Origin of the sequence: Pseudomonas sp. PvP009 (assembly GCF_017832995.1) — a bacterium.
GTDB lineage: Bacteria > Pseudomonadota > Gammaproteobacteria > Pseudomonadales > Pseudomonadaceae > Aquipseudomonas > Aquipseudomonas syringae.
The window spans coordinates 3,315,623-3,430,965 of sequence record NZ_JAFIBG010000001.1 but is presented as its reverse complement, the minus strand read 5'-3'; the positions used below and the strand labels follow the sequence as shown (position 1 = coordinate 3,430,965).

General features: G+C 59.6%; 87 protein-coding genes and 1 pseudogene (1 of these 88 cut by a window edge). 58 read left to right on the top strand and 30 right to left on the bottom strand.

What is annotated here, in order from left to right; genetic code table 11:
• Window positions 1-212: 212 nt before the first annotated feature.
• Both htpG and JOE29_RS14605 read left to right on the top strand, forming a co-directional pair.
• Window positions 213-2,120: a molecular chaperone HtpG gene (gene htpG / locus JOE29_RS14610; RefSeq protein ID WP_210079642.1), complete on the top strand. Its 1,908-nt coding sequence runs from the start codon at window positions 213-215 to the stop codon at window positions 2,118-2,120.
• A gap of 90 nt (window positions 2,121-2,210) precedes the next feature.
• Window positions 2,211-2,939, top strand: coding sequence for a dienelactone hydrolase family protein (locus tag JOE29_RS14605; RefSeq protein ID WP_210079641.1), 729 nt, complete (start codon window positions 2,211-2,213; stop codon window positions 2,937-2,939).
• Between the two features lie 252 nt (window positions 2,940-3,191).
• On the opposite strand, the gene fabB is transcribed toward JOE29_RS14605, so the two are convergent.
• The 3 genes from fabB to JOE29_RS14590 form a co-directional block, all read right to left on the bottom strand.
• Complete coding sequence (gene fabB, locus JOE29_RS14600; RefSeq protein ID WP_003394585.1) at window positions 3,192-4,415, bottom strand: beta-ketoacyl-ACP synthase I; 1,224 nt, start codon at window positions 4,413-4,415, stop codon at window positions 3,192-3,194.
• A gap of 10 nt (window positions 4,416-4,425) precedes the next feature.
• Complete coding sequence (fabA, locus tag JOE29_RS14595) at window positions 4,426-4,941, bottom strand: 3-hydroxyacyl-[acyl-carrier-protein] dehydratase FabA (RefSeq protein ID WP_003316569.1); 516 nt, start codon at window positions 4,939-4,941, stop codon at window positions 4,426-4,428.
• A gap of 221 nt (window positions 4,942-5,162) precedes the next feature.
• Complete coding sequence (locus JOE29_RS14590) at window positions 5,163-7,100, bottom strand: ATP-binding protein (protein ID WP_099314988.1); 1,938 nt, start codon at window positions 7,098-7,100, stop codon at window positions 5,163-5,165.
• 286 nt (window positions 7,101-7,386) lie between these two features.
• Here JOE29_RS14590 and JOE29_RS14585 point away from each other — a divergent pair, with 286 nt between their 5' ends.
• The 8 genes from JOE29_RS14585 to JOE29_RS14550 all read left to right on the top strand — a co-directional run bounded on the left by JOE29_RS14585 (window position 7,387) and on the right by JOE29_RS14550 (window position 13,726).
• A complete protein-coding gene (locus JOE29_RS14585; RefSeq protein WP_003316574.1) occupies window positions 7,387-8,412 on the top strand; it encodes an NAD(P)H-dependent glycerol-3-phosphate dehydrogenase in 1,026 nt (341 codons plus the stop codon).
• 24 nt (window positions 8,413-8,436) lie between these two features.
• Window positions 8,437-8,781, top strand: coding sequence for a DUF4389 domain-containing protein (locus JOE29_RS14580; RefSeq protein ID WP_044311591.1), 345 nt, complete (start codon window positions 8,437-8,439; stop codon window positions 8,779-8,781).
• A complete protein-coding gene (gene sixA, locus JOE29_RS14575; protein ID WP_058445122.1) occupies window positions 8,778-9,233 on the top strand; it encodes a phosphohistidine phosphatase SixA in 456 nt (151 codons plus the stop codon). The genes JOE29_RS14580 and sixA overlap by 4 nt, the downstream gene beginning before the upstream one ends.
• 62 nt (window positions 9,234-9,295) lie before the next feature.
• The gene (locus JOE29_RS14570) at window positions 9,296-9,739 is read left to right on the top strand and encodes a hotdog fold thioesterase (RefSeq protein WP_003343540.1); all 444 of its coding nucleotides are present in this window, start codon (window positions 9,296-9,298) and stop codon (window positions 9,737-9,739) included.
• A gap of 252 nt (window positions 9,740-9,991) precedes the next feature.
• Window positions 9,992-10,801 carry an alpha/beta hydrolase gene (locus JOE29_RS14565; RefSeq protein WP_003423598.1) on the top strand — a complete coding sequence of 270 codons (810 nt, stop codon included), beginning with the start codon at window positions 9,992-9,994 and terminating at the stop codon, window positions 10,799-10,801.
• Entirely contained in the window at window positions 10,798-11,652 is an 855-nt protein-coding gene (locus JOE29_RS14560) for an alpha/beta hydrolase (protein ID WP_044311589.1), read from the top strand. The genes JOE29_RS14565 and JOE29_RS14560 overlap by 4 nt, the downstream gene beginning before the upstream one ends.
• 139 nt (window positions 11,653-11,791) lie before the next feature.
• Entirely contained in the window at window positions 11,792-12,610 is an 819-nt protein-coding gene (locus tag JOE29_RS14555) for a DUF4892 domain-containing protein (protein ID WP_024665632.1), read from the top strand.
• Between the two features lie 69 nt (window positions 12,611-12,679).
• Window positions 12,680-13,726 (top strand): AI-2E family transporter, encoded by a 1,047-nt coding sequence (locus JOE29_RS14550; RefSeq protein ID WP_210079640.1) that lies wholly within the window; start codon window positions 12,680-12,682, stop codon window positions 13,724-13,726.
• An 8-nt stretch (window positions 13,727-13,734) separates the two neighbouring features.
• Here the strand turns inward: JOE29_RS14550 and JOE29_RS14545 are convergent, their stop codons facing one another.
• Together JOE29_RS14545 and JOE29_RS14540 are read right to left on the bottom strand one after the other, a co-directional pair.
• Complete coding sequence (locus JOE29_RS14545; RefSeq protein WP_044311587.1) at window positions 13,735-14,775, bottom strand: HAMP domain-containing sensor histidine kinase; 1,041 nt, start codon at window positions 14,773-14,775, stop codon at window positions 13,735-13,737.
• Window positions 14,772-15,521: a response regulator gene (locus tag JOE29_RS14540; RefSeq protein ID WP_010426439.1), complete on the bottom strand. Its 750-nt coding sequence runs from the start codon at window positions 15,519-15,521 to the stop codon at window positions 14,772-14,774. The genes JOE29_RS14545 and JOE29_RS14540 overlap by 4 nt, the downstream gene beginning before the upstream one ends.
• 406 nt (window positions 15,522-15,927) lie before the next feature.
• Between JOE29_RS14540 and JOE29_RS14535 the strand changes: the two genes are divergently transcribed.
• The 3 genes from JOE29_RS14535 (at window position 15,928) to JOE29_RS14525 (ending at window position 22,134) form a co-directional block, all read left to right on the top strand.
• The gene (locus JOE29_RS14535) at window positions 15,928-17,997 is read left to right on the top strand and encodes a hypothetical protein (protein WP_210079639.1); all 2,070 of its coding nucleotides are present in this window, start codon (window positions 15,928-15,930) and stop codon (window positions 17,995-17,997) included.
• 297 nt (window positions 17,998-18,294) lie between these two features.
• The gene (locus JOE29_RS14530; protein WP_099314993.1) at window positions 18,295-20,493 is read left to right on the top strand and encodes an autotransporter outer membrane beta-barrel domain-containing protein; all 2,199 of its coding nucleotides are present in this window, start codon (window positions 18,295-18,297) and stop codon (window positions 20,491-20,493) included.
• A gap of 102 nt (window positions 20,494-20,595) precedes the next feature.
• Window positions 20,596-22,134 carry a hypothetical protein gene (locus tag JOE29_RS14525; protein ID WP_057406780.1) on the top strand — a complete coding sequence of 513 codons (1,539 nt, stop codon included), beginning with the start codon at window positions 20,596-20,598 and terminating at the stop codon, window positions 22,132-22,134.
• 41 nt (window positions 22,135-22,175) lie between these two features.
• Here JOE29_RS14525 and JOE29_RS14520 read toward each other — a convergent pair whose 3' ends face one another.
• The 5 genes from JOE29_RS14520 to JOE29_RS14500 form a co-directional block, all read right to left on the bottom strand.
• Complete coding sequence (locus JOE29_RS14520) at window positions 22,176-23,291, bottom strand: fimbrial protein (RefSeq protein ID WP_044311584.1); 1,116 nt, start codon at window positions 23,289-23,291, stop codon at window positions 22,176-22,178.
• 47 nt (window positions 23,292-23,338) lie between these two features.
• Window positions 23,339-25,852 carry a fimbria/pilus outer membrane usher protein gene (locus JOE29_RS14515; RefSeq protein WP_044311583.1) on the bottom strand — a complete coding sequence of 838 codons (2,514 nt, stop codon included), beginning with the start codon at window positions 25,850-25,852 and terminating at the stop codon, window positions 23,339-23,341.
• Window positions 25,853-25,889: 37 nt separating this feature from the next.
• A complete protein-coding gene (locus tag JOE29_RS14510; protein WP_024661392.1) occupies window positions 25,890-26,636 on the bottom strand; it encodes a molecular chaperone in 747 nt (248 codons plus the stop codon).
• Window positions 26,637-26,743: 107 nt separating this feature from the next.
• Window positions 26,744-27,304 (bottom strand): fimbrial protein, encoded by a 561-nt coding sequence (locus JOE29_RS14505; protein ID WP_044311582.1) that lies wholly within the window; start codon window positions 27,302-27,304, stop codon window positions 26,744-26,746.
• A gap of 356 nt (window positions 27,305-27,660) precedes the next feature.
• Window positions 27,661-32,700, bottom strand: a complete 5,040-nt coding sequence (locus JOE29_RS14500; protein ID WP_210079638.1) for an RHS repeat-associated core domain-containing protein — start codon at window positions 32,698-32,700, stop codon at window positions 27,661-27,663.
• Between the two features lie 282 nt (window positions 32,701-32,982).
• On the opposite strand from JOE29_RS14500, the gene JOE29_RS14495 reads away from it, so the two are divergent.
• From JOE29_RS14495 to JOE29_RS14475, 5 genes are all read left to right on the top strand, one after another.
• Window positions 32,983-34,791 (top strand): hypothetical protein, encoded by a 1,809-nt coding sequence (locus JOE29_RS14495; RefSeq protein ID WP_210079637.1) that lies wholly within the window; start codon window positions 32,983-32,985, stop codon window positions 34,789-34,791.
• Between the two features lie 38 nt (window positions 34,792-34,829).
• Window positions 34,830-37,325, top strand: coding sequence for a hypothetical protein (locus tag JOE29_RS14490; protein WP_210079636.1), 2,496 nt, complete (start codon window positions 34,830-34,832; stop codon window positions 37,323-37,325).
• 49 nt (window positions 37,326-37,374) lie between these two features.
• A complete protein-coding gene (locus tag JOE29_RS14485) occupies window positions 37,375-42,567 on the top strand; it encodes an imidazole glycerol phosphate synthase (RefSeq protein WP_210079635.1) in 5,193 nt (1,730 codons plus the stop codon).
• Between the two features lie 36 nt (window positions 42,568-42,603).
• Window positions 42,604-43,089, top strand: coding sequence for a hypothetical protein (locus JOE29_RS14480; protein ID WP_044311577.1), 486 nt, complete (start codon window positions 42,604-42,606; stop codon window positions 43,087-43,089).
• A 93-nt stretch (window positions 43,090-43,182) separates the two neighbouring features.
• Window positions 43,183-47,979: an RHS repeat-associated core domain-containing protein gene (locus JOE29_RS14475; RefSeq protein WP_210079634.1), complete on the top strand. Its 4,797-nt coding sequence runs from the start codon at window positions 43,183-43,185 to the stop codon at window positions 47,977-47,979.
• 108 nt (window positions 47,980-48,087) lie between these two features.
• On the opposite strand, the gene JOE29_RS14470 is transcribed toward JOE29_RS14475, so the two are convergent.
• Entirely contained in the window at window positions 48,088-48,351 is a 264-nt protein-coding gene (locus JOE29_RS14470; RefSeq protein ID WP_003316599.1) for a helix-turn-helix domain-containing protein, read from the bottom strand.
• Between the two features lie 242 nt (window positions 48,352-48,593).
• Between JOE29_RS14470 and kdpF the strand changes: the two genes are divergently transcribed.
• The 12 genes from kdpF to JOE29_RS14410 all read left to right on the top strand — a co-directional run bounded on the left by kdpF (window position 48,594) and on the right by JOE29_RS14410 (window position 63,962).
• Window positions 48,594-48,689, top strand: a complete 96-nt coding sequence (gene kdpF, locus JOE29_RS14465; protein ID WP_003406089.1) for a K(+)-transporting ATPase subunit F — start codon at window positions 48,594-48,596, stop codon at window positions 48,687-48,689.
• Between the two features lie 2 nt (window positions 48,690-48,691).
• Window positions 48,692-50,386: a potassium-transporting ATPase subunit KdpA gene (gene kdpA / locus JOE29_RS14460; RefSeq protein ID WP_024661386.1), complete on the top strand. Its 1,695-nt coding sequence runs from the start codon at window positions 48,692-48,694 to the stop codon at window positions 50,384-50,386.
• A gap of 10 nt (window positions 50,387-50,396) precedes the next feature.
• Window positions 50,397-52,475, top strand: coding sequence for a potassium-transporting ATPase subunit KdpB (gene kdpB, locus JOE29_RS14455; protein WP_044311574.1), 2,079 nt, complete (start codon window positions 50,397-50,399; stop codon window positions 52,473-52,475).
• Between the two features lie 54 nt (window positions 52,476-52,529).
• Entirely contained in the window at window positions 52,530-53,102 is a 573-nt protein-coding gene (kdpC, locus tag JOE29_RS14450; protein ID WP_210079633.1) for a potassium-transporting ATPase subunit KdpC, read from the top strand.
• Between the two features lie 67 nt (window positions 53,103-53,169).
• Complete coding sequence (locus JOE29_RS14445) at window positions 53,170-55,833, top strand: sensor histidine kinase KdpD (protein ID WP_210079632.1); 2,664 nt, start codon at window positions 53,170-53,172, stop codon at window positions 55,831-55,833.
• Window positions 55,830-56,522 (top strand): response regulator, encoded by a 693-nt coding sequence (locus JOE29_RS14440; protein ID WP_003394668.1) that lies wholly within the window; start codon window positions 55,830-55,832, stop codon window positions 56,520-56,522. The genes JOE29_RS14445 and JOE29_RS14440 overlap by 4 nt, the downstream gene beginning before the upstream one ends.
• Window positions 56,523-56,618: 96 nt before the next feature.
• A complete protein-coding gene (locus JOE29_RS14435; protein ID WP_003316607.1) occupies window positions 56,619-56,897 on the top strand; it encodes a lipoprotein in 279 nt (92 codons plus the stop codon).
• Between the two features lie 1,485 nt (window positions 56,898-58,382).
• Window positions 58,383-59,300 carry an AAA family ATPase gene (locus tag JOE29_RS14430; protein WP_003392881.1) on the top strand — a complete coding sequence of 306 codons (918 nt, stop codon included), beginning with the start codon at window positions 58,383-58,385 and terminating at the stop codon, window positions 59,298-59,300.
• Window positions 59,270-60,253, top strand: coding sequence for a DUF58 domain-containing protein (locus tag JOE29_RS14425; protein WP_210079631.1), 984 nt, complete (start codon window positions 59,270-59,272; stop codon window positions 60,251-60,253). Before JOE29_RS14430 ends, JOE29_RS14425 begins: the two co-directional genes overlap by 31 nt.
• Window positions 60,250-62,259 (top strand): DUF3488 and transglutaminase-like domain-containing protein, encoded by a 2,010-nt coding sequence (locus JOE29_RS14420; protein ID WP_210079630.1) that lies wholly within the window; start codon window positions 60,250-60,252, stop codon window positions 62,257-62,259. The genes JOE29_RS14425 and JOE29_RS14420 overlap by 4 nt, the downstream gene beginning before the upstream one ends.
• Before the next feature lie 24 nt (window positions 62,260-62,283).
• The gene (locus JOE29_RS14415) at window positions 62,284-63,045 is read left to right on the top strand and encodes a CHAD domain-containing protein (protein ID WP_044311570.1); all 762 of its coding nucleotides are present in this window, start codon (window positions 62,284-62,286) and stop codon (window positions 63,043-63,045) included.
• Window positions 63,046-63,164: 119 nt separating this feature from the next.
• Window positions 63,165-63,962 carry a thioesterase family protein gene (locus JOE29_RS14410; RefSeq protein WP_044311569.1) on the top strand — a complete coding sequence of 266 codons (798 nt, stop codon included), beginning with the start codon at window positions 63,165-63,167 and terminating at the stop codon, window positions 63,960-63,962.
• Between the two features lie 12 nt (window positions 63,963-63,974).
• Here the strand turns inward: JOE29_RS14410 and JOE29_RS14405 are convergent, their stop codons facing one another.
• The 3 genes from JOE29_RS14405 to JOE29_RS14395 form a co-directional block, all read right to left on the bottom strand.
• The gene (locus tag JOE29_RS14405) at window positions 63,975-64,217 is read right to left on the bottom strand and encodes a hypothetical protein (RefSeq protein WP_003392889.1); all 243 of its coding nucleotides are present in this window, start codon (window positions 64,215-64,217) and stop codon (window positions 63,975-63,977) included.
• A 107-nt stretch (window positions 64,218-64,324) separates the two neighbouring features.
• Complete coding sequence (locus JOE29_RS14400; protein WP_096113887.1) at window positions 64,325-65,800, bottom strand: methyl-accepting chemotaxis protein; 1,476 nt, start codon at window positions 65,798-65,800, stop codon at window positions 64,325-64,327.
• Between the two features lie 84 nt (window positions 65,801-65,884).
• Window positions 65,885-66,724 (bottom strand): TatD family hydrolase, encoded by an 840-nt coding sequence (locus tag JOE29_RS14395; protein ID WP_003423655.1) that lies wholly within the window; start codon window positions 66,722-66,724, stop codon window positions 65,885-65,887.
• Between the two features lie 180 nt (window positions 66,725-66,904).
• Here JOE29_RS14395 and JOE29_RS14390 point away from each other — a divergent pair, with 180 nt between their 5' ends.
• The 5 genes from JOE29_RS14390 (at window position 66,905) to greB (ending at window position 70,381) form a co-directional block, all read left to right on the top strand.
• Entirely contained in the window at window positions 66,905-68,326 is a 1,422-nt protein-coding gene (locus JOE29_RS14390) for a transglycosylase SLT domain-containing protein (RefSeq protein WP_057407168.1), read from the top strand.
• A gap of 112 nt (window positions 68,327-68,438) precedes the next feature.
• Entirely contained in the window at window positions 68,439-68,873 is a 435-nt protein-coding gene (locus JOE29_RS14385) for a DoxX family protein (protein ID WP_057407167.1), read from the top strand.
• Window positions 68,874-69,117: 244 nt separating this feature from the next.
• Window positions 69,118-69,426 (top strand): hypothetical protein, encoded by a 309-nt coding sequence (locus JOE29_RS14380; protein WP_003316620.1) that lies wholly within the window; start codon window positions 69,118-69,120, stop codon window positions 69,424-69,426.
• Window positions 69,427-69,530: 104 nt separating this feature from the next.
• On the top strand, window positions 69,531-69,860 hold the full coding sequence (locus tag JOE29_RS14375) for a hypothetical protein (protein WP_024693468.1): 330 nt from the start codon (window positions 69,531-69,533) through the stop codon (window positions 69,858-69,860).
• Between the two features lie 47 nt (window positions 69,861-69,907).
• Window positions 69,908-70,381, top strand: coding sequence for a transcription elongation factor GreB (gene greB, locus JOE29_RS14370; protein ID WP_003316622.1), 474 nt, complete (start codon window positions 69,908-69,910; stop codon window positions 70,379-70,381).
• A 243-nt stretch (window positions 70,382-70,624) separates the two neighbouring features.
• On the opposite strand, the gene JOE29_RS14365 is transcribed toward greB, so the two are convergent.
• A complete protein-coding gene (locus JOE29_RS14365; RefSeq protein ID WP_210079629.1) occupies window positions 70,625-73,141 on the bottom strand; it encodes an ABC transporter permease in 2,517 nt (838 codons plus the stop codon).
• Complete coding sequence (locus JOE29_RS14360; protein ID WP_003406778.1) at window positions 73,141-73,824, bottom strand: ABC transporter ATP-binding protein; 684 nt, start codon at window positions 73,822-73,824, stop codon at window positions 73,141-73,143. The genes JOE29_RS14365 and JOE29_RS14360 overlap by 1 nt, the downstream gene beginning before the upstream one ends.
• Before the next feature lie 10 nt (window positions 73,825-73,834).
• Between JOE29_RS14360 and JOE29_RS14355 the strand changes: the two genes are divergently transcribed.
• The 3 genes from JOE29_RS14355 to JOE29_RS14345 all read left to right on the top strand — a co-directional run bounded on the left by JOE29_RS14355 (window position 73,835) and on the right by JOE29_RS14345 (window position 75,855).
• Window positions 73,835-74,440 carry an arylesterase gene (locus JOE29_RS14355; protein ID WP_003392898.1) on the top strand — a complete coding sequence of 202 codons (606 nt, stop codon included), beginning with the start codon at window positions 73,835-73,837 and terminating at the stop codon, window positions 74,438-74,440.
• Window positions 74,441-74,496: 56 nt separating this feature from the next.
• Window positions 74,497-74,778 carry a hypothetical protein gene (locus JOE29_RS14350; protein WP_003315714.1) on the top strand — a complete coding sequence of 94 codons (282 nt, stop codon included), beginning with the start codon at window positions 74,497-74,499 and terminating at the stop codon, window positions 74,776-74,778.
• A gap of 111 nt (window positions 74,779-74,889) precedes the next feature.
• Entirely contained in the window at window positions 74,890-75,855 is a 966-nt protein-coding gene (locus JOE29_RS14345; protein ID WP_003423665.1) for a L,D-transpeptidase family protein, read from the top strand.
• A gap of 172 nt (window positions 75,856-76,027) precedes the next feature.
• Here JOE29_RS14345 and JOE29_RS14340 read toward each other — a convergent pair whose 3' ends face one another.
• Window positions 76,028-76,279 (bottom strand): Lpp/OprI family alanine-zipper lipoprotein, encoded by a 252-nt coding sequence (locus tag JOE29_RS14340; RefSeq protein ID WP_003347084.1) that lies wholly within the window; start codon window positions 76,277-76,279, stop codon window positions 76,028-76,030.
• A 461-nt stretch (window positions 76,280-76,740) separates the two neighbouring features.
• Between JOE29_RS14340 and JOE29_RS14335 the strand changes: the two genes are divergently transcribed.
• Entirely contained in the window at window positions 76,741-77,028 is a 288-nt protein-coding gene (locus tag JOE29_RS14335) for a GNAT family N-acetyltransferase (protein ID WP_003315710.1), read from the top strand.
• A gap of 87 nt (window positions 77,029-77,115) precedes the next feature.
• On the opposite strand, the gene JOE29_RS14330 is transcribed toward JOE29_RS14335, so the two are convergent.
• Window positions 77,116-78,192 carry a 3-deoxy-7-phosphoheptulonate synthase gene (locus JOE29_RS14330; RefSeq protein WP_004418244.1) on the bottom strand — a complete coding sequence of 359 codons (1,077 nt, stop codon included), beginning with the start codon at window positions 78,190-78,192 and terminating at the stop codon, window positions 77,116-77,118.
• Window positions 78,193-78,425: 233 nt separating this feature from the next.
• On the opposite strand from JOE29_RS14330, the gene JOE29_RS14325 reads away from it, so the two are divergent.
• From JOE29_RS14325 to cysB, 4 genes are all read left to right on the top strand, one after another.
• Window positions 78,426-79,397 carry a putative 2-dehydropantoate 2-reductase gene (locus tag JOE29_RS14325; protein ID WP_044311563.1) on the top strand — a complete coding sequence of 324 codons (972 nt, stop codon included), beginning with the start codon at window positions 78,426-78,428 and terminating at the stop codon, window positions 79,395-79,397.
• Window positions 79,398-79,400: 3 nt separating this feature from the next.
• On the top strand, window positions 79,401-80,321 hold the full coding sequence (locus tag JOE29_RS14320; protein WP_003347087.1) for a 5'-nucleotidase: 921 nt from the start codon (window positions 79,401-79,403) through the stop codon (window positions 80,319-80,321).
• Window positions 80,322-80,397: 76 nt separating this feature from the next.
• A complete protein-coding gene (locus tag JOE29_RS14315) occupies window positions 80,398-80,892 on the top strand; it encodes a universal stress protein (protein WP_032660653.1) in 495 nt (164 codons plus the stop codon).
• Window positions 80,893-81,043: 151 nt separating this feature from the next.
• Window positions 81,044-82,018 (top strand): HTH-type transcriptional regulator CysB, encoded by a 975-nt coding sequence (gene cysB, locus JOE29_RS14310; RefSeq protein ID WP_003315705.1) that lies wholly within the window; start codon window positions 81,044-81,046, stop codon window positions 82,016-82,018.
• A gap of 85 nt (window positions 82,019-82,103) precedes the next feature.
• Here the strand turns inward: cysB and JOE29_RS14305 are convergent, their stop codons facing one another.
• Window positions 82,104-82,838 carry a phosphoadenylyl-sulfate reductase gene (locus JOE29_RS14305; protein ID WP_024665449.1) on the bottom strand — a complete coding sequence of 245 codons (735 nt, stop codon included), beginning with the start codon at window positions 82,836-82,838 and terminating at the stop codon, window positions 82,104-82,106.
• Window positions 82,839-82,977: 139 nt separating this feature from the next.
• Between JOE29_RS14305 and thrH the strand changes: the two genes are divergently transcribed.
• A complete protein-coding gene (thrH, locus tag JOE29_RS14300; protein WP_003347091.1) occupies window positions 82,978-83,595 on the top strand; it encodes a bifunctional phosphoserine phosphatase/homoserine phosphotransferase ThrH in 618 nt (205 codons plus the stop codon).
• A gap of 134 nt (window positions 83,596-83,729) precedes the next feature.
• On the opposite strand, the gene pabB is transcribed toward thrH, so the two are convergent.
• The 4 genes from pabB to JOE29_RS14280 form a co-directional block, all read right to left on the bottom strand.
• A complete protein-coding gene (gene pabB / locus JOE29_RS14295) occupies window positions 83,730-85,073 on the bottom strand; it encodes an aminodeoxychorismate synthase component I (protein WP_210079628.1) in 1,344 nt (447 codons plus the stop codon).
• Window positions 85,074-85,148: 75 nt separating this feature from the next.
• A complete protein-coding gene (locus JOE29_RS14290) occupies window positions 85,149-86,126 on the bottom strand; it encodes an alpha-L-glutamate ligase-like protein (protein WP_177231968.1) in 978 nt (325 codons plus the stop codon).
• Complete coding sequence (locus tag JOE29_RS14285; protein WP_003416135.1) at window positions 86,126-87,661, bottom strand: inactive transglutaminase family protein; 1,536 nt, start codon at window positions 87,659-87,661, stop codon at window positions 86,126-86,128. Before JOE29_RS14285 ends, JOE29_RS14290 begins: the two co-directional genes overlap by 1 nt.
• 4 nt (window positions 87,662-87,665) lie before the next feature.
• On the bottom strand, window positions 87,666-88,202 hold the full coding sequence (locus JOE29_RS14280) for an ATP-dependent zinc protease (protein WP_210079627.1): 537 nt from the start codon (window positions 88,200-88,202) through the stop codon (window positions 87,666-87,668).
• Window positions 88,203-88,499: 297 nt separating this feature from the next.
• Here JOE29_RS14280 and JOE29_RS14275 point away from each other — a divergent pair, with 297 nt between their 5' ends.
• The 5 genes from JOE29_RS14275 (at window position 88,500) to prpF (ending at window position 95,516) form a co-directional block, all read left to right on the top strand.
• Complete coding sequence (locus JOE29_RS14275; protein WP_198709157.1) at window positions 88,500-89,219, top strand: GntR family transcriptional regulator; 720 nt, start codon at window positions 88,500-88,502, stop codon at window positions 89,217-89,219.
• Window positions 89,216-90,109, top strand: a complete 894-nt coding sequence (gene prpB, locus JOE29_RS14270; protein WP_003416137.1) for a methylisocitrate lyase — start codon at window positions 89,216-89,218, stop codon at window positions 90,107-90,109. The genes JOE29_RS14275 and prpB overlap by 4 nt, the downstream gene beginning before the upstream one ends.
• Before the next feature lie 140 nt (window positions 90,110-90,249).
• Window positions 90,250-91,377, top strand: coding sequence for a 2-methylcitrate synthase (gene prpC, locus JOE29_RS14265; RefSeq protein ID WP_032660663.1), 1,128 nt, complete (start codon window positions 90,250-90,252; stop codon window positions 91,375-91,377).
• Window positions 91,378-91,600: 223 nt separating this feature from the next.
• Window positions 91,601-94,189: a Fe/S-dependent 2-methylisocitrate dehydratase AcnD gene (gene acnD / locus JOE29_RS14260; RefSeq protein ID WP_103693430.1), complete on the top strand. Its 2,589-nt coding sequence runs from the start codon at window positions 91,601-91,603 to the stop codon at window positions 94,187-94,189.
• A 136-nt stretch (window positions 94,190-94,325) separates the two neighbouring features.
• A complete protein-coding gene (gene prpF, locus JOE29_RS14255; protein WP_044311558.1) occupies window positions 94,326-95,516 on the top strand; it encodes a 2-methylaconitate cis-trans isomerase PrpF in 1,191 nt (396 codons plus the stop codon).
• A 31-nt stretch (window positions 95,517-95,547) separates the two neighbouring features.
• On the opposite strand, the gene JOE29_RS14250 is transcribed toward prpF, so the two are convergent.
• Complete coding sequence (locus tag JOE29_RS14250) at window positions 95,548-96,366, bottom strand: pyruvate, water dikinase regulatory protein (RefSeq protein WP_003347114.1); 819 nt, start codon at window positions 96,364-96,366, stop codon at window positions 95,548-95,550.
• A gap of 222 nt (window positions 96,367-96,588) precedes the next feature.
• On the opposite strand from JOE29_RS14250, the gene ppsA reads away from it, so the two are divergent.
• From ppsA to JOE29_RS14210, 8 genes are all read left to right on the top strand, one after another.
• Window positions 96,589-98,964 carry a phosphoenolpyruvate synthase gene (gene ppsA, locus JOE29_RS14245; RefSeq protein ID WP_004418234.1) on the top strand — a complete coding sequence of 792 codons (2,376 nt, stop codon included), beginning with the start codon at window positions 96,589-96,591 and terminating at the stop codon, window positions 98,962-98,964.
• Window positions 98,965-99,156: 192 nt separating this feature from the next.
• Window positions 99,157-100,146 carry an alpha/beta fold hydrolase gene (locus JOE29_RS14240; protein WP_210079626.1) on the top strand — a complete coding sequence of 330 codons (990 nt, stop codon included), beginning with the start codon at window positions 99,157-99,159 and terminating at the stop codon, window positions 100,144-100,146.
• A 98-nt stretch (window positions 100,147-100,244) separates the two neighbouring features.
• Window positions 100,245-100,733, top strand: a complete 489-nt coding sequence (rraA, locus tag JOE29_RS14235; protein ID WP_003315690.1) for a ribonuclease E activity regulator RraA — start codon at window positions 100,245-100,247, stop codon at window positions 100,731-100,733.
• An 11-nt stretch (window positions 100,734-100,744) separates the two neighbouring features.
• Window positions 100,745-101,740 carry a zinc transporter ZntB gene (locus JOE29_RS14230; RefSeq protein ID WP_003423705.1) on the top strand — a complete coding sequence of 332 codons (996 nt, stop codon included), beginning with the start codon at window positions 100,745-100,747 and terminating at the stop codon, window positions 101,738-101,740.
• Between the two features lie 85 nt (window positions 101,741-101,825).
• Window positions 101,826-102,074, top strand: a complete 249-nt coding sequence (locus tag JOE29_RS14225; protein WP_003383654.1) for a crfX protein — start codon at window positions 101,826-101,828, stop codon at window positions 102,072-102,074.
• Between the two features lie 2 nt (window positions 102,075-102,076).
• Entirely contained in the window at window positions 102,077-102,901 is an 825-nt protein-coding gene (locus JOE29_RS14220; protein ID WP_003315687.1) for a mechanosensitive ion channel domain-containing protein, read from the top strand.
• A gap of 82 nt (window positions 102,902-102,983) precedes the next feature.
• On the top strand, window positions 102,984-103,574 hold the full coding sequence (sigX, locus tag JOE29_RS14215) for an RNA polymerase sigma factor SigX (RefSeq protein ID WP_003315686.1): 591 nt from the start codon (window positions 102,984-102,986) through the stop codon (window positions 103,572-103,574).
• Between the two features lie 105 nt (window positions 103,575-103,679).
• Entirely contained in the window at window positions 103,680-104,714 is a 1,035-nt protein-coding gene (locus tag JOE29_RS14210; protein ID WP_003392951.1) for an OmpA family protein, read from the top strand.
• An 87-nt stretch (window positions 104,715-104,801) separates the two neighbouring features.
• Here the strand turns inward: JOE29_RS14210 and cobA are convergent, their stop codons facing one another.
• From cobA to JOE29_RS14185, 5 genes and pseudogenes are all read right to left on the bottom strand, one after another.
• Window positions 104,802-105,563 (bottom strand): uroporphyrinogen-III C-methyltransferase, encoded by a 762-nt coding sequence (cobA, locus tag JOE29_RS14205; RefSeq protein WP_210079625.1) that lies wholly within the window; start codon window positions 105,561-105,563, stop codon window positions 104,802-104,804.
• A gap of 10 nt (window positions 105,564-105,573) precedes the next feature.
• Complete coding sequence (locus tag JOE29_RS14200) at window positions 105,574-108,294, bottom strand: nitrate reductase (protein ID WP_210079624.1); 2,721 nt, start codon at window positions 108,292-108,294, stop codon at window positions 105,574-105,576.
• A gap of 26 nt (window positions 108,295-108,320) precedes the next feature.
• Window positions 108,321-109,520: pseudogene (locus JOE29_RS14195) on the bottom strand (FAD-dependent oxidoreductase); the annotation flags it as partial.
• Window positions 109,521-109,796: 276 nt separating this feature from the next.
• Complete coding sequence (locus JOE29_RS14190) at window positions 109,797-111,458, bottom strand: bifunctional protein-serine/threonine kinase/phosphatase (RefSeq protein WP_210079623.1); 1,662 nt, start codon at window positions 111,456-111,458, stop codon at window positions 109,797-109,799.
• 7 nt (window positions 111,459-111,465) lie between these two features.
• Window positions 111,466-112,677 (bottom strand): nitrate/nitrite transporter, encoded by a 1,212-nt coding sequence (locus JOE29_RS14185; protein WP_003423722.1) that lies wholly within the window; start codon window positions 112,675-112,677, stop codon window positions 111,466-111,468.
• A 902-nt stretch (window positions 112,678-113,579) separates the two neighbouring features.
• Here JOE29_RS14185 and JOE29_RS14180 point away from each other — a divergent pair.
• On the top strand, window positions 113,580-114,827 hold the full coding sequence (locus JOE29_RS14180; RefSeq protein WP_032660683.1) for a glycoside hydrolase family 68 protein: 1,248 nt from the start codon (window positions 113,580-113,582) through the stop codon (window positions 114,825-114,827).
• Between the two features lie 59 nt (window positions 114,828-114,886).
• Here JOE29_RS14180 and JOE29_RS14175 read toward each other — a convergent pair whose 3' ends face one another.
• Window positions 114,887-115,343, bottom strand: the 3' portion of a protein-coding gene (locus tag JOE29_RS14175; RefSeq protein ID WP_003392969.1) for an ANTAR domain-containing protein. 119 nt of this gene lie beyond the right edge of the window; only the last 457 of its 576 coding nucleotides appear in the window; its start codon lies off the right edge, out of view — the gene reads right to left on this strand; it ends in the stop codon at window positions 114,887-114,889.

The window sequence follows — 115,343 nt, the reverse complement described above, 5'->3', positions numbered from 1 at the left end:
CGTTACAGGCTGATGCAGGTGGCCTGATGATGAGTCGTTTCTGCGAGCCCCAGGCAGGCTGTTTCGCCTCGTGCCCGGTGAGCGAAAAACGCTCCAGGCATCATAGCTCTTGAAATCCTCGACCCAGCCCCCACCTTGATGACTACCCGCTGTCACACAGGCTGCTGCCTGACCGTGACGGCTTATACCATCCAGATCGGAGTTTGATGATTATGAGTGTGGAAACTCAAAAGGAAACCCTGGGCTTCCAGACCGAGGTAAAGCAACTGCTGCACCTCATGATCCATTCGCTGTATTCCAACAAGGAAATTTTCCTTCGCGAATTGATCTCGAACGCGTCTGACGCGGTCGACAAATTGCGTTTTGAAGCGTTGTCCACGCCCGAGTTGCTGGAAGGCGGCGCGGAGCTGAAAATTCGTGTGAGCTTCGACAAGGACGCGAAGACCGTTACGCTTGAAGACAACGGCATCGGTATGAGCCGTGAAGACGTGATCACCCACCTGGGCACGATCGCCAAGTCCGGTACCGCCGATTTCATGAAAAACCTGTCCGGCGACCAGAAGAAAGATTCGCACCTGATCGGTCAGTTTGGCGTGGGCTTCTACTCGGCGTTCATCGTTGCCGATCAGGTCGAAGTGTTCAGCCGTCGTGCCGGCACGCCAGCGAGCGAAGGTGTGTACTGGTCTTCCAAGGGCGAAGGCGAGTTCGAAGTCGCCACCGTCGACAAGGCTGATCGTGGCACCCGTATTGTTCTGCACCTGAAAAACGGTGAAGAAGAGTTCGCTGACGGCTACCGCCTGCGTAATATCATCAAGAAATACTCCGACCATATCGCCTTGCCGATCGAGCTGCCCAAAGAGCAGCCTCCGGCAGCCGAAGGCGAGGAGGCACCGGCGCTGGAGTGGGAAACCGTCAACCGCGCCAGCGCACTCTGGACCCGTCCGCGCACCGAGGTGAAGGACGAGGAGTACCAGGAATTCTACAAGCACGTCGCGCACGACTACGAGAACCCGCTGAGCTGGAGCCACAACAAGGTCGAAGGTAAGCTGGAATACACCTCACTGCTGTACGTGCCTGCGCGTGCGCCGTTCGATCTGTATCAGCGTGAAGCACCGCGTGGTCTCAAGCTCTACGTGCAGCGCGTGTTCGTGATGGATCAGGCCGAGTCGTTCCTGCCGCTGTACATGCGCTTCGTCAAGGGCGTGGTCGACTCCAATGACCTGTCGCTGAACGTTTCCCGTGAAATCCTGCAGAAAGACCCGATCATCGACTCGATGAAGTCGGCGCTGACCAAGCGTGTGCTGGACATGCTGGAGAAGCTGGCGAAAAACGAGCCCGAGAAGTACAAGGGTTTCTGGAAGAACTTCGGTCAGGTCCTCAAGGAAGGTCCGGCAGAAGACTTCGCCAACAAGGAAAAAATCGCCGGTCTGCTGCGTTTCGCATCGACGTCCGACGACAGCGGCGAACAGAGCGTTTCTCTGGCCGAGTACCTGGCGCGTGCCAAGGAAGGTCAGGACAAGATTTACTACCTCACTGGCGAATCCTACGCACAGGTCAAGAACAGCCCGCACCTTGAAGTCTTCCGCAAGAAAGGCATCGAAGTGCTGTTGCTCACCGATCGTATCGACGAGTGGCTGATGAGCTACCTGAGCGACTTCGACGGCAAGGGCTTTGTGGATGTGGCGCGTGGTGACCTGGATCTGGGCAAGCTTGACTCCGAAGAGGACAAGAAGGCTCAGGAAGAGATCGCCAAGGACAAGGAAGGCCTGATCGAGCGCCTGAAAGCCGCGCTGGGTGAGTCGGTGAGCGAAGTGCGGGTTTCCCATCGTCTGACCGATTCGCCTGCGATTCTGGCCATTGGCGAGCAGGATATGGGGCTGCAGATGCGTCAGATTCTGGAAGCCAGCGGTCAGAAGGTGCCGGACTCCAAGCCGATCTTCGAATTCAACCCTGCCCACCCATTGATCGGCAAGCTCGATGCCGAACAGAGCGAAGACCGCTTCGGCGATCTGTCGCACATCCTGTTCGATCAGGCCGCACTGGCCGCTGGTGACAGCCTCAAGGATCCGGCCGCTTACGTGCGCCGTCTGAACAAGTTGCTGGTAGAGCTGTCGGTTTGATAGCCGGTTGACAAGAAACCCGCCTCGGCGGGTTTTTTGTTTCAGTTCCCGCGAAACGTCCTTCATCTCTCCAACGATCAGGAGTCAGTAATGAGCAGCAATATCGAAATTCGTTCTGTGGTCTATCAGATTGATGGTCAGCCTTATGAAAGCCGTCTGGTGTACGACACAAAAGCTACTGCTGCACAGCCGGGTCTGTTGATGGCGCCTAACTGGATGGGTGTCAGCAAGGGTGCCGAAGACATTGCCAAAGCGGTCGCAGCCGAGGGCTATGTAGTGTTGCTGGCTGACCTGTATGGTCAGCAGATTCGTCCAGGTAACAATGACGAGGCGGGCGCTGCCATGACGCCGCTCAAGAACGATCGCGGCCTGCTGCGCAAGCGTATGCGGGCAGGACTTGACCAGTTGTTGGGCCAGGGCGGTGCGTCTCTGGACTCAAGCAAAATCGCAACCTTCGGCTTCTGCTTCGGCGGCTGCTGCTCTCTGGAGCTTGCGCGTACCGGTGCCGAACTGAAAGCCGCGATCTCCTTCCACGGCACGCTGGACACACCCAATCCGGCGGACGCAAAAAACATCAAGGGCTCGGTGCTGGTCCTGCACGGCGCTTCTGACCCATTGGTGCCGAAAGAGCAACTGCCGGCTTTCGAAGACGAGATGAACGCCGCTGGCGTGGACTGGCAGCTGTACAGCTATGGCGGCGCATTCCATTCCTTCACCGATCCGCACGCCAACGTGCCGGGCATGATGATGTACGACGCCAAAGTGTCGGATCGCGCGTTCAAGTCGATGCATGATTTGCTGAAAGAAGTGTTCGGCTGAAGGAACAACGATCTTCCCCTAAGGCGTGTCGGATGACACTACCGTTCCGTGGGCATGCCGGTCCGGACGCTCTGCGTCCTCTTGCGACGCAGAGCGTCGTGAACTGCATTCCCACGCTGGGGCGTGAGGAGCGAGAGGTGTTCTGAAAATCCATCGTCCCCGCAGATATACCGAAGAGCACTAGCCACGTTTTTCCGACTCACAAAAAAGGCGCCTCGAAAGGCGCCTTCTTTGTTTGTGGCAAAGGCAGTATTACTTGCCCGCCCAGCGCTTCAAGACCAGCGTGGCGTTGGTGCCACCGAAACCGAAGCTGTTGCTCATGACCAGATCGAGCTTGGCGTCTTCCTTGGTTTTGAGCAGGATAGGCATGTCGGCAACCACCGGGTCCAGCTCTTCGATGTTGGCCGAACCTGCGATGAAGTTGTTCTCCATCATCAGCAGGCAGTAGATCGCTTCGTGGACACCTGCGGCGCCCAGCGAGTGCCCAGACAGGCTCTTGGTGGAGCTGATCGCCGGAGCGTTGGCGCCGAATACTTCGCGCACGCCTTCCATTTCCTTGGCGTCGCCGACCGGAGTCGAGGTGCCGTGGGTGTTGATGTAGTCAATGGCACCAGAGTCGATGTCGCCCAGCGCCATCTTCATGCAACGAATGGCACCTTCACCGCTGGGTGCGACCATGTCGTAGCCATCGGAGGTCGCGCCGTAGCCGACGATTTCTGCGTAGATCTTCGCGCCACGCGCCAATGCGTGTTCGAGTTCTTCGACAACCACCATGCCGCCACCACCAGCAATGACGAAACCGTCACGCTTGGCGTCGTAGGCACGCGAGGCTTTATCCGGCGTTTCGTTGTACTGGGTGGACAGTGCGCCCATCGCGTCGAACAGGAACGACTGGCTCCAGTGCTCTTCTTCGCCGCCACCGGCAAAGACGATGTCCTGTTTGCCCAGCTGGATCTGCTCGACAGCGTTGCCGATGCAGTGTGCGCTGGTGGCGCAGGCGGACGAGATGGAGTAGTTCACACCCTTGATCTTGAATGGTGTGGCCAGGCAGGCCGAAACGGTGCTGCCCATCGTCCGCGTGACGCGGTAGGGGCCAACGCGCTTGACGCCTTTCTCACGCAAGGTATCCAGCGCTTCCATCTGGTTCAGGGTCGAGGCGCCGCCGCTGCCGGCGATCAGGCCGGTACGCACGTTGGAAACCTGCTCTTCGGTCAGGCCCGAATCGGTGATAGCGTCTTTCATCGCCAGGTAGGCATAGGCTGCCGCGTGGCCGACGAAGCGGAAGATCTTGCGATCGATCAGCTCTTCCAGATTCAGGTCGATGGAGCCGGAAACCTGGCTGCGCAGACCCATTTCGGCATATTCCGGGTTGAAGCGGATGCCAGGGCGGTTAGCACGCAGGTTAGCGGTGACGGTCTCTTTGTCATTGCCCAAGCAGGAAACAATACCCAGACCAGTGATAACGACGCGGCGCATGCGAGTACCCTTAGAAATTTTCAGTGGAAGTGAACACGCCGACCCGGAGGCCTTCGGCGGTATAGATTTCGCGACCGTCGACACTCACTGAACCGTCGGCGATGGCCAGGTTCAGCTTGCCCTTAAGGACGCGCTTGATGTGGATGTTGTAAGTGACTTTCTTGGCGGTAGGCAGAACCTGACCGAAAAACTTCACTTCGCCTGAACCCAGGGCACGGCCACGGCCGGGATTGCCCTGCCAGCCAAGATAGAAGCCGACCAGCTGCCACATGGCGTCGAGGCCCAGGCATCCAGGCATGACCGGATCACCTTCGAAGTGGCAGGCAAAGAACCACAGGTCCGGATTGATATCCAGTTCGGCGACCAACTCACCCTTGCCGAACTTGCCGCCCTCATCGCTGATGTGCGTGATGCGATCAACCATCAGCATGTTGGGGGCGGGCAGTTGCGCATTACCTGGGCCGAACAGCTCGCCACGACTGCAGCGCAGCAGGTCTTCCCGGGTAAAGGCGTGTTGTTTGGTCATGCGAGCTCCTCAATAATCTTGTGCGGCAGGTTGTGGCGCCACTGGCCCGAACGCCAGTCCTGGCGCGCTAATTTCGCCAGGACCCTGTCCGGCAGCCTACTCATAGACTGTTGCGTTGTAATGAAAGTCACAGCGCAGGTGAAATCAAGGTACACCTGTACACTGAATTTTGTCATTCAGCCGATTTTGCTGGCCGATCTGGATGCCAAGACTGCCGCAATTTAACATTTATCGCCAGTCACAGGTGCTTCAAAGGACAGCCAGCGCTGCAAAACCTGCTGTAAATCAGCATGTTTGAACGGTTTGGGCAGGTAATCATCCATCCCTGCCTGCAAACAGGCGTCCCGATCACCCTGTAACGCGTTGGCGGTCAGGGCAATGATTGGGATTCGCTCCAGCCCGGAAAGTTGCCTGATTCGACGGGTGGCCTCATAGCCGTCCATGACCGGCAGTCGGCAATCCATCAGAATCAACGCGTGATTGCCTGCGCTTGCCTTCGCCACTGCTTCGGCACCGTCGACAGCGATGTCGACCTCGCACCCCAGATTACGCAACATGGCCTGCACCACGGTGCGGTTCACCGGGTTGTCTTCGACCAGCAAGATGCTGCGCTCCCGGCCGTGTGAGTCGAGTGTCGACAGCGGCTTGGCAATAGCCACCGAAGCGTCGCGCGAGACGGGCAGGGGGATCTGCAGCGTGAATAATGAGCCGGACCCTTCCTCGCTCTCGGCGTGCAAGGTGCCGCCCATGCGTTCGGCCAGAGTCCGCGCAATCGGCAGCCCCAGCCCCGTGCCGCCGTAACGTCTGGAAATAGAGCTGTCGGCCTGCTTGAACGCATCGAACATCGATTCCAGTCGCTCGGCGTCGATACCGATGCCGCTGTCCTGTACCGCACAGGTAAAGTGCAGCAGCTCATTGTCGAGCATTGCCCACCTGGCGTCGACGCAGACCTTGCCTTGCTCGGTGAATTTAAGCGCGTTGCCGATCAGGTTCACCAGAATCTGGCGAATGCGGGTCGGGTCGCCTATGACGTTCAAGGTTTCCAGGCCTGGCTGAATATGCAGTTCCAGCAGCAGCGTGCGTTGCGCGGCGCTGTGGTTGAAGGCGTGGGTCGAGGCGCTGACCAGTTCCGCCAGGTTGAACGGTATGCCTTCCATCTGCAGGGCATCGCGCTCGATGCGGGAAAAGTCGAGGATATCGTTGATGACCCGCAGCAGATGCTCGGTGGATTCGGTCGCCAGCGTCGCATACTCGCTCTGCTCATGGGTCATGTGCGTGGTTTCCAGCAGCTGCAGCATGCCCAGTACACCGTTCATGGGCGTACGCAGCTCGTGACTCATCATGGCCAGAAAATCAGATTTGGCGCGGTTGGCCTGCTCGGCTTCTTCCCGGGTCTGGATCAGCTGTGCCACCGAGCGCTGCTGCTCGAGGCTGGCGCGGTGCAGGTTCTCTGCCAGGTTGTTGATGTGCCGCGCCAGCGCGCCCAGTTCGGCGTCGTCGCTGACCGGCATGGGCGTGTGGTAATCGCCCTGTTGAATCGCCTTGAGCGCTTCGCCCATATCACTGATGGGCCTGGACAGGCTCAAAGCCAGGCTACGCGCCAGCAGAAAGGCGAACAGCAAAGCGACCATCGCCAGGACGCCAGCCTTGAGCAGTATCTCCTGCTGACGTCGGCTGAATGCTTCGCTGGACATGCCCACCAGCACCCGCCCCAGATAACGCTGTGAAGCGCCCTGCGCGGGTTGGCTTTTTCCTGGGGCAGGCGTGCCGGGATTGCCGTGAATGGTGGTGCGCTGCGGCTGAACGGGGGCCAGGAACACTTCCATCTGCCGGGCCTGCTGCTCGTTGTCGCGCGGCTGATCTATGTAGATCACGGCGGTATTGGAGCTGTCCTGAATTTCCACATAGCGAACGCTGGGCATGGACAGGGTGGCGCGCATCAGCGCCTTGAGCCCCTCGATATCACCCGTGGTCACGCCCGGCTCGACCGCGGTCGCCAGCTGATTGGCGATCAGCTGCCCGGTGTGATTGAGCTCCTGACGCAGATCCTGAATACGCACGAAAGTAAAAAAGCTGATCAGCAAAGCCGTCAGCAACAGGGCAGGGCCAAGGCTGATGATCTGCGTGCGGGTATTGATGTCCCAGTGCCGAAACTTCATCGGCTGTGCGCCTCGCGCGCAAGGCACTGCTGAGGTTGTTCGATTGATGCGTCCATGCCTGTTTGCCCGGTGGTCGCGAATCGGTCAGGCTGCACAAGGCAGGGCCGGCCATCACGATGATTCATGCTGTGCGCGCATGTTAACCGAGATGGCGCGTGTTTCCAGCGAACTTGTTTGATTGATGCTGTCCTGACTGCGTAACGGATCAGCTTTGTCGCTAGCTGATAACGTGTTGCTCCGTATAATGATCACATCGCCACTTGAATGGCTCTGGATGGATAGTTTTATGACCACACAGCAACCCGTCGCGGTGCTTGGCGGTGGCAGCTTCGGTACGGCCATTGCCAATCTGCTGGCCGAGAACGGCCATCAGGTTCGTCAATGGATGCGCGATCCGGAGCAGGCTGAGGCCATTCGCGTCAATCGTGAAAACCCCCGTTACCTCAAGGGCATCAAGATTCGTCCTGAAGTCGAACCGGTCACCGACCTGACGGCGGTGCTCGACGCCAGTGAACTGATCTTCGTCGCCTTGCCATCAAGTGCCTTGCGCTCGGTGCTGTCGCCTCACGTCGAGCGCCTGAATGGCAAGATGCTGGTGAGCTTGACCAAGGGTATCGAAGCGCAGAGCTTCAAGCTGATGAGTCAGATCCTCGAAGAGATCGTCCCGCAAGCGCGTATCGGCGTGTTGTCCGGGCCCAATCTGGCGCGGGAAATCGCCGAGCATGCGTTGACCGCAACGGTGGTTGCCAGCGAAGACGAGGCGTTGTGTCAGGAGGTTCAGGCGGCATTGCACGGGCGGACCTTTCGCGTCTATGCCAGCAATGACCGGTTTGGCGTCGAGCTGGGTGGGGCACTGAAGAACGTCTACGCAATCATTGCCGGCATGGCGGTGGCGCTGGACATGGGCGAAAACACCAAGAGCATGCTGATCACCCGGGCGCTGGCGGAAATGACCCGTTTCGCGGTCAGCCAGGGTGCCAACCCGATGACCTTTCTCGGCCTGGCCGGGGTGGGCGATCTCATCGTCACCTGTTCCTCGCCGAAAAGCCGCAACTATCAGGTCGGGTTTGCCCTGGGCCAGGGGCTGACGCTGGAAGAAGCGGTCACACGCCTGGGCGAGGTGGCCGAGGGTGTGAACACCCTCAAGGTGCTCAAGGTCAAAGCGCAGGAAGTGCAGGTCTATATGCCATTGGTCGCCGGGCTGCACGCGATTCTTTTTGAAGGCCGTACGCTCAGCCAGGTCATCGAGGCGCTGATGCGGGCCGAGCCCAAGACGGACGTCGATTTCATTTCGATTACCGGCTTTAATTGAATTCAGTCTGATCAGGAGAAGGTCTTGAACGAGTCGAAAATCCAGCACAACGAATCGATCCTGCTGCGCATTCTGTGGATGCTGCTGTTTCTGGGCGTATGGCACGTTGCCCAGATCATTCTGGCGGGCGTGGTGCTGGTGCAACTGGTCTACCGCCTGATTTACGGTGCGCCGAATGGTGGCCTGATGAACTTCGGCGACAGCATCAGCCAGTACCTGGCGCAGATCGGTCGTTTCGGGACGTTTCACAGCGACCATAAACCCTGGCCTTTTGGCGACTGGCCAGCACCGCGTGCGCCCGAAGGCGAGGTGCCTCATCATGTCCCGCCAACGGTACAGCCGGTGCGCGATGAGGAACCAAAGCCATGAAGGTCTGGGTATTGCGTCATGGCGAAGCGCAGTCGCGGGCGCGCAGTGATGCCGAGCGCGAGTTGACTGCACATGGGCGTGAGGAGGTGCTGAAAAGTGCACTGCAACTGACGGACAAGCCTGTGCGACGGATCATCGCCAGCCCCTATGTGCGTGCACAACAGACTGCCGAGCTGGTGCGTCAGTCATTGGCCTTCGATGGCTCGATCGTCACCGCACCCTGGCTTACACCCGAAAGCAGCCCGCTTGAGGTGCTGGCGCAACTGGACAAGCTGGGTATCGATGAAGTGCTGCTGGTCAGCCATCAGCCTTTGGTGGGCGAGCTGATCGGGGTATTGGCACACGGCAGTCCGCGACAGGCCGAGCCGATGAGCACTGCCAGTCTTGCCGAGCTGGAAGGCGAGTTTGTAGTGGCAGGCGGGATGCGCCTCAACAGCGTCAGGCACGTCTGAACGGTCTGTACGCGCAATGAATAACCGCCGCGAATGCGGCTCTCCCGGGAAAAGGATTCAGCATGAGCATATGGCGTCAGGCTCCCGATATCGAAGCCCTTATGGCGGCTCAAAAAAACACCATTGGTGAAGTGCTGGACATTCGCTTCGAGTCTTTCACCGATGACTCCCTCACGGCCAGCATGGTGGTCGATCAACGTACCCACCAGCCTTTCGGGCTGCTGCACGGCGGCGCATCCGTGGTCCTGGCGGAGTCGCTGGGGTCAATGGCCAGTTACCTGATCGTCGACCCGAGCAAGTATTTTTGCGTCGGGCTGGAGGTCAACGCCAACCATTTGCGTGGTGTGCGTAGCGGGCGTGTCACCGGTGTGGTCAGGCCTGTGCACATAGGCCGGACCACTCATGTATGGGACATCCGCATCAGCAACGACGAAGGCAAGCCAAGCTGCATTTCGCGCTTGACGGTGGCCGTCGTAGCGCATGGCAAAGAGCCTCCAGTCAATTGAGTGTTCTCAGCTATTAATCCCTCTGCTTAAGCCAAGGCTCTCTTCAGGCAGTCTTTTGGTTTTCAGGTCGCCTATATATAAAGGCTTGCCTGGACCGGTTCACCCAGGCTTTATAGGCCTTAATGCCGCTCCGACCGCCGTATCGGGTGATCCTGATGGCCGGAGTGACACCTGTGATGGCGGTTCCAGTCATTGCCGATCTACGAAGCAACTTGGCACAATCGTGACTCGCCCGCTCATGGAAGTATTGGCATGTCGCAACCCGTGTTCTTTGCTCACGCCAATGGCTTCCCTTCGGCGACGTACAGCAAGCTGTTTTGCGCGCTGGCACCGGAATTTTCGGTGGCCCATCTTGAGCAACACGCCCATGATCCGCGTTTTCCGGTGGATGACAACTGGCTGAATCTGGTCGATGAGTTGCTTCACCATCTGCGCGAGCAGCCTGGCCCGGTGTGGGGGGTAGGGCACTCGCTCGGCGGCGTGTTGCATCTGCATGCCGCATTGCGCTGCCCGGAACTCTACCGGGGCGTGGTGATGCTCGATTCGCCGGTGCTGGGGCTGGCTGACCAGTTGTTCATACGCGCCGCCAAGCGCCTGGGCTTTATCGACCGCATCACGCCAGCGGGCCGTACCCTGGGCCGTCGTGAGGCGTTTGATGATCTGCCGTCGGCACGCGCCTACTTCGCTGGCAAGACCCTGTTCAGCCGCTTCGATCCCGACTGCCTGACCGCGTACCTGCAACATGGTCTGCGCGAGGACGGCGGGCAGTGGCGGCTGCGTTTCGACCCAGCGACCGAGATCAGCATCTACCGCAGCATCCCGCACACCAGCCCAGTGCCGTCACGGCAACTCAAGGTGCCACTCGCGATGGTGCGCGGCAAACACAGCCGGGTGATCATGCCTCATCATGGCTATCTGGCCCGACGCATGCGCGAAGGCGAATACCTGTCCATGCCTGGAGGGCACATGTTTCCCCTTGAACGACCGGATGAAACCGCATTGCTGCTCAAGACGCTGCTGGCTCGCTGGGACGCACGCAGTGCCTCAAGGGTGACGGCGTGACGTTTGCCATGGAAGAGGTGCGTTTCAATCTTGGGCATATCGAACTGGCGGCTCATCTTTACGGCCCCGAAGACGGCCAGCCGGTGATTGCCGTGCATGGCTGGCTCGACAACGCCAACAGCTTTGCCAGGCTGGCGCCGCGACTGGAGGGCCTGCGCATCGTGGCGCTCGATCTGGCCGGGCATGGTCATTCACAGCATCGGCCTGCCGGGGCGTCCTATGCGCTGGCCGACTACGTGTTCGACGTGCTGCAGGTCGCCGAGCAATTGGGCTGGCAGCGCTTCGCCCTGATGGGCCACTCGCTGGGCGCGATCATTTCGGTATTGCTGGCCGGGTCGTTGCCGGAGCGGGTCACGCGGCTGGCCCTGATCGATGGTTTGATTCCCTTGACCGGCGACCCTGAATCCGCCGCCGGGCGGATGGGCTCCGCCCTGCAGGCGCAGCTCAGGCTGTCAGGCAAGAAAAAGCCGGTTTACGAGGATCAGCAACGTGCTGTTCTGGCGCGTATGAAAGGCGTGGTCCCGGTGAGTCGCGAGGCTGCCGAATTACTCGCCCAGCGCGGTCTGATGCCGGTACCCGGCGGCTATACCTGGCGCAGCGACAGCCGCCTGACGTTGCCATCTGCGATTCGTCTTACACATCAGCAGGCGATGTCTTTCGTAAACGCTATCCGTTGCCCGACGCAACTGCTGGTCGCTACAGGCGGCATGCTGGCTAAAAACCAGCTCATGCTGTCCGGGCTGCCTTTCGACGTCGTGCAGCTTGAAGGCGGTCATCATCTGCACCTGGACGACGAGCACGGTGCGAGCGCTGTTGCACACTGTATCAATCGCTTGTTCGCTGCTTCTTGACTTGAGCCCGGCAACTGTCGACGCTGGACGGGTTGAAACAGGAGTCAACCGTGATGGATCAATCCGCAGCCTCTGGTGGCCGCCTCGCTGGCGATCTTTTATATTTTCGTTCCCTGCTTGCCTGCCAATGAGAGCACTCATGCGTTTATCAAGTGTTCCCGTTGTCGCCTTGTGCCTGTCGATGTTCAGCACTGTGCTCTGCGCCGCCGATGTAACAGGCAGCAGTGATCTGCAAATTCTGCCGCGTCTGGCCGACACGGAAATCGTCGATTATCGTCCGGCTGCCGAGCTCGAGCGGGTCTACCCCATGGGCTCGATCCGCAAGATCAGCGGCCAGTTGCGTTTTGATGGCCAGGTCAGTGCGCGCGGCAATCTGACGTCGGTTACCTATCAATTACCTGCCGAGCGGACTTCCGACGACGCCTTCACTGCAGCTCGCGAATCCTTGCAGCAGCAAGGCGCCGAACTGCTGTTCTGGTGTCAGGCGCGCGACTGCGGAGAAAGCAGCCTGTGGGCCAACGAAGTGTTCGGCAACGCAAAACTGTATGGCGCGGATGACCGCCAGGCTTACCTTCTGTTGCGTCTGGCAGAACCGCGCAGTGACACCCTGGTAGCGCTTTACAGCATCACCCGTGGCAACCGCCGGGCCTACCTGCACGTCGAGCAGTTTGAATCCTCTGCGCCACTGGGCGAACTGCTGCCGACCTCTGCCACCTTGCTGCGCCAATTGCGCAGCACCGGCAAGCTGGAACTGCCCCGACTGAGCGGCGAACCACAGGATGCCTGGGTTACTCTTGTTTCTCGCGCCCTGAACCTGGACAGCAGCCTGCGCGCCACAGTGTCCGGGCCCAGTGCCGGCGCCTGGCTTGACGCCCTGATCGCCAAAGGCGTTCGTGCGGCCCGGCTCGAGGCGGGCGTCACTGAAGGCAAGGGGCTCAAGATCGAGGTTATCCGCTAGAACAGTGATGGCGGACAGGCAGGTTCGCCATTATGCTCGCTTCCTCCGATCCTTTTTAGTGAATAGCGCATGTTCAACAATGACCGTCTGTTGGTGCAGATTCTGCTGCTGGCGCTGTTTGGTGCCTGTCTCTGGGTGATGGCGCCGTTCTGGTCGGCGCTGGTCTGGGGCGCGGTACTGGCCTTCGCCAGCTGGCCGCTGATGCGTTTGCTGACCCGCTGGTTCAAGGACCGTGAGTCGCTGGCTGCGCTGGTGATGTGCCTGTGCTGGATGCTGCTGGTCGCGGCGCCGCTGGTGTGGCTGGGCTTCAATCTTGCCGACCATGTGCGTGATGCCACGGGCTTGATCAAGGACATTCAGGTCGACGGCTTGCCCGACCCACCACAATGGCTGGCGGGTATTCCGCTGGTGGGCGAACGACTGGTCGCGCTGTGGACCACCATCGATCAGCAAGGCGCGGCGTTCATGGCGACGCTCAAGCCGCATCTGGGTCAGGTCGGTAACTGGATTCTGGCACGCAGTGCGCAGATAGGCAGCGGGATTCTGGAACTGACCCTGAGCATCGTCTTCGCCTTCTTCTTCTACAGGGACGGTCCGCGCCTGGCCGCCTTCGTGCTCAGCCTGCTGGAACGCCTGATCGGCGAGCGCGCCCAGTATTATCTGGATCTGGTCGCTGGCACAGTGCAGCGCGTGGTCAACGGCGTCATCGGCACAGCAGCGGCCCAGGCGGTACTGGCGCTGATCGGCTTCCTGATCGCGGGCATTCCCGGTGCATTGGTGCTGGGTATTCTGACTTTTCTGTTCAGTCTGATCCCGATGGGCCCGCCCTTGGTCTGGCTGCCTGCCACTGCCTGGCTGGTCTGGCAGGGCGAGTACGGCATGGCGATATTTCTGGGCATCTGGGGGATGTTCATCATCAGTGGCGTGGACAACGTGCTCAAGCCATACCTGATCAGCAGGGGCGGCAATCTGCCGCTGGTGATTGTCTTGTTGGGTGTGTTCGGCGGATTGCTGGCATTCGGTTTCATCGGCCTGTTCATCGGCCCGACGCTTCTGGCAGTCGCTTACAGCCTGTTGACCGATTGGGTCGGCAGCGAGCGGGCGCGTCCCCGCTAGCGGGCTGGCTACGCAGTCGCTCTGCGTCGTGGCAGATCGAGGATTGCCGTCAGGCCGCCGCCTGGCGTTTGCGTGAGCGATAGCTCGCCGCCGATGCGCCGCGCGGCTTCCCGCGCAATGCTCATACCCATGCCGATTCCGCCGGAGTTGCGGTTGCGAGAACCCTCCAGACGGTAGAACGGTTCGAATACTGTCTCGTGAAACTCGGGCGCAATCCCCGGTCCGTGATCAACGACCAATATGCGCACGTGATCGGCGCTGTCCTCAATCACAATACGCGCGCTACCGGCGTAACGCAGAGCGTTGTCGACCAGATTCTGCAGGCACGAGCGCAGCGCCATCGGCTGCGTCTTGAGCGGTTTGCACTGGCCTTCGTACTGCACGTCGTCGCCATTGTCCTGGGCATTCTCGGCCTGCGATTCGATCAGCGCCTGCAGGTCGAATTGCTGCAGGCCTTCGCTGCGCCGGTGCTCATTGAGGTAGGCGAGGGTGGCGTCGAGCATGCTGATCATGTCATTGAGATCCTGAGTCATCTGGCCATGCAGCCTGGGCTCTTCGATCTGTTCGACACGCAGCTTGAGCCGTGAAAGGGGCGTGCGCAGGTCGTGGGATACCGCAGCCAGCATGCGCCCGCGCTGCTGCATCTGTTCGCGGATCTTGCGCTGCATCAGATTGAACGTCTGCGCAGCCTGTCGGGCTTCCTGCGGGCCGCTGATTTCCAGTGGCGGGCTGTCGAGGTCTTCACTCAGGCGCTCGGCTGCTTCGCTCAGGCTCTGCACGGGACGGCTGAGGGCCTTGGCACCGTACCACGCAGCGATGATCAGGGTGATGAACTGGAAGAACAGCAATATCAGCGGACCGCCGAGCATCGGCGGTCTGTGCATGGGCCGCTGATCGAATTGCCCATGCTCGGTGTTGGACGCGGTAGGTGGCGGCGGGCGCATGCCGTACTGCGTGAACCAGATGAAGGCCAGCAGGTGCGCCAACAGAATAGCCAACAGAGCGCCACCAAACAGTCGCGCAAACAGCGTGTCGAATCTGCGGATCAACCCAGCTCCCTGGCATCGAACAGATAGCCTTCACCGCGCACGGTCTTGATCAGTTGTGGATTTTTCGGATCATCGCCGAGCTTCTGGCGTAGACGCGAGACCAGCAAATCGATACTGCGGTCAAACGCCTCGATTGAGCGGCCGCGGGCAGCATCGAGCAACTGCTCGCGGCTCAGCACCCGGTGCGGCCGTTCGAGAAACACACGTAACAGACGAAACTCGGCGTTGGACAGCGGCACCACCAGGCCATCGGCGGCGGTCAACTGGCGCAGGACGCTGTTCAGGCGCCACGCGTCAAAACGAATGGTGGTGCGCTGATCACTGCGTTCGTCGCGGACCCGGCGCAGAATGGTCTGGATGCGCGCGACCAGTTCACGCGGCTCGAACGGCTTGGCCATGTAATCGTCGGCACCCAGTTCCAGACCGATGATCCGGTCAGTCGGTTCGCAGCGCGCGGTCAGCATCAAAATCGGGATGTCCGACGTGCTGCGCAGCCAGCGGCACAGTGACAGCCCGTCTTCACCGGGCAGCATCAGGTCCAGCACCACCACGTCGAAGGTTTCCGCGGTCAGCGCCTGACGCATCTGTGTGCCGTCGGTGACGCCACTGGCGTTGATATTGAAGCGCGTCAGGTAGTCGCAGAGCAGTTCGCGAATGGCCACATCGTCATCGACGATCAGCGCACGAACGCTCCAGCGCTGATCGGTCGATGTGGCATCCAGGGAGGTATCGGGAAGTGCTTGCATAATGCGTCTGTCGCCTGCTTGTGCCGCCATGGACTGGCCGCTGTTGAAGATCAGCGCTGCCCCTCATGCTACTTCGCCGGGAAGCTCGGCGGTAGGGTGGCGTGATCGAATGTCGGGCGCATGTCATAAATGTATCGAGATTGATACGAGCGCCTGTCGAGCGTGCCTCGCAAAGCGCACCCCTGGTAGTTATGACAGTATCCAGCGTCGCGCGACTACCGTTTAATCGAACGGGCTACCGGCCTGGATGGCCGGTTCTGGCAGACAAACTTTTGTCGAGACGGCCAGGGTTTGTTGCCGTTGTATCGGCTCGCGATGCAACGGCAACAGACCCTGGGTGCATGATCAATCCGCCCGTACGTTTTCTGCATAAACAGGGCGGCAATCGGATAGCAAAGGAGTGCTGATGATGGTCGATTCAAAAACAACAGCAACGTTAGATGACAAAAAAAAAGCGCGTATCGCCTACCGGCTGGCGCGCAGTCAACGCGGTTCAGGGATCGACGCAGACCTTGCCCCTGCACAGGTGGCGGGCATTGTGGACCCGGCCGATGGAACGCTGAACAAGGATGTCCTGGCTGGCGAATTTCTCAAGGTCACCCTGCCTCAGTGGGCAGGACTGGTCACTGACCCGGGCGACTCCGATACTTTTTTCATCGATTGGGCTATCGGTGCAGCGGCGGATAACGACGCGTTTAAAGAAGTGTTTAGCGATACCGTTACCGCACCGGTTGATGCTGAAACCTTTCCAATGGTGATCGATATTCCGCTGAGTAGTTTAATGCAAGGCTTGGCAAAACCTGCAGACGGTGCTTACAGTTTGCGCTACCGGATCAGGCAACCGAATGATCAAGAGACCACCAGCCCGTCGATCGACCTCATCGTCGATACCACGCCGCCGGGCGAGCATCTTGAGCCTGAGCAGATGGTTCTGGCTACAGATCAGTTGACCCAGGCGTTTCTGGATGCAAACCCGGGCGGTCTGGTCGGCACGCTGCCTGACTATGACAACTGGCAACCCGGCGACAAGGTAGCCTTCTACTGGGTTGGCACGCCGTTGCCAGAGAGTGCTGAAGAACTGCCGGCTCCGGTTGGTGTCGTTGAACTGGCCAGCTCGACGAATAATACGGTGACATTCCCCGTTTCGGCCATTGAAGCGTCCAGGGACGAGCCCTACTACGCCATTTACATTCTGGTCGACAAAGCCACCAATCGCACTTCGCTTTCCAGCCCAAAACGCATCGACGTGGCGCTGGGGCTATTGCCCGACAACTTGAAAGAGCCCGTCGTGCCCTTGGCACAGCCTCCAGAAAAGTTGATTAACCTGCCTGATGCGAGACTTGGGGTCGAGGTGTTGATCGAGTCGTTCGATAACTGGAAGCCGGCCGACCGTATCGAAGTCACTTGGGGTGCTGAGGTGCTTCGACCTGACGAAGTCGGCAGCTCTCCAGCGTTTCCGATTTCGATCAGAGTCCCTGATCTGGTTCTGCAGGGGCAATACAATCAAGCGAACGGCGGCGACCAGCCCACCGAAGTGAGTTATCGAATCCTGCGTGGTGTCGTTCCGTCCGAAGTGAAAAGCATCAGCGTCAATGTCAATTTCGCCACTATCGGCCCTGACCCTATAACCGATCCTGGGTGGCCGGATCCGGTCAACGACGCATTACTGCGGGTCGAGGTCTATGGCCAGACGTCCAATCAGTTGAACGTCCTGACAGCGGCGGATTATAACCAGCCTGCCAAGGTCGGTTTCAGGCTGTATGACAGACTTCAAGCGGGTGAAATTATAGATTTCTACTGGGGCACAAGCCATGTAGCAGAGGCTCAATACACCGTGGCTGCTGGCGACCTGGCAGGCGCTGAGCGTGATGTTGAAATACCCTGGAGTTACATCGATTATGAAGGCAATCGCGTTGACTTGCCGGTCCATTACCGCATTCATGGGCCCGATTCAGAAAACACGCAACACTCGCCGGACACTCTGGTCAACGTAGACGCCATTGTCATCATCCCGGAAGCCCCTGTCTTCGAGGGCACCAGTACTAATGGCTGGCTGAATTGCGATTCACTCTTCGCCGACGGCATCGAAAATCCGGGGCAGGGTGAACCAGGTATACGGGTCCGCGTTCCGGATCTTTCGAAATATCTGTCGGACAATGAAACCGTCACTTTGCACTGGTATGGCTCCGAGGGAAATACCGGCGACGCGCCTATTTCCGGCACCGAAAAAGACGAGGTTATCGTGCTGGGAGGCAACCATCCGGCCACCGGTTTCATCTGGCTGGTCACGCCCTACGATAAACACATTCTGCCTATCTACAATCCTTCAGGCCGCAGCCAAAACGGGAGCGCGAGGATCAGGTACTCCTTTAGCATGGGAGGCGAAACCATTACCTCGCTGGAAACCACCGCCCGGGTAGGGATGTACGACGCAAACGGGTCTTGTCCTCTTCGTCCAAACCCGAAGAAAAAGTAACAAGGGTTGCCGATAGAGGGGGGCTGCGGCCAGCCGCAGTCACCCTACCCGGTATAAGCAGGCTCAGGTTGCTCCCAAACGGTTTAGGAAGGCCGGCGCGTGCCGGGTCATGTCACCTACGCTTATCGGTGTTTTCCCCGACGATCATCTGCTGTCAGAACCTCCCTACTGTTATCTAGGAAACGTCCTACAGAGCATTCAGTTGGATCCCGCTAGTCTTGCGGCCTCCCTCCCGAGGCCGCTTTCGGGCAGTCGTCACGGGGTTCAACCTGATTTACCTCAAGGTAATGCATCCTCATGAATGCTCCATTCGTGCTGCGTCCGCTTTCATGGACACTAAAGACCGTTATTTTTTTTTCTCCTTTGCTGACCGGTAGTCATGCGCTTGCGCAAATCCTTGTCGATACGCCGCAGACCATCGATGCAACAGGCCCGCTGGACAGCTATCGGGTTGTCAGCACCGGGAATCTGACCGCCAACGGCGCGACCACCCTGCAAATATCCACGATCACCGGAGCCAAGCTGACGCTTACTGGCAGTCAGGTCAGTGCGGGTACAAGCTCTTCAGCCGTCTCGTTGACCGGGGCAGATGCGTTGATCGTCGGTAGCGTCCTGACAGGCGGCGCGGATGGACTGGGGATGGGCAATGAAAGTTCGCAACTGGTCGGCTCCACGGCCACCGTCATCGGCAGCACGATCACCGCCACCAATCGCGGAATAAATGCCGGCTCACTCAGCAACCTGACCCTGGAAGGTACTTCAGTAACGGCCACTGGCACCAATGGCAGAGGTATGGAGATGTGGGACTCCACGGTGAAGGCGTCCGGCAGCACCATTACCGGGCAGCAATATGGCGTGCGCTTGCGCGCTGACCCGGCCGTGCCCTCAAGCAATCTGCTGGTCCTTGAAGGAACCCGGGTCGAAGGCATCACCGGGTCAGCGCTGATCGTCGGAACGCCCACCGGCGCGCCCGCGACTGCCGATATCCAGGTCAACAATGGTTCTACGCTGACCGGCGGCAATGGCAAGATACTGGAGTTGATCAACGGTTCAACGGCGCACATGACCGTGGACAACAGCCATCTGCTGGGCGATGTATCGGCGGGTGAGGGCAGTACCGCCAGCCTGTCACTGCAAAATAACGCGACCCTGACCGGGCGCCTGGAGAACGTATCCAGCCTGTCGCTCAGTAGTCAGGGCCAGTGGGTGATGGTCGAGAATGGTCAGGTGAATGAACTGTCCATGAACGGCGGCTCGGTCAGGTTTGGCGACGCGGCCGCGTTTTACACCTTGTCACTCGCAAGCCTGTCAGGGAGTGGCACCTTCATGATGGATGTGGATTTCGGTGGCCAGGCCACTGACTTTCTAGACATCACGGGCAACGCGACCGGCAGTCATACCTTGCTTATTGGCAGCACGGGTGTCGATCCGCTCAGCGATACCAGCTTGCACGTCGTGCATGCGGCAGCCGGCGATGCCAGCTTTTCGCTTGCAGGCGGCGCAGTGGATCTGGGCGCCTGGTCCTATGACCTGATCAAACAGGGCGACAACGACTGGTATCTGGACACCGCCACCCGCACCATCAGCCCTGGCGCACAGACGGTCATGGCGTTGTTCAACACCGCGCCGACTGTCTGGTACGGGGAGTTGACGACGTTGCGTTCGCGGATGGGCGAATTGCGTATGGACGAGGGCCGTTCCGGAGGCTGGATACGTACCTACGGCAACAAATTCAATGTGGCCGACGCCTCAGGCTTCGGGTATCAGCAGGTTCAGAGCGGTGTCGCGCTCGGCGCAGATGGCAAGCTGCCTGTGGGGTCGGGGCAATGGCTGGCAGGTGTCATGATCGGGCAGAGTACGTCCGACCTCAGTCTGGATCACGGTGCCAGTGGCAAGGTCGACAGCTACTCGCTGGGCGCTTACAGCACCTGGCTGGACACCGAGAGCGGCTACTACATCGATGGCGTGATCAAACTCAATCAGTTCAAGAACAAGGCCAGAGTCAATCTCAGCGATGGTTCCCGCACGCGCGGCAACTACGACAATCTGGGGGTTGGCGCGTCGCTGGAGCTGGGTCGGCACATCAAACTGGACAACGGTTATTTTCTCGAACCCTACACCCAGCTGGCGGGCTTGATCGTTCAGGGCAAGGACTACGGACTGGACAACGGTATGCGTGCCGAAGGTGACCGCAGTCGGTCACTGCTCGGCAAGGTCGGTACCACAGCGGGGCGCAGTTTCGACCTGGGCAAAGGACGTACGCTGCAACCTTATGTGCGGGTGGCCGTGGCTCACGAGTTCGTCAACAGGAACGAGGTCAAGGTCAATGACAACGTGTTCAACAACGACCTCTCCGGTTCCCGTGGCGAGTTGGGGGCGGGTGTTTCGGTGTCGCTGTCTGGCAACCTGCAGTTGCATGCTGATTTCGATTACAGCAATGGCGATGCCATCGAGCAGCCGTGGGGTGCCAGTGCCGGCTTGCGTTACAGTTGGTAGCGACAGCGAAGCGGGGCGGCTCACGCCTGATCACTGGTGCTGATGCGCCAATGGTCCTATTACTTGTGCCAGTATCCGCAGAAAAAAACAGGGTGTTAACTGATGGGCATGGCGGTCGGCAAACGGGTCGGCCACCGCTTCATTGTGCTGGAGGCCCGGCTCATGCCTGTGATTTCAAAGTGGCTCGAACGGATCAGAATTCTGTTCTGGCCGGCTTCAAGGCGCAAGAGCAGTTTGCTTGCGCCGCCCATCATCGCCGAACTCCTTCCTGATGTACCCGGCGGTGAGCCCAATTTGCTCCCCAGCAGTGCCTGGCTCGCCCCCTTGCGGGTCGATTTTCCCATGTGGCAGAACTCCGGGCCTTCGCCGGGCGATCCCGAGTATCTGCGCGTTTACTGGAATGACATGCTGCTGGAGGAGAAGATCTGGACCGAACCTGTGCAGCCCGCCGATCTGTTCAGCATGATCGCGCAGCAATACCTTATCGAAGGCCAGCATCGACTCCGTTATAGCGTCGAGACCGCCAATCAGGTGCAGACCGAATCCGAAACACTGGTCTTTGTCATTGATAAAACGGCACCGGTATTCGAAGACGAAGGGGCGCTGATTTTTCCGGAAGAAATCATCAGTGACGGTCTCACGGCGGCCTGGCTGGACGCTCATGGCGATACCCTGCTGGCCGAGGTGCCTGCCTATTTTTCGCCGAGCCCAGGGGACATCATTACCTGGTACTGGAGCAGCACGCCGACGGGGTCGGAGCACACCGGAACCTTGACGCTTGAAGCGTCCGATATCGGTAGCGCAATCAATATCGCCTTCGGCAGGCAACTGATTCTCGAGAGCGGCGATGGCATTCGTTATGCGTCCTACAGACTGAAGGATCGTTCCGGCAATGCCGGGCCTCGGGCGCTGGCTGTTTCACTGCTGGTGTGCGCTCAGCCAGTCCCGCGTGTGTTACCGCCCCCGAGGGTTCAGGAGGCCACAGGCTCGGCAAGCGCCAGCAGGCTTGATCCGATAGATGCCTTTCAGGGCACGACGGTATCGATACCTGAGGATGCAGTGATCTTTCCTGGTGAGACCGTCCGCGTTCAATGGGCCGAGCCAGGCAGTGTGGGCTCCTTTCTTACGGAAATCGCAGACTCGAGACTGTTCAGCATTCCTCCGACACAAGTTGCCCAGCATTTCGGCAAGTCAATCCCGGTGTACTACGAGGTGTTCGAAAAAAGCTCCGACTCACCGCATATTTCCGACCGGCATACGCTGAGTATCATGGGCATGACAGGCTTTCCAGTCGTGCAATGTGACAAAGTATCCGGGGGGCGTCTGAGCCTGCATGACATTGCCGAGGGCGGGTACGCACGGTTCACGCTCGACAGTTGGTCATTCATGGGCACTGACCAGTTTGTCAGCGTCGAGGTGCATGGCTTAAGCAGCGCTGATAATGCTTTGCTAGTGGTCAGCGTGCTCGACGAGCACCCGGTGCCGGTAGTGGACGATGAAATCGATGCCGGTCACATCAGCAAAACGGATTTGAACAGATTTATGATCGGCACTCAGCTGGATGTACGAGTGCGGGTGAGTTTCGATCAGACGCTCTCCTGGCAGCCTTTCCCTTCACTGAGAGCGACGTTGTACGCCTGAGAAGGTCATGGACCGCCAGGTCGGCAGTCCACGGTGCAGTGCTACTTGTAGGTCATCGTGAAGCTGAGTGCCCCTTTGGCCTTGCCCGGCCGGATCGCGCTGCTGGCCTGAGTCTGATAGAAGCGGGCGTAGAAGTTCAGCACAACGTTGCCGGGTGTGATCGCAATCAGCGGCACTTCGGTCTGTAGCTCCATGGGCGTAACGCCGTCACCTTTTAGGACCTGAATCCCCATGCCCTTGGCGTCCGAATCACTGGTCAGGCTGAAAACCCCGCTGCCGACTGGGCCCTCGGGAACCGAGCCTTCGACACCATCGAGTTGGATATGCGCCGTTGCCACGAAGCCTGAGCCCATGTCGGTCTCGCAGTTACTCAACGCAATACTGAACGGCACCGCCGGCGTGGTGAAGCCGGGACCGGTGAAGTCAGTGCTGTCCCACTCACCCAACTGCACCGGGTGGGCACTGACCGGATCTGCACCGACGCTGCACTGTGCCTGAAGTATTGTGCCGTTTAGCCCGAACTTCATGATCTTGCCAAGCGTCGTCACGCTTCCGGAGAACAGTTCACTGCCATTGAGCACATTGGGTCCGGGAGGAATCGGCCCGGTCTTGACCAGCGTGAGGTAGTTGTTCAGATGAAGGAAACGCAGGCTCGTGAGCATTTTCTGGTGGTCGTTGATGCCGATGAATGGAACAGAGGCGCTGCCACCTACAGGCGTGAAGCAATTGTTGCAGTTCCTGTCATACGGATACTCCAGTCTTACCCGCACCCCGACGCCCGGAATATTGGTTTGCAGTATCTTGCCGGTGAGGTCTTCCCCGTTTATAGGCTCCACTGTGCCCGAAAATATCGGAGCCGTTGCCGTAGCGTTGAATTCCAGAAGAGCCGTTCCATCATTTTTGCAGGCCGCCTCCAGGCCAGCCTGGTCTGTTGTGGCGTGAAGCATATCGATGCTGCCGATAAAGGTGCCCACTGCAGCGTCTTTTGGGACGTATAGCGTGCCGATGTCGCGCCGGTAATCCTTTATTCCCGGAGAGGAAACCCAGTAGCAATCGTTGCTGGGGGTGTCGTCCTGTACGTCGGAATAAGCCGCAGCGCTATAGCTGGCCCCCAACAGGATCAGACTGGGGAGCAGGGCATTCAATGCAGTGTTCATGGGGTGATTCCTGAAATAACAATGTCGCGAATGGCTCAGACCTGATGTCACTGGGCGCACGTCATGTCTTGCATTCGATAGCCCTTGGTCAGAGGCATGCCGGCGGGGTCGATGTGCAGGCGGCACTGCGGGTCGATTTTCTCTCCCCAGTGGACATCGAGGGTTTGCGCCTGCATGCCGGTGGACAACAACACCTGCCCGCCCTGGCCTGCGATGCCCAGGATGTTGCCCTGCGCGTCGCTGACCTGGGCGCCGAATGGCAGCGGCTTGCCACTTTGAGTGGTCGCATTGATGACCAGGCGTGTCACCGTGCGCGCAGCGAAGGTGGTCTTGATCACCGCCCCCCTGGCAGGCACCACTTGAGTACTGGCGTTATCGATTTCCACCTCGGGGCCCAACTGGTCGGTTTGCAAGGCGATCGGGTTGTAACGGTAGGGGCGCAGATAGGGCATCAATGCGTAGCCGCGGCTATTGGTCCTGACTCCGGTCGCGTTCTGTATGCCAACGCCTGGTGTATCGGGCACTTCGACCAGGGCGATGGTGTCGCCCAGATTCGGGCCAAACTCGATGCCGTCGGCGTGCAGCAACAAGGCGCCGCTGGCATTGACTGATGTACTTCGATAATCATTGCCTTGGGTCACACCGGCGCCAAGGCTGGCAAAGGGCGCCTGATAACCGGCCGCAAGGCTGGCACTTTGCTGCTTTCCATCATCGTTGCTCAGGCTGGCGTGATAATTGACCCGGTTTTCGTAGAGGCTGCCGCTCAGGCTGCCCCGTTGACTGTGGCGATTGGCGCTGTTCTGCAGGTCGAATGTGGCATTACTCGAATGGCCGGTGTCGAGGGGCATCGAGATGCTCAGGCCGAACTGCCGGTCGTTGCCGCGGTTACTGGCTACGCTCAGCGACTGTGAGGCGTAGAAGTTATAGGTGATCCCGGCACGATGGGTGTTGAAGTTGAATTGAAATTGGCGCTGCTCGATATCGCTGCCCCAGTAATCCTGTTGCGACAGCGTCAGACCCACGCTGCTGCGTGCGCCGATTCTCTGATGAACCGAAGCCTCCAGGCGACTTCTGCGGCTGCCTGTGAACGTATCGTCGTCGCTGCGCTGACTGACGGCTTCGTCGAAATCCCGATAGCCTTCGGTGGAGTAGCGGTAACCTGCGAAGCGCAGATTGGTATGGGTCGTGAACGCCTTGCCGTACTTGATGGCGTAACTCATGCCCTGCACGCTGGACTGACCGGGCTGATCGATGCTGGCGCGTGACCGGGTTACATCGAACGCCATCGCTCCCAGGACGCCCATGTCTCGTGACACGCCCAGCGCAGCGGCATGGTAGAAGTCGCTGGTCATCAGTCCGCCATAAAGTGTCGAGTTCCAGCCTGTTCCAACGGCCAGCGTTCCTTGCCATAACCAGGGATGCTCGGTGGCGTAGGCGCCGTTGAAGCGGCCCAAGGCTGCGCTGTATTTCCAGACGCCTTCGCGCAACAGGTTACTCATGGTCGAGTAAGGTTGGGTAAAACGCCGTACCTGCCCATCGGCCTCGGTCAGCACGATCTCCAGTTCGCCGCTGCCTGCAGTGTTCAGGTCATCTATTTCATAGGGGCCGGCACTGACATACGTGGAGTAGATCGGGTAGCCGTTCTGCAGAACTTCCAGTTTGGCCCTGCTTTGCGCAACGCCACGAATCACAGGTGCGTAACCCTGCAGGGAATCGGGGAGCATCTCCTGATCGGTTTTGATCAACCCGCCTTTGATCGGCATGCTCCGGAAGACATCGCCGCCGGTGTAGGTTTCACCGAGGGTCAGGTTGGCGTGCGTGCCGGGCAGGTCGCGCTGTGCATAAGCGTAGGCTCTGGTCCACTCGCGATGTCCCTGTGCATCCTGACGCACGCTTTGATTGCTGCGTAACCGCCATGACCCCAGGTTGATACCGGTGTTGAGGTACAGGTCTGCACTGCTGCTGGTGCCTGTCTCCCTGTGGGTGGTCTGTTGCGCCGAGGTCTGGTAATTGATGAAGGCGGCGTTGATGCCGTAATCCCAAAGCGCGGGCTCCACTCGCCCGTTGGCATCGCGGCGCATGGCGATCTGCGGTATTGAGATCGACAGTTGCAGTCTGCCTCCGTCCAGTACGACCCTGGCGTCCGGAATCAATTGCCCCAGCGCGACACAAGCGACTTGCAACAAGGCCGGGTCGGCCAGACTGTCGAGGCGTACGCCGATCTGCTCCAGCAATTCTCGCGACAGGCAGGGCAGCAGGCCGTTGCCGTGCGGGTCAGCATCGAAACGGATCTGCCGTTGGCCGAAATAGCGCATATTGACGTGGATTTCTACCCAATGATCGCCTGGCCCGAGGCTTTCTACAACTGACAACTGGTTCAGCACGCTGGCCGCGGCCTCACTGTCATAGTCCTGGCCCTGACGCAGGAAGCCGGACTGGAAGTTGACAGGGGGTGCCGCCTTGGTCAGTTCCAGCGGTACGGTAACGCTGCCGCACACAATCAACACCTGCATAAAGCGCAGGCGCACTGGTATGAACCCGGAATCGGGTAATAGGGTCATGTTCAATGTCCTGGGGATGAAACGGGCCAGCGCTGTTTCAGTCAGTCAGCGTGGCTGTAGCGGTCAGCGGCTTGCTGTAGCCGCCGTAATCGTTGATCGCGGAAAACACCACCTGCAGGCCCGGTACCGCTTTCGTTTCACTGAGCTCGTAATGGCGAGAGCTGAACGGGCCAAGCATGGCGACTTCCTTGACCTTTTCAGTTCTGCCACCGCCGGAGACGTCGAGTCGAATGAACGACACGTGAAAGGGCGTCGGATTCATCGCGGTCAGTTCTGCCTTGCCCGCAATCTGCCTGACCGACCATTGCAGGTCCTTGAGGCGGGCAATGGGGTTGTCAGTCAGCAGAGCCGGGCGATAAAACAGTTTGATACGGGTACGCAGGGCAATATTCAGTACATTGCCCTGCGAAGGGTCGGCTTGAGGTATTTCCTGCACGTTGAAGTAGAACAATGATTCACGATCGGAGGGCAGGTCGTGGGGCAGGCCGTTGATCTGTACCTGCTGTTCCTTGCCTGGGTTAAGGCGGAAAAGTGGAGGCGAAGGTGCGAACGGAACGACGGTGACAGTATCGTCTGCCTCCGTATTTACCCAGGTCTGTACCGCGAACGGGCGATCACTGGGGTTGGATATGACCACCGACGTACTGCGCTTGTCGCCGTCGAACACGATGCGAGTTGCGTTGACGGTCAATGCTGCCTGGCTGGCGGGTATATAAGCTGCGCACATGAATAACAGCATGCACCCCGCGATAGCAGGTGGTTTAAAAGCCTGTTGGCAAATCATGGAAAGTTACCTTGTACGTTCAGATCCGAAACGAACCTGAACGTATTGAAGATGCTTCACGTGAAAAGGCTATTGATCCTTACACGGTGAGCGAATGGGTCGATGTATCAGTTAATCGCGACAACAAACTGTACATCTGCCGAAGCGGCGCCGGCTTGTACGGTAGACGCTGTCGAACGGTAGTAGGCGTTGAACACCATGTCGGTGATACCGCCCTCAACCAGTGTATAAGGCGCCGATTGGCCGCCTGGTTTGATGGACGTCAAGGTCTGGTCCTTGATGACAATCGCAACGCCCTTTGCTCCGTCTTCAGTAGGGGTGACAGCGAAGTAGTCGCCGCTGCTGTCCGCGTTACCGATGAAGGTGACTGTGGCCGCATTCGGGCCGCCGCCCGTCAGGCCGCAACTGCCGTCGTCATTGACGCGCAGGGCAAAGCTCTTGCCAGAGAGTTCCTGACCGATGCCGGTGAAGCGGCTGGCCTCGACAGAGCCCATGTTCACCAGGTTGCCGATAGAGCCATCGCCCGGATTGACCACTTCGATAGGGCACGTGGTGGCGGTGATCTTGCCTTCGAAACGGATGGTGCCGGTGCCGGGGTTGGCGGATACGACAGTGGCACTCAATGTAGTCGCCAGAGCAAGGCCCAGTACGGATAGCATTTTGTTCACGATAAAAACCTTATAAGTATTAACGTTACAAGAGTGGAAATGTAACTATTTATGGTGTCTTGAGAGACCGTTTGTGTTGCGTGTCATGACGGGGCGGGAGTTTACAGCAGAGGCGTTAGTTGCAAAGTCTCTGGAAGGCTTTGTTTAATGGCGGGGGGTGTAGGATATTTCCTAAATTAGTGTCATATTTTAAGTCTTAGGTTTTAATGTTGTTCCGGGTTTTTCGTAAGTCTCCAGTTTTTATTTGAGCAGAAAATGCAAGGGGAAAACGGTAACGGTTGGAGAAGTAAAAAGCGTTGAGTGAAATGCCGCCGACAGCGATGAGCTTTTTATCGGCGGCGGGAAGTTCGGTTCTCTCACCTGCGAATTTGTGTAACCCGGTATACGTACGGTCCGAGTTTGGGAAGCGGTATTGTAAAAGCCGTCCTTAGTGCCAGCAATGAAGGGCCGCTGGATGATGCTTCATTAGTGGTCGATCGCCGGTCGACCCTCGCGTTACGCCCTGTCCTCGGCCGCGGGTTTGGTTGAGGTGGCACAGGCCTTGAGGTGCGCGCTCTTGGAATCAACCCATCCCCGCCCAATCCTCCGGGTACGGCAAGATTCGCTGGAGCAGACCCGCTTCGCGCAGCTGTTCCAGGCGCGGTCGGCAAATCGTCAAGTGCCCTCAGTGACGAGCTCCTCGCTATCCCCTTGCTTCCCTGGCCTAAAGCCTTGGTCCCAGCCTTGATCGCGCTTTTAACCGCACTTTGCAAGAACCCCCCACCGAACTCTAAAGCTCCCCCCGCGTAGGCGAGGTACTGCCCTGCTTGAATTGCTGTATTGTTTCCCGTCGCCGCACCATAAGCACTGGCAACAGTGGATGCCGCACTGAGAGTGGTCCCTGTCGCCAACACTCCGGCTGTAACGTAGGCAGCCGCCTGTGCGCTCATCGATAAACCCAGAACCGTTACAGGGCCCGAGACGGGTGTGGCCAATCCAAGCGTGGCAACTGTCGCGTAGACACCGAGTACGGTGAACACTACGCCAACCGCCACCATGGCCCAGGACGCTATTCCCATGCCCCCCGGCATCTCTGCCGGTATCGCATCCTCATCGGGCCGTCGCAGCCTGCCGCTCTGGGAGCTGGCGTCATGCCCGGTGGGGTCGCGCCAGGCGATGGGATTGCCCAGGCAATAGGTATAGGGGTTGAGCCCGCCTGCGCCAAAGGGGCTCAAGGAGTCGGGGCTGTGAAAACGCATCATGCCGGGGTTGTAGGCTCTGTAGCCATTGCCGAGCAGGTACCAGCCCGTGTCTTTTTCGCATACCTCGCCGTTGAACCCAGCGACGCTGAGCAGCGCGTCATCGCTGTGGCGTTCTCCGTAGGCACTGTATACAGCTGTTCGCAATGTGTTCTGCTGGAGCTCGGCGAGAACGCTCAGGTTTGCATCTGTCAGCAACAGCAGGGTTTCTGCCGATTCTCCGACGGTCTGCTGGCCGACAGGTTGCTCATCGATGTGCAGAAACAGAGTGCGTCGGTTGTCTTGCACCGTGCTGCTCAACTGCTGGTCCTGATAAAAACGCAGTATTTCGCTGTCACTGCCATTGCGGGTGGTGACCAACTGTTCATGGCCGTCGTAAGCGTATGTATTGATCGGCTCCCCCGTCGGTTTCGCCACCCGTGAAAGGCGGCTCTGGCTGTCGTAGTCCAACTGGTTGCCGTGCTCGTCATTGAGTTGATTGCCGTTGGCGTCATAGCGGAACGTCGGATCCGGTGTGCTCCGCGCAGGCCGGTAGGTGATGCCGAGTAACTGGCATCGGTCCCTGGAGTCGGGGTCACCCTCTTTGCCATAGCGGAAGATAGCTGTCTCGGTGCTCTCATCGGCAAATTCGGTATGGTTCAGGGTCATGTTGTCCAGCTCGTCGAAGTTGAACGTCTGCTTGAGTATCGCCCTGCCGGAGGCGTGCACCGGCAATTTACTGCCTGAATAGCTGACGCCGGTCAGACGACTTCGAGCGTCATACCTGAATTCTTCCAGCAGCAGCCTGTTGCCCGCTTCCTGCAGGTGACGGCTTTGCATGAGTCCGTCGGGCTGCCATTGCTGTTCCAGCGTACGTACCGGGTGATCGCCTGCAATCTGCGTCCTGAGCACTTCCTGGCCCTGGTCGTCATACTCCATGCGGGTTATCAGGCTGGTTCCTGCGGCCTGATCGTGGGTTGTCATCTCGCTGGGCTGACCGAGTGGGTCATACATGATGGTTACCTTCACGTTGCCCTGGACGACGCTTTTAAGCTGGCCGAACCCGTCGTACCTGTAAGTCGTTTCTACACCTTTGACGCGATGCTTTACGCCGCCTTTGAGCCGGCCTTTGACGACGCCTTTCCCCGGGCTTTTGACTTCTTTCTGTTCGACATCGGTGCGAGACATCGTGCGGCCCTGCAAGGATGTCCGATACTGGGTTATCCAGGTCCGGTCTTGTCGATCTTTCCAGGTCTCTTTGGTCAACTGGTTGTGCGCGTCATAAGCGTAACCGCGCTTACCCTGCTGATTGGTGGCAGAGGTCAGGCGGGCGCTGACCTTGTCATAGCCAAACCCGGCGGTTTCATCCGGTGCGGTACTGGAGACGATCTGGTCGGTGAGTGCCAGGTTGTAGGTGTAGGTGATGTCGTCACCCTTGGCCGTTTTGCGTGTTTTGACCTGCCGGTGACCGTCCTCATACTCGTAACGCTCGATACGTTGCCCAGCCTGGGCCAGTGTCAGACGCCCGAGCCCGTCGAACGTCTGTTTACCTGCCGGAGTTTTGGTAATACCGTCCGGATGAATCATCTCCAGGCCAATCGGCAGCTCGGTGTTGCTGTGCGGTGCATAATCACGGCGTGCCACGCTGCTATCTGGCAAGCGTGTGCTGACCATGCGCGACCAGGCGTCATAACTGAACTGCGTTTTGTGGTCTGACTCGTCGGTCTGTTCAGTGCAGCGTCCCAGTCCGTCGTAGAGAAAGCTTTGTGAGCCAAGGTCCATCCCAGCTGCGTTCTGGCTCTTGATCCTGACCGGCTTACCGAACATGTTCAGCCAGGTCTCGCTGCGGCCACTGATCAGAGGCTCTGCTTCACCGCTTTGCACCCAGCGCCTCTGAATAGGACCATCATGTTCTTCATTGCCAATGGGGTCGTAGTACTGGTGGGTCTGCACGCCTTGATCAGTGGTAATGACAGACTGGCCGTTCCAGTCGTCGTAGGTGTACGTGTTACGCGTGGTGAACCGTTGTTGGTTGTCGAACCAGTCGTAATCCGTTTCGTATTGCACGTTGTTCCAGGCGTTGTAGTGCGCGGTATGGATCATGTGCATCGCGTGCGGATTATTGCTGTCGATGTGGTCCCTTTCTTCGAGTATTGCCCGGCCCAGACCGTCCATGACAGAACGGGTCTTGACCTTGCGGGCATCGACCAGCACTTGTTCTGCCTGCTGCGCCGGAGCGGAACACAAGGTGTACAGGTACTCGCGACTGGCTTCATGGCCGGCAGTCGAATTTGGTGCGATCGTTTCTTTGATCAGCCGGTTGAGCGCGTCATGGATATAGCGGGTCTCCACGCCTTCTTCCAGGGTCAGCAGCACCTGGCCTGTCAACAATGACCGCTGTTGCTGCTTGCTTATGCGGGCGTTGTCGAAACCGATAGTGATGATGTCGATGAGTTGTACCGGGACTTTCAGTTGCTCGCTCTCGCTATTGCTGTACTCGTAGACGGTAACGGTGTCGTTTCCATTCAGGGACTCGATATTTTTCCCGGTTCGACCATGCTGGAAAGGCGCGTCCGGCTGGTTGATGTACTCCAGCAGGATCCTCTGCAGCTCCACAGAGGCTCCATCGCTTTCAAGCTGCAGCAGTGTTTCGCCTTCCGGCACAATCCAGTCGGGTGAGCCGCTGCCGGTCAGTGCGGGCAATATGCGGTAGCGATAACGCGTGGACAGGGTCGGGGCCCCGGGTTGCGACGACAGGGCGGGCTTGAACACTTTTTCTTTCAGTCGGGAGACAAACCCTTCCGCATCGGCCGGGCAACCATCGTCACCTCCGGCCGGGTACCAGCTGCTGATTTCTGCCATCCCGTCAGCTCGTGTATGCACCAGCAGATTGCCGTAGCTGTCATAGGTATCGGTGACGGTCTCTGTGCGGGTCCGCTCAGGCTCGTCGAGCCGTTGCCAGCGGGTGGTGACCTTGCTGGGTAGCTGACAATCGTTGGGCTGTCTGGAGTAATGCTCGCCCTGCAGGATGTTGTAGGCGGTCGTGACCGTTTGCTGATTTTCCTTCTGGGTGGTGACTTCAATGGTCTGCAGGTGGAAGCGGTTGAAGGTCCGCTCTATGCTGCGCACGGCCTTGTTGTCGACCCACAGGCTTTCGGTGCAGACATAGTCGTAGTCCTGCAAATATTTATAGAGGTTGTCCAGGCCGTTGTCTTCCCAGGCGATGGGCAACCCTGCACCGAGAAAATTTCGTGAGCGTTGCTGGCCGTCCTTGTAGGTATATCGCACATCGAGCTTTGCTAGCTTGAGACCGGGATCGATGACGTGTCTTGTCACTCTGGGTATGGGTAGGCGAGCGGCGCTGGATGGAAACGTATGGCCCTCGTCCTGGTAGTAAACGTCTTCGCTGCTTCCTGTAGGTGTCTCTACATGCTTGACGCATAACTGATTGCCATTCTCCAGGCCATATTCGAAGCGCCAGGACGCATTATTGTCGGTGGGCAGGGTGATGCGCGACACGCGTTTGTCGCTGCCGGCAAGGGTCATTAAGAAGCGTGCCAGCGGAGTGCCGCCGGTGCCGGCATGCGGGTGCAGGTTCAGCTCGACGGAGGTGCTGCTGCGTGCGATTTCCAGCAACGTCTGACCCAGGTCGTCAGTGATCGACTCAAGCCTGTAGGTGCTGCTGTTGAACGCCGTGTGTTTGAGCGCAATGCTGTGCCCCGACGGCGCGATGATTTTTACCGCCCAGGCCATTTTTTTATTGCCGCTGCTGTGCAGTCTAAGGATTTCCACCAGACCTGATTTATGCACCACCCGGTAAGACTCTTGGTCCAGCTTGTAGAAGTGGAAGGTGTCGAGTTTCTTCTCCGTCATCGTCAGCTGACCGGTGCTGCTGGTGCCGTCGACCCGGAAGGTCTCGCCCGTGCTGAGGGACAGGATCTGAGTGGCAGGATCGTATTGTGACAACTGCAGGTTCCAGCCCAGGCCATAGCCACTGTCCAGCGTATTGAGCTGGCTGTAGGACATGTCGAGTCGGAACCCTGGCCCGCGCAGGTCATTGCTTTGCAGATCGGGCATGCTGATCGATATGTTGTACAGCCCGGTGCGTGGGTCAACGCCGCTTTTCAGACAACTCATGAAATTGAGCGCGTTGGAGTGCACGGAAGTAGAAGCAGCCATGGAGCGGACCTCGCTGATTGATGCGTGACAAGCGCAGCGGTGTCTGACGATTGTGCAGTCCTTGCGCTCTGGTCAATGACGACCCCCAAGCCTGAACACCTTGGGCGTCGGTGTGGCGGGAGGTCTTGCCTAACCCTAACAGTCCGTACCCGGGCAACAACCTAGCAGTAGTGCTAGTGGGCAATTGATGTGCACCGGCGTAAAAAAAATCCTATCCGCATCCTCAGGGGCAACCCTTGCGATATACCCATTTCAGGCGGAAACGAAAAAGGAGTCTCACTCATGGCGCTGGATCTTCCCGCCCCCAAGGTGCCCGACCTGCAGCCCGGGAACTACCTCGATCTGGAACAGTTGGGCAGTGCCGACCTGATTACCTGGATCAACTACCCAGGCATCAAGAACGGCGATCGGTTCTGGCCCAACTGGCGAGGTTGCGGCGCTCTGGGCGCAGTGGAGGACTATATCAACGATTTGATCGAGGTCGTGGGATTGCAGCCTGAAGGCATGCCCGTGTTGATTATTAATCCGTTGCTGGTGAGGCTTGATAAGGGGTGGGTGTTTTACTCCTACATAGTCGATGGTCGCCCCGATGAATCCCTGCGTCTGTTCTTCTATGTCGGTAAACCGCCGTCAACGGCCGCCGGGCTGGGGGTGCCGCAATGCAGGGAGTCTCACGATCTGAAGCTTGATCCCGACCTGCTGTGGGAAGTCGATGAGGTGCTGATCGTAACGCCGCCGTATCTGGCCATGCGCGAGGGCGACAGGGTGACCCTCACGCTGGATCTTTATTTCGCTGAAGGCGAGTACTTGAACCCTCTGTTCTTTTCCCAGGTATTGACACTGAAAGAGGTGGGCCAGCCTTTGCAGTGGCCGATAGAACCCAGCGAGTTTGTCGCAATTGGAAATGGCTTCGCTCTGATGAGCTACTGCATCGAGTATGCCGATTCCACATCGACAACGGCTTCGGTCACCCAGTCTCTGGCCATCGTCGCACCCTCAGCGGCGTTATTGCCCGCCTTGACCATCAAGGATTTCAGCGGCGGCTCACTGGACCCGGAGGCCTTTCCTGACGGCATCACCCTGCTGATCGACCCTTTCGGCATTCAGATCGATGACGATGTCGTGGTTTACGTCTCCAGCGGCAATCGGCTGGTGCAGACCCTCAGGGCTGACCTCTCTAATCTCGACAGTGGCGTACTGCAGTTCTCGCTGACTCAGGCCTGGCTTTATGCCAATAACGACAAGGAAATCGAGCTGGTGTACCAGTACGCGCGACCCGGCCATGCAGCCAGCTCGTTGCCGCGCAAGGTCATTCTGCGTCGGCCACTCAATCTACCGGAGCCCATTATCGAAGACGCGACCATTGAAAATCCCGTTGAAGGGGGCGTGAAGGGCTATATCTTTGCCTCGCAGCTGGAGAGTGGGGTGACGATTCGCATACCGAAAGACGCGGTCATCGGCGACGACTCCAGGGTACAGATGTACTGGGATGGTTACGGAAGCACGGGCACCTTTATCGCTGATCCTTCGCCAGACGATTCGCGCCTGTTCCTCATCCCGCCCACAGCGGTCCCGGCCAATATGGGCAAGCGTCTGGCCGTGTATTACAAGGTCGATTCAGCGTCGCAATCGGGCACCTCGAAAGTATTCGATCTGGAAGTCAGAGGCCTGGGCTCCGGTTGGCCTTCCATCCAGATCATGCGCCCACGCGCCACTGATGGCCGGCTCTCGCTCGCTGAGGTATCGCCAGAAGGTGCCGGTCTTGACCTGGCTTCCTGGGTCTACATGGCGCCCGGACAAAGGGTACGAATCAAGGCCATTGGCTTGTTGAAATCGGGATCGGAGCAGACGGTCGGGCTACGTACCGGTGCAGCCGAACCGCTCAGTGAGGCGGAATACGATGCCAGGAAGGTATCGGTGATTATCCCGAGGGATTTTCTGGAAAGTCTGCAAAGAGACAGTCAGACCAACACCGTGAAGGTTGAAGTCAGCTTTGATGAAGGGGCGAATTACACGCAGTTTCCGTCCATCGGTTTCACGGTGCTGGAAGATCTTTTTTTTGGGCCGGCAAGCGGACGCACGACGCGATAGCTACCGGCATGACCCGACACTTGCATGGACGCAATCCTATGACCAATAACACGCTGAACAGCCTGACCGAGTGGATGAAAAACCCCGACAACAATGTTATGTGGGGCTGGGATTCCATCGCCGCAATGGCCCGGGGCAAGGTGAATAACCTGTTGCTTCAGGAATACATCGCGCGATTTTCGTCGAACGCTTATCTGAAGCCTGTGAGCGGAGAGGTGGCACTGAGCGACGGCTTCAGAGAACGTATTCACAATTTTATTCTGGATACGCCCAGGCTGACGTTCTCGAACAATGACCTGGGTCAGTCTCATGCGACATTGACCTGTTCCATTCTGGGCGGAACGCAATTGACGATGAGAAATAACGTCGATAATTGGGAAGCCGACAGAGTGATTCATATCGATGCGCTTCAAGGTCCGAAACTGACACTGGATCTCGCGCTGGAAAAGGTTCCTGGCAGTGTCCAGAGTGATGGGCGGGTGCGGCTCGACCTCAAGGACAGTGACAATTTCATTCTGACCTTCGCGGTTGACAGGGCTGACCGGGTACTCGGCGGAAATTTTTTCAAAGCCCTGTTCACTGCATTGCCGGACGAGGAGCGCGTATGGACGTTGGGCGTGATCAAGCGTGGCACCAATAATCTGATGCACCCCCAGTCCTTCAAACTGCGCACCCAGACCAATCCTGCCGCGCCTCTCGACCCGCAGGCCGCCAACTACGGCGACGGGGCCGTGCTGGTGTTCATTCGCCTGGAAGGCAGTCAGGAAGGCGGCGACATCCCGGTAGAGTACCAATACCTGATACCGGATGATGTGGGTAAAGATTATTCGGCCACGGTGTTGTTCAGTGCGGAGCGTACATTCAAGGCGGCACTGTTCATCGGTGAAGTGACCAGGACCATTGCTTCGATTATTGAAGGCGTGGTGTTCAACACGTTCCATGATGGCTCCGGCCGACCGGTCAAGGCGACGGCCACGTTGGGCAGACTGAAAACGTCCGAAATGAGCAGCCAGAATGTCACGGTTCAAATCGATTTCGTGCCAGTCCAGGCAAATGTCTTCAAAAGCGAGACCTCGCTTGACGCGTTCGGGAAAACACCTTTGTCGGTGGAACTCATTGGCGATGGCATGGTGGAACTGACCTGGAAGCCCACAGCGACCCCCAGCGTAGTACTTACGTTGCCAGGCGGTGTGCTGCTACTGGTCATGAGCAAGGTCATCACGGTTGAGATACGGTGCATTTATAACTTCGCCGAAGAAAACAACGACCTCGTTCTGATCCCCAGTCTCACGATAAGTACCACCAGCAGCGAACCGACTGTCGCAGAGAACGATCCACCAGTATGGAGCCTCTCATTAGCTTCCTTGATATATAGGGTAAAGAACAATTTCGAGACGCTGGATACGCAGCCGTTCGAGTCCGACATCAGGGCCGTACTGGAAGGCAAACTCGCTACTCGTGTGCCGATCAGCTCGTTTATCCGGGACAGTATCGACCTCAATTTCAACGAAGCCATTGTGCCTGACGTACTGCGTGCGCCCAGAGACATTGCCGTCTTCGGCCGTATCAACAGTTCCGGGGCCGACTTTGTCGTCAGCCCGGCGGAGCATCTGATGGTCGTCGACAGTTCCACCACGTTTGCCATTCAACCACCGGGTGCGAATGTGAGGTGGACTTCCGAACTTCTGCAGGGTGATGTACAGAACTACGGCGCCATCAACAACTCCGGCAGGTACTACGCGCCAGAAACATCTCTAACCGAGCTTCCATTCACACGTGTTCGGGTGACGGCCACTGACACCGACTCGAACTATCAAAGTTCGGCTCTGGTCACGATCGTGACCAATCCGATCACTCTCAATCCGTTGATCCAGGTGTGTGACGCCAGGGCGACGGTGGAGCTGGAGGCAGGTTCGCTCGGCACAGAGGAAATGGACTGGTCGATCAAGGATCCGGTGACTGGCGAAAGCGGTGTTCTGGAGCCCAGCGCACTGGCTGATGGTGATCACCGTTATGTCGCAGCATCAAAAGTGCCCGGCAAAACCTACGTATTGGATCAGATCGTCGTGACCAGCGGGCAGGCGAGTGTTTCTTCGTGGGTACTGGTAAAGCATCAGACACCCCCGTTAACCGTGAAAGTCGTCAACACCGTAAAGGTTTCGGAAGTTCTGGACGTGGTGAGAACATTAAAAGTTTTAAGGGGTGTGAAAGGCACGAAAGGCCCAAAAGTTGTGACCCTCTGGAAGCGCGTGAACGCTGTGAACATTCGCGCCGATCAGGTTCAACTGGAAGCGTTTGCCAATGGCGTTCCGATGCCAGACACCCGGTGGAGAGTCGGTGTCGGGGGCGGGAACGTCCTTAACGGCCTGTACACCCCCGACGTACCTTCGACTGACCGGTTTGTGCTGATCTTTGTCGAGGCCCCGCATTCAGTCTTTGGCATCATAGAAGGGCATATCATATTGCCGCTGCCGCTGGACGGGTTTGCCGAAGATCTGGAATTGATGAAAGACAAAAAAGTACAGACGTCATAACCGAGCGTACGTCGGTCTTATGTTTATCTACATCACAGGAGGTGATGTCATGGCTGGTTATTCAGCGGAAAGTCTGCTGGCATGGATGAAAAATACCACGCGTCTGAGAGGTTGGGACGCGATCATTGCTCTGGATGGCGACAAGGTCAACGAGCTGCTTGACCACCTTTACCAGAAGAGTGTGGCTCAGGGGCTGTCGCGTCCGGTGCCGGACGGAAGTGTCGCGATTCCCGATACGCATGACTCTCACTTTTTCTCGGGCTGTGTTCTCGGTGCGCCAACCTTGTCGTTCAAACACAGTGCCCTGGAGCATTCCCTGCTGGCCTGGCGCATTTCAGTAATCGCCGGTTTGCATACCGTGCTGGAGAACGTTCAAGGACAGCACAATGTTCACAGAATCGCTACCTACGATCCGCTGAACGCGTCGCACCTGGATTTTGATCTGCAAATGAGCAGTCAGAGCGCGGATCTGGTTGTGGATCTTGGTCTGGCTGAAAACCTTACGCTGGATTTTCCGGGCGGGACTACCGAACAAAGCAAGGTCGGCGAGTTTTTTCAGGGTTGGTTGATCAACCCGGAAAATCCGCAGCAGCTGTTCAGGTTGGGCATTTTCAACGAGCAGAGCAACGAATTGCTTAACGTACGCAGAATTGATGTGCGCTCGCAGCTTGAAAGCTCCGATGCCACATCGGTGCATAAAAAAGGCGCCTTGTTACTGTTCACGACCATGGAGTACGGCGTCAGTGGCGGGATTCCGGGTGACGAGTCCGACTTCCGTTACCTGATTCCCAACGATGCTCAGCTTTCGTATTCGGCGACCGCCGTGTTTTCCTCCCACGCGTTGCACCGTGCTGCCTTTGGCCATGCGGTGATGCAAATGCTCCAGGCACCCGACTTCAGCTTCATCGTTTCGGAGGATAAACCGCTGCAGCGGATGGTCGCCCGGGCCGGCACGTTTGCAGTTCCTGCTGGAGACTATCGAAGTGCGGAATATGTCTTCGAATCGGAGCCTTTCAGTGTCCAGGCCTTCAACACCCAGCATCCCCTGACCATTGATTTCGAGTACACCCAGACCATACAGACCTGGGAGTTCCCCTGCACGCTGGGCTTTCGCTACAGGGCGCTGGACAGCGATCAATGGCAATCGCACAACGCTACGTTCAACATCAGCCTCAAGCATGAGTTTCATCTGATTGAAAGTGAGTCAGATGATCAGGCAATGGAAGGGCAACTTTATGCGCCTTATCTGTTCGATCATGAAGTCAGCGCCATGCCTGGAACGCTGGACAACCTGAGTGCCGGGGAACTGGAGCAGATCAACGGTTTCGTGGCCTACACCGTTAAACACGCACTGTTGCAAGGGTTGAGCAAAACCCTGGATGCAACCGGCGCCGAGCGTTTTCTGGGCGGCTGGTTATTGCCTGACGAGCAAGCACTGCACCCTTTACTCAAAAGTCTGCCTTATGACCTGGCGGTGTTCGGTCGTATTGAGCCCGGTGCGTCCACATTCAATATCGCCGAACAAAAGGCATTGATCGGCACGGGAGAAACGCTGCAATTTACCACCCGGCCTGTGCGCGAAGGCCTCATCTGGTCCCGGACGAATGCAGCGGACGGCGATACTGAAGGTCCGGGAGAAATTGATACGCAAGGCATGTATACGGCTCCTGCAGCGCTGCCCGTGAGGCAGGGTTTTCAACGCGTATTGATCAAGGCAACGGACCCGGTGTCTGGACATTGCAGTACGGCATTGTTGACGGTGATGGCCAGCAGCGTCAGCGTCAGCCCGTTGATTCAGGTGTGTAATTACGGTGAACGGATAGCGCTCTCAGCACGCAGTTCGCGCACAACTCCCCTGAAATGGACCGTGGTCGATCCGGTGCCCGGACAAAGCGGGACGCTTGAGGATGGCATTGATGCGCCGCATGAGAAGTTTTACATCGCCGGCCCAGGGGGCGCTGGGAATACCTATGTTCTGGACACAATAACGGTCAGCGACGATCAGCACACCCAGTCAATCCAGGTACTGGTTCTTCGCCACTCACCGATGCTGCCCATCACGCTGGTTAGCGTCAACGATCAGCGTGCCGAGCTGAAAGTCGTCGTCAACGGCAGAGTCCTCCCGGTTACCTGGAGTTGGAGCGGGCCGGGCTGGATAGATCCCGAGGGTGTGTACAGCAGTGATGCCAACGCACCTGAGCGCTTCGTTGTCGTGTTCGCAGAACTTTTCGATGACACACTTGGCATGATGGCCGGGCACCTGATTCTGCCGCTGCCATTGAGTGACTCGACCGGGGTGCTGCAGGCACTGACCGGGCAGCCAGCGTTGGGTACGGCGGGCACTGCAATGCCTCGTTCATTGAGCGGTATTGTGCAGCGCGCCGGTGCCGGTGCTTTGACCCAGGGCTGGGGAGCCGTCGCAGCGGTCAGTCGCAGCGATCTCAACCGGCATATGGAACAGCAATACATTGAGCGCTATCAGGAACTGGACTTCTTGCCGTTGTTCACCGGCGACATCGTTGTGGATGAGCGACAAGGCGACACTGTTCGTCTGAAGCAGGTCGAACTGGGTGTGCCGGTCCTGTCGTTTCTGCCTGAGTCGCCGGGCTACAGCAGTGTTCTGGTCACGATGCATATCGTGTCTGGCCGCTACAGCGGCCTGCATCAGCCGCAGGGAAGCGCGACCACCGTGTCCGGCAGCTTCATCATCAGCGAGCCGATGGGCTTCAGGCTGGCGATGACGGTTGACCTCTTCGTGGGTGAGGAGGGCCATGTGCTGCTCGATCTGGCGGGCGGGGCGGGCGTTACCTGTAATCTGGGGGGCATCGATGCTGTGATCAATCAGCGACTGGCAGATTTTTTTGCTCAGGAGCTCAAGCAGACCGCACTTCATCGCCGGGTTTTCTCAGTGCTGCAGGCACAGCTCAATCGCTACCACGTTCAGACGCCAGGCAGCTTGCGGCTTCTTGCCCGCGCCGCGCCGCGTTCAAGCGATGCGCGCATGGAAAGTGCGGGGGATGGCGCGCTTATGCTGTTCATGCACGCACAGGATGGCGAAGGCGAAGGCTTGTTTCCGCCAACAGACGATTTCGTTTATCCAATACCTGATGATCGCGGGGCAGACAATCAGCCAGCATACGGCACGGTGTTGATGCTCGCGCAAAAGACCCTGTCGATGATCGAACGTGAACGCTTGCAGATGCTGGACACCCTGAAGTTCACCGGTGGGCGCGTATTTGAACCGCTTGAGCAGCATCGCGCGCATGACCTGCTGTTGTTTGGCAGCCTTCGTGCAACACAGGCCAGCATTACGCCAATGTTCTCGACCCTGGCGGCCGGGCAGACCCAGCGTTTCGTCCTGCGCAACTCACAAGGCGAAGAAATACCGGCCACCAGTTGGAGTGCGTTAAGCATTCAAAGCCACGTGGCTGCCGGAAGCGGCAGCATCTCTTCCAGCGGCGTTTACACGGCAGCGGATCTTGAGGCGATCGGCCATGACGCGATTCGCGTGGTGATCACCGCCGCCTATCAAGAGTCAGGCGCTGTCGTCAAGGTCTCGGCGCTGGTCAGTGTGGTATCACGGAGCATGGAGTTGGTGCCGCGTGTAACGGTAGTACCGGGAGGGGCTACGCTGCAAACGGTCTCTCTGGCTGCTTCGACGCTTGACGGCAGCCCGGTGAGCTGGACGCTGCTGGGCGCTGAGCTTGGCAGGTTGAGTCAGGCCGACAAGGGCGCGCTCTTCAGTCCGGACGCCAGGTCCGGAAAAAGAGCGCTGGCCGTGCAACAGATAGAGGCGTTGGGCAATGATTATGGCATCGCTACCGTGCTTGTCGCCAATGGGCAACAAATGCTGCGCATCGAGCCGGCTTTCGTCCCCAGAGCACGGCCAATGGTGGCGGTGCAGTTACAGGATGACCGTGCACTGCTGCCCGGTCTTGAGCGACGCTGGAAGGTGGTGGGCGGACCAGGCACGGTCGATCGGCAGGGGCTTTTCATGCCGCCCGACCAGACGCTTGTCGCCAGCAGCGTGGTGAGCTGTGAAGTGGTGAACAACGGGGTGGTTCTTGCGTGTGGCTATAGCGTCATCGAATTGTCTGAAGTGATCGACGAAGGTCGTTGGGAAGAAATGTCGATGTTCACCGTTATGGTCCCCGGCACGTCGTCGGGTGAGCACAGGATGGGTAGTCTGTACCCCAACGGTTATCAGCAGCTCAGGCTGCAGGTCACGACCCAGGTGATGCCGGTGGACGGTGTCGATTACCAGCTGAGCCCCACCGAAATGGCCTCCATGCGTCTGGTAGACAATATCACCGGACAAAACATCGAGTCAGTGCTCCCCACTCTGGACGGCATGCCCGAAGGTGATGACCAGGCTTGGCGCGTGCGTAAACAACATAACCGTTTCGAGTTGTCCGGGGCTGGCGTTTTCGCTGCTGAGTCGGGTCTGGATGTTGCACGGCCAGTCGCCCAGGACTTCTACCTGCATAGTCGGGCAGAACCCGGTTTCAGCGGTGTTTTCTATGCGACCTTTCAGGATGACAACGGCAAGTGGTGGACCTCGGTGCAGTACGAAGAGGTTAACAGCAAGGTCGAAATCAACCCGCGACGTTTGCCCACGTTCGACACCCGCAATTACACCTTCATTCCGAAACGTCTGGATGACAATGGCACAGATCCTTCGGTTGATCCGCCTCCAGAAGGCTCTCCAGATGATCCTTTCGATTTGCACTTCAATACCACCGATTACTGGAAGCTGAATGTCACTAACCCCGATACCCAGCAAGAGGTAAAGTTCGAGACGCTGAAGTTTCTGCCCTCCAGGCCCGGCAGTGACGTGATCAATACCTCGATCATTCTCTGGGAGAGCGAGCAGGCAGCAGAAATAATGTTCAGTTGGACGGGGTTTATCTTCGACGACCCGGCGGTCAAAGGCGATGTGAGCAAGGTGCGCTTTGACGAAGCGCTCAAGGATGTGATGGGGAACGTTCACACGTTGGACATTGACGTCGATACGTCCGTATTCGAGACCGGCAAACTGGTTATCAGCCTGCATCGCCTCCGGGGCCTTACATATATCCCGGAAGGTGATCCCGCCCGCGACAAGTTGATGGGCGTACTGGTAGTCCTGTTGATCGATAAGCAGGGCAATGCCCATAAACGGCGAATCAGTTTTCTGCCCAGCGGCTCCGGCAGGCGCAACCGTATCATGCATACCTTGTATTCGGAAACCCGGCCCCAATGATGCATTGACGCAACAAATTGACAGGGAGTCATCACCATGAATGCGCTGAATAAAACCCTCGCGTACCTGGCTCTTGCGGGGTTGGCAGGCTGTACGTTAGTCCCGTCCCACAGGCCCGTACCCAAGCCCCCGGCAGAGCCGGTTCGTCTCATCATGCTCGCAGAAACCTCCGATGGCGGCGGCAAGAACTGCACCTTTACTGCTCAGGATGACGTGGTGCATCTCAACAAGGGCGATCATGCGTGCACGAACGATCAGATGAGTTATATCAAGCTGGATAACGTGCGCTCAGCCATGAAGATATACCTGGAGTCCAGAGATTGTGATGACGCGGGAGGCTGGGTATTTGGGCTCGAAACCTATATAGATCCCGTTACAACACCCTGGATCTCCATCGACCAGCTCAGAAGCAAGCCGGTCGACAGCATTATCACTCGCGGCGTTATTGTGATCCGGGCGTATGACGGTGATGAAAACATAAAAGGCAAGTTGTCCTGCGTCCGTGTCGATGTCTCGGATTAGTCCTCAGTGCAACCAGGCCTGTCAGGCCTGCTTGACCGTCGCCTGCCTTGGGTGACGGTTACCCCACTACATAAAGTTCGAGGTTCATGGATCATGACAGCATCGACTTCCGTACACTCCAACGCGTTCAACTTCCTGAGTTATGTACAGAGCGGCGTTGACCCCCGTACCGGGCAATACACGGTGGCGATTACCTTGCCCGACGTCAAGACCAACGGATTACGTGGCCCGGGCGTGCCGCTGGCACTCCACTATAACCCTCTCAACCGACAGGACAGCGGCTTTGGTCTGGGCTGGAATCTGCAATTGTCGCAGTACGATCCGGGTAGCCAGATCATATCGCTGAGCAGCGGTGAGACATTCAAGGTCGATGGCATCGGCAACGGCCAGATGCTGATGTCGGAAAAGAAAATCGACAGCTTTCACTTTTACAAGGAGGACGAGACCCACTACCGGGTGATGCACAAGTCGGGTCTGGTGGAGCAGCTTGAAATGCGTGGCAGCGGCATCAACAGAGTCGCGCTGCCGGTGCGCGTACTTGCTCCTGAAGGTCACAGCGTCACACTGGATTACACCTCTTTCGGCGGGCATCAGATGCTCAGCGAAATCAAGGATGACTCGGGCCAGATATTGCTCGGTGCCAGCCGCGAAGAGACAGCGGTGACCCTGCGTATGGGAGCTGGCGAGAAACCGGATGCGACATTCGTAATGGTGCTGGGCGGATCGGATCACCGTGTCAATCGTATCGAATTGCCGACTGACAATGCGGCCTCCTGGCGTTTTGCATACAGTCGGATCCGTGACCATTTGTGCATGACGTCGGTGGAAACACCCGTCGGCGGTCGGGAGGAGATCTTTTACACCGACAGCGGCCATCAGTTTCCTGCCAAGGCGGCACGTGACCCTTTGCCCCGAGTCACGCGTCATCGCACAACGCCCGGATTCGGTCAGGCACAAATGGACGTCCATTACACCTATCAGGACAGCGCCGGGCGCCAGCGCAACTTTCTGGGCGCCGGGCTGGATATCGCCTGGGAAGATAACGGTCTGGACAATCTGTATCGATATCTCGGGGCGGAGCCGTATGAGTATTCGTCGACCGAGACATTGTGTGTTCAGGTTGCAGGCGAGGCTGACGCCGAGCGCAGCATCGAACGGACGTTCAACCAGTTTCACCTGCTTACTCGAGAAACCACGCGCAAGAACCTTACGGTCATGCAGGTGGACACTCGCTACTACATCGAGCCGGGGCAACCCTTTTTGACTCAGCCCGCCTATTGTCAGTTACCCAAAGAGGTCGAGACCACCTGGCGGCTGTCATCAGACGGCAGTGTGCCGCGCAGTGAAGTCGTCAGCAGCACCTATGACAAGCACGGCAACCTGCTCACTCAGACTCAGGCCAACGGTGTGGTCGAGGTCAGTGAGTGGTATCCGGCCGACGGTGAGGACGGATGCCCGCCAGACCCTGAAGGCTTCGTGCGCTGGATGAAAAGCAGCCAGGTTATTCCGGCGGCATCCGGCTACGGCGATGCTCCGGTCCTGATCACCCGTTATCGTTACCTGGCATTGCCTGCGGTGGATGGCGGTCAGCTGCAGGAATGGCTTGCGCCGCAAAGCGAGACGTTACTGATGCAGGCCGCTGATGATGAGCACGAGCAGCGCCTCACCACCTATGAATACTTCAATGAGCCGAACAACGCACTCCTGCACGGCCGGCTCAAACTGCAACGGGTGATCATGGGTGAGAATGCAACCAGCACAGAGTATGCCTATAGCACCCCTGACAGCGAGATTTATGGCAAGACTGTGTTGCAAACCGAACAGACCGTGACCGGCTTCGATAACACGAAGAAGGTCATTACGCTGGAGGACTCTTTGCTCAACGGCGAACCCTTGCTCAATCGCGACGACAACAACGTGGAAATCCGTTATGTCTACGACAGTCTGCGCCGTGTACTGAGTGAAACCGTGGCGCCAGATGATGATCTCTATAAGGCGACCAGAAGTTATGAGTATCGCCTATGTGCCAAGGCCACTGATCAGGCCATGCAGACGCTCATCGACGTCAAGAAGGTAAAAACCTGCAGTCACTTCGATGGCCTCAACCGGGTTATCTACGAGGAGCGGGATGACGCAGATACCCCTGCACGTGTCGACATACCGCGACAGACCTACGCTGCCGTTTATGACGCATGGGGGCTGATGATCAGCGAAACCGAATTCGACTGGCTGGATGAGCAAAACCTGGCTCTGAAGAGCCTCTTCGAATACGACGATTGGGGCGAACAGCGTTCCGTCACCGGGCCGGATAACGTCAAGACGGTCGAAGAGACCGACCCCATTGGTACGTCGCAATCGCAAGGGCCAATTCAGCGTAGCTGGATCGAGGGCCCCGGTGGCGTCGGCAAGAGCGAGTTCACCGAGACCTGGATGAACCTGTTCGAACAGCCGACCCGTAGTGAGCGCCTGGATCAGGCGGGCAACTCGGTCAGTCTGAGCCAGTACCATTACGACGGTCTTGGCCGCCGTGTCGAGGAGGTTATCGGGGTGGCAAACGGCGGCCGGCGCACCACCTATCTCTATGACGTCTTCGATCGGGTGATCGAGTCCACATTGCCAAGCCGGGCCATCGTGCGTCGCAGCTACGCAAGCCACAGCAGCGAAGACTTGCCCGTCAGTATCGGCATCGAGCACAACGGCAAAAGCATTGTGCTGGGAGAGCAGGCGTTCGACGGGCTGGATCGCCTGGTCACGTCTGTCACCGGGGGGCGTAAACGTGAACTCGTTTACGACATCGGTCTGCTGCAACCCAAAACGGTAACCCTGCCCAGCAAGCGGAAAATCGACTATGAATACAAGCCCCAGGTGGGCGATGAGCCGTGGCGCAGGGTGCAGTCCGAAGCGGAGCCTGAACCTCAAACCACCTGCAAGGCCGGTCTGCCGAAAGAGTCCGTGACGACGCCAGCGCCTGGCAAGACCGCGGAGCCGGGTGTGGCTGCCGATTACAGTTACGATCAGCAGAACGCCCGTCTGATTCATTCCGAGGAGCAGGGCGAGATACTGGATCGCGCTTATTACAGTACCGGCTCGCTGAAAAGCGAGACGCGCACCTCTGCAGGCAACGCCTACGAGATGTTTTACAGCTACAGCCGACAGGGCCTGTTGCTGTCTTACACCGATGTACTGGGACAGGAGCAGGTCAATCGTTATGACAACTGCGGTCGTCTTTACGAAACTTCGCTGGGTGAGGTGTATTCAACGTTCGACTATGACACTGCCTTTGGTCGCCTCGCAAAAATCACCACCACCGACAAGACCGACGTCAGCCGCGAGAGAACCGTCGCGATCTGCCTTGAATATGATGATCTGGGACGGGAAGTCAGTCGTGTATTCGACCTCGATGGTGTCAAGCAACAGATGGTTCAGGTCTATGACGATGTGGATAACATGGTCCAGCGCACCCTGAGCCAGGGCACGGAAATACTCCGTAATGAAAACTACAAGTACGATGCCTCCGGCCGCCTGACTCAATATCAATGCACGGGCACTCAGCGGCCGGTGGACCCCTATGGCAGGACTCTGCTGGCGCAGAACTTCATTTTCGATGGCGCGAACAACCTGACGGTCGTCACGACCAGCTTCGATGGCGGCACCAACAACGCCCGGTATTTTTACGAAGGTGACGACCCCGTGCAGTTGAGCCGGGTAACGAACAGTAACCACGCGCACTACCCGCCTGAAATCAAGCTTCACTATGACCTGGACGGCAATCTGGACATCGACGAAGCCGGTCGCACGCTTAAGTACGACCCCCTCGGCCGCCTGATCGAAGTAGGCACGCCCTCAGCCGGCATTCACTACCAGTATGACCCCCAGGACCAACTGACAGGGGAGACCCGCGGAGAGGACAGAGATCTGCGCTTTTATCGTGACGGGGAGCTGGCCAATCAACTCGGTAGCCATGCCCAGAGCACCTTCATGCGTGGCGACGACTACCTGCTGGCCGAACAGCAGATCGATCGGACGGTACTACTTGCCACCAACGACAGTGACAGCGTGCTCGGTGAAGTCGATGCCAACGGGATCAATCGGAGGTGGTATACGGCCTACGGCCACGCCAGCGGCGAAGATCCGCCGCACGGCAGACTGGGGTTCAACGGCGAAATGGCCGAGGCGGATACCGGCTGGCAAATGCTGGGCAATGGCTATCGTGCCTACAGCCCGGTGCTGATGCGCTTCAACAGCCCCGATAGCTGGAGTCCGTTTGGCGAGGGCGGGGTGAATGCTTATGCGTATGTTGAGGGGAATCCGGTGGGTAGGCGGGATCCGTCGGGGCATGCGCTCGGCCTCGCGGCGGCTATTAAAGTAACCTGGAAGAAGTTGATTATGAGGGCGCCTAGCACCAAGTCGGAGTTAGCAAGTCAGATCCATGTGCAGTTGAAAGCCGTACGCCCCAAAAACAAGAGCTCCATTTTTCGGCGAGTGAACGATACCGATGTTGAGAGGCTGACGACGATAAACGATTTTTATGACGGGCAACGTACATTTCTTAAAGAGCAAATTACGAAAGCTAGTCGTGAAGCACGGGCAAAGGGTTGGTCTAAAGAGGCCATTGACGCAGCGCCCCTTATGAAAAACTCTAAAGCTGAACTGGCTAGTCTGCAGGTGTTTGAAGACACGTTAAAAAATGCAAAGAGTAATCTTGGGAAGTATGGCATCACTCCTCAAAGCCGTCTGAATATACAAGGGAAATTGAGCGAGCTTGCCAAGTTGGATGGTATGCAAAAGCCGGAGATCAACGCGATCAGGGAGCCCTTGCCAAGGCCGCAGCGAAGACACATGTTTCTAAACCCAGGCAAGAATAGATATAACAGTGATGTTCTTCAGTAAGGTATGGAGGGAGTAACGTTCTTCCTGCTTGACTCATGGGCGGTTCCAGCAGTACCGCCCATCTGAGTGTAGGCAATAGTTCATCTTTATTCGTTCGCACGAGCCGCATCACTCCACCAAAATAACCCCCTGCCTGATCGCCATCACCAATGCCGCCTTCAATGACGTCACCCCGAACTTGCGGCGGATATTGCTGGTATGAAAGTGCACGGTCGCTTCCGAGCACCCTTGTATTCGGGATATCTCCCAGGCGGATTTGCCGATCGCCACCCATTCCAGGACTTGTCGTTCCTTGACAGTCAGCTGGACGGTGGCGGGGGGGGCTGGGGAGGGCGGCGTGGTGCCGGGTGGTTTTCCATTGTCGCGAAGCATGGTGAAGTCCTTTCCCTGAAGATCGCCGCACCACGATACCCCTGCAACCCCTAACGCGAACCTGACATAAATGACAGCGCCGCAGGACCGTGAAGGCCTTGCGCCGTCAAGGCTGTAGCGCTTTTTTACAGCTTCTTTACGCCCCGGCCAGCCTGTCGATCTCGCGCCTTTACACCCTGCCTGCGGACAATCACCCCACGCGGCCTTCGCCGTACCGGTGTTGCCTGATGGGGGAAATTTCAATGAGCGTTATGGATGGTATCTCTCTGTTGATGGGAGTCGGGCTGTTCATCTATCTGCTGGTGGCGCTGTTGCGCGCCGACCAGAGTCAGGAGTGATCATGCACAGTTACGATTATCTGTTGATCCTGGCCTTTCTGGTCCTGCTGCTGGCCCCCGCGCCGTGGCTGGGACGTTTCTATTACCGGGTCATGGAAGGCGAGCGCACCTGGCTGAGCCCGGTGCTGGGGCCGGTCGAGCGGGCCTGCTACCGGATTTCCGGCGTCGACCCGAAAACCGAACAGTCCTGGAAGCAATACGCCTGGGCCTTGCTGGCGTTCAACCTGGCGGGCTTTGTCGTGCTGTTCGCCATCCTGATGCTGCAAGGCATGCTGCCGCTCAACCCGCAGCAATTGCCGGGCATGGAGTGGTCGCTGGCCTTCAACACTGCAATGAGTTTTGTCACCAACACCAACTGGCAGGCCTACAGCGGCGAAGCATCGCTCAGCTACCTGAGCCAGATGGTCGGCCTGACCGTGCAGAACTTTGTCAGCGCCGCGACCGGCCTGGCAGTGCTGGTCGCGCTGTGTCGCGGCATCAGTCGTCGCTCATCGCAGAGCCTGGGTAACTTCTGGGCCGACATGACCCGCGCCACGCTCTACGGGCTGTTGCCGATCAGTATCGTGCTGGCGGTGTTTCTGGTCTGGCAGGGCGTGCCACAGAACTTTGGCCACTACATCGACGCACTGACCCTGCAAGGCGCTGACCAGAGTCTGCCGATGGGCCCTGCGGCCAGTCAGATCGCCATCAAGCAACTGGGCACCAATGGCGGCGGCTTCTTCGGCGTCAACTCGGCGCATCCGTTCGAGAACCCCACGGCCTGGAGCAACCTGTTCGAGCTGGTATCGATCCTGTTGATCCCGGCGGCGCTGGTGTTCACTTTCGGCCACTACGTCAAGGACATGCGCCAGAGCCGCGCAATCCTCGGCTGCATGCTGGCGCTGCTGTTGATCGGCGGTGCGGTCTCGCTGTGGGCCGAGTACCAGCCCAACCCGGCGCTGAACATCGCCGGTGTCGAGCAGACCGCACCGCTCGAAGGCAAGGAAACCCGCTTCGGCACCACCGGCACGGTGCTGTGGTCAGTCGCTACCACTGCGGCCTCCAACGGCTCGGTCAACGGCATGCACGACAGCCTCAACCCGCTGACCGGCATGGTCGCGTTGGTCAACATGATGGTCGGCGAAGTGATCTTCGGCGGCGTCGGTGTCGGCCTCAACGGCATGTTGCTCAACGTGCTGATCGCCGTCTTCCTTGCGGGCCTGATGATTGGCCGTACCCCGGAATACCTGGGCAAGAAGCTGCAAGCGCAGGAAGTCCGGCTGCTGGTCGCGACCCTGCTGGTGATGCCGGTCGGCGTACTGGTGCTGGGCGCGATTGCCGCGAGCCTGCCAGGCCCGGCCGGTGCCGTCAGCAACCCTGGCCCGCACGGCTTCAGTCAGTTGCTGTACGCCTACACCTCGGCCACGGCCAACAACGGCTCGGCGTTCGGCGGCTTCAGTGCCAACACCGTGTTCCACAACCTGATGCTCAGCCTGGCGATTTTCATCGGCCGCTTCGGTTACATCCTGCCTGTGCTTGCCCTGGCCGGTAGCCTGGCCATGAAGAAGGCCGCGCCGCAGGGCCAGAACAGCTTCCCGACCCACGGCCTGCTGTTCGTCACCCTGCTGACCGTCACGATTCTGCTGGTGGGTGGTTTGACCTTCCTGCCGACCCTGGCACTGGGGCCGATTGCCGAACACCTGAGCCTGGGTTTCTGAGGAACCGATCATGAACTTACCTATTGATCCTGCAAAAAATGCTGCTGCGAAATCTACTGAATCGCAGGCCACTGAATCGGCAAAAACCGGCATCGCCGCCCTGTGGCGTCCGGCGCTGGTGCAGGCGTTCGTCAAGCTCGACCCGCGTCAGCTCAAGCGTTCGCCGGTCATGCTGGTGGTGGAACTGACCGCCATCCTGACCACCGTGCTCTGCGTGATCCCCAACCCGCAGGTGCCGACTTCGGTCTGCGTACAGATCGCCCTGTGGCTGTGGTTCACCGTGCTGTTCGCCAACTTCGCCGAAGCGCTGGCCGAAGGCCGCGGCAAGGCCCGCGCCGATAGTCTCAAGGCGGGCAGCGAAGGGCTCAAGGCACGTATCAGGGACGACAACGGCAGCCTGCGCATCATCAATGCCAGCGAGTTGCGCAAGGGTGATGTGGTGCGCGTCGAGATCGGCGAAATGATTCCCGGTGATGGCGAAGTCATCGAAGGCATCGCTGCGGTCAACGAGGCTGCGATTACCGGCGAATCCGCGCCAGTGATTCGCGAATCCGGTGGCGATCGCTCGGCCGTGACCGGCAACACCCGGCTGGTCTCCGACTGGCTGCTGATACGCATCAGCGCCAACCCCGGTGAATCGACGCTGGACCGCATGATCGCGCTGGTCGAAGGTGCCAAACGGCAGAAGACCCCCAATGAAGTCGCGCTGGATATCCTGCTGATCGGCCTGACCCTGATCTTCCTGCTGGTGGTCATCACCTTGCAGCCGTTCGCCCACTTTGCCGGTGGCAGCCTGCCGCTGGTGTTTCTGGTAGCGTTGCTGGTCACGCTGATCCCCACCACCATTGGCGGCCTGCTGTCGGCCATCGGCATTGCCGGTATGGACCGCCTGGTGCGCCTCAATGTGATCGCCAAGTCCGGTCGCGCCGTGGAAGCCGCAGGCGATGTGCATGTGCTGCTGCTGGACAAGACCGGCACCATCACCTTCGGCAACCGTCGCTGCGCCGCCGTCTACGCTGCTCCGGGCGTGACCCCGAAGGAACTGGGCGAGGGTGCTTTGCTGGCCTCGCTGGCCGACGACACGGCAGAAGGCAAATCCATCGTCGAGTTTCTGCGCAACCTGCACCCGATGAACGAGCCGACCCTGAGCTCGGTGACGGCCGTGCCGTTCAGCGCTGACACACGTCTGTCCGGCGTTGATTACCAGGGCCACGTGTACCGCAAGGGCGCAGTGGATTCGCTGCTGGCTTTCATCAACATGCAGCGCAGCGAGCTGCCGCCTGTACTGGCCCGTGAAGTCGACAAGATCGCCAAGACCGGCGGCACACCGCTGCTGGTCTGCGCCAACGGTCGGTTGTTGGGCGCGATCCATCTCAAGGACGTGGTCAAGCCAGGCATTCGCGAACGTTTCGAAGAGCTGCGCAAACTGGGTATCCGGACCGTGATGGTCACCGGCGACAACCCGCTGACTGCCGCAGCGATTGCTGCCGAGGCCGGTGTCGACGACGTGCTGGCTGAAGCCACGCCGGAGAAGAAACTGGAGCGAATTCGCCAGGAGCAAGGCGAAGGGCGTCTGGTGGCGATGTGTGGCGACGGTGCCAACGATGCACCTGCACTGGCCCAAGCCGATGTCGGCATGGCGATGAACGACGGTACTCAGGCCGCTCGCGAAGCGGCGAACATGGTCGACCTCGACAGCGACCCGACCAAGTTGCTGGACGTGGTGCAGATCGGCAAGGAGTTGCTGGTTACCCGCGGTGCGCTGACCACCTTTTCGATTGCCAATGACGTGGCCAAGTACTTCGCCGTGCTGCCCGCGCTGTTTGCCTCGATCTACCCGCAACTGGGTGTGCTCAACGTCATGAAGCTGGCCAGCCCGCAGAGCGCGATTGTCTCGGCCATCGTCTTCAACGCGCTGATCATCGTCGTACTGATCCCGCTGGCCCTGCGTGGCGTGCGTGTGCAGGCGGCCAGCGCGGCTCACCTGCTGCGTCGCAACCTGCTGATCTACGGCCTGGGCGGCATCGTCGTGCCGTTTATCGGCATCAAGCTGATCGACATGCTGCTGGTCGCACTCGGCCTTGTTTGAAGCCTGTGCTGCACGCCGGTCGGCGTGCAGCCTCACCTGATTGAGGATGTGCAGATGTCCAATGTATTGCGTCCGGCCTTGAGCCTGATCGTGTTGATGAGCCTGATCACCGGCGTGGCCTATCCACTGGTGGTCACCGGGGTTGCGCAAGTGGCGTTTCCGCAGCAGTCCAATGGCAGCCTGGTGTATGACGCGTCGGGCAAGGTGCGTGGCTCGGCGCTGATCGCCCAGTCGTTCACCGGCGATGAGTGGTTCCAGTCGCGCCCCTCGGCTGGCGCATTCGCGACCGTGGCCAGCGGCGCGAGTAACTTCGCGCCGAGCAACCCGGCGCTGGCGACACGCGTGAAAGAGGACGCCGCGAAACTGGCCAACGTCTCGCAGGAACCGATACCAATGGCCTTGCTGACCACCTCCGGCAGCGGACTTGACCCGCACCTCTCGCCTGAAGCGGTGGCCTGGCAGGCCGGGCGTGTTGCAGCGGCGCGCCAGTTGCCGCTGGACAAAGTGCAGGCGCTGATCGACGCCAATACTCAGCGTCCGCTGATCGGTCCACCCGTGGTTAACGTATTGGCCTTGAATATGAGCCTGAATCAGTTACCGTCTGCACCGCGCAACGCGCAGCTGTAACAAAGTGCGCCGTGTCCGCAGTAGATTCACTAAGCTGTAGCTGATCAGAAAGAGGGTGGTAACCAACGTGAGTGATTCCGGTCGAGCTGACGCACTGCTGGCCCAGCTGCCCCGCGAGGGGCGCGGGCGGCTGAAGGTTTTTCTCGGGGCTGCGCCAGGCGTCGGCAAGACCTACGCCATGCTCCAGGCGGCTCACGCGCAGCTGCGCCAAGGGGTGAAGGTGCTGGCGGGCGTGGTCGAAACCCACGGCCGCGCAGAAACCGAGGCACTGCTCAACGGCCTGCCGCAACAGCCCTTGCTGCGCACTGATTATCGCGGCATGACCCTCGAAGAAATGGACCTCGACGCGCTGCTCAAGGCTGCGCCGAGCCTGGTACTGGTCGACGAACTGGCGCACACCAATGCGCCCGGCAGTCGACACGCGAAGCGCTGGCAGGATATTCAGGAACTGCTCGCCGCCGGCATTGATGTGTATACCACCGTCAACGTCCAGCATCTGGAAAGCCTGAATGACCAGGTGCGCGGCATCACCGGCGTGCAGGTGCGTGAAACGCTGCCGGACTGGGTGTTGCAGGAAGCCTTTGATCTGGTGCTGATCGACCTGCCGCCCCGTGAACTGCTGGAGCGCCTGCGCGACGGCAAGGTCTACGTGCCGGAACAGGCACGCGCGGCCATCGACGCCTTTTTCACCCAGACCAACCTCACCGCGCTGCGCGAAATGGCCATGCAGACGGCGGCGGCGCAAGTCGATAACGATCTGGCGCAGGGCTATCGGCAGTTGGGCCAGTCGGCCCCGGCGGTTCGCGGGCGGATGCTGGTGGGCATCGACGGTGATATCCATGCCGAGCGTCTGGTGCGTCACGCCAGTCGGGTTGCCCAGCGTCGCCATCTGCCTTGGAGCGCCGTGCATGTGGACGACGGCCAAACCCTCGACGAGCAGTCCCGCGCGCGTCTGCAAAGCGCTCAACAACTGGCCGAGCGGCTCGGCGGCGAAGCGGTTTCGCTGCGCGCCGGGGAGGTTGCTCGAACGCTGGTGCAGCATGCCATCGAACGGCGTGCCAGCGTGGTGCTGGTCGGCCAGTCGCGTCGGCACTGGCGGCGTAAGATCTTCGGTGGCGGTGTGGCTGCGCGTTTGCTGCGCGAAGGGCACGGGCTGGAAATCTCGGTGCTCGACGACAGCGAGGAATTGCCCGATCAGCCGCCGCGTGCGCGCCCGGCTCGCGAAGTGGTGTGGTTCGATTACGGCCTGGCTTTCGTCGCCACGTTGATCGCCAGTCTGGTGGCCTGGGGCGTTGCAGGCGTGCTGGCGCTGCCGAACATTTCCCTGATCTTTCTTGCTGCGGTATTGCTGGTCGCCGTGCGCAGCAGCATGGGCCCGGCGCTGGCCTGTGCCGGGTTATCGTTCCTGGCGTATGACTTTCTGTTCATTCCGCCGAGCTTTTCCCTGAACATCCAGCGCGAAGAAGACGTGCTGACGCTGTTGTTCTTCCTGCTGATGTCGGCCCTGACCGGCAAGCTCGCAGCACGTCAGCGCAGGCAGTTGCAGGCGTTGCGCGATACCCAGGAGCAGACCAGTGAGCTGCTCGACCTGTCGCGCAAGATGACTGCCGCCACTGACGGTAAAGCGGTGTTCAGCGCAGCAGAACAGCATTTCTCCGGCTGGAAGGAACTGCACCTGTGTCTGGTCGACCGCGACGGAGAGGGCGGCTGGGTGGTCGAAACCGGCGGGCCGCTGACCTTCTCGGAAGCCGAGCGTGCCGCTGCCGACTGGGCCTGGAAGCACGATCAACCCGCGGGCAGTGGCACTGGCACCTTGCCGTCCGGACGCTGGTGGTGGTGGCCGATCACCGCAGAAGAAGGGCCGTTGGCTTTACTTGGGGTCTGCGCGCGGGAAGGCCAGTCGTTCACTGCGCAGCATCGACGTCTGCTGGCGGCGCTCACCCAGCCACTGGCGCAGGCGCTGGCGCGTGCGCAATTGGCCCAGGAGCTTGAAGCCGCGCGTCTACACGGCGAAACCGAGCAATTGCGCAGCGCCTTGCTGGCTTCGGTATCCCACGACTTGCGTACCCCGCTGACCTCGATGCGCGGCAGCATCGACAGCCTGCTGGCCTTGGGTGAAGCCATTCCACTGGAGGATCGCCGCGAGCTGCTGGAAGGCACCCGCGATGAAGCCGAGCGCCTGGACCGCTATATCCAGAACCTGCTGGACATGACGCGTCTGGGGCACGGTGCGCTGAAGCTGGCCCGCGACTGGGTGTCGCCCGCCGATATCGTCGGCAGCGCGCTCAATCGGCTGCGTGCCGTACTGGCGCCATTGCAGGTCAGCACCCAGGTGACTGGCGAGCTGCCGCTTTTGTACGTGCATGCGGCGCTGATCGAGCAGGCGCTGGTCAATGTGCTTGAGAACGCTGCGCGCTTTTCGCCGGTCGATGGACGCTTGCAGGTAGCGGCCGGTGTGCTCGACAGTGAACTGTTTTTCTCGGTCAGTGACGAAGGCCCCGGTATTCCCGAGGACGAACGAGCGAAGATTTTCGACATGTTCTACACCGCCGCCCGCGGCGATCGCGGCGGGCAGGGCACGGGGCTGGGGCTGGCGATCTGTCAGGGTATGATCGGCGCGCACGGTGGGCGGCTAACGGTCGAGGAGGGCATCGACGGGCTGGGTACACGCATCACTCTGTTTCTGCCGCTGCAGGCGCAGCCGGATGTGGAACTGGAGGAGTCCGCTTGAGCCAGGCGACTACCATTCTGGTCATCGACGACGAGCCGCAGATTCGCAAGTTCCTGCGCATCAGTCTGGTGTCGCAGGGCTACAAGGTGCTGGAAGCCGCCACGGGCGCGGAGGGGCTGACTCAGGCGGCGTTGAACAAACCGGATTTGCTGGTGCTCGACCTTGGGTTGCCGGACATGGACGGTCAGCAGGTGCTGAGCGAGTTTCGCGAGTGGTCGGCCGTGCCGGTGCTGGTGCTTTCGGTGCGCGCCAGCGAGGCACAGAAAGTTCAGGCGCTGGACGCCGGCGCCAACGACTACGTGACCAAACCGTTTGGCATTCAAGAGTTTCTGGCTCGAATCAGGGCGCTGCTCAGGCAGGCGTCGGGCAGTGAAAAGCCCGATTCTGCGCTTGAGTTCGGGCCGCTCACCGTCGACCTCGCCTATCGGCGTGTGCTGCTCGACGGTCAGGAAGTGGCGCTGACCCGCAAGGAATACGCGGTGCTGGCACAGTTGGCGCGGCATCCCGGACGGGTCATTACCCAGCAGCAATTGCTCAAGGATATCTGGGGGCCTACGCACACCGAAGACAGTCACTATCTGCGTATCGTGGTGGGGCATTTGCGGCAGAAGCTGGCAGATGATCCGACCGCCCCGCGGTTCATCCTCACCGAGCCTGGAATAGGGTATCGTCTGCTGGCTGATCACTAGATGAAAAAAGCGAGCATAGCCCCGTGCTGCGGCACTTTTACTGCCGCCCACCGTCAAAGCCGCACACTCCCTGTTCTCTTTTGAGGTAACACCCGCATGAAAGCCCTTATCTGTCTGCCATTGCTTGTTTTGGTTCTTGCGGGTTGTGCTGGCAAGACCGGATATCGCGACAGCTGCGCCACTCAGCTCGACGCTGCCTGGCATGAGCTGGATCTGGCCAAGGCTGAAGGTTTCGCCGGAACGGTCAGTTACTCCAAGGCCTTGTCGCTGTTGACGGGTGCCAAGACCCAGCAGCAGTTCGAGGCGTTTGAAGGCTGCACCGAGAAGTCCGAGAAAGCCCGCTTCTACATCCGCGAGTCCCGCGCTGGCCGTTGATCGCTGACGATACACAGGTCTGCTCTTGATTCTGGCCGAAGGCCGTGGGAGCGAGCTTGCTCGCGAAAGAGTTTGCACAAACGCCGAAAATGCATCGACTGAAACACCGTCTTCGCGAGCAAGCTCGCTCCCACAAGGTCATCAGTGCCGCAGGGCATTCGCATGGCTCGAAACACAGCCGACCTGTGTGAGTAATCCACATGGCTTGAAAACACCCCGGCCCTGTGTGAGTGTTTCACATCGCCCGAAAACACCCCGTACCTGTGGGAGCGAGCTTGCTCGCGAAAGAGTTTGCACAAGCGCCGAAAATGCATCGACTGAAACACCGTCTTCGCGAGCAAGCTCGCTCCCACAAGGTCATCAGTGCCGCAGGGCATTCGCATGGCTCGAGACACAGCCGACCTGTGTGAGTAATCCACATAGCTTGAAAACACCCCGTACCTGTGGGAGCGAGCTTGCTCGCGAAAGAGTTTGCACAAGCGCCGAAAATGCATCGACTGAAACACCGTCTTCGCGAGCAAGCTCGCTCCCACAAGGTCATCAGTGCCGCATGGCATTCGCATGGCTCGAGACACAGCCGACCTGTGTGAGTAATCCACATGGCTTGAAAACACCCCGTACCTGTGGGAGCTTGCTCGCGAAAGAGTTTGCACAAGCGCCGAAAATGCATCGACTGAAACACCGTCTTCGCGAGCAAGCTCGCTCCCACCAGGTCATCAGTGCCGCATGGCATTCGCATGGCTCGAAACACAGCCGACCTGTGTGAGTAATCCACATAGCTCGAAAACACCCCGGCCCTGTGTGAGTGTTTCACATCGCCCGAAAACACCCCGTACCTGTGGGAGCGAGCTTGCTCGCGAAAGAGTTTGCACAAGCGCCGAAAATGCATCGACTGAAACACCGTCTTCGCGAGCAAGCTCGCTCCCACAAGGTCATCAGTGCCGCAGGGCATTCGCATGGCTCGAAACACAGCCGACCTGTGTGAGTAATCCACATGGCTTGAAAACACCCCGGCCCTGTGTGAGTGTTTCACATCGCCCGAAAACACCCCGTACCTGTGGGAGCGAGCTTGCTCGCGAAAGAGTTTGCACAAGCGCCGAAAATGCATCGACTGAAACACCGTCTTCGCGAGCAAGCTCGCTCCCACAAGGTCATCAGTGCCGCAGGGCATTCGCATGGCTCGAAACACAGCCGACCTGTGTGAGTAATCCACATAGCTCGAAAACACCCCGGCCCTGTGTGAGTGTTTCACATGGCCCGAAAACACCCCGTACCTGTGGGAGCGAGCTTGCTCGCGAAGACACCAGTAAAGTGCCAGTGCGTTGGCATGCCGTTCGTGACGCTCTGCGTTACAAATCTTCAGTTTGGCGAGACGGTAGGCCTAACCAACTCTGGCGAAACGGCCTACGCTCACTTTAAAGTGTTCGGACACTGGCATCGCTTGCAGTCCCACAGTCATGAAGCAGTTGCCGGAAGGGGCTTTCGATGGGTAGAAAACTCGATGCGTGCCTGAGCGCGATCAATGAGGTGGTGCTGGGCAAGGAGGCGCAGGTACGCTTGGCGATGACGTGTCTGGTCGGCGGCGGGCATTTGCTGATCGAGGACTTGCCGGGGATGGGCAAGACCACTCTCAGTCATGCGCTGGCGAAAATTCTCGGTCTGAGTTATCAGCGTATTCAGTTCACTTCTGACTTGTTGCCAGGTGACATCCTGGGGACTTCGGTATTTGATCGGGACAGTGGGCAGTTCACCTTTCATCCTGGGCCGATTTTCGCCGAGCTGGTGCTCGCCGACGAGATCAACCGCGCCACGCCCAAGAGCCAGAGCGCGTTGCTGGAAGCAATGGAAGAAGGGCAAGTGTCCATTGAAGGCGCGACGCGTCTGTTGCCCGATCCATTCTTTGTGATCGCGACTCAGAACCCGTTCAGTTCCGGCGGCACTTTTGCCTTGCCCGAGTCGCAACTGGACAGGTTCATGATGCGCATTTCCATGGGCTACCCGGCCAGAGCCGCAGAGAAAGCCTTGCTGCTGGGTGAGTCGCGCCGCGAGCTGTTGCCGCGTCTGCAACCGATTCTGGATCACGCCCAGCTTGGTCAGCTCCAGGCGCAGGCGCGGCAGGTGCGTGCCAGTGATGCCTTGGTTGATTATGTCCTGCGACTGGTCGAGGCGACGCGCAGTCAGCCGCAGTTCGCCTACGGGCTATCACCCAGGGCGAGCCTGGCGATTCTGGCCGCAGCACGGGCCTGGGCAATGTTGCTGGGGCGTGATTACGTGATTCCCGAGGACGTGCAGGCGGTGCTGCCGTCGGTGATCGGCCACCGCTTGCGTGAACGCAGCGATCCGACCGGGCATGGCGGCGGTGCGCTGGTGCAATGGCTGTTGCGCGAGGTGCCCGTGCTTTGATCGAACCGCTCAAACCGCTCTGGCAACGCTGGCTGTCGAGGCGAATTCCTCCAGCGTCACGCATTACCCTCGACCACCGGCGCATTTTCATCATGCCGACACGCACCGGCATGATTTACGCGTTAGTGCTGGTGCTCATGCTGCTGGTGGCGATCAATTACCAGAGCAGCCTGGCCTACGGGTTGACCTTTCTGTTGCTGTCGATAGGCGTGCTGGCCATCCTGCACACCTACCGCAACGTCAGCGGTCTGGTTCTGAGTGCGGGCGTTGCGCGTTCGGTATTCGTCGGCGAGCCGGTGCAATTGCGCCTGCGCCTGGAAAGTGCCGGGCAGGCTCACCACGCATTGGGCTTGGGCTGGAGCGCGACGGCGTTGCAGTCAGGCGACGTGCTGCCTCGCGGCTTGACCGACCTGGAGCTGACACTGCCCGCCGAAAAGCGCGGTTGGCTGCGTGCGCCAAGGCTGCGCATCGAGAGTGTGTTTCCGCTGGGCATCTTTCGCGCCTGGAGCTGGCTCGATCTGGAGCAGAGCGCCTTGATCTATCCTCGGCCCTTGTCCGGGACCATGCCGCTGCTCAAGGGCGTGCAGCCGCATGCCGAGGACGATGGCCATGCCACTCAAGGGGCCGGTGTCGATGATTATCAGGGCCTGCGCAGCTACCAGCCGGGTGACAATCGCAGTCGTCTGCACTGGAAAGCGTATTCCCGCGGGCAGGGACTGCTGATCAAGGATTTTACCGACCTCAGTGGCCATGACCTGTGCCTGGACTTCATGGCGCTGGGGGGGGATATCGAAGAGCGCCTGTCGCGCCTGTGTTACTGGGTGCTGGAGCTGTCGCAACGGCAGCAGCCGTTTGCCCTGCGGTTACCGGGCTTTTTGTCGGCGGTGGACAGCGGTGATGCACACCGCGAAGTCTGCCTGCGCGCCCTTGCGCTGTACGGCCATCGATCATGAACGAGAAGGTCCAGGCAGTTCCCGCCGCGCCCATTCCGCGTGTCAGCCTGACTTGGCTGCTGGTGGCGCAGGCACTGGTGGTGTTGCCGTTCGCGCTGCATGTCCCGGTGTCGATCATGATCCTCTGGCTGGGCTGCACGGTGTGGCGCGTTCAAGCGTTCCGCATGCGCGTGCGACTGCCTGGCACCTGGGTCAAGTCCGGGCTGCTGGTGGGCACCGCAGGTGGCGTGTATCTGGCGCGCGGCAGCCTGGTCGGGCTGGATGCCGGGGCTGCGTTACTGGTGGCGGCATTCGTTCTGAAAATGCTGGAAATGAACAATCGCCGTGACGCGCGTGTGCTGATTTTTCTTGGTTTCTTCTGCGTGGCGGTCGGCTATCTGTTCGAAGACAACCTGCTGTGGGCGCTCTTCAGTCTGCTGCCGGTCAGCGCGCTGCTGGCTGCGTTGATCGGCCTGCAACACACGGACCTGGCGGGCACATCAGCCGACACGCTCAAGCTGGCGTTCAAGCTGATGGCGCAGGCACTGCCGTTGATGCTCCTGCTGTTTCTGTTCTTTCCGCGTCTGGACCCACTCTGGTCGCTGCCGCAGCCGAGCAACAAAGGCGTTACCGGCCTGTCGGACAACATGGCACCCGGCGACATGGCGGAACTGAGCAAATCACCTGCGCTGGTGTTCCGCGCCAGTTTCGAAGGGCCGATCCCGGCGCGCAACCAGCTGTACTGGCGCGGTCTGACCCTTGAGCAGTTCGATGGACGTCGCTGGTCGCAGTCGGCACGTGCCCAGACCGTACAGATTGCGCAGTGGGAGAAACGCGGTGAGCCGCTGGCCTACAGCGTTGTCATGGAAGCCAGCGGCCGGCCCTGGCTGCCGAGCCTCGACGTGGCAGAAACCACGTTGCCGGATGTGCGGCAGATGAGCGACTTCCGCCTGCAGCGCAGACGCCCCGTCGAGCAGTCGCTGCTGTACGCCGTCAACTCATGGCCGCAAAGCGTCCGGGATCCGCTGTTCAGCGAACAGATCCAGCGTCAGGACCTGCAATTGACTGCCAAGGGCAATGATCAGGCGCGGCAATGGGCCGATGACCTGCGTCGCCGCTACACCACGCCAGACGCCATGGTCGCGGCGATGCTCAGTTACTTCAGCGATCAGCCGTTTCACTACACCCTCAAGCCGGTACCACTGGGCAATGACAGCATCGATGAGTTCCTGTTTGCCAGTCGTCAGGGGTTTTGTGCCCACTATGCCGGTGCCATGACCTTTGTCCTGCGCGCGGCGGGCATACCGGCGCGGGTGGTGGCTGGGTATCAGGGCGGCGAACTGAACCCCGATGGGCAGTACCTGACGGTTCGCCAGTTCGACGCGCATGCCTGGGTGGAATACTGGCAGCCGGGCGTGGGCTGGCGCCGCGTCGACCCGACTGCAGCGGTGGCGCCGCAACGTATCGAGCAAGGCCTGGAGCAGGCGCTGGCGGCGGACGAAGCGTTTCTGCAGGACTCGCCCTATTCAGCGTTGCGCTACCGTAACGTGGCTTGGGTCAACGCCCTGCGCCTCAGTTGGGATAACCTCAATTACGGCTGGCAGCGTTGGGTGCTGGGCTATCAGGGACAACAGCAGTTACAAATTCTCGGTCGCTGGTTTTCAGGGTTCCAGGCGCCGGTTTTTGTCCTGGGAACCCTGTTTTCACTGGGCCTGGTCGCGTTATGGCTGTTCAAACCCTGGCAACGCGAAAGCGACTCGCAACTGCGTGTGTTCAACGCATTTGAACGCTTGCTCGCCCGCCATGGTCTGCGTCGTATGCCGGGTGAAGGCGCTGACGCATTCTGCCGCAGGGCGGTGCTCTACTTTCCGCAGCATGCCGAGGCCATTGAAGGTTTCATCCGCGAATTTCAAGCGCAGCGCTACGCTGGGCGGCTGGCTTCGGCAAGCCGCTTGAGGCAGGCACTGAGCACGTTGCGCCGGGGTTTGCCATGGAGGTTGTCAGCCGTCAGGGACAGGCATTCATGAATCAGTTTGTCGAAGGGGAATTGCATGTCTTCAATGGTGGATCATCTGGTCGCCGAAGTGCTGGCGCTGGATGTCAAATTGCTCGCGTGTCAGGCACGTCTTGCCGTTTCGACTGACAGCGAAGCGCTGCACGATTTACGTACCACGGTGCGCCGTCTGCGCAGCGTACTGCGGCCCCTGAGGGAAAACCCGAGTGCGGCAGAGCTGGAAGACGCGGCCAAGGCGGTCGGCCAACTGACCACGCCGCTGCGTGATATGCAGGTGCTCGCCGGGTTTCTTGAAGAGCAGGGTTTGAACGAGGCCGCATTCACACGCAACCGCTACCTGGAAAGCGCCTGCCCAAAGGTCGCCAGCTCGCCCGAGTTGACCCGTCTGCTCAAGCTGATTGACCGGTTCCCGGAATTGCTGCGCCTGCAACAGCGTCAAGGCATGTTGCGGGGCCTGCGCAAGACCATTGAAAAACGCATGGACAAGCAATGGCACAAGCTGCGTGTGGCCATCGCCGAGCCGGGGCACGATCGGCATGACCTGCGCTTGCTGATCAAGCGCGTGCGATACGCTGCCGAAGCCTATCCGCTACTCAGGCATCAGCCGAAAAACATGCAGGCCCGGCTCAAGTCCGCACAAGGCGAACTGGGCGACTGGCATGATCATCTGCAATGGCTGGCGCAGGCTGCCGAACAACCTGATCTGGCTCCCTGTGTGCCGGGCTGGCAAATCGGCATAGTACGTGCCGAGCGCAAGGCCGAAGCCTCGCTCAAACGCCTGGCCAAGGCCTGCTTCTGATCCAGTAATTTGTTGTGGATCAAGTCATTCAGGCCGCAAAAATGGCCATTATGCGGCGTGTCGTTAACTAAGAGGATGGTTATCATCCATCCACTTGTGTGTTGACGTGTGGAGTGAGCATGACCTTTTCTGAACTGATCGATGCGCTGCATCGTGATCCGCGCTCCGTCACGATCCCTGCCGAATGGTCGCAGGGACGTGCCTGCTTTGGCGGACTCATGGCTGCGCTGACCTACGAAGCGATGCGTGCACAGGTGCCGGAAGGGCGGCCGGTTCGTTCGCTGGCGATCACCTTTGTCGGGCCGGCCGCGCCCGGGGTGCCGATTGCTTTCGAGGTCGACATCCTGCGTCATGGCAAGGCAGTCAGTCAGGTGCTGGGACGCGCCATGCAGAACGGTCAGGTAATGACCCTGATACAAGGCAGCTTCGGTGCCCCTCGGGAGTCAATGATCACCTTTTCCGCGGAGGCCGCGCCGGTCCTCAAACCGGTTGAACAATGCCCGGAGTTGCCGTTCGCCAGTGGCGTAATGCCTGACTACCTGCGTTTCATGGACATCCGCTGGGCGTTGGGCGGCATGCCGTTCAGCAATACCCCGTCGCCTGCGATAGGCGGCTACGTGCGCTTTCGCGGTGAGCCGCACGCCACGCCCATGAGCGAAGCGCACATTCTGGCGCTGGTGGACACCTGGCCGCCTGCGGTATTGCCGCATCTGGACAAGCCGGCCCCCGGCAGTTCACTGACTTGGACCATTGAGTTCATCCAGCCGCAGCCATCGCTCGATACCCTGCAGTGGTGCAGCTATCGCGCAGTCATCGAGCATGCCCGCGATGGCTACGGTCATACCGCCGCGGCATTGTGGAGCCCCGACGGCGAGCTGATCGCGATCAGTCGCCAGACGGTTACCGTGTTTGGCTGACCGGCAACCGGATCAAGGTTTGCGAGCGGCCCGTGCGGCGTTCTGGCGCTGAAAGCCCAGCGCCGCCACCAAGCCAATCACACCGATTGCAACCGATGAAAGGCTTTCGGAAAACAGGCCGTTGAGGATCAGCAGGGCCGCCAGAATGAATAGCGGTACGGCGATCAGGTACAGGGCCAGACTGGTCGAGTGCTCCTGACTGTCGTTGCTGTCACGCCATTGATTCAATTGCAGATCGGAAAGTGGCTTGTTCATGATGCGGTCCTCTTCAGGTAACGCGTAAAGCGTCGTTCAATGCCTGAAGGATAGGCCCGCGCGCAGAGGGCTGACGAGTCAAGCCTGTCTATCGCGGCGATAGCCTGTTACAGCTTGAGCTGGCCAATGGCGGCATTCAGTTCGCCTGCCAGCGTAGCCAGCTCGTCACTGGTGCTGGCCGAGTCAACCGTCTGGATCACTGTGCGTTCGGTGACATCGCGGATACTCACCACTGCACGGTTCATCTCCTCGGCGACCTGGCTTTGCTGCTGGGCCGCGACGGCGATCTGCGTGTTGCTTTCGCGCATCTGTGCCACGGCACCGGCAATCGCCGCCAGCGCATCACCGGCTTCCCGCGCCTGCTGCACGCATTCGTCGGCTTTGTAGGAACTTTCCTGCATGAAATCCACGGCATCGCGGGTGCCGCTTTGCAGGGTCGAGACCATCGTGGTGATTTCATCGGTGGAGGTCTGCACCCGTTTTGCCAGATTGCGTACTTCGTCGGCGACCACGGCAAACCCCCGACCCATTTCCCCGGCGCGTGCGGCTTCGATGGCTGCGTTGAGGGCGAGCAGATTGGTTTGTTCGGCAATGCTGTGGATGACGTTGACCACGCCGTTGATCTTCTGGCTGTCTTCGGCCATGCGCTGGATCATTTCCGCCGTTTGCTGCACGCCGCTGGAAAGCCCCGCGATGGACACCTGCACACGGTCGACCACTACTTTGCCGCTGCCCGCCAGTGCGTCAGCCGTCTGCGACTGATCGCGGGTGGCTGTAGCGTGCTGGGCAATGTGATGGACCGTGGCCGTCATTTCGTTGATGGCCGTGGCCACCTGATCGGTTTCGCTTTGCTGACCGAGCATGCCTTGGCGCACCTCCTTCATGCCCGCCGCCAGATGCGCTGCGCCCTGATCAAGGCGGCCAGCGGTTTGCGAAACAGTGTTGACCACTCGCTGATAACCGGCCTGCATGGCGTTGAAGGCCTTGGCCATCTGCCCGACCTCATCGTCACTGCGGTTGGGAACACGGGCCGCCAGGTCGCCGCTTTTTTCGACGTGCAGCATCACGTCTTTGAGTGCGTTGAGCTGGCTGAGCAGAAAGCGGATCAGCAGCTGCGAGGCACAGAGCATCAATAACATCAGCACAAAAACCGCCATCGCGTAGTGCGTGAAGCGATCCAGCAGGATTTGCATGAAGGTCGGGGTGAATGCCAGTAGCGCAATCCGTTGCTCGGCGCCTCGGGTGATGATCTGCGCACCGCTCAGCCATTGATCGCCAGCGGGCTTGTCCAGTGTCACCCAGTCGCGGGCGTCAGCCAGTTCCTGCAGCGCAAGGCCATCGACAACCGGTGTCTGACCCTGACGGTACGTCAGCAATGTATTGCTGGAGGGCAGGGCTGCGTCGACGGGCCAGGCGGCGAGCAGGCGCGCCTGCGCTTGTGCTGCCTGACGCGACGCATCCGTGCGCGCGTGTTGTTCAGTTTGCATGGCGTACAGCACCAGCAACAGGGTGGTGACGAAAGCGACCGCGTTGACGGCCCAGAACTTATATTTCAGTGACAGGTTGCCAAGCCATGAGCCCATGAGTGGTCTTCTTCGGTAATCGGTTGAGATAGCAGCAAGATGCCATCACTGTGCCTCAGTCAACGAAGAGAGCCTTGATGCGGGTCAACAAAGCTGCAGATTTTCATCCTCTGAGGTGTCCTTCAGCACCGGCAAGGCAAAAAACTGCCGCGCGCAATCAGTGCTGTGGCGTGCGAGGTCTTCCTGCGTTTCGCCCCGGTGCAAGGCTACTTCGCGCAAGACTTCCGGCAGGTAAGCCGGCTCGTTGCGACCGTTTTTCGGCTTGGGACGCAGGCTGCGTGGCAGCAGGTAGGGCGCATCGCTTTCCAGCATCAGCCGGCCGCGAGGGATGTTGCCCACCAGCGCATGCAGGTGGGTTCCGCGTCGTTCGTCGCAGATCCAGCCGGTGATGCCGATATGCAGATCAAGGTCCAGGTAACTGAACAGCGCGGCGCGCTCACCGGTGAAACAGTGCACGACTGCCGCGGGCAGACGGTCGCGGTAGTCGCGCAGAATCTCCAGCAACCGCTGGTTGGCGTCGCGCTCGTGGAGGAACACCGGTAATTGCAGTTCCACGGCCATGGCCAGGTGCGCCTCCAGGACCTTTTCCTGCTGGGGGCGAGGCGAGAAATCGCGATTGTAATCCAGGCCGCATTCACCCACGGCGCGAACGCGATTTTCCCTGAGCAGGGCATGCAACTGTTTCTCGGTGTCGCCGGTCCAATCGCTCGCTGAATGCGGGTGGATTCCCGCCGTGCAGAACAGGCGTTGCGCGCTTTCATCCAGCTCGTGACACAGCTGCAGGGCGTGTTCGCTGCCCTCGACACTGGTGCCGGTCACCACCAGTTGTTCGACGCCTGCGGCGTAGGCGCGGTCGAGTACCGCCTGTCGCTGCGAGGCGAAGCTTGCATTGGTCAGATTGACGCCGATGTCGATGAGTTGCATGGTGCTACCTCCAGCTGAAGGCTGCCGAGCATACCAGAGCTCTGGCCACAACAAGAAAACGCTGGGTATTCAAGCGATTGAACCTGAGGGTTCAACGATTTCCTTCGCTGCTCGATGCTGCTGCGTGACCTCAAGATTTCCTTTTTCCTGTTTCTTTCCGGCATTGCCCTGGGGAAGTGAATGATCCGATCCGCGCTTGTGTCTTTGATGTGCCTGTTACCGCTGCTGCCCTTGCAGGTTTCTGCTCGTCAGACCGGTCCCGAGGTCGTGCAGCACACGGTGCAGGTGCGCGATTTACCGGCGATTCGCAGCAGCAAGGTGCTGCGCGTGCTGGTCAATCAGAGCCGTAACAGCTCCGGCGACGTCAAGGGTCAGGAAATCGGCGTCGAATATCATCGCCTGCAAGCCTTCGAGCAGTACCTCAACAGCCACTCCCGTGCGGGGCAGAAGGTCACGATCAAGGTCATCCCCAAGGCCAAGAACCAGCTGCTCACCGCCTTGCAGCGCGGAGAAGGCGACATGATCGCGCCCGGCGAGCTGCTCGATGTCAGCGACGCCAAGGGTATTCAGGCCAGCGCACCGATCGTGCACGACGTGCCTCTGGTGCTGGTCGGCGTTCGCGGTCAGCGCAGTGTGCGCCGTGTGGATCAATTGTCCGGAAAGACCCTGAGCCTGCCCACCGGCAGTGCTGCCGACGAAGCCTTGCATCAGGTCAATCGACAACTGGAGCTGCGCAAGCTGCCTCTGGCAAAAATCGAATGGGTCGACCCCAGTCTGGCCGTCGAGGATGTGCTGGAAATGGTCCAGGCCGGAATCTATCCGATGACGCTGGTCGAGCAGCCGATTGCCGAGCGCTGGGCGAGGATCATGCCCAAACTGCGCATCGAACGCGGCCTGACCTTGCAGACCCACGGTGATATCAGCTGGTTTGTACGTGACAACGCCACCCAGTTGCGGTCCAGTGTCGACGATTTCCTCAAAGACTATAAGCCGTCGGCCCAGCAGGATCAGGTGTTCGCCAACGCGTACAAGAACACCTACAAGGTCAACAACCCGCTAGTGCGCAACAACCTGCAGCGTCTTGAACAACTGCGTCCGATGCTGCAGCGCCATGCCGATGCGCAGGGCATGGACTGGCTTGACCTGGCAGCCCTCGCGTTCAAGGAATCCAAACTCGACCCGTCTGCCAAGGGCAGTGGCGGCGCGACAGGCTTGTTGCAGATCACGCCTTCGGCAGCGAAAAGCGTTGGCGTGCCGAGCATCCAGAGCGCTGACGACAACATCCGAGCCGGTTCGCGCTACATGGCGCTGATCCAGCGCAAGTATTTCTCCAGTAAACGGGTCAACGAACGCGAGCGCATGGCATTCGTGATGGCCGCCTATAACCTGGGACCTGAGCGCGTGCAGGGTATGCGCGAGGAAGCGCGGCGTCGCGGGCTGAATCCGAACCAGTGGTTCTTCCAGACCGAGCGCGTTGCGATGGAGCAGGGCGGTGCCAATGTCGTGGCGTTCGTGAACAGCGTGAACAAGTACTACCTGGCCTTTGATCGCGAGCGCGACTCGCTGGAAAAGAGCGGGCCCAAACCAGCGGTAAAACGCTAAAGATCGATTTATTCGATTTTTATACGCCGTTATTTGCGGTTTTTACATGAGTGAATTTGATTATCATGGCGCCACTCGCTGTTAATCACCCATCACTCACGGAAAGTCCTCCATGAACACATTGATCAAGTCGGTCCTCACCACTCGCGCCGGTTACGGCCTGACTGTCCTGCGCGCCATCGTCGGTATCGCGTTCATCGCGCACGGCAGCCAGAAACTGTTCGGCGCCTTCGGTGGTTATGGCCTCGAAGGCACCGCGCAGTACATGGAAAGCCTGGGCCTGACGCCGGGTTACCTGATGGCGCTGATGTCGGGCAGCGCCGAATTCTTTGGTGGCCTGGGCCTGCTGCTGGGGCTGCTGGCTCGTCCCGCTGCGGTCGTGGTGATCCTGCTGTTGCTGGTGGCGATCTTCACCGTGCACATCCACAACGGCTTCTTCATGGCCAACAACGGCTACGAGTACGCGCTGGCACTGCTTGGCGGTGCCGTGGCAGTACTCATCGAAGGTGCAGGCAAGTTATCGCTGGACCGTATCATCGCCCGATAACCGGCTACGCTTGCTGTGCAGTGCCCGCTCTTGTAGCGGGCCTTGTGCGTTTGCAGGCACCCGCCATGAATGGCAATTGACAATGAATGGGACGTTTCTCTAGGATGCGTGCTCAAGCGCCGATTTAACAACTACTTGCGGGGCGCCTGGCAAGGCTGAAGTCTTGTCGAAATACCGCTAAAACGTTGGTTCGGTGTTGCCTCTCACCGCTGCCCAGCGGATCTTGCGAGGCAGAGAAACCACCATGAACAACCTGCGCCCCCTCATTCGTCTTTCTCCGATCAGCACGGTCTTGTCCCGCAAGAACCCGAAAATCCTTCTCAGCGGTTCCCATCAGCCCACGTTGTTGCGCTATCTCGACGGCTGGCCGCGTCGGCGTGGCGGCTCCTGTGCGTTTCTGATTCAGTTCGCCGAGACCCACCAGTCGCTGAGTCATTTTGCCGACGATCAATTCGACCTCGCCGTGGTGCAATCGCCGCAGGCAGATGATGTCGGGCAGGTGATTCATGACCTGACGCGCATCGCCCGGCAGGGTCTGATTACGCTGGGTTGAATCGCCTGATTCAGCCAATGGGCATAGAAGGCATATTGCTGGCCCCCGACGCGTGAATGGACAGGCAAAATCGCCGCCTTATCAAAGGATTAGGTGGTTTTCGCATGCGTTTGGTCTATTGTGCTCTGGCGTGCCTGACGCTTTTCGGGCTGGCGTTTTCCGTACAGGCCAGAAACGCCACGGAAAACGAGCGTTATCTGTGTCGTTGGGGCTCGGCCATTGCGGGTGGTGCGCAGGCCTCCAAGTTGTCAGGCGTTACTCGCTATGGCGCGCGGCAGAAGCTGCAGGCGCGCAAGTTTGCCAAACAATGGATGCGGCCCATGGCATTGCGTATCACGGAACAGACCTACGACAGCGAGTCGCGGCTCAAGCCTGATGCGGTGACCAAGGTCTATTACGACGGCTGCATCCAGCATGAGGTGGCGCGACGTTGAGTCTTTGTCGCCTGTCGAACTGATTTTTGCCGGGCCGGAGAAACTTCTTGAGTACAAAGATCATCACCCGTGACGGGCATGAAGCCCTGAAGAAAGAACTCGACTACCTGTGGCGAGAGCACCGGCCCGACATTACGCAAAAGGTCGCCTGGGCGGCATCGCTCGGGGATCGCAGCGAAAACGCCGATTACCAGTACAACAAGAAGCTGCTGCGTGAGATCGACCGACGCGTGCGCTATCTGCGCAAGCGCCTCGAAGACATGCGTGTCGTGCAGTATTCGCCGGAGCAGGAAGGGCGGGTGTTCTTCGGTGCCTGGGTCGAGATCGAAAACGAAGCGGGCGATCTCAAGAAATTCCGCATTGTCGGTTATGACGAAATCTATGGGCGCAACGACTACATCTCCATCGACTCGCCCATGGCTCGCGCCTTGCTGAAGAAGGAAGTGGGCGACGAGGTGCTGGTCAATACGCCCGAAGGCGAGAAGCTGTGGTTCGTGAACTCGATTGATTACGAAAAGTGAGGCCGGACGCAGAACGTCCGCAATTGCATTCTCACGCGGAGCGCTGATCGCTATACACAACTCCCGATAAGCGCGGAGAGTGGGGCTAAAACTTAGCGTCAGGCAGGATGCAGATCTCTGTGTGGAGTGACCGGGGCGGCGATCCGCATTGCTCACGAAGACGTTAGCCCAAACGCCCTGTTTCTGAAGGCTGTACCGGCCTCTTCGCGAGCAAGCTCGCTCCCACTGGATTTGTGAGTAGCCTCACCCCTCGCGCAGCACGGTCAGCGGGCTGACGTTCAGTGCGCGGCGGGTGCCGAATACACCGGCACCACCGACCAGCAAGGCGCCGATCACCGGGAGCAGCAGTAGCCATGGATGTGGCTGCCATTCCAGCGAAAAGGCGTAGCGGTACAGCACGAAGCTCACCAGCTCACAGCCCAATGCCGCCAGTACGCCACTGGCAGCCCCCAGCAAACCGAATTCGATGCGCCGCGACTTGATCAGCAGCGCTCGCTCTGCGCCCAGTGCGCGCAGCAGTGCGCCTTGCCGGATGCGTTCGTCCAGCGTGGCCTGCAATCCGGAAAACAGCACCGCGATACCTGCGGCCAGCACGAACAGCAGAACGAACTGCACGGCCAGGGTCACCTGATCGAGGATGCTGCGTACCTGCGCGAGCAGGGCCTCTACACCCAGAATGCTGATGGACGGGTAGGTGCGCGACAGCTCGACGATCTGCTTGTCCTGGCCGGGTGGCAGGTAAAAGCTGGTCAGGTAAGTGGTCGGCAAGTCGGCGAGGGTGCCGGGCTGGAAAATCATGAAGAAGTTGGGCTGGAAGGTATCCCAGTTCACGTCCCTGAGGCTGGTGACCACGGCGTCGCGGGTCAGTCCGCCGACGATGAAGCTCAGGCGGTCGCCCAGTTTGATTTTCAGGCTGTCGGCCAGTTTGGCCTCGATCGAGACACCGGGCATTGCATCGCTTTGCCCGGAATCAGGCAACGCTTTCCACCAGTTGCCGGCAGTCAGGGTATTGCCCTCGGGAAGCTCGGCGGCCCAGGTCAGGCTCAGGTCGCGACGCGTGGCATTTTCACCGCGCGAATCCTTGGTCACGAAGTTGCTGACAGGTTCGCCGTTGATGCTGGTCAGGCGTCCTGGCACCACCGGGTAAAGGGGCGCCGCGTGAGTGGACAGCTTGCTCAGCGTCTGGGCGAAGTTTTCTTTGTCGGCTGGCAGTACGTTGAGCACGAAATAGTTCGGTGCATCCTTGGGCAGCTGATTTTGCCAGGTGTCGAGCAGCTCACCGCGCAGCAGCGCGATCAAGCCCATCGACAGCAGAATCAGGCCGAAAGCCAGCGATTGTCCGGCAGCGGCCAGCGGGTAACGCAGCAGTTGCCCCAAACCCAGCCGCCAGGGCAGCGAGGCGCCGGACAGCAGACGGCGCAGGCTGTTGAGCGCCAGTAACAGCAGACTGCCGAGCAGCAGCGCGGCGACGATGCCGCCACCCAGCAGGGCGAAGGTCAAGACCAGATCCAGGCTCAGACGCCACATGATCAAGCCCAGCGCGAGCAGCGCTGCGCCATACACAAGCCAGGAGCTGGCGGGGATTGGCAGCATGTCGCGGCGCAGGACGCGCAGCGGCGGCACGCGACCCAGTGCAGCCAGCGGCGGCAGGGCGAAACCGGCCAGCGCTACCAGCCCGGTGCCCATGCCGGCCAGCGCAGGCAGTACGCCGCCTGGCGGAACGGTCGCCGGAAGCAGATTTTGCAGCAGCGCGAACAGACCGAGCTGTGCCAGCCAGCCCAGCAAGGCACCGCTCAGGCTGGCCAGCAAGCCGATGATCGCCAGTTGCAGGCTGAACAGGGTCATCGCCTCGCCGCGCGACAGTCCCAGGCAGCGCAGCAGGGCGCTGGCATCGAAGCGCCTTGCTGCGAATCGGGATGCCGACAGCGCCACGGCAACGCCCGCCAGCAACACGGCGACCAGACTGGCCATATTCAAATAACGTTCGGCCTTGCCCAGTGCGCCGCCAATCTGCTGGCTGCCATCGCGGGCGTCCTTGATTTCCTGATGCGGCTCAAGACCCGGCTCGATGGCTTTGCGATAGGCCGCCAGTGCCTCCGGCGGGCCGCTCCACATCTCCCGATAGGTGACCCGGCTGCCCGGCTGTACCACGCCGGTGGCGGCAAGGTCCTGCAGGTTGATCATCACGCGCGGGGTCAGGCTGTAGAAGTTGCCTGCCCGGTCTGGCTCGTAAGTCAGTATGCGGGTCAGTTTCAAGGTTTTGGAGCCGACATCGAGGTCGTCTCCGACCTTCAGGTCGACCGCAGGAAGCAGGCGTGCCTCGACCCAGGCTTCACCCGGTTGCGGACCGCTGCCAGCCTGTTCCGACTGGTACAGGTCTGCGGCGCTTTTCAGTTCGCCGCGCAATGGGTAAGCGTCGTCCACTGCCTTGATGCTCGACAGCTGGATACCTGCGTCGGTCGCGATCACGCTGGAAAAGACCACGATCTGCGCATGCTTGAGTTGCAGGCGTTTGCCTTCTTCGACCTGCTCGGCACGCGCCGGGCTCGAGCCTTCGAGGATCAGATCGGCACCCAGGAACTCGGTCGCCCGCAGCAGCATCGCGCCGTTCAGACGGGCGCCGAAATAACCGATGGCGGTGCTCGCCGCCACGGCGACCAGAAGGGCGAAGAACAACACCCGCAATTCTCCGGCGCGGGCATCGCGCATCAGTTGGCGGACAGCAAGGCTCAGCAGGCGGGCAAAAGGCAAACGTGCCATCAAGGCTCCAGCGGGGCGACCAGTCGGCCCCCTTCAAGACGGATCAAGCGACGGCAGCGATGCGCCAGACGCTCATCGTGAGTGACCAGCACCAGCGTGGTGTTGCGCTCCTTGTTCAGTTCGAAGAGCAGGTCGCTGATGCGTTCGCCAGTGTGGCTGTCGAGGTTGCCGGTGGGTTCGTCGGCGAACAGCACGTCGGGGTCGGCTGCGAAGGCGCGGGCAATGGCGACCCGTTGCTGTTCGCCACCCGACAACTGACGCGGCGTATGGGTCAAGCGCTGGCCGAGGCCCACCCGTTCCAGCAGGTCGCGGGCTTTTTCACGGGCGTCTTTGCGGCCTTCGAGCTCCATCGGCAGCATGACGTTTTCCAGCGCGTTCAGACTGTCGAGTAGCTGGAACGACTGAAACACGAACCCGACGTGCTCGGCCCGCACTCTGGCGCGCTGGTCTTCATCCAGCTCGCTGAGGTTGCGCCCCGAAAGGATGACTGAACCGGCGCTCGGCAGGTCCAGCCCGGCCAGCAAGCCGAGCAGGGTGGATTTGCCCGAACCGGAGGCACCGACGATGGCCAGCGTATCGCCCTTGTTTAGTTCCAGGGAGAGTTCGTGCAGGATGGTCAGGTCACCTTCGGTGCTGGGGACTACTTTGCTGAGGCTTTGGGCACTGAGAATACTTTCACTCATGGAGAATCCGATGCGTGCGTTGTTTTTAAGTGCTGGCCTGGGGTTACTGCTGCTGTCACAGGGCGCGTTGGCGGGCACGGTGTTGATCGTTGGGGATAGTATCAGTGCGGCTTTCGGGCTGGATACCCGCGTGGGGTGGGTCAGCCTGCTGGAACAGCGTCTGAGCAAGGAGGGTTTCGACGACAAGGTGGTCAATGCGTCGATCAGTGGCGACACCAGTGCAGGCGGCCAGGCGCGTTTGCCTGCGCTGCTTGCAGAGCATAAGCCGGAACTGGTTATTCTGGAGTTGGGCGGCAACGATGGCCTGCGCGGCCAGCAGCCTGCTCAATTGCAACAAAACCTTTCATCGATGATCGACCGTTCGCAGGCGGCAGGTGCCAAAGTGCTGTTATTGGGCATGCGTATCCCGCCCAACTACGGGCCACGCTACACCAAGGCTTTTGAAGAGGTTTACAGCAACCTGGCCAAGGAGAAAAAGGTTCCCTTCGTGCCATTCTTTCTCGAAGGTGTAGGCGGGGTGCCCGAACTGATGCAAGCCGATGGTCTGCATCCGGCGGCGGCCGCTCAGAGCAAGTTGCTAGAAAATGTCTGGCCGAGCCTGAAACCGCTGCTTTGAGGCTTTCCCGGGCGGGGGCTTTCGGCTAATGTGGCGCCCCCGATCTGGAGCCCCCCATGCCGCGTCCCGCCTGGTCCCTGTATGCCTATCAAATGCTTGAACCCGATGAGCAGCTGGATCTGTTCGCCTGTCAGGAAGTGCGCGTCCATCTGATCGCTCGCCAATTGGAGCTGGGCGGCTCGATCGACCGTACATTATGTGGCACGTTGTTGCCGGCCCAGCCGCAAATGCGCGCCGTCGAACTGCAGGCCATGCGCGATGAGCGTCTGTGTCCCTTGTGCAAGGCCATCATGGATGCGCAGCGCAGGGGTATGAATCCGATCTGGCCTGAACTCTAGCTGTCATCACTGCCGGAAGGCTAGCCGCAGATATCCCCGATCTGGCAAGGGCCGGTGTACACTTCAGTTCTTGCTTCCATCTCTTTAGTCGTTACCCGAAGGATCTCCCGGATGTTGTCGCGCATTCCAGCCGTTACCCGCTGTCTGTCGCTCGCTGCTCTGTGCGCGGCGAGCTCTGTCCATGCACTGGAGTTTCCGTTGCCGCCGCCCGGCGAAGACATCGTGGGGCAGGTGCAGGTCATCAAGGCCAAATACGAAGACACCTTCGCCGATCTGGGCACCCAATATGATCTGGGCTACCTGGAAATGATCGCTGCCAACCCTGGCGTCGATCCCTGGTTGCCGGGTGCAGGCAAGGACATCGTGCTGCCGACCCGTTTCATTCTGCCGCCGGGTCCGCGCGAAGGGATTGTCATCAACCTTGCCGAATACCGCATGTATTACTACCCCAAGGGGCAGAATGTCGTGCACACCTATCCGCTGGGTGTCGGTCGTGAAGGCTGGGGGTCGCCGATTGGCGTGACCAAGGTGACGGCCAAGACGCCGAACCCGACCTGGACGCCGCCGGCCTCGATCAAGGCCGAGCATGCGGCCGATGGCGATCCGCTGCCGGATGTAGTGCCGGCTGGCCCTGACAATCCGTTGGGGCCGTTCAAGTTCGGTCTGGGGCTTTCCGGCTACCTGATCCACGGCTCGAACAAGAAGTTTGGCATCGGCATGCGCACCAGTCACGGCTGTTTCCGCATGTACAACAATAACGTGCTGGAACTGGCCGACATGGCCCCGGTCGGTACGACCGTGCGCATCATCAGCGAGCCTTACAAGTTCGGCATCAGCGGTGGCAAGGTCTATCTCGAAGCGCACACGCCGGTTGATGACCTGGGCAACCCGTCGGTGGTCGACAAGCACACTGCGGTGATCAATGCGCTGCTCAAGCGTGACGACTTGGCCAACAACCTGCGCATGAACTGGGATGTGGTACGTGATGTGGTTGCGGCCGAAGACGGCATGCCGGTGGAGATCGCAGAACCGGGCAAAGCGCCTGCGAATGCTGAAGAACCGGTGATTTTTCAGTAAACCGTCGCCAGCAATTGCTCTCGTGCCAATGCGGAGCTTTGGCAAAAATTAGTTATCTTCCTGATACAGCAGAACAGTCATTCAGGCTTGCGCAGGCAATCACCCAGCCAGAAAACAGGCAAAAAAAAGCCGACCCGTTACCGGGTCGGCTTTCAATAATCCCGGGGGATTATTACTTGCGGCTGGCTTTGTCCAACATGCGCAGAGCGCGCTCGTTGGCTTCGTCAGCAGTTTGCTGAGCTTTTTGAGCAGCAGCCATAGCTTCGTCAGCCTTGCGGTAGGCTTCGTCGGCACGTGCTTGCGAACGAGCTGCTGCGTCTTCGGTAGCTGTCAGACGAGCTTCGGTTTCTTTGGATACGCTGCTGCAACCGGTAGCCAGAACTGCGGCCAGAGCCAGAGCAGAGAATTTCAGAACGTTGTTCATCGTGTTCACCTTCAAGGAATTTTTTTTCAAATTAGTCATCTCTCGAAAATGAGAAAACGACCGGCGTACATAGTACCCATTGTTTGTAGTAAGTAAACGGACCCGGCGCAAGAAGCTGCTAAAATTCCTCGCTTTGAAAGCGTTCCGCGTTACTTCTCAAGCGTTCTGTACAAAAACTATCCACTTTAACTGGACCTTTGCCTTGCTAAGGCGTTCCGAACAGTACGCGTAAGACCATGCCTGATTGACTGTCGGTCGGCACGTGAGCATTTCCAGGTGTTTTTACATCGACCGCGCTTGAGCATAGTCGCTAATGGCGCCTACTATCTCAATGTGATGTCCGTCGAGATCGGCAGTGCTCTACCGGTGTCGAAAACAGACACTGGGTGGCGTAGATGTTCCTTCGCCTGAAAAAGACCGGTAAGGTAGGGGTCAAATTCCAAGACCCGCGAGGAGTAGCGATGAGCGAGGCGTTGTCCATCCACCATGACGAAGTCGGCCACCATTTCGAAATCATTATCGACGGCCACCGTGCCTATCTGACGTATATGGATCTCGGCAAGCAGACCCTGGACTTCTATCGGACCTTCGTACCGGACGCCTTGCGGGGCCGCGGAATTGCCGCCGCCCTGACCAAGGAGGCGCTCGACTATGCCGACAGCATGGGCTATTCCGTCATACCGTCCTGCTCTTATGTCGAGCGCTATATGGAGCTGCATGATCTGCAGTCGCAGGCGGCTAAGCTCTGAAGACCTGTAGCTACCGACAGCGAGCATAAAAAAAACGCCGAGCATTTGCTCGGCGTTTTCGTTATTGCAGTGCAGTCGGTCAGGCAATTACTTGCGCTTGCGAGCTGGCAGCACGTCCTTGAGTTTCGCGTGCATGCTACGCAAGGTCTTTTCAGTGCTTTGCCAATCGATGCAGGCATCGGTGATGGACACGCCGTACTGCAATTCCGACAGGTCCTTGGGAATCGCCTGGCAGCCCCAGTTCAAATGGCTCTCGACCATCAGGCCGATAATCGATTCGTTGCCTTCGAGGATCTGGTTGGCGACGTTTTCCATCACCAGCGGTTGCAGCGCCGGGTCCTTGTTGGAGTTGGCATGGCTGCAGTCGACCATGATGTTCGGGCGAATGCCGGACTTGTTCAGCGCCTGCTCGCAGAGCGCAACGCTGACCGAGTCATAGTTGGGCTTGCCGTTACCGCCGCGCAGCACCACATGACCGTAGGCATTGCCTTTGGTGGTCACGATCGACACGCCGCCTTCCTGGTTGATACCCAGGAAACGATGCGGGCTCGACACCGATTGCAAGGCGTTGATGGCAACCGTCAGGCCGCCGTCGGTGCCGTTCTTGAAACCGACTGCCGAGGACAGGCCCGAAGCCATCTCGCGATGAGTCTGGGATTCTGTGGTGCGCGCGCCGATGGCCGACCAACTGATCAGGTCCTGCAGATACTGCGGAGAGATCGGGTCCAGGGCTTCGGTCGCGGTGGGCAGCCCCATCTCGGCCAGATCCAGCAGCAGCTGGCGACCGATGTGCAGGCCATCCTGGATTTTGAACGAGTCATCCAGGTACGGGTCGTTGATCAGGCCTTTCCAGCCTACCGTGGTACGTGGCTTCTCGAAATAGACGCGCATCACCAGATACAGCGTGTCAGACACTTCCGCAGCCAGCGCCTTGAGACGCTCGGCGTACTCCTTGGCTGCCTTCAGGTCGTGGATCGAGCACGGGCCGATCACGATGAACAGGCGGTGATCATGGCCATCGAGAATGTTGCGAATCACTTCGCGGCCCTGGCTGACGGTGTGCAGGGCAGCATCGGTCAGGGGGATGTCGCGCTTGAGCTGATCCGGAGTGATCAGAGTCTCGTTGGAGGCAACGTTGAGGTCGTCAATCGGTAAATCAGCCATCGTGTTACTCATCAGGTCGCGGGTACTGGCCGCCAACGGTCCCCCGTGCGGCGGTGCCCAGCAGGTTTGAGCGCAGCGGGGAGCCGAACCTTAGCGCGTTATCGCGTTGTTCGACAATAAGTAAACGAGGTATCGGCCAGGTCTTTGGCCGAGATGCGCTGCCTTATTGCAAGACAATCCGCTGCGACGGATAGTGTACGGCCGCAAATAGCGAGACAGTCAAGGGAGAGGTCATGAGTGTTGATTCCCGTCGTCCGCGCGTCGGCATCATAGGTACGGGTGCCATCGGGGGCTTTTACGGATTGATGCTGGCGCGTGCCGGATACGATGTGCATTTTCTGCTGCGCAGCGAGTTTGACACGGTGGCACGCGAAGGTTTGCAGGTCAAAAGCGCCGTGCATGGCGAGCTGTCCCTCAAGCCTGTTCAGGCGTATCGCTCGGCGGCTGAAATGCCACCTTGTGACTGGCTGCTGGTCGGCACCAAGAGCACCGGCAATGCCGCGCTCGGTCCGATCATTCGCCAGGCGGCTGCGCCGAACGCCAGCGTGCTGCTGTTGCAGAACGGTCTGGCTGTCGAAGACCAATTGCGTAACGTCCTGCCCGACAGCCTGCACATACTCGGCGGGCTGTGCTTCGTCTGCGTCAACCGGGTTGCGCCCGGCGTCGTCGCCCATGAAGCCTTCGGCGCGGTCAGTGTCGGCTATCACAGCGGCCCGGCGAAAGATGAGGCGAGCCGCATGGCGGTTGTCGAAGCCTGCGCGGCCCTGTTCAGGACAGCCGGCATCGACGCGCCGGTCATGGCCAATCTGCAACAGGCCCGCTGGCAGAAGCTGGTCTGGAATGTGCCCTACAACGGGCTATCGGCCTTGTTGCAGACCAGTACCGGCCGATTGATGGCCGACCCTGACAGCCAGGCCTTGATCCGGTCGCTGATGGACGAGGTCGTGCAGGGCGCCGAGGCCTGTGGGCATGCGTTGCCGCCGGGTTTCGCGCAGCATCTGTTTACGGTGACCGAAAGCATGCCGGATTACAGGCCCAGCATGTACCACGACCTGGCCGAAAGACGCCCGCTGGAGCTGGACGCCATTTATGCCAGGCCCCTCGCAGCAGCGCTTGCCGTCGGGTTTGACATGCCTCGCGTGCGGGCGCTTTATCAGGCACTGGCGTTCATTGATCGGGGCAACCACCCGGCAAGCAAGGAGTGATTCATGACAGAAGCTGAAGACCACAAGCTGGTACTGGCGATTTCATCGCGTGCGCTGTTCGATCTGCGCGACAGTCATGAGGTGTACATGGCCGATGGGGTCGAGGCCTACCGCAAGTATCAGATCGAACATGAGGACGAAATCCTCGCGCAGGGCGATGCCTTCCCGCTGGTCGAAAAATTGCTGAGCCTCAATGCCAGTCTGCAAAAGGCGCGCGTCGAAGTGGTGCTGGTGTCGCGCAACAGTGCCGATACCGGGCTGCGGGTCTTCAACTCGATTCAGCACTATGGGCTCGACATCAGCCGCGCCGCCTTTGCCGGCGGGCGCAGTCCTTATCCTTATCTCGCAGCGTTTGGCTGCCACCTGTTTCTCTCCACGCATGCCGAGGATGTACGCAGCGCCCTGGATGCCGGGTTCGCGGCCGCGACCATCCTTTCGGGTGGTGCACGGCGTGCAGCCAGCGCCGAGTTGCGGATTGCCTTCGATGGCGACGCCGTATTGTTTTCCGACGAATCAGAGCGGGTTTACCAGAGCGGCGGGCTGGCAGCCTTTCAGGCCAGCGAGCGTGAGTGGGCTCGCGAACCGTTGCGCGGCGGACCTTTCAAGCCGTTTCTCGCCGCACTCAATCAGCTGCAGCGCGAGTTTCCCGACGCGAGCTGCCCGATTCGCACCGCGCTGGTCACGGCTCGCTCGGCACCTGCTCATGAGCGCGTGATTCGTACCTTGCGCGAATGGGATATTCGTCTGGACGAGTCGCTGTTTCTCGGTGGTTTGCAAAAGTCGGCCTTCCTTGAAGCGTTCGCCGCCGATGTGTTTTTCGACGATCAGCCCGGCCACTGCGAGAAGGCGCGTGATGTGGTCGCGACGGGGCACGTTCCGCACGGCATCAGCAACGAAATAGTGCCACTTGCCGACGGGGGCTGAGAAGTCCGCCGTCACAGCCGATGATGCGCTGCTACGCTGAGTCAATCTCCGCCATTCCGGTTGTACGGGAGGTTGTATGGTCCGTTCGATGCTGTATGCCGCAGACCTCGGTCTGTACGCGCCTTATGTAACGCAGCACGCGCTGGCGCTGGCTCGAACGTTCAACGCCGAGCTGTACGTCATCCATGTCGTCGAGCCTCTGGGCCTGTTCGCCGAGTCGGTGCTGCAGAGTTACCTGGGCGAGGACGCGCTGAAAGAGCTTCGCGGCAAAGGTGTGAATGCGTTTCTGAGTGGAATAGAGCAACGAATGCTCGACGGGTTTCGTGAAGAATTGGGCGAAGGGCACTCGGACCTGTCCCTGATTCGTACGGTGCGTGTCGTTCAGGGCGAGCCTGCCAGCGTGATTCTCGAACAGGCGCACAGGCTGAATGTGGATTTGCTGGTGGTCGGCAGTCACAGCCGCAGGATGGAAGAGGGCACCTCGGTAGGCCGCACGGCTGCCAGGGTCCTGCAGTTTTCCGATGTGCCGGTCTACATGGTTCCGATGATGTTGAAAAAGGGGCGGGGGTAAGGGGGAAGGTCCAATTGGTGGTTTTAATGAAATCGAGCGTGCGATCACCTTACAAAGGTGATAAAAAGTTCTAGAATTATTCGTCTCACCATTAATCCAGTTATATACCGTCGCCGATACCCATAGGGTTTATCTGCTTTGAGGGATACATATGAAGCTCCAACAACTGCGCTACATTTGGGAAGTGGCGCACCACGACCTCAACGTTTCCGCGACGGCCCAGAGCCTTTACACCTCCCAGCCCGGCATCAGCAAGCAGATCCGTCTGCTTGAAGATGAACTGGGCGTCGAGGTTTTCGCCCGCAGCGGCAAGCACCTGACGCGTGTGACACCTGCAGGCGAGCGCATCATCACGACAGCGGGCGAGATCCTGCGCAAGGTTGAGAGCATCAAGCAGATTGCCCAGGAATTCTCCAACGAGAAGAAGGGCACGCTGTCGATTGCCACCACTCACACTCAGGCGCGCTACGCCTTGCCGCCGGTGATCAGCAACTTCATCAAGCAATACCCTGATGTCGCGCTGCACATGCACCAGGGCTCACCGATGCAGATCGCCGAAATGGCTGCTGACGGGACGGTTGACTTCGCCATCGCCACCGAGGCGCTCGAGCAGTTCAGCGATCTGGTGATGATGCCGTGCTATCGCTGGAACCGTTGCATTGTCGTGCCGCAGGGTCACCCGTTGACCAAGGCGCCGAAGCTGACGCTGGAACTGCTGGCTGAATACCCGATCGTGACTTACGTCTTCGGCTTCACCGGTCGTTCCAAGCTGGACGAAGCGTTCAGCCATCGCGGGCTGGTGCCCAAGGTCGTGTTCACGGCGGCGGATGCCGACGTGATCAAGACCTACGTCAGGCTGAACCTGGGGGTGGGTATCGTGGCAAGAATGGCGATAGACGAGGCAGTGGACAGCGACCTGGTGGTGCTCGATGCCAGTGATCTGTTCGAGTCCAGCGTGACAAAAATCGCCTTCCGTCGCGGCACCTTCCTGCGTGGCTTCATGTGCGATTTCATCGAGAAATTCGCGCCGCACCTGACCCGTGAAGTCATGGCCAAGGCGATTCAGTGCCATAACAAGCAGGAAATGGAAGAGCTGTTTGCCAATGTCGAGCTGCCGGTGCATTAGAGGCAGTTTTGAGCTACAAGCTACAAGCTACAAGCCAGAGCCCTACGCGCTTTGACTTGAAGCTTGAAGCTTGCCGCTCGCGACATTAGTCGCGCGCTATCAGGTTGCCCGCATGCAGTCCGCATTCCTTCTGCGTGGCTTCCTCCCACCACCAGCGACCCTCGCGCTCGTGCTGGTTCGGCAATACCGGGCGGGTGCAGGGTTCACAGCCGATGCTGATGAAGCCGCGCTCGTGCAGGCTGTTGTAGGGCAGCTCCAGCATGCGGATGTAGCCCCAGATTTCCTCGCTGCTCATCTGTGCCAACGGGTTGAATTTGTACAGCGTGCGCTCGGCTGTTGAAAAGGCGCTGTCGATTTCCACTGCGGCAACGGCGCTGCGGGTGCCGGGGCTCTGATCACGGCGCTGGCCGGTTGCCCAAGCGCTGACGCCAGACAGTTTGCGCCGCAGCGGCTCGATCTTGCGGATGCCGCAGCATTCGCCATGGCCGTCCCGGTAAAAGCTGAACAGGCCCTTTTCCTTGACGAAAGGTTCAAGCTTGCTGTGATCGGGCGAAACGATCTCGATCTCGATCTTGTAGTGCTCGCGGACCTGCTCGATGAAACGATAGGTTTCCGCATGCAGGCGCCCTGTATCGAGGCTGAAGACCTTGACGTTCTTGTTCAGCTTCCAGGCCATGTCGACCAGAACCACGTCCTCGGCACCGCTGAAAGAGATCCACAGTTCGTCGCCGAAGTGCTCGAAGGCCAGTTTCAGAATGTCTTGTGCAGATTTGTTCGCATAGGTCGTCGCCAGTTCAGCGACGTCGAAAGGTTGGCTCATCAGGCGGCTTCCTAAAATGCAAGAGTGGCGCTTAAGCGCTCGTGATGGCGGCAATGGTAACAAAATCCGCTGTTCAGTGGCCGTCGCCAGCGGCTAGAGTGCCGCTTCCGTCGAGAGTGAATGGTCTGAGGAGTGTGCTGTGGAAATTGCCTGTCTGGACCTCGAAGGTGTGCTGGTCCCGGAAATCTGGATCGCCTTTGCCGAGAAAACCGGCATTGAATCGCTGCGTGCCACCACGCGGGACATTCCCGATTACGACGTGCTGATGAAGCAGCGCCTGCGCATTCTCGATGAACATGGCCTGAAACTGGCGGATATTCAGGAAGTGATCGGCACCCTCAAGCCCCTGGAGGGCGCCGTGGAGTTCGTCAACTGGCTGCGCGAGCGGTTTCAGGTGGTGATTCTCTCGGACACGTTCTACGAATTCTCTCAGCCGCTGATGCGACAACTGGGTTTTCCGACCCTGCTGTGTCATCGCCTGATCACTGACGAGACCGACCGGGTGGTCAGTTACCAGTTGCGCCAGAAAGACCCCAAGCGACAGTCGGTGCTGGCCTTCAAGAGCCTGTATTACCGGATCATTGCTGCCGGCGATTCGTACAACGACACGACCATGCTGGGCGAGGCCGACGCTGGTATCCTGTTCCACGCTCCTGACAACGTGATCCGCGAATTCCCGCAGTTTCCGGCGGTGCACACTTTCGATGACCTGAAAAAGGAATTCATCAAGGCCTCGAATCGGGATTTGATGCTTTGAGGGCGAAGCCTCCGTTGCGCGCGACTGGAGACAGTTGACGCAGAGCGTCACGAAATGATCTGGCTATCGTGCCGACGCTCTGCGTCGGTATGCCGTTCTGGACGCTCTGCGTCCTCTTTGCGACGCAGAGCGGTTCAGAGTGCTTCAAGCGTCTCCAGCAGTACACGGACTTTGGTGAAGGTTTCCTGATATTCCGCCTCGCAGTCCGAGTCGGCGACGATGCCGCCACCGCCCCAGCAGGAAATCTGTCCGTCCTTGACCAACAGGCTGCGGATGGCGATTGAGCTGTCCATTTCGCCGCGCACGTCCAGGTACATCAGTGAGCCGCAATACAGGCTGCGGCGGGTCGGCTCCAGCTCGTCGATGATCTGCATGGCGCGGATCTTCGGGGCGCCCGTGATCGAGCCGCCGGGGAAGCTGCCGCCGATCAGGTCCAGTGCATCGTTGCCAGCGGCCAGCTCTCCGGTCACGCTGCTCACCAGATGGTGCACGTTGGGGTAGCTTTCCAGGCTGAACAGCTCGGGGACTTTCACCGAGCCGATGCGGCAGCTGCGGCCCAGGTCGTTACGCAGCAAATCGACGATCATCAGGTTCTCTGCGCGGTCCTTGTCGCTGGCCAACAATTCGGCGGCGAAGGCAGCATCCTGCGCCGGGTCGGCGCTGCGTGGCCGCGTGCCTTTGATCGGGCGGGTTTCGACCTGCCGGGCGCTGACCCGCACGAAGCGCTCGGGAGAAAGACTCAGAATCGCATCGGCCCCCGGCAGGCTCAGGTAGCCGGCGAACGGCGTCGGGCAAGCTGCTCGCAGCGCACAATAGGCGGCCCATGGCTCACCGACGCACTGCGCCTGAAAGCGTTGTGCAAAGTTCACCTGATAGCAGTCACCGGCCTGAATGTAGGCCTGAATGCGTTCGAAAGCCTGGCGATAGTTATCCGCGCTGATGCTGGCCTGAAACGGTTGGCTTAAGCGGAATTCCGTGTGCGGCTCAGGGATATCGACAGAGAACAGCTCAATCAGTCGTTTGCGCTCGCTGGCGGCTAGGGACGGGTGAAAAATCAGCTGGCTGGTCTGCTCCTGATGATCACTGATCAGCGCCCAGGCGTAGAGCCCCAGACGGGCCTCTGGCAGTTGCAGGTCGTCAATGGCCTGATCCGGCAACGGCTCCAGGCGTCGACCAAATTCATAACTCAGATAACCGATCAGGCCGCCAGCGAAGGGCAGCTCGCATCCGTCAGGCAGCTGCGCTGCGCCGAGCGCTTTGATGCTGTCGCGCAAGCGCTGGAGGTAGGCGGCGCCGTCTTCATCATCGGCAACGCTCAGTTCCTGCAGCGGCCATGCACTGAGCAGGTCATGTCGGCCCCGCACGGCTGTCGGCCTGCCGCTGTCGAGCAGCACCGCACCCGGCGCTTCGCGGATTCGCGCAAAGAACGCGATCGGGTCGGCGCTGTAGGGCAGGGGGTGTATCGAACAGATCGGCATCGTCGAATATCGGTCTTGGAAACGCGGCTGGCGATTGTAGCCTTGCCGGTGCGGCAGTCCTAGCGGTATGTCGGTTCAGACGCCGGGCACGTGACCGAACAGGTCCTGAACAAAGCTGACCCGCTCCTGCGCTGATTCCTGGCGTCCTTCGAGAGCCAGTTGCTCCAGACGCGCCTCGACGGCCTGAGTGCGATGGGTCAGGCCGCTGTCGTTGGCGATCTGGATGTTCAGGCCGGGACGGGCGTTGAGCTCCAGAATCAGCGGGCCTTTGTCCTGGTCCAGCACCATGTCGACGCCGATGTAGCCCAGGCCGCACAACTCGTAGCACTCGGCGGCAAGCTTCATGAAGCCGTCCCAGTTGGGCAGTTGCACGCCATCCACCGCGTGGGTGGTGTCCGGGTGCTTGCTGATGATGTTGTTCAGCCAGGTGCCTTGCAGGGTGACGCCGGTGGCCAGGTCCACACCCACGCCAATGGCGCCCTGATGAAGGTTGGCCTTGCCGCCTGATTGGCGGGTAGGCAGACGCAGCATGGCCATCACCGGATAACCCATCAGCACGATGATGCGGATGTCCGGTACGCCTTCATAGCTGATGCTTTTGAAGATCGGGTCCGGCACGACCCTGTATTCGATCAGTGCGCGGTCGCGGTGGCCGCCCAATGAATAAAGGCCGGTAAGGATGCTGGATACCTGATGTTCGATTTCCGAGTGGCTGATGATGCGTCCCGAGACGGTGCGAAAGCGCTCCTCGAAACGGTCGGCGATCACCAGAATGCCATCGCCGCCTGCGCCCTGTGCGGGTTTGATCACGAAGTCGCTGTGCCCACCGATGATCTCGTCGAGCCTGTCGATTTCCTTTTCCGTGGAAATCACGCCGTACATCTCCGGCACATGAATGCCTGCGGCGATGGCCCGCTCCTTGGTGATGATCTTGTCATCGACGATCGGATAGAGGCTGCGCTTGTTGTACTTGAGCACGTAGTCGGCGTTACGTCGATTGATGCCCATGATGCCGCGGGCTTCGAGCGCCTTCCAGGTTTTCCACCAGCCGATCACTTGGCCTTTTCCTCTTTCAGGAATGCCTTGAAGCGCACCAGTTCGGTCAGCCGGTAGCCACGGTATCTGCCCATCGCCAGCATGAAGCCGACCAGCACCAGCAGCACTGCCGGGAAGGTGAAGACGAAATAGGTCAGTTCCGGCACGCTCATGATCAGGTGCGCCAGCGACGCGGCGAACAGCGTACCGATGGCGACCTTCATGGCATGGCTGCCGCCACGCTCTTCCCAGGTGATCGACAGGCGTTCGATGGTCATGGTCAGAATCACCATCGGGAACAGCGCAACCGACAGGCCGCGTTCCAGCCCGAGCTTGTGGCTGAACAGGCTGATGGCGGCGATCAGCACCACGACGAAGGTCAGTACCACCGACAGGCGCGGCAGCATTTGCAGTTTCAGGTGCTCCAGATACGAGCGCAGTGACAGGCCCAGCGCGGTGATCACGGTAAACAGGGCGATGCCGAAGCCCAGTTGCGTTTCCCGGAAGGCCAGCGCAATCAGCACCGGGGTGAAGGTGCCCAGTGTCTGCAGGCCGATCAGGTTGCGCAGGATCAGGATGACCAGTACGCCAATCGGGATCATGACCATGATCATGAAGGTCTGCTGGGTCTGCAGCGGCAAGCCGTACAGCGAATAGGCCAGGAAGTCCGAGTCGGTGCTGGCGTCGGTCAGTTTGGCGAGGCGCATCGCGTTCATTTCACTGTTGTTGAGGCTGAACGTGACTTGCACCTTCTTGCCGCCTTCGACGCTGACCAGGCCTTCCTCGCCTGTCCACCAGAGCAGGCGATCGTCCGGCAGGCCGGCTTCGCCGGTGTCAGGATTGAAGTACAGCCATTCCTTGCCGTTGAAGCTGCGCAGCCAGAGTTCCGGTGTCTGCTGCTCGGCATCCAGGCGAATGGTGTGGGCTTTTTCCAGCGGTACGTGGGCGATCGACAGCAGCAGCTCGGTGACCCGGGCCTTGTTGGACGCCGAGTTATCACCGGCCAGCAGCAGTTTGACGTTATCGTCATTCAGGTTGTTAACGCGCTTGATCGCCTCGGTGATGAACGTCTCAACGTCCGCCGAATGCTGGCGAATGGGTGCCAGCAGCGCTTCCGCGGCGATCTTTTCCGGGCCTTCGACGGTCATGCTGTCGCGAAAGATAGGCCCTTTGACCTTGGGTTTTTCACCGCTGTAACGCTTGGTCAGCACCAGTCGGTAGTAAAGGGTCTGGTTGCCGGTGGCGCGACGGGCCGACCAGGTGACCTTGCGGTTGCCGTCAGCGCGGTTGACGCTGACGCCGTAATTGTTCGAGATGAAGCTTTCATTGAGGCTGATGTAGTCGTGGGCCAGCGGCGGCACGAACATTTGCACCTTCACCGAATCCTTGGGATTGGCGACGAACTCGACTTTGGCGTCGATATTCCACAGGTCATCGGTTTCGTCTTCGCTGACGGGTATGCCCAGCGCCAGAATCTGATAGGCCGTGATCGCGATGCCGAGGGTCACCAGGGCAGTGATCAGGATCTTCAGATGGAGTGTAAGAGAGCGCATGGATTTACTCTGCGTTTTGAGCGACGGAAGCGCAGCCGGGCTTCCCTGCCGCATATTTAAGACTTGGATCGACCAGCGCATCAAAGCGTTTCAAGGCTTCGGAGCCGATCAAAAGCGGGTATTGGAAAGCACTTCGGTCAGTCAAGTTCACTTCTATGGTGCGTAAAGATTCACCCATGCAGATATCGAGGCTGATTACCGGGCGTGACGAATACCGATTGTCATCATCCGGGTCGAGATCGTCGGCACGCCGCTTGATCTTGCTGACCCGCGCCAGGGGGCGCTCGATGGGGTGTACATGCTTGCTGTCGCTGGCCAGATAGAAGCGCACCCAGCTTTCGCCATCGCGCTTGAAATGTTTGATGTCGCGGGCGCTCAGTGAGGCGGTCTTGGCGCCGGTGTCGAGCTTGGCGGCGATCTCGATATCGACTTCGCTCAGCCTGGCGTATTCATTGAGGCCATAGACTGTCTTGTTGGCGGCCAGGGTCAGGCCGGGCAAAAACAGAAGGCCGAGCAGTGTGGGGAGGGTAGTCAGTCTCATAAATCCTGGCGCGATGAGCGAACAACTTCAGGGTCAGGGCGCAAATGGAATTGACCTGATGATGGTAGGGCAGGCGGTTCGCAGACGCTGGCTCCGCTGCGGAGCGCGCTGTACGGACGCGACGCATTCTAGCATGAAGCCCTGCAGCTGCCAGTGATCAACCTGTGTGGCTGTTCAGGTTGCTGTGTCGAGCAGCGCTTGCTCGTTTTGGCTGATTGTCGACAATGCAGGGTTTGGCTTTGACGTATTGAGCAAATATCGCTAGATTTGAGCGCATATAGTCATGAGGTGTCGACAATGCTGCAGGTGGTCGAAGAAACAATGACGGTTGCCGACGACTCGGAAACCCTCTCCGAGAACGTTTTCCGACGCATTCAAGCGGCCATCGTGAAAGGCGAGATTGCCCCCGGCAGCAAGATTTCCGAGCCGGAACTGGCTCGCACCTATGGCATCAGTCGCGGACCGCTGCGCGAAGCGATCCACCGGCTCGAAGGGCAGCGCCTGGTGGTTCGTGTGCCGCATGTGGGCGCCCGGGTGGTGTCGCTCAGTCATGCCGAACTGATCGAACTCTATGAAATTCGCGAGTCACTGGAGGGTATGGCCTGTCGTCTGGCCGCCGAACGCATGACCCAGGCTGAAATTGATGAGCTGCGCGGCGTTCTGGATACCCACGAACGCGACGCCGCGTTTCAGGCTGGGATCGGCTATTACCAGCAAGAGGGTGATTTCGACTTTCACTACCGCATCATTCAGGGCAGCGGCAATCGCACCCTCAGCCAGATGCTCTGCGGCGAGCTCTACCAATTGGTGCGCATGTACCGCATTCAGTATTCCACCACGCCCAACCGGCCTCGCCAGGCCTTTGCCGAACACCACCGCATTCTCGACGCCATCGCCGACCGCGACGGTGAGCTGGCCGAATTGTTGATGCGCCGCCATATCGGCGCGTCCAGACGCAACATCGAGCGCCACTATCAGGCGGCTTCTCAGACGACTTCCGACCGAGGTAAACAATGAGTCATAACAACAGCACTCCCGGCCAGCGTTTCCGCGATGCAGTCGCCAGCGAACAGCCGCTGCAAGTGGTCGGCGCGATCAATGCCAATCACGCACTGCTCGCCAGGCGTGCCGGTTTCAAGGCCATTTATCTTTCAGGTGGCGGAGTCGCTGCAGGATCACTGGGTATTCCGGACCTGGGGATCACCGGTCTTGAAGACGTGCTGATCGATGTGCGGCGCATCACCGACGTTTGCGATCTGCCGTTGCTGGTGGACGTCGACACCGGTTTCGGTTCTTCGGCTTTCAACGTGGCGCGGACCGTGCGCTCGATGATCAAGGCCGGGGCGGCGGCGATTCACATCGAGGATCAGGTCGGTGCCAAGCGTTGCGGGCACCGTCCCAACAAGGAAATCGTTTCTCAGCAGGAAATGGTCGACCGGATCAAGGCTGCCGTGGATGCCCGGACTGACGACAGCTTCGTGATCATGGCGCGTACCGATGCGCTGGCCGTTGAAGGGCTGGAGTCGGCGCTGGAACGTGCCGCTGCCTGTATTGAAGCCGGCGCCGACATGGTGTTTCCCGAGGCCATCACCGAACTGGCGATGTACAAGCAATTCGCCAACCGCGCAGGCGTGCCGATCCTCGCCAACATCACCGAGTTCGGCGCCACGCCGTTGTTTACGGTCGATGAGCTGCGCGAGGCGGATGTCTCGCTGGTGCTGTATCCGCTTTCCGCATTCCGTGCGATGAACAAGGCTGCGGAAAATGTCTACGGCGCTATCCGCCGTGACGGCAGCCAGAAAAACGTGATCGACAGCATGCAGACGCGCATGGAGCTGTATGACGCGATCGATTACCACACATTCGAGCAGAAGCTGGATGCGCTGTTTGCGCAGAAGAAGGGGTGATGCCTGTGAAATACCGGGCTTCTGGCCGCAGGCCGTAGGAGCGAACTTGTTCGCGAAAGGGCCGGTATATTCTTCGAAGATGTACCGTCTGAACCACAGTCTTCGCGCCCCATCACAAAAAAACGAAATTGGAGAACACCATGGCTGAAGCAAAAGTATTGAGCGGTGCCGGGCTGCGCGGTCAGGTTGCCGGGCAGACGGCGTTGTCCACCGTAGGCATGGCCGGTGCCGGGCTGACCTATCGAGGCTATGACGTGCGCGATCTGGCTGCCGAGGCGCGTTTTGAAGAAGTGGCCTACCTGCTGCTGTACGGCGAACTGCCCAATCAGGCCGAATTGTCTGCCTATATGGACAAGCTCAAGCGCCTACGCGATCTGCCGCAGGCCCTGAAAGAAGTGCTGGAGCGCATACCCGCCGACACGCATCCGATGGATGTGATGCGCACCGGTGCTTCCATGCTCGGCACCCTGGAGCCGGAGCGCAGCTTCGATCAGCAGCGCGACTCGACCGACCGTCTGCTCGCAGCGTTCCCGGCGATCATGTGTTACTGGTATCGCTTCAGTCACGACGGCAAACGTATCGACTGCACCTCGACCGAAGACTCCATCGGCGGGCATTTTCTGCACCTGCTGCTCGACAAGGCACCCAGCGAACTGCACCGCAAGGTCATGGACGTCTCGCTGATTCTGTACGCCGAGCACGAATTCAATGCCTCGACCTTCACTGCTCGCGTCTGCGCGTCGACCCTGTCGGACCTGTATTCCTGCGTTACGGCAGCCATCGGCACCTTGCGCGGCCCGCTGCACGGTGGTGCCAACGAGGCTGCAATGGAAATGATTCAGCGCTTCGCCTCGGCTGAAGAGGCAACCAAAGGCACGCTGGGCATGCTGGAGCGCAAGGAAAAGATCATGGGCTTTGGCCATGCGATCTACAAGGAGTCCGACCCGCGCAACGAGGTGATCAAGGGCTGGTCGAAGAAGCTCGCCGAGGAAGTGGGCGATACGGTGCTGTTCCCGGTCTCCGAGGCCATCGACAAGGTCATGTGGGAGCAGAAGAAACTGTTCCCCAACGCCGACTTCTACCATGCCTCGGCGTATCACTTCATGGGCATCCCGACCAAGCTGTTTACGCCGATCTTCGTCTGCTCACGCCTGACCGGCTGGGCCGCGCACGTTTTCGAGCAGCGCGCCAACAACCGCATCATTCGCCCGAGCGCCGAGTACATCGGCGTCGAACAGCGCGCGTTCGTACCTCTGGAACAGCGCTAGGCTCTGTACGAAAAGTCGGCGAGCGAAGGTCAGGCGAGGCAAAAACAGGCGAGGAACGGCCGGGGTCGCGTTCGACTCTACGTGTTGTAAATGAGCATTCCGAGCCTGTTTTTAACGAAGCATCACCGAGCGCAGCCACTTTTCGTACAGAGCCTAAAAGGGGGCAGGGGAGCCGCTGAAGCTCCCCACCCGTATTCCGAACACTCCGTGATCGAGTCCCGCAATGAACAGTGAATTTCGCAAACCGCTCCCTGGCACCCGACTGGATTATTTCGACGCTCGGGCAGCCGTCGAGGCGCTCAAGCCCGGTGCCTATGCCACGCTGCCCTACACCTCACGGGTGCTGGCCGAGAACCTGGTGCGCCGTTGTGATCCGGCGACCTTGAATGCCTCGTTGACCCAGCTCATCGAGCGCAAGCGTGATCTGGATTTCCCCTGGTTCCCGGCACGCGTGGTCTGCCACGACATTCTGGGTCAGACCGCGCTGGTCGACCTTGCCGGGCTGCGCGACGCTATCGCTTCGCAGGGCGGCGATCCTGCGCTGGTCAATCCGGTGGTTCCGGTGCAACTGATCGTCGACCACTCGCTGGCAGTGGAGTCCGACGGTAATGACCCGCAGGCGTTCGCCAAGAACCGCGCCATTGAAGACCGTCGCAACGAAGACCGTTTTCATTTCATCGACTGGACCAAGCAGGCGTTCAAGAACGTCGAAGTGATCCCGCCGGGCAACGGCATCATGCACCAGATCAATCTGGAGAAAATGTCACCGGTGGTGCAGGTGCTCGACGGCGTAGCCTTTCCCGACACACTGGTGGGCACGGACAGCCACACGCCACATGTCGACGCCCTGGGTGTGATTGCCATCGGCGTCGGCGGGCTCGAGGCCGAGAACGTCATGCTCGGGCGCGCCTCGTGGATGCGCCTGCCGGACATCATCGGCGTCGAACTGACCGGGCGCCATCAGCCAGGCATCACCGCCACCGACCTGGTGCTCGCGCTGACCGAATACCTGCGTCAGCAGAAAGTGGTCGGTGCCTATCTGGAGTTTTACGGCGCAGGTGCGTCGAGTCTGACTTTGGGCGACCGGGCGACGATCTCCAACATGGCGCCTGAATATGGCGCGACGGCGGCGATGTTTTCGATTGATTCGCAAACCATCGACTACCTGCGTTTGACAGGTCGCGAGGACGAGCAGGTCAAGCTGGTCGAGCTGTATGCCCGGCACACCGGTCTTTGGTCGGACAGCCTGAGCGAGGTGCAGTACGAGCGGGTGCTGAGTTTCGATCTGTCCAGTGTGGTGCGCAACATGGCTGGACCCTCCAATCCTCATGCGCGGGTCGCCACCGCCGATCTGGCGGCCAGAGGGATTGCCGGGCAATGGGACGAGGTGCCGGGCCAGATGCCCGACGGCGCGGTGATCATCGCTGCGATCACCAGTTGCACCAACACCAGCAACCCGCGCAACGTCATTGCCGCCGGTCTGCTGGCACGCAACGCCAACCGCCTGGGGCTGCTGCGCAAGCCGTGGGTGAAATCATCGCTGGCACCCGGCTCGAAAACCGTGGCGCTGTACCTGGACGCAGCAGGGCTGACCTCTGAGCTGGAGCAACTGGGTTTTGGCGTCGTAGCCTTTGCCTGCACCACCTGCAACGGCATGTCCGGCGCGCTCGATCCGCTGATCCAGCAGGAAATCATTGACCGTGATTTGTACGCCACGGCAGTCCTGTCCGGTAACCGTAATTTCGACGGGCGTATTCACCCCTATGCCAAGCAGGCCTTTCTGGCCTCGCCGCCCCTGGTGGTGGCGTATGCCATTGCCGGAACCATCCGTTTCGATATTGAAAACGATGTGCTGGGCGTCGCCGAGGGCCGGGAAATCCGTCTCAAGGATATCTGGCCGAGCGATGAAGAGATTGATGCCGTCGTGCAGGCGTCGGTCAAGCCGGAGCAGTTCCGCCAGGTCTATATCCCGATGTTTGCCATCGAAGAGCACACCGGGCCGAAGGTCGAGCCGCTCTACGACTGGCGTCCGATGAGTACCTACATCCGTCGCCCGCCCTACTGGGAAGGCGCGCTGGCCGGAGAGCGCACGCTCAAGGGCATGCGGGCGCTGGCCGTACTGCCGGACAACATCACCACCGATCACCTGTCGCCGTCCAACGCGATCATGCTCGACAGTGCGGCGGGCGAGTACCTGGCGAAAATGGGCCTGCCGGAGGAAGACTTCAACTCCTATGCAACCCATCGGGGCGACCACCTGACCGCTCAGCGCGCGACCTTTGCCAACCCGCAACTGATCAACGAGATGGCAGTGGTCGACGGCAAGGTCAAAAAAGGCTCGCTGACCCGTATCGAACCCGAAGGCGTGGTCACGCGCATGTGGGAAGCCATCGAAACCTACATGGCGCGCAAGCAACCGTTGATCATCATTGCCGGTGCCGACTATGGGCAGGGCTCGTCCCGTGACTGGGCGGCCAAAGGCGTCAGGCTGGCGGGCGTCGAAGTGATTGCTGCAGAAGGGTTCGAGCGTATTCACCGCACCAACCTGGTCGGCATGGGCGTGCTGCCGCTGGAGTTCAAGCCGGGCACCAGCCGTCTGACCCTGGGCATCGACGGCAGCGAAACCTTCGATGTGATCGGCCAGCGCACACCGCGCGCGACGTTGACGCTGGTGATTCAACGCCGTAACGGCGAGCGCGTCGAGGTGCCGGTGACCTGTCGTCTGGACACCGCCGAAGAGCTCTCTATTTATGAGGCGGGCGGCGTATTGCAGCGTTTTGCTCAGGACTTTCTGGAGGCTACTGCATCATAGCTACGCTGGAGCGTGAGGAACGCCAAGTGTGCGCAAGAGCACTATCGTGCCCATGCTCCGCGTTGGCATGCAGTTCTGGACGCTCTGCGTCCGATTTTGAGCGCGCAGCGCGCTCTTTGAACAGGACAACGAATTCATGGCTCATTCACCCCAGATCCGCATCCCCGCCACCTACATGCGCGGTGGCACCAGCAAGGGTGTGTTTTTCAGGCTGACTGATCTGCCCGAAGCTGCACAGGTTCCGGGCGCGGCGCGGGATGCGCTGCTGTTGCGGGTCATCGGCAGCCCTGACCCCTATGAAAAGCAGATCGACGGCATGGGCGGGGCAACGTCGAGTACCAGCAAGAGCGTGATTGTTTCGCGCAGCAGCAGGCCCGACCACGATGTCGATTACCTGTTTGGCCAAGTATCCATCGATAAGCCGTTTGTCGACTGGAGCGGCAATTGCGGCAACCTGTCAGCGGCCGTAGGGCCGTTCGCGATTACCAGTGGCCTGGTCGACCCGGGCCGTGTTCCGCAGGACGGCGTCGCGGTGGTGCGTATCTGGCAGGCCAACATCGGCAAGACCATCATCGCCCACGTGCCGATCAGCAACGGCGCGGTGCAGGAAACCGGTGATTTCGAGCTGGATGGCGTGACCTTCCCGGCAGCTGAAGTGCCACTGGAGTTTCTCGACCCGGCGGCGGACGAAGAGGGCGCGGGCGGCTCGATGTTTCCGACGGGCAATCTGGTGGACGAGCTGGAGGTGCCCGGCATCGGCATTCTGAAGGCGACCATGATCAATGCCGGCATCCCGACGATTTTCGTTAACGCCGCCGATATCGGTTACTCCGGCACTGAGCTGCAGGGCGTTATCAACAGTGATCCGCAGGCGCTGGCCCGCCTGGAAGCCATTCGCGCCTACGGTGCTGTACGCATGGGCCTGATCGGCAACATCGATGAAGCTGCCGCACGCCAGCACACGCCCAAAGTGGCCTTTGTCGCTGCGCCCGCCGATTACGTGGCGTCGAGTGGCAAGCCTGTCGCTGCGCAGGATATCGAGCTGCTGGTCCGCGCCGTGTCGATGGGCAAGCTGCACCACGCGATGATGGGCACGGCTGCGGTGGCCATCGGCACAGCGGCGGCCATTCCAGGCACGCTGGTGAATCTGGCCGCTGGCGGTCAGGCACGCAGTGCGGTCAACTTTGGCCATCCCTCCGGCACATTGCGGGTCGGCGCCCAGGCCGTTCAGGAGGGCGGAGACTGGAAAGTCACCAAGGCCTTGATGAGCCGCAGCGCCCGCGTGCTGATGGAAGGCTGGGTGCGGGTGCCGCAGCCAGCCGAGTGAAGTCGTCAGCTTGACGGGGTGACCGCAGCGCCTACTTGAAGCGTCGCTCCACGCCTTTTTCGACCAGCACCTTGGCGGAGATTTCTTCCACCGAAAAATGCGTGGAATTGATGTGCGCGATGTTCTCGCGGCGGAACAGGCTTTCCACCTCGCGCACCTCGAATTCGCACTGCGCGTAGCTGGAGTAGCGGCTGTTGGGCTTGCGCTCGTGGCGAATCGCGGTGAGGCGGTCCGGGTCGATGGTCAGGCCGAAGAGCTTTTCGCGATGCTGCTTGAGCGCTGCAGGCAGTTGCAGCCTTTCCATGTCATCTTCGGTCAGCGGATAGTTGGCGGCCCGGATACCGAACTGCATGGCCATGTACAGACAGGTCGGGGTTTTGCCGCAGCGCGAGACGCCGACGAGGATGATATCGGCCTTGTCGTAATAATGTGTCCGTGCGCCGTCATCGTTGTCCAGCGCAAAGTTGACCGCCTCGATGCGCTCCATGTAATTGGAGTTATGCCCGATGGAATGCGATTTACCCACGGAGTAGGACGAGTGTGAACTAAGCTCCTGCTCCAGCGGGGCGAGGAAGGTCGAAAAGATATCGATCATGAAGCCATTGGACGTCGCCAGAATCTCGCGAATGTCCTGATTGACGATGGTGTCGAAGATGATCGGCCGCACATCGTCCTTGTCGGCGGCATTATTGATTTGTTGTACCATCGCCCGCGCCTTCTCGACGCTGTCGATATAGGGCCTGGTGAACTTGTTGAACGTAATGTTTTCAAATTGTGCCAGCAAGCTCTGGCCCAGGGTTTCGGCGGTGATGCCCGTGCCGTCCGAGATGAAGAAAGCGGATCGTTTCATTTTTGCCCCAGGCCTTAAGCAGTTGACGAATTCTGGCTATGATAGGCGTGCTGGCCTGCCATGAGAGCCCGCAGGTGCAGCTTTTTTGCACGCCTGGTTTTGCACACTCGGTTTTGAACGCCCGACCTGTACGTCCGGGCAGACACGCCTGAAGCCACACCGCATGTGGCGCAGGTGAATGAGCTTTTCCCAACAACAAACACAGTTAGTGGAGAGATCACCTTGGTAGAGTACGTAGTTTCCCTCGATAAGCTCGGCGTCCATGATGTAGAGCACGTGGGGGGCAAAAACTCGTCCCTCGGCGAGATGATCAGCAACCTCGCAGGTGCTGGTGTTTCGGTGCCCGGCGGCTTCGCGACTACCGCCCAGGCCTACCGTGACTTTCTCGAGCTCAGCGGCCTGAACGAGCAGATTCATGCGGCGCTGGACGCCCTTGACGTCGATGACGTCAACGCGTTGGCCCGCACCGGTGCGCAGATTCGTCAGTGGATCATGGAGGCCGAGTTCCCCGAGCAGCTCAACGCCCAGATCCGTACTGCGTTTGCCGAGCTCTCTGCGGGTAATCCGAACCTGGCCGTGGCCGTGCGTTCCTCCGCAACGGCCGAAGACTTGCCGGATGCCTCGTTCGCCGGCCAGCAGGAGACCTTCCTGAACATCCGCGGCGTCGAGAACGTGATCCGTGCCGCCAAGGAAGTCTTCGCTTCATTGTTCAACGACCGTGCGATTTCCTACCGTGTACACCAGGGCTTCGACCACAAGCTGGTCGCGCTGTCTGCAGGCGTGCAGCGTATGGTGCGCTCCGAAACCGGCACGGCTGGTGTCATGTTCACCCTCGACACCGAGTCCGGCTTCCGCGACGTGGTGTTCATCACCGGCGCTTACGGCCTGGGCGAGACGGTTGTACAGGGCGCCGTCAACCCGGACGAATTCTACGTGCACAAGGACACGCTGGCGGCTGGCCGCCCGGCGATCCTGCGTCGCAATCTGGGCAGCAAGGCGATCAAGATGATTTACGGCGAAGAAGCCAAGGCCGGTCGTTCGGTCAAGGTGATCGACGTCGAGCCTGCCGATCGCGCGCGTTTCTGCCTGAGCGATGCCGAAGTGTCCGAGCTGGCCAAGCAGGCGATGATTATCGAGAAGCACTACAAGTGCCCGATGGACATCGAGTGGGCCAAGGACGGTGACGACGGCAAGCTGTACATCGTCCAGGCGCGCCCGGAAACGGTGAAGAGCCGTGCTTCGGCCAACGTTATGGAGCGCTATCTGCTCAAGGAGACCGGCAAGGTGCTGGTCGAAGGCCGTGCCATCGGTCAGCGCATCGGCGCGGGCAAGGTACGCATCATCAAGGACGTGTCCGAGATGGACAAGGTCCAGCCCGGTGACGTGCTGGTGTCGGACATGACCGACCCGGACTGGGAGCCGGTCATGAAGCGCGCTAGCGCAATCGTCACCAACCGTGGCGGTCGTACTTGCCACGCGGCGATCATCGCCCGTGAGCTGGGCATCCCGGCAGTGGTCGGCTGCGGCAACGCCACGCACACCCTTCAGGATGGCCAGGGTGTCACGGTTTCCTGCGCCGAGGGCGACACCGGTTATATCTTCGAAGGCGAGCTGGGCTTCGATATCAAGACCAACTCGGTCGATGCGATGCCTGATCTGCCGTTCAAGATCATGATGAACGTCGGCAACCCGGACCGTGCCTTCGATTTCGCCCAGTTGCCCAATGCCGGTGTCGGTCTGGCGCGTCTGGAGTTCATCATCAACCGTATGATCGGCGTGCACCCCAAGGCGCTGCTCAACTACTCGGTGCTGCCACCGGAAATCAAGGAAAGCGTCGACAAGCGCATCGCCGGTTACGATGATCCGGTCGGTTTCTATGTCGAAAAGCTGGTCGAGGGCATCAGTACTCTGGCCGCCGCGTTCACGCCGAAGAAGGTCATCGTGCGCCTCTCGGACTTCAAGTCCAACGAGTACGCGAACCTGATCGGCGGCAAGCTCTACGAGCCTGAAGAAGAAAACCCGATGCTGGGCTTCCGCGGTGCGTCGCGCTATATCAGCGAGAACTTCCGTGACTGCTTTGAGCTGGAGTGCCGTGCGCTCAAGCGTGTGCGCGAAGAGATGGGCCTGACCAACGTCGAGATCATGGTGCCGTTCGTCCGCACCCTGGGCGAGGCGAGCCAGGTCATCGATCTGCTGGCCGCCAATGGCCTGAAGCGTGGCGAAAACGGCCTGCGCATCATCATGATGTGCGAACTGCCGTCCAACGCGATTCTGGCGGAAGAGTTCCTCGAGTACTTCGACGGCTTCTCCATCGGCTCCAACGACCTGACCCAGCTGACGCTCGGTCTTGATCGTGACTCCGGGGTGATCGCTCACCTGTTTGATGAGCGTAACCCGGCGGTAAAGAAGCTGCTGTCCAATGCCATTCAGGCGTGCAACAAGGCCGGCAAGTACATCGGCATCTGCGGGCAGGGGCCTTCCGATCATCCGGACCTGGCGCGCTGGCTGATGGATCAGGGCATCGAGAGTGTGTCGCTGAACCCCGATTCGGTACTGGAGACCTGGTTCTTCCTTGCCGAGGCACAGGCGCCTGTCTGACCGGCGGCGACGTACCTGAGGCACGGCCCTTAAACGACCGGGCTCCCGTGTGACGCGAACGCGGCCTGAGCCGTCATGTGGTTCAGGTGTTTAAATGAGGCGGTTTCTTCGGAAGCCGCCTTTTTTATGGCGCACCGCGAGACCCCGGAACGCGTGGTTTCATCCCGTCTGTCAAACCAGATAAAGAGTGATATGCAGAGCAGCAGCCAGCTTTTCCCCGTGGCCTTGATCAGCGCCGAGCGTCGTGGCGATCTGGTCGAGGACGTCTACCGTCTCAAACCTGCCAACAGTCCCGACGCCAGTGTCGAACTGGCGGTGACCCGGCTGGGGCGCGTCGATCAGCCCGACGTGCGTGGCACTCCGGTCATACTGCTGCATGGCAGCTTTTCCAACCGGCGGTTCTGGTATTCGCCCAAGGGCATCGGTCTGGGCGCTTATCTGGCGCGGGCCGGCTATGACGTGTGGATTCCTGAAATGCGCGGCCATGGCTTGTCGGCTCGCAACCTGAGTTATCGCAGCAATTGCGTGGCGGACTACGCGCGCTTCGATTTGCCAGCCATTGCCGCGTTCGTCGTCGAGCAAAGTGGCCAGGTACCGCACTGGATCGGCCACTCGCTGGGCGGCACGAGCCTGGCGGCAGCCTTGGGCGGTCAGTATCTGGGGGCTGACACTGCGGCGTCTGTGGCGCTGTTCGGCAGCCAGGTCAGCCGCACCTACTGGCCGCTGAAAGTCCCGCCACTGCAATGGTCTGCGAAGTTGCTGTTGAGGTCCTTCGAGCATATCTCCGGACCGCGTTTCAAGCGCGGGCCGGAAGACGAGCCGATCGGTCTGGTTCTGGAGAGCATGCGCTGGCACGGGCTGTTCGGACGTTTCGGTGAGCGTGACAACAACTGGTGGGCAGGGTTGAGCGCGGTTCAGGTGCCGGTTCTGGCTGTCGCTGCGGCCGGCGACCATCAGGACCCGGTGTGGGCATGCCGTGAACTCTTCGAGCAGATCGGCAGCGAACACACGCAATTCCTCTGCCTGAGCCGCGAACACGGCTTCAGCGAGGATTTCGATCATGTGCAGATGCTGGTCAGCAAGGCCGCGCAGCAGCAGGTCTGGCCGCGCGTGATCGAGTGGCTTGGCGAGCGCTCGGTTCCTGAACAAGTTGCAGAGTTTCAGGTCGCGGTGGGCAGTTAGCCGGTAAAGTCGCTATGGTTAGGCTCATCCGGTCGTGTCTGTTTCACTAAACCGTCTGTATCAATCGCGTCCCAATAGCCGATGAAAGGAGTTGTCTCATGCACTACCTCACCCCCGATCTGTGTGACGCCTATCCGGACCTGATTCAGGTCGTGGAGCCGATGTTCAGCAATTTTGGCGGCCGCGATTCGTTTGGTGGCCAGATCGTCACGCTGAAATGTTTCGAGGACAACTCCAAGGTCAGGGAGCAGGTTGAGCTCGACGGCAAGGGCAAGGTACTGGTCGTCGACGGCGGTGGCTCGCTGCGTTGTGCGCTGCTGGGTGACATGCTGGCTGACAAGGCTGCAAAGAACGGCTGGGAAGGCATGTTGATCTACGGCTGCGTCCGCGATGTGGATGTCATCGCCCAGACCGACCTGGGTGTCCAGGCGCTCGCCAGTCATCCGAAGAAAACCGAGAAGCGCGGCATAGGTGAGCTGAATGTGCCGGTGACCTTTGGCGGCGTGACGTTCCGCCCCGGTGAGTACCTGTATGCCGACAACAACGGCGTCATCATTTCCCCATCACCTCTGACCATGCCGGAATAAGCGAAGTATCCATGTTCGATGAAGCAAACGCGCAGTGGGGGCTGGTTCATGCCCTCGTTTTGGACGGTAAGGGTGGGGCGCGTTTCATCGCTCGAACCGAGTTGCAGGACCTTGCATTGCAGCCAGAAGAAAGCCTCTGGCTGCACTGGGATCGTAGCCATCCGCAGACGCATGCCTGGCTGCGCACCGGCAGCGGTCTGAGCGAGTTTGCCTGCGACCTGTTGCTGGAAGAGAACACCCGGCCGCGTTTGCTGCCGTTGCCGGAGCAAGAGCTGCTGCTGTTTCTGCGCGGCGTGAATCTGAATCCCGGTGCTGAACCTGAAGACATGGTCTCGGTGCGTATCTTCGCTGCCGCGCAGCGGGTTATCTCGCTGCGCCTGCGTCCGTTGCGCGCCACTGAGGAACTGATTGAGCTGCTGGGGCAGGGCAAAGGCCCGAAGGGCGCCTCGGAGCTGATCCTGCACCTGGCGCAGCACCTTACTGACAAGGTTCAGGACCTGGTGGGTGAACTGACCGAGTCGGTCGATGAAGAGGAAGAAAAGAACGACGCCGACGAACGGTACAATCCCGAGCATGGCAAGCTGCTGCACATCCGTCGACGTGCTGCCGGCCTGCGCCGGTTCCTTGGGCCGCAGCGGGATATTTATGGTCAGCTTTCACGCATCAAGCTGTCCTGGTTTGCCCATGACGACGCTGATTACTGGAATGAGCTGAACAACAGCCTGACCCGTTATCTGGAAGAGCTCGAGCTGACACGCGAGCGGGTGGGGCTGCTGCTGGAGTCCGAGGACCGGCGCCTGCGCGAGCACATGAACCGCACCATGTACCGCTTCGGGATCATTACCTGTATCTTTCTGCCGATGAGTTTTCTCACGGGTTTGCTGGGTATTAACGTTGGCGGCATTCCGGGTTCGGCCAGTTCGTACGGCTTTCTGGTGGCCTGTCTGCTGATCGTCGCACTGGGCGCAGGGCAGTGGTGGCTGTTCCGCCGTTTGCGTTGGGTATAGGGTGAGCCTCGATGGTTTTTTGGTGAGCTTGTGTGACTTGTTGTTTTCGCGTCGCGTCTTTGAATGACATTACGTGAGGTGCCTGATGCACGATCCGTTTGAAGAATCTTTACGCGACATGCTCAATTCTTCATCCTCCAGCCGGGATGATGACGCATGTCTGGGACGCGTCCTGAAGACCGCCAATCGCCAGGTCGGCGCCGGTGTGCTATTCGGGTTGCTGGGCCGCTGGTCTGAGGCGCTGATGATTGCCGTGAACAACGGCTCGGCCCACGTCTCTCCCGTTTCTCGTCGCACCTCGACAGGTGCGCGTTCTATCGATAAGGCTGATTGAGCATGGAATTGAACCTCTGGACCCAGAGCCTTCTTGCTGCAATGACTGCATTGTGGACCAAAGTCGCAAACTTCATCCCCAACCTGTTCGGCGCCCTGGTTGTGGTGTTGCTCGGTTTTGTCGTCGCCAAGCTGCTCGACGCACTGCTTTCCAAATTACTGGCCAAACTGGGCCTTGATCGTCTGGTCGGCGGTACCGGCCTGACCAAGATCATCGGCCGCGCTGGCGTCAAGGTGCCGGTCTCCACGCTGATCGGCAAGGTCGTCTACTGGTTCGTTCTGCTTATATTCCTCGTATCGGCCGCTGAATCATTGGGCCTGCAGCGGGTCTCAGCTACGCTCGACATGCTGGCGCTGTATTTGCCTAAGGTATTTGGTGCTGCGCTGGTGCTGCTGGTCGGTGTGCTGTTGGCGCAACTGGTCAATGGCCTGGTACGAGGTGCTGCCGAAGGCGTAGGGATCGATTACTCTGCCGGCCTGGGGCGAATTGCCCAGGGGCTGGTCATTATCATCAGTATTTCGGTCGCGATCAGCCAGTTGGAGGTTAAGACCGACCTGCTGAACCACGTTATCGTGATTGCGCTGATTACCGTTGGTCTGACAGTGGCGCTTGCCCTGGGCCTCGGCAGTCGCGAAATTGCCGGGCAGATCATTGCCGGAATTTACGTCCGCGAGCTGTTTCAGGTCGGGCAACAGGTACAGATAGGCGATACGGAAGGGCAAATCGAGGAAATCGGTACGGTCAAGACAACGCTACTGACAGACGAGGGGGAGCTGGTGTCGTTTTCCAACCGCATCCTGCTCGAGCAGAGAGTAAGCAGCCGTTAAGCGGTTAACCTGCTAATGTATGCCGCCAGGTTGCCGATACAGGCCATGGCGGACATTGACCTGACTGTCGGCAAGATTTGTTTTGAATAAACCTCAACCGTTTTCGACGCGCTACGACCCACGCGAGCTCTCAGATGAGGAGCTGGTTGCGCGCGCCCACGTTGAGCTGTTCAATGTGACGCGGGCCTACGAAGAATTGATGCGCCGTTACCAGCGAACACTTTTTAACGTGTGCGCGCGGTATCTGGGGAACGATCGCGATGCTGACGATGTCTGTCAGGAGGTGATGCTTAAAGTGTTGTATGGGTTGAAAAATTTTGAAGGTAAATCTAAATTTAAAACCTGGCTGTACAGCATCACCTACAATGAATGCATCACGCAGTACAGGAAGGAACGGCGTAAGCGTCGCTTGATGGACGCGCTGAGTCTGGATCCACTTGAGGAAGCGTCGGAAGAAAAGGCGCCCAAACCTGAAGAACGGGGCGGACTTGATCGCTGGCTTGTGTATGTGAACCCGATCGATCGGGAGATTCTGGTGCTGCGTTTTGTTGCAGAACTTGAATTCCAGGAGATCGCTGACATCATGCACATGGGCTTGAGCGCAACGAAAATGCGTTACAAGCGGGCTTTAGATAAATTACGAGAGAAATTTGCGGGAATCGCCGAAACTTAATACGGTGCAAATATCTCTAACAAACTGGCAAGGTCTGGTAGACTTGCCGCTGAGTTGTCCCCATGTGTGGGACTGCTTAATAATCATCAGATGGGGATTTAACGGATGAAACTGAAAAACACCTTGGGCTTGGCCATTGGTACTATTGTTGCCGCAACTTCGTTCGGCGCGCTGGCTCAAGGCCAAGGCGCGGTCGAAATCGAAGGCTTCGCCAAGAAAGAGTACTACGACAGCGATCGTAACTTCAAAAACGACGGCAACCTGTTCGGCGGCTCCGTTGGCTACTTCCTGACTGACGATGTTGAGCTGCGTCTGGGCTACGACGAAGTCCACAACGTCCGTAGCGACAGCGGCAAGAACATCAAGGGCGCAGATACTGCTCTGGACGCTCTGTACCACTTCAACAACCCAGGCGACATGCTGCGTCCATACGTATCTGCCGGTTTCTCTGACCAGAGCATCGGTCAAGACGCTCGCCGTGGCCGTGACGGTTCCACCTTCGCCAACATCGGCGGCGGCGCCAAGCTGTACTTCACTGACAACTTCTATGCCCGTGCAGGCGTTGAAGCTCAGTACAACATCGACCAAGGCAACACCGAGTGGGCGCCTAGCGTCGGTATCGGTGTAAACTTCGGCGGCGGCAGCAAGAAAGTTGAAGCAGCACCAGCTCCAGTAGCTGAAGTGTGCTCCGACAGCGACAACGACGGCGTGTGCGACAACGTCGACAAGTGCCCGGACACCCCAGCCAACGTTACCGTTGACGCTGATGGCTGCCCAGCAGTTGCCGAAGTGGTTCGTGTTGAGCTGGACGTGAAGTTCGATTTCGACAAATCCGTAGTCAAGCCTAACAGCTACGGCGACATCAAGAACCTCGCTGACTTCATGCAGCAGTACCCACAGACCACCACCACTGTTGAAGGTCACACTGACTCCGTCGGTCCTGACGCTTACAACCAAAAACTGTCCGAGCGTCGTGCAAACGCCGTTAAACAGGTTCTGGTTAACCAGTACGGTGTTGGCGCTAGCCGCGTAAACTCGGTTGGTTACGGCGAAAGCAAGCCAGTTGCTGATAACGCAACTGAAGCTGGCCGCGCAGTTAACCGTCGCGTAGAAGCAGAAGTAGAAGCTCAAGCTAAGTAATTAGCCGCTTGTACTGAAAAGCCCGGCTTAGGCCGGGCTTTTCTTTGCCTGCGATTTGGCATTGCGTCTGTTCAGGCGGGCTTGATGTCAGCCGGCATTCAGCTGTGCGTGGTCCATCAGCGTTTGATTCAGCAGCTCATTGCTGTACGCGGCAACCGCGCCGATCACCAGAATGGCGGGGCTCTTCAATTGGAAAGCGGCTGCGTCCTGTTGCATGTCATTCAGGGAGCTGCGGCATTCGCGCTGCCACGGCAGCGAAGCGTTCTCGATCATCGCCACCGGCATCTCGCCACTCATTCCGCCTGCCAGCAGGCTCTCGCGAATTTCCGCCAGTTTCGCCACGCCCATGTAAACCACCAGGGTGGTTCCGCCTTGCGCGAGCGCCTGCCAGTTGAGGGTGCTGTCGTCCTGAGTGTGAGCGGTGACCAGCGTCACGCCACGGCTAATACCACGCAGGGTCAGCGAAATGCCGCATTGTGTTGCACCGGCAAGACCCGCTGTAATGCCGTTGACCAGCTCCACGGCCACACCGCGCTCCTGTAGCCACTGCGCCTCTTCACCGCCCCGTCCGAAGATGCAAGGATCGCCGCCTTTAAGGCGAACCACGCATTTGCCCTGACGTACATAGCGCAGCATCAGGCGATGGATAAACGCTTGCGGCGTCGAACGGCAACCGCCGCGCTTGCCGACCGCGATGACCCGCGCTCCCGGACAATGTTCCAGCACTGCGGGGTTGACCAGATCGTCGATCAGCACCACGTCGGATTCAGCCAAGGCACGCACTGCCTTGAGGGTCAGCAACTCCGGGTCACCGGGGCCTGCGCCCACCAGCCATACTTTTGCGCTCATGCCGCATTCCTCATTCTGTAACCGCCACGGTATGGATCAGTCTTCTTATTTCCGGCACGCACGAGCCGCACTGGGTGCCGCAGCCCAACTGTGTCTTGAGTTGATTCAGGTTCAGGCCACGCTCGATGGCGCTCATTACTGCGTTCTGGCTGACGTTCATGCAGTTGCACAAGGTCTTGTCGCGAGCCTGTGTCGAGTCTTTGCCCGGTTCGCTGCTCAGCGGTGCCAACAGCCAGCGCCGCAGTGAAGCATCGACGCGCTGTTCCAGCCACAACGTCTGCAGCCAATGCCGGGCAAGTGTTTCACCGGCCAGACGAATCGCGGTAATACGTTGGTTGTCGATACGTACTCGCTTGCCGATCGAGCGTTTGGGGTCGTCATACGCCATGACCGGTCCTTCATCCAGGCCCAGTACACGATCAATCTGCTCTAGCAGCGCTGAATCGGGTGCTTGTGCGCTGGCGGCGCGTATCAGCAGAGCCGGTCGCTCGCGTCCGGCAAGGCCCATGCTCAGGTAGGGGAAGGCGTCGCACAAGGGGCGCAGCTTTTCCATCCGTTGTTGCACGTTGCCCTCGACCAGCGCAAAGAATTGCCAGGGCAGGTAGGCTTTTTCGATCCTGACGCCGGCGTGCTTGAGTTCCGGTTGTTTCGAGACCGGGTCGAAGGCTGGCTGGGTGAGCACGTTGATCCCCCCCTTGAGGAACCTGTCGCCCCAATGCATCGGCACAAAGGCCTGTCCGACTGCAACGCTGTCCTCGCTGCCGACCGGCAACAGCAGTTCGCCGCGCCGGCTGATCAGTTTGATCAGGTCGCCGGGTTGCAGGTCATGGCTGAGCATGTCCTGCGGATTGAGGCTCAGCACAGCTTCGCTGACGTGTCCGAACAAACGCGCAGCGGTGCCGGTGCGACTCATGCCATGCCATTGATCGCGCAGCCTGCCGGTGTTGAGCGTCAGCGGGTAGTCGGCATCGCGCAATTCCCTGGCGGCAATGTAAGGCTCTGACAGGAACTGCGCCCGGCCTGAATCGGTGGGAAAGACTCCATCGCTGTAAAGGCGCGGCGTACCGCTGCTAGCGCCACGCGGGAAGGGCCATTGTTGCGGGCCCTGCTGGTCGATGAGCTCGCGGTCGATTCCGGAGATGTCCAGATCGCGTCCGACCGTCAGGCCCTTGAACTCATCGAACAAGGCCTTGGGTGTGGCGAAATCGAACAGCGCGGGCGCGTCGGGTTGCAGGCGTTTTTGCAGGCGCTGAGCGAAATCCACCGTGATTGCCCAGTCCGAGCGCGCTTCGCCGGGCGCCTGAATGGCCTTGCGCACGTTGGAGATGCGCCGTTCGGAGTTGGTCACCGTGCCTTCTTTCTCGCCCCAACTGGCGGCAGGCAGCAACAGATCGGCATAACGCGCGGTTTCGGTGGTTTTGAACGCTTCCTGGAGTACCACGAACGGGCAGGTTTCCAGCGCTTGCCTGATGCGGGTCTGGTCGGGCAGTGACTGTGCCGGGTTGGTACAGGCGATCCACAGGGCCTTGATCGTTCCGCTCTGCAATTGCTCGAACAGTTCGATGGCTGAAAGGCCGGGATTGGCAGGCAGGCTGTCGACGCCCCAGTAGTCTGCAACCTCCTGACGATGCTGAGGATTTGCCGCGTCGCGATGACCAGGCAACAGGTTGGACAGGCTGCCGGTTTCACGTCCGCCCATGGCGTTGGGCTGGCCAGTGAGCGAGAAGGGGCCTGCGCCGGGTTTGCCAATCTGCCCGGTCGCCAGGTGCAGGTTGATCAGCGCGCTGTTTTTCGCGCTGCCGGCTGTGGACTGATTCAGCCCCATGCACCACAGCGACAGAAAAGCCGGAGCTTCGCCCACCCAGCGGGCGCAGGTGTGCAGCTGTTCAAGGCTAATGCCGCAGAGGGCGGCCACGTATTCAGGTGGGTAATCACGGGCCAGCGTGGCCAGTTCCTCATAGCCCTGCGTGTGCGCGGCAATGAACGCCGAGTCGATCAGGCGTTCGTTCATCAGTATATGAAGGATGCCGTGAAACAGCGCGACGTCAGTGCCGGGCTGAATCGCCAGGTGCAGGTCGGCCAGTTCGCAGGTGTCGGTGCGCCGTGGGTCGATGACGATGAGTTTCATCTGCGGACGACAGCTTTTTGCCTCTTCCAGGCGACGAAACAGAATCGGGTGCGCGTACGCCATGTTGCTGCCGACGATCATCACGCAGTCGCTCAGTTCGATGTCTTCGTAGCTGCAGGGCGGTGCATCGGCACCCAGGCTGCGCTTGTAGCCAGCTACGGCCGAGGACATGCACAGCCTTGAGTTGCTGTCGATATTGTTGGTGCCGATCAGTGCGCGCGCCAGCTTGTTGAAGGCGTAGTAGTCCTCGGTCAGCAACTGGCCGGAAATGTAGAAGGCGACGCTGTCGGGACCGTGTTCGCGAACGGTCTCGGCGAAGACATTGGCCGCGTGCTCCAGCGCGGTATCCCAATCGGTGACGCTGCGCGCCAGGCCCTTGCCCAAACGCAGTTCCGGGTACAGCGCGCGGGCTTCGATGTCGCCGGTCAGGTGCAGGCTCGAACCTTTGCTGCACAGCTTGCCGAAGTTGGCCGGGTGCTTCGGGTCGCCGCTGACACCAAGAATATGCTCGCCGTCATGTTCGATCAGTACGCCGCAGCCCACGCCGCAATAGCAGCAGGTAGACGCCGTGACCCGAGGGGTGTGGAGGGCGAGGCTGTTCATGCGCAGGCAGCCTCTGGAGCAACGGGTTTGCCGAACATCAGGTGGTCGCGTATGGCGTCGATACCCTGGCCATCACGGATCTGCTGCAGGTACCAGTTGCCGTCGGCGGTGTCGCCGTACAGGCAGGCGCCGACCAGTACATCGTTCTTTATTACCAGCTTCTTGTAGACACCGCCGATGGGGTCGGAAAGGGTGATGCTTTCAGTGCCTTCACCACCCAGAAAATCTCCGGCGGAAAACAGGTCGATGCCGGTGACTTTCAGCTTGGTCGAGGTGACCGAGCCCTGATAACGCGCAAAGCCCAGTTGCGCAAGGTGATTGGCGCACACTCGGGCCTGCTCGAACAGCGGCGCCACCAGTCCATAGGCGATGCCTCTGTGGCTGACGCATTCGCCAATCGCGTAGATGCGCGGGTCGTAGGTCTGCAAGGTGTCATTGACCAGAATGCCGCGGTTACAGGGCAAGCCGGCTTGCTCGGCCAATTCGGTGTTGGGTCGTATGCCTGCTGCCATGACTACCAGATCGGCGTCGATCCTGTCGCCGTTGTTGAATTGCACTGCGGTTACACGGCCCTGATCATCGCCGAGCAGGGCGTTGGTCTGTTCGTCGAGGCGAAAGCTCAGGCCGCGCTTCTCCAGTGCCGCTTGCAGCATCCTTCCGCTGGTCTTGTCCAGTTGGCGCTCCAGCAGCGTCTGGCCGTTATGAATCACCGTGACGTGCATGCCGCGCAGGCTCAAGCCGTTGGCCGCTTCCAGGCCGAGCAACCCGCCGCCGATGACGACTGCGCGTTTGTGCGTGACGGCGGTGTCGATCATCTGCCGCGTGTGGCCGATGTCGCGATAACCGATGACGCCGTTCAGCGTGTTGCCGGGGATCGGCAGTATGAACGGTCGCGAACCGGTGGCAATCAGCAGCCGATCGTAATGGGCCTGGGTGCCGTCATCGGCGATCACCAGGCGTTTGATGCGGTCGATCTTTACCACGCGACGGTTGAGCAACAACTGGATACCGTTGCGTTCGTACCACTCGAGGTCGTTGAGCACGATGTCTTCGAAATTCTGTTCGCCGGCCAGTACCGGCGACAGCAGGATGCGATTGTAATTGGGGTGTGGCTCGGCGCCGAAGACCGTGATGTGGTAAAGGTCTTCGCTCAGTTTCAGCAACTCTTCGAGTGTGCGCACGCCGGCCATGCCGTTGCCGATCATCACCAGTTTGAGTTTGGTCATCTTGCCTCCGAGTCACTGCAGCGCGTGCTCGACACATTTCGCGCAAACAAAAAAAGGCGTCCCGTCAGTGGTCTGACGAGGACGCCTTTGTCCGGTCCCGTTCTCTCGGGAGACGCAGCCTTCAGCGTTGAGGGCGGCGTTTTATGAATTATCTAACAAGGACCATGCAGCGCTTGTGCCAACTCGGATTTGCCGGCCTGCGCGGCGTGCAGCCGATAATGCAGACCCTTTCTGCACTGCGTTGAGGCGCGTTGCACAGAAGCGGGGCGCAAGGGCTCAGTGGCGGCCCATCAACCAGATCATCAGCACCAGATTGAACAGCAGGGAGAGCAGGGCTAGTGTTCGCCAGACTTTCAACGGTTCGCGTTCCAGCAGCGGACGCGGCTTTGCCACCAGCGGACGATGCTCGGCCTGCTCCAGTTCCAGCAACCACTGTTCGGCGGTTTCATAACGCTGGTTCGGGTCGGCGTGCAGTGCCTTGTCCAGGCTGTGGCTCAGCCACTGCGGCAGATCCGGCCGATAACGGCTGGCGGGTATCGGTGCGCCGAAGCGACGGTGCTGAAAGGCTTCGATCTCACCGTACGGGTATTGCCCTGTCAGCAGGTAATACAGGGTGACGCCTGCCGCGTAGAGGTCCTGCTGCGGATGCGGTTCGGCACCGTTGAAGGCCTCCGGTGCTATATAGCTCGGTGTGCCGGGCAGGTCTTCGGTATTGACCGCCGAAAGGCCCGGGCAGAACGCCAGGCCAAAATCCAGCACGCGCAACTCGCCGTCGTCGGCCAGCAGCAGGTTTTCCGGTTTGATATCGCGATGGATGATGTTGCGTCGATGCAGCAGGCCCGTGGCCCGTAGCAGCCGCGTGGCGAGGTCCTGCCACTGGGCCAGCGGCAACGGCCCTTTGCCAGTGAAAAGCTCGGCCAGTGTGTGCCCGCGGTACTCGCGCATCACGTAATACAGATGCTGTCGGTCTGGCAGCGGGTGTATCTCGGGAAAGAAGCGCCCGGCGACCCGGCGCAGAAACCACTCTTCCAGCAGCAGCCCCTGACCGGCACCGGTCTCGTCATGGCGACTGGCCGGCAGGGTTTTCAGCAGCCAGGGCTGCTCATTGATATCGGTGACGCGGTAAACGATGGACTGGCGTGACTGCGCCACGATGCCACCGACTTTCCAGCCCTCGAATGCCTGATCGGCCTTGAGCGCGGGTGGCAGCGGCCATTGTTGCAGTTGCAGCAGCGCATCCCCCAGATCATCCTCGCCGAGCATGTCGACCTGAATCAGCAGGGCGCTGGCATTGTCCTGACTGCCGGCCAGGTGCGCCGCGCTGACCAGGGTTTTGACTGCCGCGTCGAGGTCGTGCTGTTCGCCCAGAATCGAGCGAATGCTCGCATCGCCCAGCGTCGCCCAGACCCCGTCGCTGACCAGCAGCAGGCGTTCGCCCTCACACAGCTCGCCGTCCAGGTAATCCATGACCACGTACTGGTCCAGACCCAGCGCACGCTTGAGCACATGCTGCATGTCGGCCTGTTCCCAGACGTGATCTTCACTGATGCGTTTGAGCGTCCCGGGCTGCCAGCGATAGGCCCGGCAGTCGCCGACGTGGGCGAGGGTGAAGCGCCGACCGCGCAGCACCAGAGCGCTGAGGGTGGTCAACAGGCCGTTGGCAAGCAGCCAGCGATTCTGCGCCAGCAGCAGACGATCAAGGGACTGCGCCACGCCCCAGGTTTCCGGCGTGGCGTAATAGTCGAGGGCCAGCGCCTGCAGGGTCGACTGCGCGGCCAGTGCGCCGTCGGCACACTGGCTGACGCCGTCGGCAAGGGCGAACAGATAGCCCTTGCTGGCCGCCAGCGCCGGGACTGGCGTGACCAGGCGCACGGCGTCCTGATTTTCCGCTCGCGGTCCGCTGGCGCTGAATTGCGCGAACTGCAGTTGCAGGGTCATCGGCGCTTCAGACCCGAGCCGCCGTGACTGCGGCCGAACCCCAGGTGGTTCTCCAGCGCCGCTTGACGTTCAGCAGGCCGAACCAGGCCAGTACCGCCAGGCCAGCGAACAGCCACAGGCCCAACTGGTAGTCGCCGGTGTTCTGTTTGATGGTGCCCAGGCCTGCCGCCAGCAGGAAGCCACCGATGCCACCCGCCATACCGATCAAGCCGGTCATGACCCCGATTTCCTTGCGGAAGCGCTGCGGTACCAACTGGAATACCGCGCCGTTGCCAGCACCCAGACCCAGCATTGCAGCCACGAACAGCGCCAGCGCTGCCCACGAACTCGGCAGGTTGAAGCCCACGGCGGCAATGCCGATTGCGGCAACCGCATACATGACGGTCAGCGTGCGAATCCCGCCGAAACGGTCGGCCAGCGCGCCACCCAACGGACGCATCAGGCTGCCACCGAATACGCAGGCAGCGGTGTAGTAACCGGCAGTGATCGGGCTCAAGCCATATTGGTCGTTGAAATAGCCGGGCAGGGCGCTGGCCAGGCCAATGAAACCACCGAATGTCACACTGTAGAAAAACATGAACCACCAGCTGTCACGGTCACCCAGCGCCTTGAGGTAGTCCGCCACGGATTTGGGTTTGCTGCGTTGCGGGGCGTTGCGTGCCATCAGGGTGAAGGCAATCAGCGTCAGAACCAGCGGGATCAGCGCCAGGCCGAAGACGTTGCCCCAGCCGAAACTGGCCGCCAGCACCGGCGCGATCAGCGCGGCCAGGACAGTGCCGGAATTGCCCGCACCGGCGATGCCCATGGCCTTGCCCTGATGCTGGGCTGGATACCATTGCGACGCCAGGGGTAGTGCGACAGCGAACGAAGCACCGGCCATACCGAGGAACAGGCCCAGCACCAGCACCTGGCCATAGGTGTGAATGCCCAGTTGCCAGGCAACCAGCAGTGCGCCGATAACGATCACCTGGCCGATGACCCCGGCAGTCTTGGGCGACAGCTGGTCGGCCAGCAGGCCCATGAAGAAGCGCAGCACCGCGCCCGCCAGAATCGGCGTGGCGACCATCAGGCCACGTTGCTGAGTGGTCAGGTGCAGGTCAGTGGCAATCTGCACTGCCAGCGGGCCAAGCAGGTACCAGACCATGAAACTCAGGTCAAAATAGAGAAAGGCCGCGAACAGGGTCGGTTTGTGGCCTGCCTTCCAGAAGCTTGTATCCATGTGCACACCTCATCATCTGCTAGTTAGTCAGTCGGGCCATGACCGCGACACGGGTATTCAGACGCTGTGGTGGAGTGTTCCGAATGACGGCGACTCCACCGGCCCCTTCGCCGGGGCCAAAACGCAAAAACGTCGCCTCTCTGTCCACGGGGGCGGAAAGAGATGAGCGACGTCTTTGTCGTAAAAGGTGATAGCCGCCGTTGGCTACCGGTGAGATTGCTTTAGCAATAGATGGGCCAAGGGCGGTGCAAGCGTGTCAGCCTTACGTCGCAGGCAGGTTGTATGGCTTTCAGGATCTGCGAGCAGACTGATGTATGACCCCGAACCGGGCGTGGGTCGGCAGGCGCGCTGCAAAAAAGGGCGTGGCGGCGAAAAGCCAGATAACCGCTTGCACAGTCCATATCAGTCAACAGAAACAGGCAGTTAACAGGATTCAAGAATATTTTATTAAAGTTCAAACTATTTAATATTATTTAATGTGCCATCAGTTTTACGTGTAAGTACTGTCATTGTGATGCTGTTTCGATACGCAGCTATGATAACCTTAATGTATATAAGTTAATACGCAGCTCGCACAGTTGTACGATAACAACGCTGCAAATATTTAATTTACTTTGCGTGGTATGTCTGAGAGCATCGCTTCTGTCGCAACCTGTGACGCTTATTCAAAAGAAGTGATTTCACTTTTCAATCCGGTAATCTGTAGTTGCAGTTTGCCAGTCAATTTCGATAAATGCTTACTTTGTAAGAAGTTCTCGGCTACTCGCTCTTTTATCGGCTTCCGGTTGTCCTCGACACCTGAATGCCCGACACACTCTGCACCTCGGCATTGCACGCATGCCTGCCGTGTTGCCTTCCTATCCGCGCTGCTTGTACAGGCGCCTGCAAAGGACATCATCATCATGAGTAACATCAATTACGCACCTACCATCTGGTCCCGTGCCGATGCGTTGAAGGTCAATGAAAATGACCCGACCACCACGCAACCGTTGGTAAAAGCAGACTTTCCGGTCATGAGTGATAAGGTCTTCATCTGGGACACCATGCCGTTGCGCGAGCTTGACGGCACGGTGGTCTCGGTCAACGGCTGGTCGGTCATCGTCACGCTGACAGCTGATCGCCACCCCGACGACCCGCAGTATCTCGGCGCCAACGGCCGCTACGACATCAAGCGCGACTGGGAAGATCGTCACGGGCGGGCGCGCATGTGCTACTGGTATTCGCGTACCGGCAAGAACTGGATCTTCGGTGGCCGGGTCATGGCCGAAGGCGTGTCGCCCACCACCCGTGAGTGGGCGGGCACACCGGTACTGTTGAATGACAAGGGTGATATCGATCTTTACTACACCTGCGTGACACCGGGGGCGACAATTGCCAAAGTACGCGGCCGTATTGTAACGTCCGATCAGGGCGTGGAGTTGAAAGACTTTACCCAGGTCAAAAAACTCTTCGAGGCCGACGGCACTTATTATCAAACCGAAGCGCAGAACTCGACGTGGAACTTCCGCGACCCGAGTCCGTTTATTGATCCCAATGATGGCAAGTTGTATATGGTCTTTGAAGGTAATGTCGCCGGCGAGCGCGGTACGCATTCAGTGGGTGCTGCGGAACTTGGCCCGGTGCCACCCGGCCATGAAGAAGTGGGCGGTGCGCGTTTTCAAGTGGGCTGTATCGGTCTGGCGGTTGCTAAGGATCTCAGCGGTGAAGAGTGGGAAATATTACCGCCACTGGTCACTGCGGTGGGTGTCAATGATCAGACCGAACGTCCGCATTATGTCTTTCAGGACGGCAAGTATTATTTGTTCACCATTAGTCACAAGTTTACGTATGCCGACGGTGTGACCGGGCCGGATGGCGTTTACGGTTTTGTGGGCGAGCATTTGTTCGGGCCTTACCGGCCGATGAACGCATCCGGACTGGTGCTGGGCAATCCGCCTGCACAGCCTTTCCAGACGTACTCCCACTGCGTGATGCCGAACGGCCTGGTGACTTCGTTCATCGACAGCGTGCCCACCAGCGGCGATGACTACCGTATCGGCGGCACCGAGGCGCCGACGGTCAGAATCCTGTTGAAGGGCGACCGCTCGTTCGTGCAGGAAGAATATGACTACGGCTACGTCCCGGCGATGAAGGATGTACAGCTGAGCTGACAGGCTGTGCCCCTGTAACCTGTGAAGAACGCCTGTGCGGACAGGCGTTCTTCGTGGCTTCAGCCCAGCAGTTCGCTCATCGCGATAATCTGCTCTGCCACCTGAATCAGCTTCTGCTGACGACTCATTGCCTGACGTCGCATCAGCGTGTAAGCGTCCTCTTCGTTGCAATCCTTCATCTTCATCAGCAGCCCCTTGGCCAGTTCGATGCGCTTGCGCTCGGCCAGTTGCTGGTCGCGGGCATGCAATTGCGCGCGCAGCGCCTGATCGCTTTCAAAGCGGGCCATCGCCACATCCAGAATCGGTTGCAGCCGTTGCGCCTGAATACCCTCGACGATATAAGCGCTGACCCCGGATTTGATCGCCTGGCGCATCACGCCTGGATCGTGCTCGTCGGTGAACATCACGATGGGACGTGGCTGGTCGCGGCTGACCAGCACCACTTGCTCCATCACATCGCGACCTGGCGATTCAGTGTCAATGAGGATGACGTCCGGGCGCACGGCTTCAACGCGC

Excerpts from the sequence above, each read along its gene's own strand:
- JOE29_RS14335 (WP_003315710.1), top strand. The coding sequence starts at position 76,741 with ATGAGCGAGGCGTTGTCCATCCACCATGACGAAGTCGGCCACCATTTC.
- kdpF (WP_003406089.1), top strand. The coding sequence starts at position 48,594 with ATGAGCGTTATGGATGGTATCTCTCTGTTGATGGGAGTCGGGCTGTTC.
- acnD (WP_103693430.1), top strand. The coding sequence starts at position 91,601 with ATGAACAGTGAATTTCGCAAACCGCTCCCTGGCACCCGACTGGATTAT.
- sixA (WP_058445122.1), top strand. The coding sequence starts at position 8,778 with ATGAAGGTCTGGGTATTGCGTCATGGCGAAGCGCAGTCGCGGGCGCGC.
- JOE29_RS14340 (WP_003347084.1), bottom strand. The coding sequence starts at position 76,279 with ATGAACAACGTTCTGAAATTCTCTGCTCTGGCTCTGGCCGCAGTTCTG.
- JOE29_RS14585 (WP_003316574.1), top strand. The coding sequence starts at position 7,387 with ATGACCACACAGCAACCCGTCGCGGTGCTTGGCGGTGGCAGCTTCGGT.
- JOE29_RS14185 (WP_003423722.1), bottom strand. The coding sequence starts at position 112,677 with ATGGATACAAGCTTCTGGAAGGCAGGCCACAAACCGACCCTGTTCGCG.
- JOE29_RS14365 (WP_210079629.1), bottom strand. The coding sequence starts at position 73,141 with ATGGCACGTTTGCCTTTTGCCCGCCTGCTGAGCCTTGCTGTCCGCCAA.
- JOE29_RS14415 (WP_044311570.1), top strand. The coding sequence starts at position 62,284 with ATGTCTTCAATGGTGGATCATCTGGTCGCCGAAGTGCTGGCGCTGGAT.
- fabB (WP_003394585.1), bottom strand. The coding sequence starts at position 4,415 with ATGCGCCGCGTCGTTATCACTGGTCTGGGTATTGTTTCCTGCTTGGGC.
- JOE29_RS14605 (WP_210079641.1), top strand. The coding sequence starts at position 2,211 with ATGAGCAGCAATATCGAAATTCGTTCTGTGGTCTATCAGATTGATGGT.
- JOE29_RS14435 (WP_003316607.1), top strand. The coding sequence starts at position 56,619 with ATGAAAGCCCTTATCTGTCTGCCATTGCTTGTTTTGGTTCTTGCGGGT.
- JOE29_RS14190 (WP_210079623.1), bottom strand. The coding sequence starts at position 111,458 with ATGACCCTGCAACTGCAGTTCGCGCAATTCAGCGCCAGCGGACCGCGA.
- JOE29_RS14425 (WP_210079631.1), top strand. The coding sequence starts at position 59,270 with ATGGCTGTTGCGCGAGGTGCCCGTGCTTTGATCGAACCGCTCAAACCG.
- JOE29_RS14410 (WP_044311569.1), top strand. The coding sequence starts at position 63,165 with ATGACCTTTTCTGAACTGATCGATGCGCTGCATCGTGATCCGCGCTCC.
- cysB (WP_003315705.1), top strand. The coding sequence starts at position 81,044 with ATGAAGCTCCAACAACTGCGCTACATTTGGGAAGTGGCGCACCACGAC.
- JOE29_RS14285 (WP_003416135.1), bottom strand. The coding sequence starts at position 87,661 with ATGCGCTCTCTTACACTCCATCTGAAGATCCTGATCACTGCCCTGGTG.
- JOE29_RS14220 (WP_003315687.1), top strand. The coding sequence starts at position 102,077 with ATGGAATTGAACCTCTGGACCCAGAGCCTTCTTGCTGCAATGACTGCA.
- JOE29_RS14395 (WP_003423655.1), bottom strand. The coding sequence starts at position 66,724 with ATGCAACTCATCGACATCGGCGTCAATCTGACCAATGCAAGCTTCGCC.
- JOE29_RS14360 (WP_003406778.1), bottom strand. The coding sequence starts at position 73,824 with ATGAGTGAAAGTATTCTCAGTGCCCAAAGCCTCAGCAAAGTAGTCCCC.
- cobA (WP_210079625.1), bottom strand. The coding sequence starts at position 105,563 with ATGAGCGCAAAAGTATGGCTGGTGGGCGCAGGCCCCGGTGACCCGGAG.
- prpF (WP_044311558.1), top strand. The coding sequence starts at position 94,326 with ATGGCTCATTCACCCCAGATCCGCATCCCCGCCACCTACATGCGCGGT.
- JOE29_RS14470 (WP_003316599.1), bottom strand. The coding sequence starts at position 48,351 with ATGCTTCGCGACAATGGAAAACCACCCGGCACCACGCCGCCCTCCCCA.
- JOE29_RS14570 (WP_003343540.1), top strand. The coding sequence starts at position 9,296 with ATGAGCATATGGCGTCAGGCTCCCGATATCGAAGCCCTTATGGCGGCT.
- JOE29_RS14535 (WP_210079639.1), top strand. The coding sequence starts at position 15,928 with ATGATGGTCGATTCAAAAACAACAGCAACGTTAGATGACAAAAAAAAA.
- rraA (WP_003315690.1), top strand. The coding sequence starts at position 100,245 with ATGCACTACCTCACCCCCGATCTGTGTGACGCCTATCCGGACCTGATT.
- htpG (WP_210079642.1), top strand. The coding sequence starts at position 213 with ATGAGTGTGGAAACTCAAAAGGAAACCCTGGGCTTCCAGACCGAGGTA.
- JOE29_RS14375 (WP_024693468.1), top strand. The coding sequence starts at position 69,531 with ATGCGTTTGGTCTATTGTGCTCTGGCGTGCCTGACGCTTTTCGGGCTG.
- JOE29_RS14420 (WP_210079630.1), top strand. The coding sequence starts at position 60,250 with ATGAACGAGAAGGTCCAGGCAGTTCCCGCCGCGCCCATTCCGCGTGTC.
- JOE29_RS14480 (WP_044311577.1), top strand. The coding sequence starts at position 42,604 with ATGAATGCGCTGAATAAAACCCTCGCGTACCTGGCTCTTGCGGGGTTG.
- JOE29_RS14315 (WP_032660653.1), top strand. The coding sequence starts at position 80,398 with ATGGTCCGTTCGATGCTGTATGCCGCAGACCTCGGTCTGTACGCGCCT.
- kdpC (WP_210079633.1), top strand. The coding sequence starts at position 52,530 with ATGTCCAATGTATTGCGTCCGGCCTTGAGCCTGATCGTGTTGATGAGC.
- pabB (WP_210079628.1), bottom strand. The coding sequence starts at position 85,073 with ATGCCGATCTGTTCGATACACCCCCTGCCCTACAGCGCCGACCCGATC.
- kdpB (WP_044311574.1), top strand. The coding sequence starts at position 50,397 with ATGAACTTACCTATTGATCCTGCAAAAAATGCTGCTGCGAAATCTACT.
- JOE29_RS14400 (WP_096113887.1), bottom strand. The coding sequence starts at position 65,800 with ATGGGCTCATGGCTTGGCAACCTGTCACTGAAATATAAGTTCTGGGCC.
- kdpA (WP_024661386.1), top strand. The coding sequence starts at position 48,692 with ATGCACAGTTACGATTATCTGTTGATCCTGGCCTTTCTGGTCCTGCTG.
- JOE29_RS14520 (WP_044311584.1), bottom strand. The coding sequence starts at position 23,291 with ATGAACACTGCATTGAATGCCCTGCTCCCCAGTCTGATCCTGTTGGGG.
- prpC (WP_032660663.1), top strand. The coding sequence starts at position 90,250 with ATGGCTGAAGCAAAAGTATTGAGCGGTGCCGGGCTGCGCGGTCAGGTT.
- JOE29_RS14565 (WP_003423598.1), top strand. The coding sequence starts at position 9,992 with ATGTCGCAACCCGTGTTCTTTGCTCACGCCAATGGCTTCCCTTCGGCG.
- JOE29_RS14200 (WP_210079624.1), bottom strand. The coding sequence starts at position 108,294 with ATGAACAGCCTCGCCCTCCACACCCCTCGGGTCACGGCGTCTACCTGC.
- JOE29_RS14280 (WP_210079627.1), bottom strand. The coding sequence starts at position 88,202 with ATGAGACTGACTACCCTCCCCACACTGCTCGGCCTTCTGTTTTTGCCC.
- JOE29_RS14225 (WP_003383654.1), top strand. The coding sequence starts at position 101,826 with ATGCACGATCCGTTTGAAGAATCTTTACGCGACATGCTCAATTCTTCA.
- JOE29_RS14180 (WP_032660683.1), top strand. The coding sequence starts at position 113,580 with ATGAGTAACATCAATTACGCACCTACCATCTGGTCCCGTGCCGATGCG.
- JOE29_RS14385 (WP_057407167.1), top strand. The coding sequence starts at position 68,439 with ATGAACACATTGATCAAGTCGGTCCTCACCACTCGCGCCGGTTACGGC.
- JOE29_RS14355 (WP_003392898.1), top strand. The coding sequence starts at position 73,835 with ATGCGTGCGTTGTTTTTAAGTGCTGGCCTGGGGTTACTGCTGCTGTCA.
- JOE29_RS14345 (WP_003423665.1), top strand. The coding sequence starts at position 74,890 with ATGTTGTCGCGCATTCCAGCCGTTACCCGCTGTCTGTCGCTCGCTGCT.
- JOE29_RS14305 (WP_024665449.1), bottom strand. The coding sequence starts at position 82,838 with ATGAGCCAACCTTTCGACGTCGCTGAACTGGCGACGACCTATGCGAAC.
- JOE29_RS14350 (WP_003315714.1), top strand. The coding sequence starts at position 74,497 with ATGCCGCGTCCCGCCTGGTCCCTGTATGCCTATCAAATGCTTGAACCC.
- JOE29_RS14380 (WP_003316620.1), top strand. The coding sequence starts at position 69,118 with ATGAACAACCTGCGCCCCCTCATTCGTCTTTCTCCGATCAGCACGGTC.
- JOE29_RS14530 (WP_099314993.1), top strand. The coding sequence starts at position 18,295 with ATGAATGCTCCATTCGTGCTGCGTCCGCTTTCATGGACACTAAAGACC.
- JOE29_RS14495 (WP_210079637.1), top strand. The coding sequence starts at position 32,983 with ATGGCGCTGGATCTTCCCGCCCCCAAGGTGCCCGACCTGCAGCCCGGG.
- JOE29_RS14500 (WP_210079638.1), bottom strand. The coding sequence starts at position 32,700 with ATGGCTGCTTCTACTTCCGTGCACTCCAACGCGCTCAATTTCATGAGT.
- JOE29_RS14515 (WP_044311583.1), bottom strand. The coding sequence starts at position 25,852 with ATGACCCTATTACCCGATTCCGGGTTCATACCAGTGCGCCTGCGCTTT.
- JOE29_RS14490 (WP_210079636.1), top strand. The coding sequence starts at position 34,830 with ATGACCAATAACACGCTGAACAGCCTGACCGAGTGGATGAAAAACCCC.
- JOE29_RS14320 (WP_003347087.1), top strand. The coding sequence starts at position 79,401 with ATGACAGAAGCTGAAGACCACAAGCTGGTACTGGCGATTTCATCGCGT.
- JOE29_RS14210 (WP_003392951.1), top strand. The coding sequence starts at position 103,680 with ATGAAACTGAAAAACACCTTGGGCTTGGCCATTGGTACTATTGTTGCC.
- fabA (WP_003316569.1), bottom strand. The coding sequence starts at position 4,941 with ATGACCAAACAACACGCCTTTACCCGGGAAGACCTGCTGCGCTGCAGT.
- JOE29_RS14275 (WP_198709157.1), top strand. The coding sequence starts at position 88,500 with ATGCTGCAGGTGGTCGAAGAAACAATGACGGTTGCCGACGACTCGGAA.
- JOE29_RS14390 (WP_057407168.1), top strand. The coding sequence starts at position 66,905 with ATGATCCGATCCGCGCTTGTGTCTTTGATGTGCCTGTTACCGCTGCTG.
- JOE29_RS14325 (WP_044311563.1), top strand. The coding sequence starts at position 78,426 with ATGAGTGTTGATTCCCGTCGTCCGCGCGTCGGCATCATAGGTACGGGT.
- JOE29_RS14540 (WP_010426439.1), bottom strand. The coding sequence starts at position 15,521 with ATGCAAGCACTTCCCGATACCTCCCTGGATGCCACATCGACCGATCAG.
- JOE29_RS14405 (WP_003392889.1), bottom strand. The coding sequence starts at position 64,217 with ATGAACAAGCCACTTTCCGATCTGCAATTGAATCAATGGCGTGACAGC.
- JOE29_RS14510 (WP_024661392.1), bottom strand. The coding sequence starts at position 26,636 with ATGATTTGCCAACAGGCTTTTAAACCACCTGCTATCGCGGGGTGCATG.
- JOE29_RS14525 (WP_057406780.1), top strand. The coding sequence starts at position 20,596 with ATGGGCATGGCGGTCGGCAAACGGGTCGGCCACCGCTTCATTGTGCTG.
- JOE29_RS14550 (WP_210079640.1), top strand. The coding sequence starts at position 12,680 with ATGTTCAACAATGACCGTCTGTTGGTGCAGATTCTGCTGCTGGCGCTG.
- JOE29_RS14475 (WP_210079634.1), top strand. The coding sequence starts at position 43,183 with ATGACAGCATCGACTTCCGTACACTCCAACGCGTTCAACTTCCTGAGT.
- JOE29_RS14250 (WP_003347114.1), bottom strand. The coding sequence starts at position 96,366 with ATGAAACGATCCGCTTTCTTCATCTCGGACGGCACGGGCATCACCGCC.
- JOE29_RS14485 (WP_210079635.1), top strand. The coding sequence starts at position 37,375 with ATGGCTGGTTATTCAGCGGAAAGTCTGCTGGCATGGATGAAAAATACC.
- JOE29_RS14330 (WP_004418244.1), bottom strand. The coding sequence starts at position 78,192 with ATGGCTGATTTACCGATTGACGACCTCAACGTTGCCTCCAACGAGACT.
- JOE29_RS14240 (WP_210079626.1), top strand. The coding sequence starts at position 99,157 with ATGCAGAGCAGCAGCCAGCTTTTCCCCGTGGCCTTGATCAGCGCCGAG.
- JOE29_RS14430 (WP_003392881.1), top strand. The coding sequence starts at position 58,383 with ATGGGTAGAAAACTCGATGCGTGCCTGAGCGCGATCAATGAGGTGGTG.
- prpB (WP_003416137.1), top strand. The coding sequence starts at position 89,216 with ATGAGTCATAACAACAGCACTCCCGGCCAGCGTTTCCGCGATGCAGTC.
- JOE29_RS14230 (WP_003423705.1), top strand. The coding sequence starts at position 100,745 with ATGTTCGATGAAGCAAACGCGCAGTGGGGGCTGGTTCATGCCCTCGTT.
- JOE29_RS14555 (WP_024665632.1), top strand. The coding sequence starts at position 11,792 with ATGCGTTTATCAAGTGTTCCCGTTGTCGCCTTGTGCCTGTCGATGTTC.
- JOE29_RS14590 (WP_099314988.1), bottom strand. The coding sequence starts at position 7,100 with ATGAAGTTTCGGCACTGGGACATCAATACCCGCACGCAGATCATCAGC.